This window comes from Veillonella tobetsuensis (assembly GCF_002959935.1).
Taxonomy (GTDB): Bacteria; Bacillota; Negativicutes; order Veillonellales; family Veillonellaceae; genus Veillonella; species Veillonella tobetsuensis.
Genome location: NZ_PPDF01000012.1, coordinates 60172 through 175514, shown reverse-complemented (window position 1 = coordinate 175514; position 115343 = coordinate 60172). Strand labels below are relative to the sequence as shown.

Annotated in this window: 107 protein-coding genes (2 of these 107 only partly in view); 7 read left to right on the top strand and 100 right to left on the bottom strand. The window is 37.3% G+C overall.

Annotation, left to right across the window (positions count from 1 at the left end; genetic code table 11):
• From VTHSUH11_RS06720 to nrdR, 17 genes are all read right to left on the bottom strand, one after another.
• Window positions 1–99, bottom strand: the 5' end (the start) of a protein-coding gene (locus VTHSUH11_RS06720) for a polyribonucleotide nucleotidyltransferase (RefSeq protein ID WP_105093094.1). Its footprint begins 1971 nt before the window's first position; only the first 99 of its 2070 coding nucleotides appear in the window; it begins with the start codon at window positions 97–99; its stop codon lies beyond the left edge, outside the window.
• A 384-nt stretch (window positions 100–483) separates the two neighbouring features.
• Window positions 484–750, bottom strand: a complete 267-nt coding sequence (gene rpsO, locus VTHSUH11_RS06715) for a 30S ribosomal protein S15 (RefSeq protein WP_009372127.1) — start codon at window positions 748–750, stop codon at window positions 484–486.
• A 184-nt stretch (window positions 751–934) separates the two neighbouring features.
• The gene (locus VTHSUH11_RS06710; RefSeq protein WP_059362051.1) at window positions 935–1732 is read right to left on the bottom strand and encodes an ABC transporter ATP-binding protein; all 798 of its coding nucleotides are present in this window, start codon (window positions 1730–1732) and stop codon (window positions 935–937) included.
• A gap of 10 nt (window positions 1733–1742) precedes the next feature.
• A complete protein-coding gene (locus tag VTHSUH11_RS06705; RefSeq protein WP_105093093.1) occupies window positions 1743–2615 on the bottom strand; it encodes an ABC transporter permease in 873 nt (290 codons plus the stop codon).
• A gap of 14 nt (window positions 2616–2629) precedes the next feature.
• Window positions 2630–3607: an ABC transporter substrate-binding protein gene (locus VTHSUH11_RS06700; protein ID WP_105093092.1), complete on the bottom strand. Its 978-nt coding sequence runs from the start codon at window positions 3605–3607 to the stop codon at window positions 2630–2632.
• A gap of 24 nt (window positions 3608–3631) precedes the next feature.
• A complete protein-coding gene (locus tag VTHSUH11_RS06695) occupies window positions 3632–4609 on the bottom strand; it encodes an ABC transporter substrate-binding protein (protein ID WP_059362043.1) in 978 nt (325 codons plus the stop codon).
• 130 nt (window positions 4610–4739) lie between these two features.
• Window positions 4740–5117, bottom strand: coding sequence for a hypothetical protein (locus VTHSUH11_RS06690; protein ID WP_105093091.1), 378 nt, complete (start codon window positions 5115–5117; stop codon window positions 4740–4742).
• Window positions 5118–5168: 51 nt separating this feature from the next.
• On the bottom strand, window positions 5169–6560 hold the full coding sequence (locus tag VTHSUH11_RS06685) for an aminopeptidase (protein ID WP_105093090.1): 1392 nt from the start codon (window positions 6558–6560) through the stop codon (window positions 5169–5171).
• A gap of 54 nt (window positions 6561–6614) precedes the next feature.
• Window positions 6615–7589: a 3'-5' exonuclease gene (locus VTHSUH11_RS06680; RefSeq protein WP_105093089.1), complete on the bottom strand. Its 975-nt coding sequence runs from the start codon at window positions 7587–7589 to the stop codon at window positions 6615–6617.
• Between the two features lie 3 nt (window positions 7590–7592).
• Window positions 7593–8630: a glycosyltransferase family 9 protein gene (locus VTHSUH11_RS06675; RefSeq protein WP_105093088.1), complete on the bottom strand. Its 1038-nt coding sequence runs from the start codon at window positions 8628–8630 to the stop codon at window positions 7593–7595.
• Window positions 8630–9649 carry a glycosyltransferase family 9 protein gene (locus VTHSUH11_RS06670; RefSeq protein ID WP_105093087.1) on the bottom strand — a complete coding sequence of 340 codons (1020 nt, stop codon included), beginning with the start codon at window positions 9647–9649 and terminating at the stop codon, window positions 8630–8632. The genes VTHSUH11_RS06675 and VTHSUH11_RS06670 overlap by 1 nt, the downstream gene beginning before the upstream one ends.
• A 72-nt stretch (window positions 9650–9721) precedes the next feature.
• Window positions 9722–10222: a D-glycero-alpha-D-manno-heptose-1,7-bisphosphate 7-phosphatase gene (locus VTHSUH11_RS06665; protein ID WP_105093086.1), complete on the bottom strand. Its 501-nt coding sequence runs from the start codon at window positions 10220–10222 to the stop codon at window positions 9722–9724.
• 50 nt (window positions 10223–10272) lie between these two features.
• Window positions 10273–11238: an ADP-glyceromanno-heptose 6-epimerase gene (gene rfaD / locus VTHSUH11_RS06660; RefSeq protein ID WP_105093085.1), complete on the bottom strand. Its 966-nt coding sequence runs from the start codon at window positions 11236–11238 to the stop codon at window positions 10273–10275.
• Entirely contained in the window at window positions 11235–12713 is a 1479-nt protein-coding gene (rfaE2, locus tag VTHSUH11_RS06655; RefSeq protein WP_105093084.1) for a D-glycero-beta-D-manno-heptose 1-phosphate adenylyltransferase, read from the bottom strand. The genes rfaD and rfaE2 overlap by 4 nt, the downstream gene beginning before the upstream one ends.
• Before the next feature lie 45 nt (window positions 12714–12758).
• Window positions 12759–13328, bottom strand: a complete 570-nt coding sequence (gmhA, locus tag VTHSUH11_RS06650; protein WP_059362024.1) for a D-sedoheptulose 7-phosphate isomerase — start codon at window positions 13326–13328, stop codon at window positions 12759–12761.
• Window positions 13328–14254, bottom strand: coding sequence for a dipeptidase (locus tag VTHSUH11_RS06645; RefSeq protein WP_105093083.1), 927 nt, complete (start codon window positions 14252–14254; stop codon window positions 13328–13330). The genes gmhA and VTHSUH11_RS06645 overlap by 1 nt, the downstream gene beginning before the upstream one ends.
• Window positions 14255–14263: 9 nt before the next feature.
• Window positions 14264–14737 (bottom strand): transcriptional regulator NrdR, encoded by a 474-nt coding sequence (nrdR, locus tag VTHSUH11_RS06640; protein ID WP_059362020.1) that lies wholly within the window; start codon window positions 14735–14737, stop codon window positions 14264–14266.
• 366 nt (window positions 14738–15103) lie between these two features.
• Here nrdR and VTHSUH11_RS06635 point away from each other — a divergent pair.
• A protein-coding gene (locus tag VTHSUH11_RS06635; RefSeq protein ID WP_105092186.1) for an IS3 family transposase occupies window positions 15104–16545 on the top strand; the annotation gives its coding sequence in 2 pieces (ribosomal slippage) (window positions 15104–15692 and window positions 15692–16545; 1443 coding nt in all).
• Between the two features lie 148 nt (window positions 16546–16693).
• On the opposite strand, the gene VTHSUH11_RS06630 is transcribed toward VTHSUH11_RS06635, so the two are convergent.
• From VTHSUH11_RS06630 to VTHSUH11_RS06605, 6 genes are all read right to left on the bottom strand, one after another.
• Window positions 16694–20140, bottom strand: a complete 3447-nt coding sequence (locus VTHSUH11_RS06630) for a pyruvate carboxylase (RefSeq protein ID WP_105093082.1) — start codon at window positions 20138–20140, stop codon at window positions 16694–16696.
• A gap of 294 nt (window positions 20141–20434) precedes the next feature.
• Window positions 20435–21736, bottom strand: a complete 1302-nt coding sequence (locus VTHSUH11_RS06625; protein ID WP_105093081.1) for a M18 family aminopeptidase — start codon at window positions 21734–21736, stop codon at window positions 20435–20437.
• A gap of 138 nt (window positions 21737–21874) precedes the next feature.
• Window positions 21875–23275: an anion permease gene (locus VTHSUH11_RS06620; RefSeq protein ID WP_105093080.1), complete on the bottom strand. Its 1401-nt coding sequence runs from the start codon at window positions 23273–23275 to the stop codon at window positions 21875–21877.
• 138 nt (window positions 23276–23413) lie between these two features.
• Window positions 23414–24247, bottom strand: a complete 834-nt coding sequence (locus tag VTHSUH11_RS06615) for an Mrp/NBP35 family ATP-binding protein (RefSeq protein WP_059362012.1) — start codon at window positions 24245–24247, stop codon at window positions 23414–23416.
• A gap of 182 nt (window positions 24248–24429) precedes the next feature.
• Window positions 24430–25623: an aminotransferase-like domain-containing protein gene (locus VTHSUH11_RS06610; protein ID WP_105093079.1), complete on the bottom strand. Its 1194-nt coding sequence runs from the start codon at window positions 25621–25623 to the stop codon at window positions 24430–24432.
• Window positions 25624–25670: 47 nt separating this feature from the next.
• Window positions 25671–26408, bottom strand: coding sequence for a TVP38/TMEM64 family protein (locus VTHSUH11_RS06605; protein ID WP_059362009.1), 738 nt, complete (start codon window positions 26406–26408; stop codon window positions 25671–25673).
• A 234-nt stretch (window positions 26409–26642) separates the two neighbouring features.
• On the opposite strand from VTHSUH11_RS06605, the gene VTHSUH11_RS06600 reads away from it, so the two are divergent.
• Window positions 26643–27035, top strand: a complete 393-nt coding sequence (locus tag VTHSUH11_RS06600; RefSeq protein WP_105093078.1) for a thioesterase family protein — start codon at window positions 26643–26645, stop codon at window positions 27033–27035.
• 144 nt (window positions 27036–27179) lie between these two features.
• Here the strand turns inward: VTHSUH11_RS06600 and VTHSUH11_RS06595 are convergent, their stop codons facing one another.
• Entirely contained in the window at window positions 27180–28202 is a 1023-nt protein-coding gene (locus tag VTHSUH11_RS06595; protein WP_059362005.1) for a branched-chain amino acid aminotransferase, read from the bottom strand.
• Window positions 28203–28351: 149 nt separating this feature from the next.
• Complete coding sequence (locus VTHSUH11_RS06590; protein WP_105093077.1) at window positions 28352–29575, bottom strand: hypothetical protein; 1224 nt, start codon at window positions 29573–29575, stop codon at window positions 28352–28354.
• A 157-nt stretch (window positions 29576–29732) separates the two neighbouring features.
• Here VTHSUH11_RS06590 and VTHSUH11_RS06585 point away from each other — a divergent pair, with 157 nt between their 5' ends.
• On the top strand, window positions 29733–30398 hold the full coding sequence (locus tag VTHSUH11_RS06585) for a fumarylacetoacetate hydrolase family protein (protein ID WP_105093076.1): 666 nt from the start codon (window positions 29733–29735) through the stop codon (window positions 30396–30398).
• 114 nt (window positions 30399–30512) lie between these two features.
• Here VTHSUH11_RS06585 and VTHSUH11_RS06580 read toward each other — a convergent pair whose 3' ends face one another.
• The 15 genes from VTHSUH11_RS06580 to VTHSUH11_RS06510 form a co-directional block, all read right to left on the bottom strand.
• Window positions 30513–31010 (bottom strand): methylated-DNA--[protein]-cysteine S-methyltransferase, encoded by a 498-nt coding sequence (locus VTHSUH11_RS06580; RefSeq protein ID WP_105093075.1) that lies wholly within the window; start codon window positions 31008–31010, stop codon window positions 30513–30515.
• Between the two features lie 102 nt (window positions 31011–31112).
• Window positions 31113–31895, bottom strand: coding sequence for a protein-ADP-ribose hydrolase (locus tag VTHSUH11_RS06575; protein ID WP_105093074.1), 783 nt, complete (start codon window positions 31893–31895; stop codon window positions 31113–31115).
• Between the two features lie 106 nt (window positions 31896–32001).
• A complete protein-coding gene (locus VTHSUH11_RS06570) occupies window positions 32002–32769 on the bottom strand; it encodes a putative quinol monooxygenase (protein WP_105093073.1) in 768 nt (255 codons plus the stop codon).
• A 22-nt stretch (window positions 32770–32791) separates the two neighbouring features.
• Window positions 32792–33274: a type III toxin-antitoxin system CptIN family toxin gene (gene cptIN / locus VTHSUH11_RS06565; RefSeq protein WP_105093072.1), complete on the bottom strand. Its 483-nt coding sequence runs from the start codon at window positions 33272–33274 to the stop codon at window positions 32792–32794.
• A gap of 210 nt (window positions 33275–33484) precedes the next feature.
• Window positions 33485–33970, bottom strand: coding sequence for a prolyl-tRNA synthetase associated domain-containing protein (locus VTHSUH11_RS06560; RefSeq protein WP_105093071.1), 486 nt, complete (start codon window positions 33968–33970; stop codon window positions 33485–33487).
• Window positions 33971–34034: 64 nt separating this feature from the next.
• A complete protein-coding gene (locus VTHSUH11_RS06555) occupies window positions 34035–35057 on the bottom strand; it encodes a DMP19 family protein (RefSeq protein WP_105093070.1) in 1023 nt (340 codons plus the stop codon).
• A gap of 56 nt (window positions 35058–35113) precedes the next feature.
• Window positions 35114–36628: an SMI1/KNR4 family protein gene (locus tag VTHSUH11_RS06550; protein ID WP_105093069.1), complete on the bottom strand. Its 1515-nt coding sequence runs from the start codon at window positions 36626–36628 to the stop codon at window positions 35114–35116.
• A gap of 30 nt (window positions 36629–36658) precedes the next feature.
• Window positions 36659–37129 carry a glycosyl transferase family 4 gene (locus VTHSUH11_RS06545; RefSeq protein ID WP_105093068.1) on the bottom strand — a complete coding sequence of 157 codons (471 nt, stop codon included), beginning with the start codon at window positions 37127–37129 and terminating at the stop codon, window positions 36659–36661.
• Between the two features lie 48 nt (window positions 37130–37177).
• On the bottom strand, window positions 37178–37537 hold the full coding sequence (locus VTHSUH11_RS06540; RefSeq protein WP_105093067.1) for a hypothetical protein: 360 nt from the start codon (window positions 37535–37537) through the stop codon (window positions 37178–37180).
• Complete coding sequence (locus VTHSUH11_RS06535) at window positions 37530–37949, bottom strand: bacteriocin (protein WP_105093066.1); 420 nt, start codon at window positions 37947–37949, stop codon at window positions 37530–37532. Before VTHSUH11_RS06535 ends, VTHSUH11_RS06540 begins: the two co-directional genes overlap by 8 nt.
• 28 nt (window positions 37950–37977) lie before the next feature.
• Window positions 37978–39039, bottom strand: a complete 1062-nt coding sequence (locus tag VTHSUH11_RS06530) for an ankyrin repeat domain-containing protein (RefSeq protein WP_105093065.1) — start codon at window positions 39037–39039, stop codon at window positions 37978–37980.
• A gap of 206 nt (window positions 39040–39245) precedes the next feature.
• A complete protein-coding gene (locus VTHSUH11_RS06525; RefSeq protein ID WP_105093064.1) occupies window positions 39246–40040 on the bottom strand; it encodes an ADP-ribosylglycohydrolase family protein in 795 nt (264 codons plus the stop codon).
• A 131-nt stretch (window positions 40041–40171) separates the two neighbouring features.
• On the bottom strand, window positions 40172–42040 hold the full coding sequence (locus VTHSUH11_RS06520) for a DUF262 domain-containing protein (RefSeq protein ID WP_105093063.1): 1869 nt from the start codon (window positions 42038–42040) through the stop codon (window positions 40172–40174).
• Window positions 42037–43389 (bottom strand): DUF262 domain-containing protein, encoded by a 1353-nt coding sequence (locus VTHSUH11_RS06515; protein WP_105093062.1) that lies wholly within the window; start codon window positions 43387–43389, stop codon window positions 42037–42039. Before VTHSUH11_RS06515 ends, VTHSUH11_RS06520 begins: the two co-directional genes overlap by 4 nt.
• 216 nt (window positions 43390–43605) lie before the next feature.
• Window positions 43606–45171, bottom strand: a complete 1566-nt coding sequence (locus VTHSUH11_RS06510; RefSeq protein ID WP_105093061.1) for a YadA-like family protein — start codon at window positions 45169–45171, stop codon at window positions 43606–43608.
• Window positions 45172–45602: 431 nt separating this feature from the next.
• Here VTHSUH11_RS06510 and VTHSUH11_RS06505 point away from each other — a divergent pair, with 431 nt between their 5' ends.
• The gene (locus VTHSUH11_RS06505; RefSeq protein ID WP_105093060.1) at window positions 45603–47882 is read left to right on the top strand and encodes a TonB-dependent receptor; all 2280 of its coding nucleotides are present in this window, start codon (window positions 45603–45605) and stop codon (window positions 47880–47882) included.
• Window positions 47883–48114: 232 nt separating this feature from the next.
• Here the strand turns inward: VTHSUH11_RS06505 and VTHSUH11_RS06500 are convergent, their stop codons facing one another.
• From VTHSUH11_RS06500 to VTHSUH11_RS06485, 4 genes are all read right to left on the bottom strand, one after another.
• Entirely contained in the window at window positions 48115–48867 is a 753-nt protein-coding gene (locus VTHSUH11_RS06500; protein ID WP_244899997.1) for a hypothetical protein, read from the bottom strand.
• A 275-nt stretch (window positions 48868–49142) separates the two neighbouring features.
• Window positions 49143–50600 carry a 23S rRNA (uracil(1939)-C(5))-methyltransferase RlmD gene (gene rlmD / locus VTHSUH11_RS06495; protein ID WP_105093059.1) on the bottom strand — a complete coding sequence of 486 codons (1458 nt, stop codon included), beginning with the start codon at window positions 50598–50600 and terminating at the stop codon, window positions 49143–49145.
• Window positions 50600–51268: a TerC family protein gene (locus VTHSUH11_RS06490; RefSeq protein WP_105093058.1), complete on the bottom strand. Its 669-nt coding sequence runs from the start codon at window positions 51266–51268 to the stop codon at window positions 50600–50602. Before VTHSUH11_RS06490 ends, rlmD begins: the two co-directional genes overlap by 1 nt.
• A 160-nt stretch (window positions 51269–51428) precedes the next feature.
• Window positions 51429–52088, bottom strand: coding sequence for a TerC family protein (locus VTHSUH11_RS06485; RefSeq protein ID WP_105093057.1), 660 nt, complete (start codon window positions 52086–52088; stop codon window positions 51429–51431).
• Window positions 52089–52283: 195 nt separating this feature from the next.
• Here VTHSUH11_RS06485 and VTHSUH11_RS06480 point away from each other — a divergent pair, with 195 nt between their 5' ends.
• Window positions 52284–53639: an MATE family efflux transporter gene (locus VTHSUH11_RS06480; RefSeq protein WP_105093056.1), complete on the top strand. Its 1356-nt coding sequence runs from the start codon at window positions 52284–52286 to the stop codon at window positions 53637–53639.
• A 51-nt stretch (window positions 53640–53690) separates the two neighbouring features.
• Here VTHSUH11_RS06480 and uvrC read toward each other — a convergent pair whose 3' ends face one another.
• From uvrC to VTHSUH11_RS06380, 20 genes are all read right to left on the bottom strand, one after another.
• The gene (uvrC, locus tag VTHSUH11_RS06475; protein WP_105093055.1) at window positions 53691–55517 is read right to left on the bottom strand and encodes an excinuclease ABC subunit UvrC; all 1827 of its coding nucleotides are present in this window, start codon (window positions 55515–55517) and stop codon (window positions 53691–53693) included.
• A gap of 43 nt (window positions 55518–55560) precedes the next feature.
• A complete protein-coding gene (uvrA, locus tag VTHSUH11_RS06470; RefSeq protein ID WP_105093054.1) occupies window positions 55561–58413 on the bottom strand; it encodes an excinuclease ABC subunit UvrA in 2853 nt (950 codons plus the stop codon).
• A gap of 119 nt (window positions 58414–58532) precedes the next feature.
• On the bottom strand, window positions 58533–60707 hold the full coding sequence (gene uvrB / locus VTHSUH11_RS06465) for an excinuclease ABC subunit UvrB (protein ID WP_105093053.1): 2175 nt from the start codon (window positions 60705–60707) through the stop codon (window positions 58533–58535).
• Complete coding sequence (locus tag VTHSUH11_RS06460; protein ID WP_059361951.1) at window positions 60707–61090, bottom strand: hypothetical protein; 384 nt, start codon at window positions 61088–61090, stop codon at window positions 60707–60709. The genes uvrB and VTHSUH11_RS06460 overlap by 1 nt, the downstream gene beginning before the upstream one ends.
• Complete coding sequence (gene ftsY, locus VTHSUH11_RS06455) at window positions 61080–62015, bottom strand: signal recognition particle-docking protein FtsY (RefSeq protein ID WP_059361950.1); 936 nt, start codon at window positions 62013–62015, stop codon at window positions 61080–61082. The genes VTHSUH11_RS06460 and ftsY overlap by 11 nt, the downstream gene beginning before the upstream one ends.
• Entirely contained in the window at window positions 62015–65569 is a 3555-nt protein-coding gene (gene smc / locus VTHSUH11_RS06450; protein WP_105093052.1) for a chromosome segregation protein SMC, read from the bottom strand. The genes ftsY and smc overlap by 1 nt, the downstream gene beginning before the upstream one ends.
• A 45-nt stretch (window positions 65570–65614) precedes the next feature.
• Window positions 65615–66658 carry an elongator complex protein 3 gene (locus VTHSUH11_RS06445; RefSeq protein WP_105093051.1) on the bottom strand — a complete coding sequence of 348 codons (1044 nt, stop codon included), beginning with the start codon at window positions 66656–66658 and terminating at the stop codon, window positions 65615–65617.
• 195 nt (window positions 66659–66853) lie between these two features.
• Window positions 66854–67597 carry a ribonuclease III gene (gene rnc / locus VTHSUH11_RS06440; RefSeq protein WP_082161454.1) on the bottom strand — a complete coding sequence of 248 codons (744 nt, stop codon included), beginning with the start codon at window positions 67595–67597 and terminating at the stop codon, window positions 66854–66856.
• Entirely contained in the window at window positions 67597–68841 is a 1245-nt protein-coding gene (gene fabF / locus VTHSUH11_RS06435; RefSeq protein WP_059361895.1) for a beta-ketoacyl-ACP synthase II, read from the bottom strand. The genes rnc and fabF overlap by 1 nt, the downstream gene beginning before the upstream one ends.
• Before the next feature lie 35 nt (window positions 68842–68876).
• On the bottom strand, window positions 68877–69833 hold the full coding sequence (locus VTHSUH11_RS06430; RefSeq protein ID WP_059361894.1) for an NAD(P)H-dependent flavin oxidoreductase: 957 nt from the start codon (window positions 69831–69833) through the stop codon (window positions 68877–68879).
• 78 nt (window positions 69834–69911) lie between these two features.
• Window positions 69912–70142, bottom strand: coding sequence for an acyl carrier protein (locus VTHSUH11_RS06425; RefSeq protein WP_005376767.1), 231 nt, complete (start codon window positions 70140–70142; stop codon window positions 69912–69914).
• A 51-nt stretch (window positions 70143–70193) separates the two neighbouring features.
• Window positions 70194–70937: a 3-oxoacyl-[acyl-carrier-protein] reductase gene (gene fabG, locus VTHSUH11_RS06420; protein ID WP_105093050.1), complete on the bottom strand. Its 744-nt coding sequence runs from the start codon at window positions 70935–70937 to the stop codon at window positions 70194–70196.
• Between the two features lies 1 nt (window position 70938).
• On the bottom strand, window positions 70939–71880 hold the full coding sequence (gene fabD, locus VTHSUH11_RS06415) for an ACP S-malonyltransferase (protein WP_059361892.1): 942 nt from the start codon (window positions 71878–71880) through the stop codon (window positions 70939–70941).
• A 12-nt stretch (window positions 71881–71892) separates the two neighbouring features.
• Complete coding sequence (fabK, locus tag VTHSUH11_RS06410; protein WP_105093049.1) at window positions 71893–72837, bottom strand: enoyl-[acyl-carrier-protein] reductase FabK; 945 nt, start codon at window positions 72835–72837, stop codon at window positions 71893–71895.
• A gap of 15 nt (window positions 72838–72852) precedes the next feature.
• Window positions 72853–73848, bottom strand: coding sequence for a beta-ketoacyl-ACP synthase III (locus VTHSUH11_RS06405; protein ID WP_105093048.1), 996 nt, complete (start codon window positions 73846–73848; stop codon window positions 72853–72855).
• Window positions 73832–74860 carry a phosphate acyltransferase PlsX gene (gene plsX / locus VTHSUH11_RS06400; protein ID WP_059361889.1) on the bottom strand — a complete coding sequence of 343 codons (1029 nt, stop codon included), beginning with the start codon at window positions 74858–74860 and terminating at the stop codon, window positions 73832–73834. Before plsX ends, VTHSUH11_RS06405 begins: the two co-directional genes overlap by 17 nt.
• Window positions 74861–74863: 3 nt before the next feature.
• On the bottom strand, window positions 74864–75427 hold the full coding sequence (gene fapR, locus VTHSUH11_RS06395) for a transcription factor FapR (protein WP_059361888.1): 564 nt from the start codon (window positions 75425–75427) through the stop codon (window positions 74864–74866).
• Window positions 75428–75733: 306 nt separating this feature from the next.
• Window positions 75734–75910 (bottom strand): 50S ribosomal protein L32, encoded by a 177-nt coding sequence (rpmF, locus tag VTHSUH11_RS06390; protein WP_059361887.1) that lies wholly within the window; start codon window positions 75908–75910, stop codon window positions 75734–75736.
• Window positions 75911–75935: 25 nt separating this feature from the next.
• Complete coding sequence (locus VTHSUH11_RS06385) at window positions 75936–76451, bottom strand: YceD family protein (protein ID WP_105093047.1); 516 nt, start codon at window positions 76449–76451, stop codon at window positions 75936–75938.
• A 101-nt stretch (window positions 76452–76552) separates the two neighbouring features.
• Entirely contained in the window at window positions 76553–76687 is a 135-nt protein-coding gene (locus tag VTHSUH11_RS06380) for a rubredoxin (protein WP_004693422.1), read from the bottom strand.
• 309 nt (window positions 76688–76996) lie between these two features.
• Here VTHSUH11_RS06380 and VTHSUH11_RS06375 point away from each other — a divergent pair, with 309 nt between their 5' ends.
• Together VTHSUH11_RS06375 and VTHSUH11_RS06370 are read left to right on the top strand one after the other, a co-directional pair.
• A complete protein-coding gene (locus tag VTHSUH11_RS06375; protein ID WP_059361885.1) occupies window positions 76997–77950 on the top strand; it encodes a nitronate monooxygenase in 954 nt (317 codons plus the stop codon).
• Between the two features lie 11 nt (window positions 77951–77961).
• Entirely contained in the window at window positions 77962–78510 is a 549-nt protein-coding gene (locus VTHSUH11_RS06370; RefSeq protein WP_059361884.1) for a gamma carbonic anhydrase family protein, read from the top strand.
• A gap of 135 nt (window positions 78511–78645) precedes the next feature.
• On the opposite strand, the gene VTHSUH11_RS06365 is transcribed toward VTHSUH11_RS06370, so the two are convergent.
• From VTHSUH11_RS06365 to VTHSUH11_RS06190, 36 genes are all read right to left on the bottom strand, one after another.
• A complete protein-coding gene (locus tag VTHSUH11_RS06365; RefSeq protein ID WP_071824883.1) occupies window positions 78646–78840 on the bottom strand; it encodes a hypothetical protein in 195 nt (64 codons plus the stop codon).
• 10 nt (window positions 78841–78850) lie between these two features.
• Window positions 78851–79348 carry an anaerobic ribonucleoside-triphosphate reductase activating protein gene (gene nrdG / locus VTHSUH11_RS06360; RefSeq protein ID WP_105093046.1) on the bottom strand — a complete coding sequence of 166 codons (498 nt, stop codon included), beginning with the start codon at window positions 79346–79348 and terminating at the stop codon, window positions 78851–78853.
• A 128-nt stretch (window positions 79349–79476) separates the two neighbouring features.
• Window positions 79477–81627 (bottom strand): anaerobic ribonucleoside-triphosphate reductase, encoded by a 2151-nt coding sequence (gene nrdD, locus VTHSUH11_RS06355; protein WP_105093045.1) that lies wholly within the window; start codon window positions 81625–81627, stop codon window positions 79477–79479.
• A gap of 245 nt (window positions 81628–81872) precedes the next feature.
• Window positions 81873–82670: a CpsB/CapC family capsule biosynthesis tyrosine phosphatase gene (locus VTHSUH11_RS06350; protein ID WP_181143917.1), complete on the bottom strand. Its 798-nt coding sequence runs from the start codon at window positions 82668–82670 to the stop codon at window positions 81873–81875.
• 271 nt (window positions 82671–82941) lie between these two features.
• A complete protein-coding gene (locus tag VTHSUH11_RS06345) occupies window positions 82942–83391 on the bottom strand; it encodes a VanZ family protein (protein WP_059361881.1) in 450 nt (149 codons plus the stop codon).
• A 15-nt stretch (window positions 83392–83406) separates the two neighbouring features.
• Window positions 83407–84573, bottom strand: a complete 1167-nt coding sequence (locus VTHSUH11_RS06340; RefSeq protein ID WP_059361880.1) for a nucleotide sugar dehydrogenase — start codon at window positions 84571–84573, stop codon at window positions 83407–83409.
• Window positions 84574–85668, bottom strand: a complete 1095-nt coding sequence (locus tag VTHSUH11_RS06335) for a GDP-mannose 4,6-dehydratase (protein ID WP_105093044.1) — start codon at window positions 85666–85668, stop codon at window positions 84574–84576.
• 15 nt (window positions 85669–85683) lie between these two features.
• Window positions 85684–87135 carry a lipopolysaccharide biosynthesis protein gene (locus tag VTHSUH11_RS06330; RefSeq protein ID WP_105093043.1) on the bottom strand — a complete coding sequence of 484 codons (1452 nt, stop codon included), beginning with the start codon at window positions 87133–87135 and terminating at the stop codon, window positions 85684–85686.
• A gap of 16 nt (window positions 87136–87151) precedes the next feature.
• Window positions 87152–88291: a CapA family protein gene (locus tag VTHSUH11_RS06325; protein WP_105093042.1), complete on the bottom strand. Its 1140-nt coding sequence runs from the start codon at window positions 88289–88291 to the stop codon at window positions 87152–87154.
• On the bottom strand, window positions 88269–89201 hold the full coding sequence (locus tag VTHSUH11_RS06320) for an ATP-grasp fold amidoligase family protein (protein ID WP_105093041.1): 933 nt from the start codon (window positions 89199–89201) through the stop codon (window positions 88269–88271). The genes VTHSUH11_RS06325 and VTHSUH11_RS06320 overlap by 23 nt, the downstream gene beginning before the upstream one ends.
• On the bottom strand, window positions 89155–90426 hold the full coding sequence (locus VTHSUH11_RS06315; RefSeq protein ID WP_105093040.1) for an O-antigen ligase family protein: 1272 nt from the start codon (window positions 90424–90426) through the stop codon (window positions 89155–89157). The genes VTHSUH11_RS06320 and VTHSUH11_RS06315 overlap by 47 nt, the downstream gene beginning before the upstream one ends.
• A gap of 48 nt (window positions 90427–90474) precedes the next feature.
• Window positions 90475–91542, bottom strand: coding sequence for a glycosyltransferase (locus tag VTHSUH11_RS06310; protein WP_105093039.1), 1068 nt, complete (start codon window positions 91540–91542; stop codon window positions 90475–90477).
• The gene (locus tag VTHSUH11_RS06305; RefSeq protein WP_105093038.1) at window positions 91535–92602 is read right to left on the bottom strand and encodes an NAD-dependent epimerase/dehydratase family protein; all 1068 of its coding nucleotides are present in this window, start codon (window positions 92600–92602) and stop codon (window positions 91535–91537) included. Before VTHSUH11_RS06305 ends, VTHSUH11_RS06310 begins: the two co-directional genes overlap by 8 nt.
• On the bottom strand, window positions 92583–93302 hold the full coding sequence (locus VTHSUH11_RS06300) for an IspD/TarI family cytidylyltransferase (RefSeq protein ID WP_059361872.1): 720 nt from the start codon (window positions 93300–93302) through the stop codon (window positions 92583–92585). The genes VTHSUH11_RS06305 and VTHSUH11_RS06300 overlap by 20 nt, the downstream gene beginning before the upstream one ends.
• A 17-nt stretch (window positions 93303–93319) precedes the next feature.
• Window positions 93320–94180, bottom strand: coding sequence for a LicD family protein (locus tag VTHSUH11_RS06295; RefSeq protein WP_105093037.1), 861 nt, complete (start codon window positions 94178–94180; stop codon window positions 93320–93322).
• A 9-nt stretch (window positions 94181–94189) separates the two neighbouring features.
• A complete protein-coding gene (locus VTHSUH11_RS06290) occupies window positions 94190–94876 on the bottom strand; it encodes a sugar transferase (protein WP_105093355.1) in 687 nt (228 codons plus the stop codon).
• Window positions 94873–96072, bottom strand: coding sequence for a DegT/DnrJ/EryC1/StrS family aminotransferase (locus tag VTHSUH11_RS06285; RefSeq protein WP_105093036.1), 1200 nt, complete (start codon window positions 96070–96072; stop codon window positions 94873–94875). Before VTHSUH11_RS06285 ends, VTHSUH11_RS06290 begins: the two co-directional genes overlap by 4 nt.
• Before the next feature lie 22 nt (window positions 96073–96094).
• Window positions 96095–96715 carry a CpsD/CapB family tyrosine-protein kinase gene (locus VTHSUH11_RS06280; protein ID WP_105093035.1) on the bottom strand — a complete coding sequence of 207 codons (621 nt, stop codon included), beginning with the start codon at window positions 96713–96715 and terminating at the stop codon, window positions 96095–96097.
• 1 nt (window position 96716) lies between these two features.
• Window positions 96717–98156: a GumC family protein gene (locus tag VTHSUH11_RS06275; RefSeq protein ID WP_059361868.1), complete on the bottom strand. Its 1440-nt coding sequence runs from the start codon at window positions 98154–98156 to the stop codon at window positions 96717–96719.
• Window positions 98157–98206: 50 nt separating this feature from the next.
• The gene (locus tag VTHSUH11_RS06270) at window positions 98207–100033 is read right to left on the bottom strand and encodes a polysaccharide biosynthesis protein (RefSeq protein WP_105093034.1); all 1827 of its coding nucleotides are present in this window, start codon (window positions 100031–100033) and stop codon (window positions 98207–98209) included.
• 56 nt (window positions 100034–100089) lie between these two features.
• A complete protein-coding gene (locus VTHSUH11_RS06265) occupies window positions 100090–100788 on the bottom strand; it encodes a polysaccharide biosynthesis/export family protein (RefSeq protein ID WP_105093033.1) in 699 nt (232 codons plus the stop codon).
• Between the two features lie 346 nt (window positions 100789–101134).
• A complete protein-coding gene (locus VTHSUH11_RS06260) occupies window positions 101135–101845 on the bottom strand; it encodes an ABC transporter ATP-binding protein (RefSeq protein ID WP_059361866.1) in 711 nt (236 codons plus the stop codon).
• Window position 101846: 1 nt separating this feature from the next.
• A complete protein-coding gene (locus VTHSUH11_RS06255) occupies window positions 101847–102608 on the bottom strand; it encodes an ABC transporter ATP-binding protein (RefSeq protein ID WP_105093032.1) in 762 nt (253 codons plus the stop codon).
• An 11-nt stretch (window positions 102609–102619) separates the two neighbouring features.
• Window positions 102620–103630 carry a branched-chain amino acid ABC transporter permease gene (locus tag VTHSUH11_RS06250; RefSeq protein WP_059361864.1) on the bottom strand — a complete coding sequence of 337 codons (1011 nt, stop codon included), beginning with the start codon at window positions 103628–103630 and terminating at the stop codon, window positions 102620–102622.
• Window positions 103630–104511, bottom strand: coding sequence for a branched-chain amino acid ABC transporter permease (locus VTHSUH11_RS06245; RefSeq protein ID WP_059361863.1), 882 nt, complete (start codon window positions 104509–104511; stop codon window positions 103630–103632). Before VTHSUH11_RS06245 ends, VTHSUH11_RS06250 begins: the two co-directional genes overlap by 1 nt.
• 14 nt (window positions 104512–104525) lie before the next feature.
• A complete protein-coding gene (locus tag VTHSUH11_RS06240) occupies window positions 104526–105674 on the bottom strand; it encodes an ABC transporter substrate-binding protein (protein ID WP_105093031.1) in 1149 nt (382 codons plus the stop codon).
• 145 nt (window positions 105675–105819) lie between these two features.
• A complete protein-coding gene (gene abc-f, locus VTHSUH11_RS06235) occupies window positions 105820–107733 on the bottom strand; it encodes a ribosomal protection-like ABC-F family protein (RefSeq protein WP_105093030.1) in 1914 nt (637 codons plus the stop codon).
• 32 nt (window positions 107734–107765) lie between these two features.
• The gene (locus VTHSUH11_RS06230) at window positions 107766–108965 is read right to left on the bottom strand and encodes a type II secretion system protein GspD (RefSeq protein ID WP_105093029.1); all 1200 of its coding nucleotides are present in this window, start codon (window positions 108963–108965) and stop codon (window positions 107766–107768) included.
• Entirely contained in the window at window positions 108941–109606 is a 666-nt protein-coding gene (locus VTHSUH11_RS06225) for a hypothetical protein (RefSeq protein WP_105093028.1), read from the bottom strand. The genes VTHSUH11_RS06230 and VTHSUH11_RS06225 overlap by 25 nt, the downstream gene beginning before the upstream one ends.
• A 140-nt stretch (window positions 109607–109746) precedes the next feature.
• Window positions 109747–110736 carry a UDP-glucose 4-epimerase GalE gene (gene galE / locus VTHSUH11_RS06220; RefSeq protein WP_105093027.1) on the bottom strand — a complete coding sequence of 330 codons (990 nt, stop codon included), beginning with the start codon at window positions 110734–110736 and terminating at the stop codon, window positions 109747–109749.
• Between the two features lie 17 nt (window positions 110737–110753).
• Window positions 110754–112181 carry a glucose-6-phosphate isomerase gene (locus tag VTHSUH11_RS06215; RefSeq protein WP_105093026.1) on the bottom strand — a complete coding sequence of 476 codons (1428 nt, stop codon included), beginning with the start codon at window positions 112179–112181 and terminating at the stop codon, window positions 110754–110756.
• Between the two features lie 12 nt (window positions 112182–112193).
• Window positions 112194–112472 carry a DUF1294 domain-containing protein gene (locus VTHSUH11_RS06210; RefSeq protein ID WP_059361856.1) on the bottom strand — a complete coding sequence of 93 codons (279 nt, stop codon included), beginning with the start codon at window positions 112470–112472 and terminating at the stop codon, window positions 112194–112196.
• Window positions 112473–112483: 11 nt separating this feature from the next.
• A complete protein-coding gene (locus VTHSUH11_RS06205) occupies window positions 112484–113401 on the bottom strand; it encodes an NAD-dependent epimerase/dehydratase family protein (RefSeq protein WP_105093025.1) in 918 nt (305 codons plus the stop codon).
• A 17-nt stretch (window positions 113402–113418) separates the two neighbouring features.
• Window positions 113419–114084: a ribonuclease H1 domain-containing protein gene (locus tag VTHSUH11_RS06200; protein WP_105093024.1), complete on the bottom strand. Its 666-nt coding sequence runs from the start codon at window positions 114082–114084 to the stop codon at window positions 113419–113421.
• Between the two features lie 8 nt (window positions 114085–114092).
• Entirely contained in the window at window positions 114093–114584 is a 492-nt protein-coding gene (ybaK, locus tag VTHSUH11_RS06195; protein ID WP_005380842.1) for a Cys-tRNA(Pro) deacylase, read from the bottom strand.
• A gap of 11 nt (window positions 114585–114595) precedes the next feature.
• Window positions 114596–115343 carry the 3' portion of a nucleoid-associated protein gene (locus VTHSUH11_RS06190; protein WP_059361853.1) on the bottom strand. The gene runs 251 nt beyond the window's last position, so only the last 748 of its 999 coding nucleotides appear in the window; its start codon lies off the right edge, out of view; it ends in the stop codon at window positions 114596–114598.

Here is a 115343-nt window from a genome sequence, read left to right as displayed (position 1 = left end):
GCCATAACCAACCATTACGGCACCGCCAGCTTGTTTTGCAAGTTCCCCAGTCTCGATCGTAAGCGTACGACCAGCTAGGTCCATTTGGAATTGTTCCATTCCTATTCCTCCTAAAAATCTTCTTATACGTATACCTTATTATTATATATCATCTATTTAAAATAAGCTATTTTTTCAGTTCATATGATATACTTTAATTGTTGCTAACTCCTATTCTGGCAACAGAAAGGAGGTGTTTCTGTGGTAGATTATTTTGTTTCCCTTATAATCACTATCATAGGTGGTGTAACTTGCCATTACATCATCAAGTGGCTAGATAGTAGATTTAAATAGCAACTAGCACAATAAAAAGGACAGAGTTGCCGCTCTGTCCTTTTTTCGTGTTTCCACAATAGATTATCGGCATTTGTTTCCCTTTGCCTAAATTCATTATAACACAAGGAAATAAAATAAAAAAGCCGTCCTATTGGACGGCTAGTTTTATTATTTACGAAGACCAAGGCGTTCGATAAGGGAACGGTAACGTTCGATATCTTTACGACGAAGGTAGTCAAGCATGTTACGGCGTTGACCAACTAATTTCAACAAACCACGACGGGAATGATGGTCTTTTTTGTGTTCTTTCAAGTGTTCAGTTAAGTATACGATGCGGCTTGTCAAAATCGCAACTTGTACTTCTGGAGAACCAGTGTCTCCTTCATGAGTAGCGTATTCTTTAATTACTGCTAATTTAGCTTCTGTAGTTAACATTAATGTTACCTCCTATAAAATAATAATCCCGATAAGCTTAAGTAACCGTTGGAGATTCGAATACTTCGCTTACGATATGTCTAACGACTTAGTTAAGTATACAGTATAATCCCATTAGTGTAAAGGTTTTCATGAAAAAGAGAGGATAATATCCCCTCTTTTTTAGACTATATTATTTAGGTACTTATTTTGAACCGAGCATCATACGGTCACTTAAGGCACCTTCGCCAGCTACTTCAAATTTTTGTAACAAATCAGCAACTGTTAATTTTTTCTTTTCTTCCCCTTTTACATCATAGATGATACGACCAGCATCCATCATGATGAGACGATTACCAAAACGCAATGCATCACGCATGTTATGAGTAATCATAAGGGTGGTTAAGTTATGTTCTGCAACGAGCTTCTCTGTCAATTGCAATACATTTTCTGCAGTCTTAGGATCAAGCGCAGCCGTATGTTCATCCAAGAGTAATAAATCAGGACGAAGCATAGTAGCCATAAGCAATGTAATGGATTGGCGTTGCCCCCCAGATAATAGGCCCATCCGTGCAGATAGACGGTCTTCAAGACCTAAGCCTAATAGAGCAAGGCGTTCTTTAAAGAATGCTTGTTCACTATCTTTGAAAGCCCATTTAAGGCCCAAGTTTTTACCACGGCGCATAGCAAGAATCAAGTTTTCTTCGATTTGCATATTGCCTGCAGTACCAACCATAGGGTCTTGGAATACACGGCCAATGTATTTAGCGCGTTTGTATTCTGGCATTTTTGTTACATCAATATTATTGATGGTAATGCTCCCTTCGTCAACTGGAAATACACCAGCGATGGAGTTTAGCAAGGTACTTTTACCAGCACCATTACCACCGATTACTGTACAAAAGTCCCCTTCTTCTAAACGAAGATCGATACCTTGTAATGCAGTTTTTTCATTAATTGTGCCCTTAAAGAAGGTTTTTACCATATTTTTTACTTCTAACATAGTGTCCTCCTTAGCGAGCTAGCCATTTGGCTTTCAAAGTAGGCAAAGAAAGCGCGATGGCAACGAGAATTGCAGTGAATAATTTTAAATCGTTTGGTGGCATACCCATGTAGAGTACAGCTGCGATAACGATACGATATACGATGGAACCGAGTACTACAGCAACGAGGCTACGTACGAAGGATTTTGTACCGAATACAACCTCACCGATAATTACAGACGCCAAACCGATAACGATAGTACCAATACCCATGCCTACGTCGGCAAAGCCTTGGAATTGACCGATAAGAGCACCAGACATGCCAACGAAACCATTGGAGATTAATAGACCAAGAACAATCATATTATCTGTATTAACACCTTGGGCGCGAATCATTTGAGGATTCACACCAGTTGCACGTAATGCTGTACCAATTTCAGTGCCGAAGAACCAAAACAATAGTAAGCATACAGCTACTGCTACTAAAACACCTACGATAGCAGCAGACCACATATTCGGTGTATGTAATAAACTACCAAGAGTAGTATAAATTGTATCCATACGAAGCAAGGACACATTTGCTTTACCCATGATATGAAGGTTTACTGAGTACAACGCAATCATTGTTAAAATACCAGCCAACAATGCCGGAATTTTTAATTTAGTATGAATCCAACCTGTTACAGCACCGGCCAACATACCGCCTACGCCAGCCAGTAAAATAGAAAGGATTGGGTTCATACCACTAGTAATTAAAATGGCGGAAATGGCCGCCCCCATAGGGAACGTCCCTTCCACGGTCAAGTCAGCCACATCAAGAACGCGGAAGGTGATGAATACACCGACCGCTAACAAGGACCATAATAGACCTGTTGTTATGGTGCCTACCACTAAATCTAACATCAAAATCTCCTCTATTATTTCATATCTTTACGAAGTGTATCAGGAATTGTGATTCCTAATTTTTTAGCACGTTCTTCGTTGACAGTTAATTTGATCTCTTTTTGCATTTCAATAGCCATGTCGCTAATTTTAGCTTCACCAGAAAGAACTTTAGCTGCCATTAAACCTGTTTGGTAACCTAATTTATAGTAGTCTACAGAATATGTCGCTACGCCACCAGTCATGGTCATGCCTTCATCAGCAGCAAATACTGGAATTTTAGCAGCATCTGTAATTTGTGCTAAGTTTGCCATAGCAGATGCTAATATATTATCTGTTGGTGTGTAGATAGCTTGTACATCTTGATTTACAAGATTTGTCGCTGCTTGTTGGATATCGTTTACGTTGGAAACGGTCGCTTCTACAACAGTAATACCTTTGCTAGCTGCGTAAGCTTTCATTTTTTCCACTTGAAGTTGTGAGTTGATTTCGGAAGATGTGTAAATTGCACCAATACGTTTTACATTAGGTACTAATGCGATAATAAGATCTACCTCTTTTTCAACAGGTGTCATATCAGATGTACCAGATACATTGCCACCAGGATGTTCATTGGATTGAACGAGTTTAGCTGTTACGTAATCTGTAATAGCGGTCCCCATAATTGGCATTTCATGAGATGCATTCGCCATTGTTTGTGCTGCTGGCGTTGCAATTGCTAGTACTAAATCTTTTTTATCAGATACGAAACGTTGAGCAATACTATTCAAATTAGATTGGTCAGCTTGTGCATTTTGTTGGTCGATTTTAATGTTTTCACCATCTTTAAAACCTTTTGATGCAAGGCCATCTACAAAGCCTTTATTAGCAGCATCAAGAGATGGATGTTCTACCAATTGAATAACACCGATTTTCTTTTGATTGCTAGTAGCGGTATCGGAACCACAACCAGCTACCATTGCCATAACAGTGATGGCACTAAGTGCCACTGCGATACCTTTTTTCCAGTTCATGTATAACTCCTTACCAGTTGTTTATTAAATCATAGTCGCTTTGTTCATCAAGTCCTCTGGTAAGGTGATGCCCAATTTTTGTAATTTATCTTTGCTCACAACTAATTTAAATTCTTTTTGCATTTCGATTGGCATATCTTCAATTTTAGCTTCACCAGTTAAAATTTTAGCTGCCATCAAACCTGTTTGGTATCCAAGTTTGTAGTAGTCTACGGACAAGGACATAACGGCACCACCTTTAACGTGGTTATCTTCGCCACCAAATACAGGGATTTTTGCAGGATCAGTAATTGCCACAAGGTTGCTCATGGCAGATGCTACTACATTATCTGTTGGTACATATATGGCATCTACACGTTGAGATACGAGATTTTGAGATGCTTGTTGAATATCATTTACGTTGGAAACAGTAACCTCTTCAACCTTAATGCCTTTTGTTGCTGCGTAAGCTTTCATTTTCTCTACTTGAATTTGAGAGTTTACTTCACTAGAGCTATAGATTGTACCAATTGTTTTGACATTCGGCATAACTTGTAAAATCAAATCTACTTGTTGCTCTACTGGGTTCATATCGGATGTACCAGATACATTACCACCAGGTTTTGCATTAGATTTAACTAATTTAGCCGCTTCGTAATCTGTAATAGCTGTACCCAAGATTGGAATATCATGAGTTGCATTCGCCATAGATTGAGCTGCAGGCGTTGCAATCGCTAAAATTAAATTTTTACGGTCTGATACAAATCGTTGAGCAATACTGTTCAAGTTAGATTGATCAGCTTGTGCATTTTGTTGGTCAAAGGTAATTTTGTCAGCTAAGCCCTTTTCTTTAAGAGCGTCAACAAAACCTTTGTTTGCTGCATCTAGTGCAGGATGTTCAACCAGTTGTACTACGCCAACCTTGTATTCGCCATTAGATGTAGTTCCATTTGTGCCACAGCCCGCAAACGCCATCAATGCTGCCGCCGTGAGTGCTAAGGCAATACCTTTTTTCAAGTTCATGGGGATTTCCTTCCTATCTGCAAAGACTATAATACTTCTATTATAAACAAATTTATTCACTACATCAATGTAGCAGAGTAAAGTATTTTACATTTGTCTTTATGTAGAGTACATAAAAATAGAATTTATATTATCTATCAAGAGATGCTAACATATCCTCTGTTAGTTCATTTGCCGCCAAAATGTAGTCTTTAAGCGTTCCTTTATCAAGGGCCACCTTCATAACAGGTACTTCAAGTGGGTCGAGAATGACACACATTAAAATTTCTCCTGTTACATAATAGCCTACCACGGCTTCCCCTTCATCTTCGTCCAACGTTTCCCGTTTTACCGTTACACAATACGGTTTCATCACCCGTGCAGCCGCCTCAGCAACAGCTTCACGGGTTGCAATATATTCTTCTGCTTTTGTTTCAGGAATATCAAAGATATCGACCTTCACAGTCTTAACCTCTGTCGCCTCTCCTTTTGCCGCCTCAATAGCAGCACCTAATTCCGTTTGATTCATCATATACCTCACATAACATGGACTTTCACCAATGGTGAAAGCCCCATGACACTAGATTGTTTCATCTGCTGCATTCAAGAATGCCACATAACAACGTTTTGCCTCATAAATATCGGCCTTAGATGTAACCTCCCACGGTGCGTGCATGCTCAAAACTGCTACACCACAGTCGATAACATTCATACCATACAACGCCATGATGTACGCAATGGTACCACCACCACCGAGGTCTACCTTACCGAGTTCAGCCGTTTGGTACGTTACATTATTGGCTTCCATTACACGACGGATAAAGCCCATATATTCAGCATTTGCGTCATTAGAACCAGCTTTACCACGAGAACCGGTAAATTTATTAAACACAACGCCCATACCTAGGTAAGACGCATTTTTCTTTTCAAAAGCAGATGCGTAAAGTGGATCATAACCAGCACTTACATCAGAAGATAACATACGAGAATTCTCCAATGTTCTTCGTACATTAACGGAATTTGGTTTTCCCATTAAGCTTAAAATCTCTGCCACTGCGTTTTCAAAGAAACGAGATTGCATGCCTGTAGCACCGACGGAACCAATTTCCTCTTTATCTACTAATAAACAGCAAGTCGTACGTTTTACCTTATCTACTTCGAGCATAGCCACCAAGGATGTATATGCACATACGCGGTCATCTTGGCCATATGCAATAATCATAGAGCGGTCAAAGCCCATATCGCGCGCCTTGCCAGCCGGTACGATTTCAAGCTCTGCCGATAACAGATCGCGTTCTACAAATCCGTACTCTTTTTCTAATAGAGCGTTAATAAATTTAGTAACACCCTCTTTTTCTTCCCCTTTAACAGGTTGACTGCCGATGAGAAGATCTAAGGATTCACCTTCGATAACCTTAGCTGCATTTTTCTGCATTTGTTCTTGCCCTAAGTGAGGCAATAAATCGGTAATGCAGAATACAGGATCCGATTCTTTATCACCAATGTTGATATTAATGCGAGTACCATCTGTTTTTACTACTACACCATGAATGGCGAGTGGCATTGCTACCCAATGGTATTTTTTTATGCCACCATAGTAATGTGTATCCCAAAATACTAAATTGCTATCTTCGTATTGTGGATTCTGTTTTACGTCAATGCGCGGAGAATCGATATGAGCACCGAGAATATTCATACCCAAATCCATATCATCTGTACCAATATTAAAGAGAGCAATTGATTTATCCATATGCGTATAGTAAATCTTATCGCCAGCCTTAATCGGTGTATTTGATTTAATCAACTCTTTTAAATCTACATAACCAGCTTCTTTTGCAACGGCTACGGATTGAACCACACATTCACGTTCTGTTTTGCCATTATCTAAAAATTGACGATATGAATCGCCTAATGACATTACATCTTGCAATGTTTGTTCATCATAATTATGCCAAGCATATTTACGTTCCATGTTCACATTCCTTTCTATTTAGACCAAAATTACTATGTATAGAAATCTGGTCTTCTAAGTATTTAATAATTCCTTTCGACGACGCTCGTAATAGAGGCGTTCTTTTTCTCGGTTAATTTCCGATTTTTCTGTATATAGTCTACGAATTTCATCGGTGCTATGACTTAGTACCTTTGTTACATAAAACTTAGTATGTCCCGACTTAATCGTGTATTTTCCTACTTTTAATTGTATGGCAAATTCCCCATGTTTTGGACAAATGCCAATGGAGAGGTGCTTATCCCCTTGAATGCGTTCCGGTCGTGTCGTTTCTAGACGACCTTGGCAATAAGGGCAGAATGATAAGCGCACCCGTCGATCATGGACGATGCGTTTTTTCTCTTGAAAATTATCATACATAAAGAAGGTCAAACCCGGTGGATATAAAAATGGATTTGGCGCCTCTTTTCGTATCGTATCATAATCCAACAATGCCTTCGGCAAATCTAATTTTTGGCATATATGAGCCGTAAATATGGCATCATGCAATGCATTATGGGCTGATAGCTCTTCAGTCGATATTTGTAAATCCTCCATCGCATGGGCTACAGAATACTGTTGCGTCGTACCATATCTGTGAAAGCTATATATCATCTGTGCATCTGCCCAAGAGTCATAGTCGATACTCTTTAATTTATGGAGAAGTAAATTTTCTCGCAATATAAGAATATCGTCAGCTCCCCAAGAAAGTAGCTTATAGTCCTTGCCACACCACTGTTGAAAATGACTATAGGCCATTCTAAAAGGGACACCTCGATTTAAATCTTGATTAGTAATCCCCGTAAGGGCCTTTACATGCTTATGCATATGTAATAAATATTTTGGTTTAACATACATTGTGAAGGAGTCCACAATTTCAAGCTTGTCATTGAGCTTAATTGCTCCGATTTGAATGATTTCGCCCGTCAACGGCATACGTGTTCGCTTCATAAAGCTAATATCATTGCTATAGGGTTGGTTCCATTCTAAATCAAAAATAATATAATCCATAACTTACGATTCCTGCAGTAATGTTTCAGCTGCCTTAATCACTTGTTCTTCGGTAATAACGGAAATACCTTTGTATTTGCCTTCTTTAATGACCTTTTTCATGCTTTTACCAATTTCATAATGGTCCATCGATTCTAGTACAATCGATTTAGCTTGGTATGGGCCATAGAAAAAAGGATTTGATGGACCATAGAGTGCAACTATCGGTACACCTTGACTGATTGCTACATGCATAGGCCCAGAGTCATTGGTAATAACAAGATCACACCATTTCATAGCAGCTGCTAAAGAGCCAATTTTAAATGCTCCCGTAGCCACAATCGGAGTGGTCTTCATATGTTCCACCACGGGCTTAACCATCTCTAAATCCATAGGGCCACCAAAGAACACAGTTTTATAGCCTTTGTCAGCAAAGTAATCAGCTACATCAGCAAAGCGTTCTGCTGGCCAACGTTTTTCAGGTACTGCACTGCCGATGTTGAAACCGATAAGCTTATCATGAGGCATAACGCCTTGGCTTTCATAAAAGCGAGAAACCTCATCATTCCATTCTTTGCAGGTTTCAATATGTAATCCATGGTTAGATACATCGGTAACGCCCAATTGCTCAAGCACGTTTATATACATATCCGCAGCATGGCGAGTTTTTCGGTCAAGCCTTGTATATTGAGTCATGAACGGTCTAAATAAGAAATGACTCATCCCCGTCGTAACCTTACCATTAATTTTCCACGCTAAGTATGATGTGCGTTCATTAGGATGCAGATTGATAACGATATCAGGTCTACCTTGTTCGTTAATACGACGAGCAATTTCATTGAGACCTTTAATACTATTATGACGCCCCTTTTTATCGACAGTAATCAAATCATCGATATAAGGATTGTATTTCATCACATCCTGTAATTTTTCATCAAGTACATAGGTTATATGACTATGAGGTGCTGCTTTGCGCAACACCTCTAGAAATGGCGTCGTTAACACTACATCACCTAAATGCATGAGAAAGGTAACAACAATACGTTTATAATCGAGTTCCATTACAAATCCTTTCTCAATATTTCAGAATATACATCCCATACGGCATCTACAGGTATTTGAGCCATACAATCTGGATCGTCCACCAACGGCTGTTCAGGTGTAGCCTTAGATGTGGGGGAGATAATAAGATGTACATGACTGCCACCATATGGGCCAGTTCTATGTGGTGATGTAGTGCCAAATAGTGCTATTAGCGGTTTCTTTAATGCATTCGCAATGTGTAATGGCCCTGTATCGGCACTGATATATATATGACAATGACGAATCAATTCAATAAGTTCTGCCATAGTGGTTTTCCCAACTAAATTGATGAGATTATCATGCTTTACATAATTTTCAATGAATAGACCTTTTTCATTGTCATCAGGCGCCCCTGCGATGATAACCTTCTTACCACTTTCACAAAGGCGAATACATAGCTCACCAAAGTTCAACAAAGGCCATTCCTTAACAATCCAGCGAGCACCAGGTACAACAACGACATAATCATCGGTTACACCCAGATCAGCTAAACGTTTTCGAATGACGCCCTCTGCCGCATGGTCATGGGGCATTGGAAATTCAACACCCTCTACATCGCCGCCTAATACGCGCACTGTGTCGAGGTATCGCTCGATAACGTGGTCATATTTATGAGCACCTACGAGGGCTTTATTGACGAATTTACTACCTTCTCGAAGTTCCCAATAGCCATATCGCTCAGGTGCCCCCGATAATAGAGACACGATGGCACTTTTGGCTATACATTGTAAATCTAAGGTCATATCGAAATGACGACTATGTAAATCCTTGCGAAGGTTCCACAAATAAGAAGGAGATTTTAATTGTTTTTTGTCGATTATAATCACTTCATCCACCCAAGGTGTACCCGGTAAAAGGCTAGCAAATTGCTCATGTATAGCCCAGGTAATTTTTGCGTGCGGTAAATTTTGACGCAATGCATATAAGGTTGGCAATGCGTGAATGACATCACCTAAGGAACTCATTTTAATGATGAGTATATTGGAATAGTCCTTCATAATAACCCCTTTGTGAATGAAGAATACACACGCCCCTGACGTGGTTTACAATGACAAACAATTATATCTACTCTAGTTCTTTATGATAGTTTTCATAAAATCTAGCAAATTAGATTCTGTAAAGAGGTACCCCTTTACCCCTGCAGCTTCGGCAGCCTCCACATCACGTTGACTATCACCAACGAGAAAACTATGTTCTACATCTACATCAAAATCCTTGATGGCTTGTAAAAGCATGCCTGGCTTTGGTTTACGACAGTTACAATCTACGGCATATCGCTCTACAACGCCATCCTTATGATGTGGACAATAATAAAAGTGTAAGATCGGTGCGCCAGCCTTAAACAATTCATTTCCCATATAATCGTGAAGAATTTGAACATCAGTTTCCTTATAGTAGCCTCGCGCCACCCCACTTTGGTTTGTCACCACTATAAGTTCATAACCAGCGTCATGGGCTAATTTTAATGCTTCTTTTGCACCTTCAACCCATTGTAAATCCGATATTTTATAGAGATAGGAAACATCCTTGTTGATAACCCCATCTCTATCGAGGAACAACACCTTTCTCATACTTTATCCTTTACATATATCAAAGAATTTGCACGATCCATTATCAGGAATTAACGCAAATATCCTTCGTTATTATCTAATAATTCACAATATTCTTTAACAGCCTCTGCTAATGGTGTAAACCCTTTATCATAGCCTGCGGCCATCAATTTAGTAGTATCTGCTTCGGTAAAGCTTTGGTATTTACCTACCAACACTTCTGGGAATGGAACGTATTCAATGCGGCCTTTTCCATTATAGTCTATAACAGCTTGCATAAATTCATTAAAGCTATGCGCATGACCAGTACCACAGTTGAAAGTACCAGAAATTTCAGGGTGTTCCCAGAAATAGAAATTCACATTTACCACGTCTTTTACATAGATGAAGTCACGTGTTTGACCACCATCTTCATAGCCATCAGTACCTTCAAACAAATTGATAACACCTGTTTCTTGGTTTTTATAGAACATTTGGCGTACAAGAGAGGCCATTTTATCCTTATGTGCTTCATTAGGACCAAATACATTAAAGTAACGTAAACCTACAACTTGCGCTGTATATTCATCTTCAAATTTACGTACATAACGGTCAAATAAAAGCTTAGAATATGCATATGGGTTTAATGCCTCTTCTGCTTCTGGAGTTTCTACGAAACCATTTGTACCATTACCATACGTAGATGCAGAGGATGCATAAATAAATGGAATGGCTCTATCTTGGCAATAATGGAATAGATTTTTAGAACCTTCATAGTTGTTCTTCATCATATATTTGCCGTTATATTCCATTGTGTCCGCACAAGCGCCTTCATGAAAAATAACTTCGATTGGACCTACGTTGAAAGTACCATCCGCAATGGCAGCATCAAAGTCATCACAATCAATGTAATCTAAATAATCCAAGTTTTGAAGATTGCGAATTTTACGACCATCTGTCAAATCATCGACGATTAAAATATCATTACGGCCACGCTCATTTAAGGCTTTTACAATATTACTACCAATAAAACCGGCACCACCAGTTACAATAATCATAATTTCCCCTCCTTAGACATTATAGCTATTTTTTTCACGATATCTGATGTAGAATAGCCTTCTTTAAATGAAAGTACCGCTACCTCATCTACAGACTCTCTGCCGACAATCTCTTCTTTTTTATAGTCTCCGCCCTTAACGAGAATATTAGGACGCAAATAGGCTAATAATTCAGCTGGTGTGTCTTCTTCAAAAAGAACAACCCCATCTACGCATTGTAAAGCACTTAATAAAGCAGCTCTATCATCTTCAGATACAATCGGTCTAGTTTCACCCTTTAAACGACGTACAGACGCATCTGAATTAAGTCCGATGATGAGATGACGACCTAGTTGAGCTGCCTCTTGAAGATATGTAATATGGCCTCGATGTAAAATATCGAAACAACCATTAGTAAATACAACAGTTTCATCCATACTTTGCCATTTATCGATTAAGGCCTTCATCTCTTCTTTTGTATATAACGGACTTGATGTCGTTAATTGACGAACAGATCTCCACAAATCAATCAATTCTTGGCGATGAATTGGGTATGTACCAACCTTAGACACAACGATACCAGCTGCACCATTGGCAATATGTAATGCTAAACGCATAGATAAACCACTAGCCAAGCAAGAAATCATCATAGCTACGACCGTATCGCCGGCACCACTTACATCGAATACATCTTGTTGCGTAGCTGGATTATGCCATGTTCGCCCATCCTTTGCTACAACAGTAATCCCCTTTGCAGAACGGGTACCTATAATATACTGAATATTAAGTTTACCTAATACTTCCTTAGCCGCCTCTATAACAGAAGCATCCTCATTAGGTATAACACGACCTAATGATTCGCCTAATTCCTTTACATTTGGCGTAATGCAAGTAGCACCATCATATTTAGACCAATCTGCCCCCTTAGGGTCAACAATAGTTTGCACATTATAGGTATGAGCTAATCTAAATACCTCTTGTAATAATGTAGGTGTACACACACCCTTGCCATAGTCAGAAATAACAATGCCTTGCAATCCTTGTTGACAAAGCCCATCCAACCAGGAAATCAATCGTTCCTCTTCATCTGTTGTAATCGGAGTAATCGTCTCAAAATCGAGACGCATCATCTGTTGACGATCACCTAAAATTCTCATTTTAGTAATAGTAGAGCGATTGTTATCATAAATAAGACCAGATGTATCAATACCATCAGCAATCAATAATTTATCGAGTACTCTACCATGATCATCAACGCCAGCTACGGCTCCTAAATATACATGACAATCGAGATTAGCCAAATTGGAAGCAACGTTCCCTGCACCACCAAGCACCTCTTTCACAGATGACACGCGATTTACCGGTACTGGAGCCTCTGGAGATATACGACTCACATCACCAAAGACATATCGATCCACCATCACATCACCAATAACTGCGATTTTTAGGTTGGGCAATGAATTTGTCAGAAATTCATTGACTGTTTTTGTAATCATAGGTCGTCCCCTTTCAAGAAATCTGTGATTTCTTCCCTATCTCGATTAATAACCTTCTTCGATAAGCTCGCAGATAATATGACCTACCAAGATATGCATCTCTTGAATTCGTGCAGTCACTGTACTAGGAACGGCAAGTGTAATATCACATAGTTCAGCTAATTTGCCGCCACCTTCGCCTGTAAAAGCTATTGTATGCATTCCTGTATTACGAGCCATTTGCATGGCTTTCACCACATTTTTAGAGTTACCAGACGTAGAAATGCCGATAAGTACATCACCAGAGCGACCTAAGCCTTCAACTTGACGAGCAAAGATTGAATCAAAATCATAATCATTAGCAACAGCTGTCAAAATAGATGTATCTGTTGTAAGTGCAATAGACGCAAGAGAACGACGTTCTTTTTTAAAACGCCCTACCAACTCAGCTGCAAGATGTTGAGAATCAGCAGCAGACCCACCATTGCCACAAAACATGATTTTATTACCACTATTCAAGGCTACAATACAACGATTTGCTATTTCTTGAATAACATCCATTAATTCCATCGTTTTACTGAATACGTCTAGATGATCAGTAAAGCGATCAGCAATGATTGGATTTATATCTGTCATTATAAAATCTCCTTTAGTAGGCGATCAGCATTTTTCCAGAACAATTTTTCTGTTTGTTCCTCTGAAAGCCCTGCTCCCCTAAAAGCATCGTATAAACGATGCATATCTGAAATATCTTTAATTTCCGTATTCGGTTTAATGCCATCAAAATCAGTGCCTAAAGCTATGACATCTTCACCGCCTTTATTGATGATATACAATCCATGTTTAACGATATCTTCAATACGACTAATAGATGAAGTGCCAAGGAATGACTGAGCAAAATTCAGGCCAATAACACCGCCCTTTTCACCGATTAGACGAATCAAGTGATCTGGCAAATTGCGTCGATGAGCCGTCACTTCTCGTGCATTAGAATGAGAAGCAATAAAAGGTACATCAAGAATATCGCCTAATTGTTCTGTTCCGCCATCGTTGAGATGAGAGCAATCTACAATCATACCTAATTCTTGCATTCGTTCCACAAACTCTATCCCTGTTTTTGTCAGTTTTTTATAAGGATTTCCTGTGTTAGGCTCGCCTAATTCGTTAGGATAGTTCCAGGTCAATGTTATAAGACGAACACCATCCTTATAGGCCTTTTCAAGTTTGGATAAATCGCCCCCAAGAACACCACCCTCTTCTATCGACAGTAGGGCAGCCAGTTTATGATTATCGTAACAAGCCTTAATTTCCTCATAAGAGCGCACATGACTAATATGGTCACTATATTTTTGCATTTGACTATCAAATAAAGTACGCATAGATTCATATCTAGCATAAGAATCTTCTTGTTCTTTTAAGTCCACAAATAATGCAAAATCTTGTAATCGACTATGGCCCTTAATGAGACGTTGAATATCAATTTTCCACTTATTAGAGAATAAATCACCATCATGTGGATGGTCGATTAATTGCATTATCGTATCACAATGTAAATCAATCATATACTCTTGTTATTTCTTTACCTTTTTGGCATCTAATTTTTTTAGTGCTTTCAGTTCAGCCATAAAGCTGTCAATGTTATCAAATTTGCGATATACAGATGCAAAACGCACATACGCAACTTGGTCGATATCTTTCAATTGTTGTAGTACAAGTTCACCGATACGATCTGTAGAGATTTCTTGATTTACTTCATTGCGAATATCTCGTTCTACATTATTAACAACCTCTTCCATGACGGACATAGGCACTGTTCGTTTATCACAAGAACGCAGCAAACCATTTAACAATTTACCTCTGTCAAATAATTCACGGCGACCATTTTTCTTTGCTACCATGAGTGGTACTTCTTCGATGATTTCATAAGTAGTAAAGCGGCGTCCACAATTAATACACTCGCGACGACGGCGGATACTGTTCCCTTCGTCAGTCGTTCTTGAGTCTGTTACCTTCGTGTCTGTATGTTGGCAATAAGGACATCTCATTGGCTAATACTCCTTTTCTAATCAGCTAGTAATCTTGAAAAAGGCACAATACGCCTATTTTCTTATACCTTATATAGTACCATATTTAGTAGAAAAAGTACAAAAAGAACCATATAATGCTACTTAATAGTACTGACTTGTCTAAATCTTTTTCATTTGGTATGCTATTAATAAATGAACGACTTAGTTTAATCCCCCCAAGCCATGGTGGCTGGTTTTTTGGATTATTACTAAGTCGTTCTTTGTTTATATATAGTACCATATTTAGTAGGAAAAGTATAAAAAGAACCCCTTATAAACCTATGAATTGAACCGACCCCTTAATGTTAGACCAAAAATCTTAACGTTAAGGAGGTCGGTTTTTCTATGGCAAAATATAGCCTTATATTTAAATTAAAAGTCGTTACCGCATATCTAAACGGCGAGGGTGGATATGAGTATTTAACTAAGAAATATGGTTTAAAGACTACATCGCAAGTTCGTCGTTGGATTAGTGCATTTAAAGAATTTGGTAAAGATGGTTTGTGTCGAAAGCGAAATAATACAAGATATACTTCAGAATTTAAGCTAGCTATGGTAGAGTCATACTTAACTAGTGAATTATCGTATCGGCAAATTGCATTACAATATGGGCTGAATAATCCTTCATTAATAGCTCGCTGGAAGTCGGATTTTATGAAATATGGGACCAATGCTTTTGTCGAGCGACCGAAAGGACGAATACCTACCATGAGTCGAACAGATGAAAAAGCAAAGATTACCACACATACTAAATCACGTAACCAAAAGAAGAAAAAAGAATTAACACCAGAGCAAGCTCGTATTTTAGAATTGGAAAAACAATTACGCTATGCTCAAATAGAGAATGCCTATTTAAAAGAATTGAGGAGATTGCGCCTCGAGGACGCTCGAAAAATGAAAGAACAGCAAGAATCATTAGCAGTCTCCGAAGAGAATTCAAACTAACTGAGATTCTTGCTGCCTTACGTTTTCCAAAAGCAACATATATGTACTGGCAACAGCGCTTTGACCGAGTAGATCCAGATCTACAAATACGAATAGCTATTGAAGATATTCGTAAGAACCATCCCAACTATGGATATAGAAGGTTGTTACCTTTGTTGCGATCACGAGGTATTGTTATTAATAAGAAACGATTGCAACGAATTATGCAAAAGTTCAATCTGCAAGTAATAGCATTCTCCCGTAAGAGCCGAAAATATAACTCATATAAAGGCGTTAAAGGACGGATTGCACCTAATCGCATTAAGCGTAGATTCTATTGCAGTCAACCACATCAAAAAATTACTACAGATACAACTGAATTTAAGTATTATGAACTAAATGCAAACGGTGCTTTGAAAGTTGGAAAACTATACTTAGATCCATTTATGGATTTATATAATCTTGAAATTATTAGTTTTAGTATAAGTCCTACACCATCGGCTGAGTCTATACTTTCAGCACAACAACAGGCGATTGAAAAGACTGCCGATGCTAAGTATCGACGGACATTTCATTCTGACCGTGGTTGGGGTTACCAAATGAAAGCGTATCAACATAATTTAAAAGTGCATAACATATTTCAAAGTATGTCTAGAAGAGGTAATTGTCTCGACAATTCACCAATGGAAAACTTCTTTGCTATCTTAAAACAAGAGATGTATTATGACAATACCTTTCATAGTTATGATGAGTTAAAAATGGCGATTGAAAACTATATTATGTATTACAATACTAAACGAATTAAGGAAAAATTGAACTGGCTAAGTCCAGTTGACTATCGTTTAGCTATTACTGCAGCATAAAAAATTCCGAGCAACCAGTTTAGGTTACTCGGAAATAAAAGTCTAACTTTTTGGGGTCACTACAAATTACAATCTTTTTAAGAAGATTATAATCAAAAGTGTTATAAGGGGTTCTTTAGTATCCACTTACGTGCTAAATCGTATGAAATTAACGTTTAATAGCATCTTCAATATGTAACAAACAATCGCCAGACTCAATACGACTGCCTTCACGAACAAAGATTTCTTCAACGATACCAGCGATAGGAGCTGTAATTGTAGTTTCCATCTTCATAGCTTCTGTTACGATTAATGGTTCACCTTTAGATACGGATTGTCCATTCTTAACGAGAATCTTAACAACGGAGCCAGACAATGTAGCACCGATTTCACCTGGGTTAGATTCATCAACTTTACGACGAACGACACCAGTTGTTTTAGCGTGTTTATCATGAACCTTAATAGCACGAGGTTGACCATTAAATTCAAAGAGAACAACACGATTACCATCTTCATCAGGATCGGATACACCATTCATTTTAATGATTAATGTTTTACCTTTTTCAATAGTAACTTGGATTTCTTCACCACGTTTCATGCCAAAGAAGAATGTTGGTGTATCGAGCACAGACACATCACCAAAGTCATTAGTGAATTTAGAGTAATCTTTAAATACTTTAGGATATAAGCAGTATGCACTTACATCTTCATCAGTTGTAGCTGCACCCATATCACTTAATTCATTGCGAACATGTTCAAAGTCAGTTGGTGGCAATACTGCACCAGGACGAACTGTAATTGGACGAATGCCTTTTAAGATGATTTTTTGAAGTTCTTCTGGGAAACCTTGGTATGGTGTGCCAAGACGGCCTTCAAAGAATTCTACTACGGATTGAGGGAAGTCTAATATATCGCCTTTTTCGTAGATATCTTGTTCAGTCAAATTGTTTTGAACCATGTACAATGTCATATCCCCTACTACTTTAGAGGAAGGTGTTACTTTGATAATATCACCAAACATCATATTAACTTGATGGTACATTTTCTTAATATCCGCCCAACGGTCACCAAGGCCTACCATCTTAGCTTGTTGTTGTAAGTTAGAGTATTGTCCACCTGGCATTTCGTGTTGGTATACACCAGTGTTAGGATATGCTTCTGCTTTATCTACACCTTTGTAGTAAGGACGAATGCTACCGAAATATTGAGACATTTCTTCCATGTAATCAATGTTCATTTCTGGTTGACGTTCGTGACCAGATAAAGCGTAGTACATGGAATTCATGCTTGGTTGACTTGTACCATTAGCAAATGCAGAGTATGCTAAGTCGATTACGTCTACACCAGCATCTACAGCACGACCATAAGAGTAAATGGTATTGCCAGAACCTTCATGAGAATGTAGATGAATTGGTACTGTAACAGCATCTTTTAATGCGGATACAAGGTTATATGCAGCTTGAGGTTTCAAAAGACCTGCCATATCTTTAATAGCAATGATATTAGCACCTGCATTTTGCAATTCTTTTGCCATCTTCACATAGTAATCAAGATTGTATTTAGGACGACTGCTATCTAAAATATCGCCAGTGTAGCATAATGCCACTTCTGCTATTTTATTTTGTGCACGTACTTCATCGATAGCCACATGCATGTTATCAAGGCTGTTCAAACTATCGAATACACGGAATACATCGATACCATTAACGGCTGCACGTTGAATAAAGTGACGAACCACATTATCAGGGTAGGATGTGTAACCTACTGCATTGGCACCACGAATAAGCATTTGAAGCAATGTATTAGGCACTTCACGACGGAACATGCGTAAACGTTCCCATGGATTTTCATGCAAGAAGCGATAGGATACGTCAAATGTTGCACCGCCCCAACATTCCAAGGAGAACAAGTTAGGTACACCTTTAGCAGCATGACCAGCTACGCGGGCCATATCGATGGTACGTAGACGTGTTGCAAACAAGGATTGATGAGCATCACGCCATGTAGTATCTGTGAAGAATACTTGTTTTTGTTCTGCTAACCATTTGCTGAATCCATCTGGACCTAATTCATCAAATTTTTGTTTTGTACCAGGAGCTGGAGTTACATCTAATGTAGAAGGCATTTGAATTGGTTCAAATTCAGGAAGTGGTTGTGGGCCTGCACCAGAATAACCATTGATTGTTACATCTGCAATGTAACGCAATAATTTAGTACCACGGTCACGATCTGGTTTCAATTCAAATAATTCAGGATGTTCTTCAATGAAGTTTACATTATATTGACCACTTTGGAATTCAGGATGTTCCAAAACATTAATCAAGAAATGGATATTTGTTTTTACGCCACGGATACGGAATTCCTTTAAGCAACGAAGCATTTTGCGAATTGTTTCTTCGTTATTAGGACCAAATGCAGTTGCTTTTACAAGCAAGGAATCGTAGTAAGGTGTTACAACGGCACCGGAGAAAGCATTACCAGAGTCAAGACGGATGCCAAAACCACCGGAGCTACGATATGCCAAGATTTTACCAGTGTCTGGCATAAAGTTATTTTTAGGATTTTCTGTAGTGATACGACATTGGATTGCAGTACCTTTACAAGGAATTTGATCTTGTTCAGGAATCCCTACCTCTGGGCTGTGTAAATTATAGCCTTCAGCGATACGAATTTGAGCGTGAACAATATCAATATCTGTAATCATTTCTGTTACAGTATGTTCTACTTGGATACGAGGGTTTACTTCGATGAAGTAGAAGCTGCCATCAGCAGTTACCAAGAACTCAACTGTACCAGCATTAACGTATCCAACGTTTTTCATGATTTTAACGGCAGCATCACAAACAGCTTTACGAGTTTCCAAACTCAATGCAAAAGCTGGTGCCATTTCAACAACCTTTTGGTGACGACGTTGAACGGAGCAATCACGTTCATGTAAATGAACCACATTACCATGTTCGTCACCTAAGATTTGTACTTCGATATGTTTTGGTTCAACGATGAGTTTTTCTACATATACATCATCATCACCAAATGCTGCTTTAGCTTCAGATTTAGCACGATCGTATGCATCACGCAAATCTTCTTTGCGATGAACTTCACGCATACCACGACCACCACCGCCATTAACGGCTTTGATCATCAATGGGTATCCATGTGTTTCAGCAAACTCTTCTAATTGAGCATAATCCTTCAACGCCCCATCAGAACCAGGAATCATAGGGATTTCTGCTAATTTTGCTTGAGTACGAGCATTAACTTTATCACCGAACATATTCAAATGTTCAATATGTGGACCAATGAAAATAATGCCTTCTTCAGCACAACGTTTTGCAAAGCCTTCGTTTTCAGATAAGAAACCATAGCCAGGATGGATGGCATCAATATCATGCTCTTTCGCAATACGGATGATATCTTCAATATCCAGATATGCATCAACAGGTTTCTTTCCTTCCCCTACCAAATACGCTTCATCAGCTTGGTTGCGGTGCAAGGACAATGTGTCTTCCTTAGAGTAGATAGCTACTGTCTTAATGCCCATTTCGTTACATGCACGAAATACGCGGATTGCAATTTCACCGCGATTGGCCACTAAAACGGATTTAATTTTCTTCATAGTTGCCTCCTACCGAGTCCTATCGAATGATAGATTTCTTTTCATTGATTTACATGTATACCATCCATATCGAATTACATATTTTTCACAAAACACTTATCAATATTTTTGATATATAATTATGTATCAAACATATTTATATTATACAATAAATTTTAGATATTAAAAGGCTTAATCATTATAAAAGATACCTTTATTAATCTTTTTTATCTATATGGAATTTTTTCTATTCATAAATTTTTCATATGTGTTTAATAATACAAAATGAAAGTATCGAAATCACAAAGCTATTATCTATTCATCACCTAAAAAATGTTGCATTAAACGATTCAATTGTTCTTGATCGCAAGCGCCCATTGTCTCTACAGCAGAATGCATGGCCAACAATGGTAGACCAATATCCATGGTTCTCATCGGTAACATAGAGGATGAAATTGAACCTACTGTAGAGCCGCCCACAATATCTGAACGATTAACATAAATTTGGTATTTAACATTAGCCTCCTCACAAAGACCCTTAACAATAGCAATTGCCATCGCATCGCCTGCATAAGATTGACTAGCTGCTTGCTTTAACGTAACGCCTCCATTGAGTACAGGGAAATTGGTAATATCATTTTTCTCTGGATAATTTGGATGCAAGCCATGCGCTACATCTGAGGAAATCATAAAGCCGCGAGCCACATCCATATCCATGTCATCCCTACTTAGTCCGAGGCTGCGATATACCCGTTCTAAAAGATTTGGTAGTAACATTCCTGCCCCCCCTTGTTTCGTACGGCTACCAACCTCTTCATTATCGAACAATACAGCACAGCGTATGCCATCTACCTTATTTTTTTTCGCTTCTACAATACCGGATAATGCACCAAAACAAGATGTTAAATTATCTAACCGCGGGGAACTAATAAAATCAAATTCTGTACCAACTAAAATACCTTCTGTCACAGGATATAGTGTAATTTCATAGGATAAAATTTCCGATGGATCACAATTTACCTCTTCTGCCAAAAATGTATTCCATTCATCCACATCAGATTTTGTTGTATCAGAACCCTGTTGATTCATCATTATTATAGGCAACATTTCTTTTTGTCGATTTAGGGCTACGCCATCATTTACATTTCGATTCATATGAATTGCCAAATTAGGAATGATAGCAATCGGTCGTTTTGTGTCTACAAGAACAGATTCTACGTCATAAGGATTATCCCCTTTTAAAACAACGGTTCCTGCAGCCCCTAACGGACGATCAAGCCATGTATTTTGTATTAATCCGCCATACATTTCTACATTGAGCTTAGTATAGCCTTTTACATCAGTAATGGGATTAGGTTTTACACGTATGGCAGGAAAATCTGTATGTGCTGATGCAATACGTAAGGAATGACGATAGTCCTCTCCTATGTGAAAGGCAAATAATGTTGTGCCATACACATTTACAACATAATTACCAGTTGTTAAGCTCCACGGTTCCTCTAAAGACAACTCAGTAAAACCCGCATCTACTAATAATTGTAAACTAGTATCTACCGTATGGTATGGGGACGTACATCCCTTAATGTATTTAATTAATTGTGGATTATCAAATTTCATATGACCTCCTACACAATTATTTAATGGTCTACCTTTTTTATTAAAATTAGTAATCTATTGCTATTGTATCACAAAAACGCCGTCCCATAAGGAACGGCGTTATGTATACATAAATGTATTAATCTATTATCTTGTGGTTTACCACATACCGATAACTTTCATCCACAAGGAACCGATGCCCATGAAGATGATTAAGTTAATTACGGATGCGAAGAAACCAAGTTTCCACCATGTATTTTGAGGAACATAACCAGTGTTAAAGATTACTGGGGATGGACCTGCTGCATAGTGAGTTAAGGACATACACAAGTTAGATGTGAATGCGATCATCAACAATGTCAACATTGGTGGTGCACCTGCAGAAATAGCGATTGCAGAGAATGCTACGAACATTGCAGAAATATGTGCTGTTAAGGATGCGAATACATAGTGTGCATACGTATTTACAAGAACTGCTATAACAAAGGCAATCACCCAAGAACCTTCAGGGATAATGCCACCCACTTGAACTGTGGCCCATTTAATGAAGCCCAATTTGGAAAGGAAACCGGCAAAGCCCATCAATGTACCCATCCAAACTAATGTATCCCAAGCACCTTTTTCACTTTTAACATCGTCCCAAATAAGAACGCCTGTAGCAAGCAAAATAGAAATGCCCAAGAATGCAACAGTTGTTGCATCAAGTTTAGTGAATTGAGATGTAGCCCACAATACTAAAGCTAAGATAAATACGCCAAGCATCACCCACTCTTGGAAAGACATCTTACCAAGGCCTTTTAACTCTTCTTTAATCATTTGTTGTGCTTCGCGAGCATCTGTGATTTCAGGTGGATATACTTTGTAAATGAAGTACGGCATAATAAGCAATGCAATGATACCAGGCACGATGGCAGCCATCGCCCAATCACCCCAAGTAATGCCAATACCAAAGGATTGAAGTGCTAAAGCAGCAACCAAGGTATTACCAGCCATGGATGTTTGGAACATAGCAGATGTAATCGTATTTACTTGGTAAATAGATTGCATCAAGAAGGAACCAATTTTACGAGGACCATCTTGAGGCTCAGAACCGAACGCTTTTGCCAAACTTGTCGTAATTGGCATGATAACACCGCCCACACGAGCTGTATTAGATGGTGTGGCAGGCGCCAAAATCAAATCAGATAAAGCTAAAGCATAAGATAGGCGCAAAGAGCTGCTACCAAATGCAGCAATCAAGTTATAAGCAATACGTTTACCCAAACCAGTTTTAATAAAGCCACGAGAAAATAAGAAAGCGCCTACGATTAACCAGATAGCAGAATTCGCAAAACCAGAAATGCCTTCGCTAATTTTCAATGTACCTGTCAAAGCAGCCACAGTAATAACAACGATGGATACGCCACCAATCGGTAACGGCTGAGTAATAAAGCCTACGATAGTCGCCACAAAGATGGCAAATAAATGCCAAGATTGAGGAGTTAACCCCTCTGGAGTCGGAATAAACCAAAGGCCTAACCCGAAGGCCGCTGGAATAATCCAGTTTAAAAGTTTTTTCATACACAAACCTCCTACATAGGAAAAAACTAAAATATATTTATATCCTCTTATCATAAATATAATATATTTCAAGATAAAATGATGTGAGAAAAAGCTGTGCATCACATGGTATGCACAGCTTTCATCATCATATAAATCCTATTCAGGTAGAGATACGTTCTCTAAATTTGTTTTTTCGATAGACTCAATATCACCTTGGTCGCAAAGATTTGCAATAGTTGGATCAATTGGTAAACGGTTCAACAATAATAGACCGTATTTTTGAAGGATTTCTTCAATGTGGCTTTCACCAAAGATTTGGTAATCCTTACCGTTATCTGGGCAATGGAAGTAAGAATAGTTTTCCACCACACCAATAATAGGCACTTGCATTAAATCAGCCATTTTAACTGCTTTTTCAACAATCATGGATACCAAGTCTTGAGGAGATGTAACGATAATGATACCATCCAACTTCAAGGATTGGTATACAGTAATCGCTACGTCACCTGTTCCTGGTGGCATATCAACAAATAAATAATCGATGTCTTTCCAAATTACATCTGTATAGAATTGTTTTACAACATTGCCTAGAATAGGACCACGCCATAAAACAGGATCTGTATCGTTTTCCAAAAGGAGGTTAACAGACATAACGTCGATACCGCCTTTAGATTTTACAGGATACATGCCAATTTCGTCAGCATATGCTTTTTCCTTGATGCCGAACATCTTAGGAATGGAAGGACCGGTAATATCCGCATCGAGAATACCTACTTTGTAACCTTTACGCGCCATTGTAATGGCCATCAAGCTCGTAACGGAGGATTTACCTACGCCACCTTTACCAGATACTACGCCGATTACATGTTTAACAGAACTAAGCTCGTGTAATGGAGCTGTAAGATCTTGAGGTTGTTGAGAAGCGCCGCCACCGCAACCAGAGGATTGAGATGGGCATCCGCCACAATCACTACTGCTACCGCAACCCATAGTAAACACCTACTTTCTTTGAGGACTTTCCTCAACAATATATAGTTTTAAAATTATTTTCTCTATGTAAATATTAATCATGGTGAAAGCTATCTATAAAGGCTAACATACCAAATATTTACAGCCCTATTGTATCATGGTATTTCAATATTTTTCAATATACATATATGCTTTATCATGAATTATTCACCACAATATTCTTTTGTAAGAGCACAAAGGATTTCCATGCCCTTTTCAATTTCTGGTATTGTTGGCACCGTATAACTTAAACGAAATGCATGTCCATTCTCTACCCCATCCGAAGCGAATGCACCGCATTTGATAATGCCCACATTTTTATTCATGCACGTCTCAAAAAACTCATCGCAATCAACAGTATCTGGCATCGTCATCCACGCAAACATACCACCGGTTGGTTCTGTTAAATGAACCTTAGAACTCCCCTTCTCCTTAAATACGCGCATCATAGCATCACATTTAGATTTATAAACTTTACGTACATTTTCTAAATGTGCGTCATAATCGATTTGATCAAGTACATGGGCCACTACCTTTTGTGTAACTAACGGCATTTGACCGGCTGTATTATTCTTCAAAGCTTGGATTGTACTAATTACATCCTCAGGTCCCAACAAGAAACCTACACGCAAGCCTGCTGATAATGTTTTAGAATAGGAGCCTGCATAGAGAACACGATTTTCCGTATCAAAGGATTTAAAGCTAGGCACATGTTCACCAGCAAAACGGATTTCACCATATGGATCATCTTCATAGATAAATAAGTCATATTTAGATGCAATAGCGTAGATTTCTTTACGACGCTCTAGAGGCATTGTAATACCTGTTGGATTTTGGAAGTTAGGAATTAAATAAATATATTTCCCTTTACCAGATTGTGCCGCTTTTTCTAGTTCACTAGGAATCATACCAAATTCATCGGTTTTAATACCTACAGCTTTGGCCCCCATGTTGCGTACAGAATTGATAGCACTTGTAAAAGTATAATCATCCATGTACACTTCGTCGCCTGGTTCACATACGGTAATCGGTACTAAGCCTAATAATTGGCCCGCACCATTTGAAATAATTAAGCCCTGTCCTTCTAAGTTCATGTGATGAACCTTAGATAAACGTTCTAGTGTCAATTCTGATAGACGTGCATCCCCTTGCATAGGACCATATTGTAAAAGCCCCATCGGATTTTCGTGAACGATAAAATCGAAGGCATCTTCGATAACCTTCACAGGAATTGCTTCCGGTGCAGGATTACCAATACCAAAACTAATAAAGCCTGGTACGCCTACACCACGTTCAAATACTTCTCGAATAAAATTAGGGCCTTTTAAGGTTACCCGTTCAGGAAGTGAAAAACTCATAGTATCGCCTCTTTATTTAATTAATTACATAAGATTACAAATTTATGCTACGCATTAGGATCATGTTCTTGTTCAGCATTACGTTTATCCATATAACGCTTGTACACCTTCCACAAGATGAAATATACAGTGCCGGCTACAACAACAATGATGCCAAGACGCCCCATATTCTCTTGGAAATTGACAATATCTGTTCCTATGGCAACCTCAAGAGCTGTTGATGGGAATTTACCAATTAAATTTGCCAAAATATAGTCTCGAGGCTTAATTTTACTGATAGCCCCTAATGCAGTGATAACGCCAGAAGGAAAATATGGTAAGGATCTAGCAAATAACATGACCACAAAACCATTATTGCCGGAGAAATCATCTACTTTCATCAATGTACTGCTCTTAGAAATGAGCTTATCAGCCGCATCTCGTAAGAAATAACGCATAATGTAAAAGCTGATAACTACACCAATTGTTTCAGCTAGCCAAGAAATAATGATACCTGGCCACATACCAAATACCAATCCATTAGCTGTTGAAATAAAAATTGATGGCAAAAAACCTACGGCATTGACAAAAATATCTAGGACCATACTCACAACCATAGCCATTGGGCCAAAGCCTTGAATATATTCTGCTATTTCCTCCATAGAACCACTAGTAGCTAAATGCCACATAGTGGGATAAAATGTTGGATCCACAATATTAATGACAATTAATAAGACTATAAAACCAATGCCTGCTATCAATTGTACCCAACCTTCACCAGAAGGTTTTAATTTTCTTGTGCTCATATATACCTCGTTTTATAAAAAACTAGTTATATTATATCACGGATTCTATAGAGTAGTTATAACTATTATGTCATTAGCACCTAAACATTCTATTTTTAACGATACTACCAGTTAAAAATAATTAGTTTTAACTGGTAGTATCGTTAAAAATATATAAATCTGATAGCATAAAAATTATCTAAAGATGTATAATATCATTATAACGAGAATATTCTTAATGAAAGAAGGTATATTATGGTATCAGCAGGTCAAACAGCTACGTCAACGGTTACAGTAACAGAATCTAATATTGCAAAAACAATGAAATCCGGTTCTTTAGAGGTCTTTGCTACACCAGCTATGTGTGCACTTATGGAAGAAGCAGCGCAAGCAGCAGTACAACCACATTTAGAAGAAGGTGAAGGTACAGTAGGTATCTCCCTTTCTATTAGCCACGATGCTCCATCCCCTATGGGCTCTACAATTACAGCTAAAGCTACAGTGACAGCTGTGGAAGGGCGTAAAATCACCTTTAATATTGAAGCATCCGACGGTGTTGGTATCATTGGTAAAGGCATACATGAACGTTTTGTTATTAACAATGAAAAATTTATGGCAAAAGTAGGTACAAGAAAAGCATCAAACTAGAATTAGAACTACTTATTACACTTAGTACTAATTATTAAACTTAAAACGACTTACTAAAAACTAAGGTCTTAAACCTAAAAACCTCCACGCTCATACGATCGTGGAGGTTTTTGTATGCTCTATGCTCTTATATCACCTAGATAATTAGCAAATCGTAACTACCCAACCTTCAGGAGCTTCGATTTCACCATGTTGAATACCGAGCAATGTGTCATATAATTTTTTAGTCATAGGCCCCATATCTTCCATACCAGCTGGTACATTAATTGTGCCTTCTGGCGTATCGATTTGACCTACTGGAGAAATAACTGCAGCTGTACCGCATAGACCCATTTCAGCAAAGTCTTTCAATTCATCTTTGTGAACTGGACGATGTTCAACCTTCATACCAAGATAATGTTCTGCCACATACATCAAGGAGCGACGTGTAATAGATGGCAAGATGCTATCGGATTTAGGTGTTACCAAAGTACCATCTTTTGTAATAAAGATAAAGTTCGCACCACCGGTTTCTTCTACATGTGTACGCGTAGCCGCATCAAGATACATATTTTCAGCATAACCATGTTCATGTGCATCAGTGATAGCATATAAACTCATAGCATAGTTAAGACCAGCTTTGATATGACCAGTACCATGAGGTGCTGCACGGTCAAAATCAGTAACACGGATTTTGATTGGTTTTGCACCGCCTTTAAAGTAAGGGCCTACTGGTGTTGTAAATACACGGAATTGATATTCGTCAGCCGGTTTTACACCGATAACAGAGTTTGTGCCCATCATATAAGGGCGAATATAAAGGCTAGCACCATGACCATATGGAGGTACAAAGTCTTTATTCGCTTTCACAACTTCTTTAACCGCTTCAAGGAAGCGTCCTTCAGGTAATGTAGGCATTACAAGGCGTTCCGCAGATTGATTTAAACGCTCTGCATTAAGATCTGGACGGAAACATACAATGTGACCATCTTTAGTGTAGTATGCTTTTAAACCTTCGAATACAGTTTGTGCATATTGGAATACACCTGCACATTCATTAAGGGTAACGTTAGCATCAGTAATTAATCCGCCTTCGTCCCATTTACCATCTTTATATGTAGTCAAATAACGGTAGTCGGTTTCTACATAACCAAAACCGAGATTATCCCAATCGATATTCTTGCTCATAACAATGACCTCCATGCTTATTAATATACTTATAATCTTAACACTATGAGCAAGTTATTTCAACATATTCTATAGAGAACAGAAATTAGACATATAATGAGTTGAGTGTACTTAAGTACAAAATATAGAATACCACTTATTTTGATGCCTTATAAATCATATGGATCATCATATCTATAACGATTGGTATCATAAATAATCTCTAAGTCTTTATCTATAATAAATTTAGTTCGTTTCAAATCATAAGGTACGTCGTAACGCGTATGATATGAAATAGATTCTACACGACCAGTACGAACCGCATTATCGGATCCAAACGGAACTTTTACAATATCCCCTTCATATATATCATTTCTATCAGTACGATAATAAAATTCCTGGTTTATCTTAAAAATATATACGGAACAATACGTATAAATTCTTCTATCAGATGTATGATTTGATTGTAAAAACTCTTGTAAAGATTTATCTCTTGTATGAGCATGTATAAAATTAATTAGATTTTTATACCAAGTGGGCACATACTGATTAGTTACATTCCCTATAAACAATGTATCCTCTTTATGCGCCCATTTAATACGTACTGTTACGATACCACCACGAGCAGGGTCTCTATCAAGGTCATGACTTTCACTAAGACTAAAGGAATCTAGACTATATAGCGTTTCGCCAATGTGAAAGTCAATATCTTGCTTCAATTGATGAATCATTTGATTATCTACATACTCGCTATGACTATGGCTAGAGTGACCAAATTGCTTACTATTACAATCAATGGAAATAGACGGCTCATTCCAATTAAAATTCAATGTATTTACGTCACCATATTCTTGGTACATATTTTTTTGCACTTCAATATGAATCTCTTGAATTCTATCTTTTTCTCGATTTCCATCAAATAAAAGTAATGTAGGCATACCTAGGATTTGTCTGAATAGTATAGACATGGCCCTCAGGGTATTATCAAAAGGAAATTCATATATAAATTCCTGATCCTCAGTGTTGATGAGCTGCACTTGGACAGCACACTCATCCTCATCATATAGGTCAATATCATCGGAAAATCTACGCCCCATAAGCTCTAATAGATATTGTTTTTTAGATTCGTCAATTGAGTACTCCTTAGTAGTTAAGGATTCTATTTTATCCTCTACAGGTTTTGAGATATGCTCCCATTTAATGCCATAGGTAACACTTATGGCTTCCTTAATAGAAATATGTTGTATCTCTTCAATATAGTAATCTTTACGATTTAATTTCACTTCCTTTGGAACGCCATCTGGTAAATCACCATACCAACTACCAATGCTTATAATGTCACAAGATGCTACGGTACCTATAAATTTATCTGTCACATTTCTATGCATATACATAGGGACTCCTCCTTTTATTACTTTTTTAAAAGTATATCAAATAGGATGTGACAAAAATGCCTCTATATAATTATTTCGTCAAAATTATTCTTTACATAGTGATTTATATTATAATTATCTTAAGATATATATCCCAGCTTTTAAGGAGGTATTTCTTATGAAATCAACTACTAAACATGAACTAATCTCTAATCCTAAAAATATCATCTGTATAGGCCTTAATTATGCGGACCATATTGCGGAAACTAGTCTTGCTACACATGAGTTTCCAGAAATCTTTATGAAAACATCTAATGCATTGGCGTCACATCAAGATACAGTTCTTATTCAAGACGAAAACCTTCATTATGATTACGAAGGAGAGCTCGTCATCGTTATTGGTAAGGCGGGTAAAAATATATCTCGCGACCAAGCTAAAGAACATATCTTAGGATATACCATAGGTAATGATGTATCAGCTCGGACCTTACAATTTAGAGGTACACAATGGATTCTAGGTAAATCACTAGATAACTTTGCCCCTGTCGGTCCTGTTATCGTATCACCTGACGATTTTGATTTTGAAAATGCTACCATTACCACAACAGTAAATGGTGAAGTGCGTCAACAAGCCAAATTACAACAAATGATGTTTAAACCGGACGCGATTATCGAATTTGTATCCCAGTATATTACACTACAGGAAGGTGACATTATCTTTACCGGTACACCTAGTGGTGTTGTACTTGGTAAAAATGAAAAACGATATGATTGGTTAAAATCAGGAGATACCGTATCTATATCGATTAGTGGCATTGGTACCTTAGTAAATCAATTTAAATAGTCCCCCCTATATATACCAAAAGAGATTACCTATGATGTGTCTATCCATCATGAGTAATCTCTTTCTTCTTTTTCTATAAGTCTATTTAAATATGATTTTACAATCTAATATGTACTATTTATGTTTCGCTTCAAGATCAAGCATGTATTTCTTACGTTCAATACCACCCGCATATCCTGTCAATTTACCATTACTGCCAATTACACGATGACATGGAATGATAATAGATATAGGATTATGTCCTACGGCACCACCCACAGCTTGAGCAGACATTTTATCTTTACCTTGCTTTTCAGCTATTTGTTTACCGATATCTCCATAGGTTGTAGTTTCCCCATAAGGTATAGTTTGCAATATAGACCATACAGACTTACGGAACTCTGTTCCTTCTAATTGTATTGGTGGAGTAATAAATGGTTTTTGACCTTCAAAATATTGGTCTAGCCACATAATGGTTACTTCAAAGGGGCCTGTTAGTTGTTCAATATATTCTGCATCATCATAAGTAGGAGCATGGCTTTCATCTACAAAAAATAAATCTGTTAAATACGTTAATGTACCAAGCATTATCATCGTTCCTAATGGGCTTTCATAGGTGTATTTATAATTCATAGTACATTAACTCCTTATTAAACTAATAAATCTATTGATACCTTTAGTATATCATCATTAAAGGCTACGGTATTATTCTGAATCTCAAATGGAGTATATTATTTATCCCAATAATTTATCGTAGATGTCATAATCTATATCCTTAAATACATTAAATACCACTTGTATTTTACTATTAGTTTCTTTTAAATAGGTACGCACCGTATCGATAGCAATTTGTGCTGCGTCTTCATTAGAAAATCTAAACTCACCTGTAGAGATACAGCAGAATGCAATGGATTGTAAGCTATAAGCATTGGCTAACTCTAAACAAGACCTATAACATGAAGCCAATTGTTCTCGTTCTATATCTGTAAGGGAATCATAAATAATAGGTCCTACCGTGTGAATAACATGTTTAGCTGGTAAATTAAAACCATAGGTTTTACGTGCAACACCTGTTTTTTCAGGCATATCCATGTATTCAATCATACGAGAACAAGCCATACGAAGCTCAATACCCGCAAAGGTGTGAATAGCATTATCAATACATCTATGATTTGGCGCAAAACACCCTAACAATTGATTGTTAGCCGCATTCACTATAGCATCCACTGAAAGGCGCGTAATATCGCCTTGCCATAAATAAATCTGAGGTGCACGTTTTTCCATATCATTAATGGTAACAATTCCTTTTTCACGGGCTAATTCATTTAAATACTCATCTTGTACCTTCATCCACTCTGCTGGCATAGATCCTGCAGGACGAATATTACAAAGAGATCTAAAAAGTGTGAACTGTTCTGCTTCATCATTAGGGATTTCAATGTGTTCGTCTTTATATTTCTCTGTATATTCTACTACTAATCCTTTTACAAGATAAATTAAACGTTCTTGCTGTGTCATATGTAACTCCTTATGGTCTATAAAGACTTTAACTTATTATATAACAAAAAACTGCTAGCACATATATATGCTAGCAGTAACTTTACTGTTTATAGTATATCAAACTTTATGGTCTTACAAAAGATTGACCACCATGATTTACTAAAATGTCGCCTTGTAACACTTTAGTAGTAACCCCTTGTAAACTACCTTGAATTTGGCTCATCATGAAACGATATCCTGGGCTACTCATATGTTTATTGAAAGCTGATTCATCACTATAGATTTGAATTACATACCAGTGAGTTTTATTGTTTCTTTCACGCAATACATAACCCGCCATATAGCCCGCATCATCACGAACGGCACGTTCAATATCTAGTTGATATTGTTTTTGTACTGTATCAACTTCATTACCGTCTACTGTAAAATCTGTTAAAGTCACAACAGATTGACAGTCATTAATCAAAGATAACGCATTGGGTTTTTCAATCAATAACAAAGGCTGTACATCATACAATTTACGATTTGTCAGTTTAGAACCAACCTCGTTAATATAGTTTTGGAAATGCTCGGATTTGCGGTGTGTTTCTAAGGCAGCCGTATCTTTATATACCTCCACTACGTATGATTCAGATGGATTACCTTTTACATGAGCCACATTCATTGATAATGTATTAGGCTCGTTAGCCATAGAGGCTGTTAAATTCTGAACACCTGCAGTATTATACGCACCTTGTAATTCGTTCGGTACTTGGAAACGATACAAACCTACAATAGGGGCTGTATCTACTTGTTCTTGTTTATCAAATGTGAATGCAGCAAATGATGTACTCACGCCTAAAACTGAAATAGCAAATGTAAATATTATACGTTTAAAAACTCTTAAATTCATGCTAGTACCTCAGTAAGCTTAATTAATCATTATTATTTATTCTGTCTTTTAATATTTTATATAAGCGAATAACATTAGGTTGGGTTGGCATAAACTTTATACCTCTCTTTAGCAAAGCGAGTACAGTACGTGCTTTTTGTTCTATAATTTTTGCAGTATGATTACTCGTAACTAAAAAATGATTGCCCCCAATCGTATACTCTCGTTCAATATAATCTATTGTAATAGGAAACATATCTTGAATCAAAAATACACTTTCTTTACCATCATCAAGTTTTGCTATATAAAGTGTATCACAACGTTTATATTTAAGCTCTTTTTTCTTAATTATCTCTCTATACTTTTGAATTTGACTTGATAAAGGAATCATCCAATATATATCTCTATTACTATCTTGAAAGCAATAATAATGAGGTCTATTTCCTAATTTGTTTCCCTTCAAAAAAGATTCATTCATATCTGAAAAAAATGAGTCTTTAACAATATAAAACCCTCTCTTCTCCATAGTCCCTCCAGATACAAAAAGCCCTCCGCTTGTAGCGAAGGACTTTATTATCAACCCAACCATTTATATACCGCAATATTGGTCAGCGGTAATACTTTCAACCCGACTATTTATACCCCACATATCGGTCAGTGGCCTACTTCTATCTCTATAATACAAAACTAAATTTAGCTTGTCAAACACCTAGAAAGAATAAATCAACTTTGTAATTTATATTGTAATATATTCCACTATTGTACCATGCTCCTCTATAAGTTTAACAAGGTCTTTTCCTTGTAACCACACGGTCGCATCATTTTGATTTGGATGGATACCAATGAGATTATCCTTATAATCCGCATCAATGTAGTAATGCACCTTACGCTCCTCATCGTGGAGTAAGCAGAATGGTGATACATGACCTGGTTTAATCTTCAAAATCTCCCATAACTCTTCTTCAGAACCAAAGGATATCTTTTTAAGCTTGTGGTCCTTACGGAATTGTTTTAAATCCACACGCTTTGAACCACGAACGGTAATTAAATAGTAATGCTCTCGCTTATGGTCTCGAATAAATAGATTCTTCGCATCCCACTCTGGATATGGCAGCTCTACATTAGGCTTGTCTTCCATACTAAATAGCGGTGCGTGATCCGTAATTTCAAAATTGATATGATGGTCACGTAGGCAATCATATACGCCTTGTTTATCTAACATGTAATACCTCTAATACATAGTATATTCTTAGTGAAAGTAGCCCTTATACACTACATTGCTACGCTTATTCTGGAACCTTATAGGTCCCATCAAATACAAATAATTCAGGATGTGCATGTACGAATGTATCTTCATAGATTCCATCATATTCATATACTACATCATCTTTTTTATCAAGGAAATCGAACAGTTCATCCTCATTTTCCCAATCTTTTAAAATGTTCCATCGTTCTTCCCTATCGAATGGAACTGAGCCACCAAAATAATCGATGACAGATTGTAAATTATCCGCTAGTATATCCATCTTAAATAGTCGTAAACCTTCTAGAGCATCTTCCCATACAATACCAGTAGAGTTATAGAAGAACTGATGATGACCACCGTTATTAACCTCTGCGAAGTACCAAGATATAGCATTAAGATAGCGTTGCTCTAAGGTAAAAGGTTTTGCGGATTCTATATAATCATCATAAGATCCATATATATTGATGGTCCAATACATGGGCTCATTAATGGTCCATACATCATCGGTAGCTTGTATCTCTTCGACAGTGATAGTCCGATGACGAGGTACACCTTTTCGTTTCTTCTTTTTCTCTGCTACGTATTCATTATAAGCAGAACACAAGTCAGGATAAGCAGATTCACATGTTTCAAAATCCATTTGCAAATAGCACATATCAATGACTTCAAAACAGTACGATTTTATATCATCTAGGTTAGCTTCTGTAGCTAAACGTACACCTTTATCTACTAATCTTAGCATCTGTTGCATAGTATTCGATGTGTACCCGTCACTATTATCCAAAACAAGGGCTCCATACGCATAGGCACAGCGATAATACCACACCGCATCACGATACTCTTCATCAATAGATTCTAATACCTTAATAGCCTCTTTTTCATTGCTATTATTGTTATAAGCTCTACCAAGCTCACCCAATAGAGGTACGGATAAATTTTCCATGCCCACATCAGTTAATATATTAATAATAGTTTCTACATTCCCAGAATTATTAAGCTCTTTAATGGTTTGTAATTGCTCCGCATCAGAAAATGCTTTAAATTGTTCAACCGTTAATCCCATTATGTCACATCCTATCATATTTCATATATAGTCTTAAAATAAACATTATCTAGAAGCTAGCTACCACAAACAATATAGAATACAGGTATACCGTCTTCATTATCTATTAGACCATATCCTTCACATTCATGGCCTTCGTATTCAATACCTTCAAAGAATACATGATCGCCCAATTCTTTATTGGCCATCAAATTGTGCAATTTAAAGAGTAATTCTTCTCTAGTAAAATATCTACCATTATCTGCAACAAGATGGGCCATAATTTCTACCTGCCACATGCCATCTTCTTTATCTTCTTCCAGCAATTCTTCATCGGTAACACGTTCATTATCAAAAAGTTGGTCTTCACTTTCAATCCAAGCTTCATAGGTTACTAAAATTTCAGGTTCTTCTAATCTATCGTCGTCATCTGCCTCATCATCATCTACATATTTCTTTACATTTTCATTATATTCTTTGGAAAACTCTTCTCTTCTATATGTTTGCTTATTAAATACCCAATGGACTACATCATATGTAGGATAGTTATCCTCTTCGTATTCATTAGCGTCTTCAATATGGTTATCTTCTGTAGTCTTTTTACTATTTTTATTATCAAAGAGATTCTTAATGGTTTCAAATATCACAGGATAATCCTCCTTGTACTGTTTCGGCTTGATTTTAAATAGATGATATTTTACTACTTCACAGCACCAACCAAGTTGTTTATCTAAATGGGCTTCTTTCGTCATTTTTATGCCTGTTTCTATTAATTGTAATGCCTTCTGTACATGTTCAGATTCATAGCTTTTACCATACCCTAGCATCCCATGAGCATAGCCACAACGATAATACCAAGACCAATCACGATGTTCCTCATCTATACGATTAAATAAATCGATAGCCTCTGCTGCGCGGCCATTATTGTTATACATACGGCCTAAGGCGCTTAATAATATAGGCGACAAATTATCAATGCCTATGTTAGTTAATAACTCCATCGCACGCTTGAAATCGATGCCCTCTTGTTCATTAAGGAGCTTAACCTTTTCCACATCACTTAATTCTTGAAACTCTGCATCCGTAATGTCTTCTATATTGAAATATAAGTTCTTAATAAAGTCACCAAAGTTATCTGCTAAGGGAGTCATTGAGTAATCACATTCTTGATCTACCCGTACAACCTTAGGTTCACCGGTTGGACCGCACTCACGATAATCGAGGAAAATCATGTCGTGACCGCCGGAAATTGTATCGGCTACAACGATACCGATAGGGGGATATTTTACTTTTGAAATCCAAAATTCATTACCCATCTCACCTAAAAGAGAGTATTTTTTATCTCTATCGATGCCATATATTCCTGTTATATATACACAATCGTCATCATCGTTAATAAAACAATTTTTCTTTACTACACCACCATTATGGTTTTTAAGTAGTTCAATATATGCTGCAGGCAATGTATAACCTAGTTCAGCTTCAGCATTCTTAATATCCGCATCGGTAACCTCTCTACCTATATAGGACTCAAATGCATAATCGGTGTCTTTCCAAAATCCAGTCCAATTGAAATCTTTTAGATTACTCATAATACTCTCTCCTAACCAAATAGATATAATCTAACCACATTTTATGTCATCAATAGAATATTTTTTTATTAAAGCTTTCACCTCACGCCGTATCAAAATGGTATCTATAATATAGGAAAAAATGATATAAGGAGATACGTTAATAATCCCGACAGGGGCCAATATAAGGGCTGCCCACAATAAATTCAGTGAATACGCATACCACTTAAAATCAATGGTATTTAAAAATGGTATAACATAGTCAATAACTCTTACTTCCCATTGCATTAATGGGTTCAATTCCTCACTTGTGCCTAATAGCCAAGTGAAAGTAAGGGCAAATATCAAACCATATACTATGCCAACAGGAATTAATACCTTCGCTCTCTTTTTTAATAAATTACGGCAAATCTCATCTTCTTCCTCTGGTGCTATATCATATACTATATTACATTGAATCTGAATTCGTCTAAATCGATAGCGAATATACTTATACAAAAGGTTATTCGGTGTATATAACATAATAGACTCCGCATGCTATTGGTAGTAACTAAATCATTAGAGAATATATTATCCATCTATGGCAAAGTAATGTAAATCTTTGAATTCATTATCCCAAAATGTAAAGGAAAAGATGTGCGTATCATCAAAGGTTTGCTCACAATAGGTCACAGCATCTCGCTCTGGTTCAATAATAGGCATACCTATCCGTGTTTTCACTTCATCAATAGTGACATCGCCATACCAATCTAGAATTTCGTTATGAATGAAAGTAACAATGGAATCTATATTCTTATGATAATTAGTAGCTAATAATTTAGCAGTATCTACATTAACATCCGTTGGCTTCTCATCCCAACAAAATTGTATGCCTTCATAGGTCAATGTATATTGCCTTAACTGTTCATCATATATTATCCCATTAGTCATTTTCAGTTTCCTTTACATAACTTTCCATCTTCGGTCTAAGATCTAATACTATGTCCCAACTATCTAATGCTGGAACCTTTTGATGTACAATAAAGTCTTCTATAATCTGTAATACCTCTTGAGGTCCTAGCTCATTTTTACCGTATATAATAGCACCCTGCTCACCATCATTAGTAACACTTATCTCAATATGTAATAAATCAGTATCTTGATCGCTACAAACCTGTACAAAGTTATATAGTTTATTATCTATGGAGATTGCCTTTGATGGAGAAATAATTACAAAGTCTTGCTCTTGGTCCTCAATAGCATACAGATTTTGTTCAACTTCATTCAGTGTAATACCTTCATATTTATAGGTGCCTACATCAATGGACCAATCCGTATATGTTTTCTCAAATGTATCTGTCATATGTATTGCCTCTCCTTTACGATATACATTAAAATAAGGTTTCTAATTGACCTGACATATCCGCCATAAATTCATCAAATTTACAAAGTTCCCTCAACTCTTGATGTTCTATATCATAGCAAGCAATCTTTTTAGACTTAGGGTCCCAAACAATTTGATAATCGTTGTACTCACCTAGCTCTTTAGATAAACGTAATAGTTTACGACGTCCCCATTTAAATGGAACTGTATCAAGTAAAGGTAAGAACTCTATAGAGATAAAATCTGAGTCTGGTAATTCAAAATAGAGAGTATCTCCCTCTAAAAATGATACTAGTCCATTTGGTAGTTTAAACGGTTTTAATTGATCCATTTTATTCTGTTTATCATGGTACTCCGCAGGCTCTAAATTTTTAAAATACTCAGCCATTTCCATATCGCCTTTTTCAATAGCAATACTATAGGGACGCATTCCATCCTTTTCTGTGATGGTCACATCAGCACCATGTTCTACCAAATACTGGCACATCTGTAAATCCACATACCGAGCTGCTACACATAGTGGGGTTGGCTTAAATGGATATACAGAATCAGGCTTGTTGTAATTAATATCCACACCATTATTAATAAAGAAATCTAAGACCTCATAATTTTCATCTGTAATGACATTTCTGAAAGCTCGTCCGCCATATTTTTGTACTGTATGGCCTAAGTCATGAATCAGTTGTAAGTTCTCATATTTCTTGCCATATAAGGCAGCTTGAAAGGCATCTACCTTCACAGAGTTCAAGGCGTTAATATTGGCCCCTTGAGCTACAACATAGTCTATAATCTCTTGATTACCATACCGTACAGCTAACAAGAAACTTGGATTCTCTTCATCATTTAGATCCGCGTCATGCTCAACTAGCCACTGAACACTTGGCACGCAGTTCATCACTAACGCTAATTGTAGAGGTGAATACTCACTATATTTACCAATTTGTACAGGTTCATCTATATCCCAACCACTATTTAATGCACTTTCAAGAGCAGTTATATTTCCATTTATAATATTTGTCACTAAATCTGGTACAGATTCAAAACTGCCTAAGTCCTTAAGATGTATCATATGTGTCTCTCCCTTATAATACGACCTTATATGTATACTGATAATTCATAGTTTAATTATACTAAATTTATTGTAACTTTTGATATAGAAAAAGCCTCTTACAAAAGTAAGAGACCTTTCAACAAATTTTCAATTAAATGGAACGCTATTTTGACATAGGTTTCTTTATTATATGTATATATGGGTCATCATTATTGAATCAAGAATTATATAGTAGGCATATACTTTTCTTGAAAGGACGTCAATATGCCTAGCAATTTAGTATCTAAAAACGACAGAGCCTGTTTTCTAATATCTGTTGGAATACCATAATAGGCCTGAGCTACACCGCCACAAATAGCAGCAACAGTATCACTGTCACCACCTATTGAGATGGCATTGCGAATGGCATCTTCAAAATCAGTGGATTCAAAAAAAGCTTGCAATGCTTGTGGCACGGTTCCTTGACAACTTTCATTAAACCTATAGGTATCTCTGATTTCATCCAATGTGAAATCCATGGTGTAATAATGCTGATTAATATAATCTCTGATTTCTTGTATATCTTTACCAGTTTTAGCTAAGTATACGGCAACTGCTGTCGCCTCTGCACCTTTCATGCCTTCTGGATGGTTATGAGTAACCTCAGTAACTAATTGAGAAAGAAGCTTTGCTTCGTCCAAACTATGTGCTGCAAATCCAGCAGCACTAACTCTCATAGCAGAACCATTACCATAACTATTATATGGCTTTGGATTCTCTGCAAAAATCCATCTATAGAACCGATCGCCATATCCATAACTTGGATAGCATCTCCCAATCGTTTGCATACATTCCACTGCATTTTTAGAAAGATTTCTGTAATCTGGTTGGCTCATAAAAATGGCCTTTGCTACAGCAAGTGTCATGATACTATCATCAGTTAACACACATTGATCTGTAAAGAAATCAAAGTCCTTCCGTCTAATATTATTAAATTCGAATCGTGAACCAACTATATCACCAATGATTGCTCCTAACATGTTAATCCCTCCTTGTATTTTGAAATTTATAGACTAAGCAAAATCATTCTTCTTACACCTGCGAAACTCTCATATGCTCAATATTTGCTTTACATATTATGATGTATGACTAGCTAGTTCTATTTATTTACTTATCCTATCTTATCTTTAATTTCATCATCTAATAACTTAAACATTTCTACTTTATGTTCATCTATACTAGAAGAATCCCAGGCTCCTCCATTCTCGTCCAAGAGCCTCTTCATCTTAATAAGTTTTGGACTTTGATTAATAATTTCTGGATACTGTTCTACTTTATGTTTGGGAATCATATTAGAGAACTTTGAATTTGCAGATACTGTTATCAATGCAAGATTACCAAAACTATCAATATTATTAATACAATCAGCATCTTTCATATTAATCGGATGTCTCGGGAAAAAATGTTCTATTGATGTCCTAAATTGAAATTGGAAATCTCTAAATGGTTTAAATTCATCTCGCAATAAAATGTAATCTAAATAGGTAAATACAATACGGTCAATATTAAAACCTGTGCGAATTTGATATTTAGACTCCTCAATTTTCTCACAGCAATATTTTTCAAGCATTGGAATTATATGATTACCATCTGGATTCTTATTTACATCAGCCATAACTCTTGCTATCCAATGCATAGTTTTAGGCGATGTATATGTAATTCTTAAACAAGATTCTAACCAACATAACCTATTATTGATTTCACTATCATATTTTGATTTATCACTTTTACGAGAGGTCGAACTAAAGGTTAATAAATAATATGGTTTGTAATAATGTTTTTTCTCTCTGTAGCTCGTTAGCTGTTGCAAAGACCATTTACCATCTAATCTATATTGTCCTATATACTCTCTTTTAATTATATATTGATCAAATATATAGCGATATTTAAGCAATGAAAAAATGAAATTAAGTGCAGCACCTTTACTACTCCAATGCGCTTTCATTATTTCAAGAAATCTTTTGTCATCTAGACCTGCATCATTATCTTTATTTTCATCAGCTAGGCTCACTGCTTCATTAACTAAAAGAAGAAAGTTAGGAAATGTAACAATTGATTCAAATCTTTCATTTTCTATGCTATCTTCTTTTATACTAGCATTTAAACTATATACAGGTTGTCTTAATTTGCTTTCTAATGTAAACTCAGTTTCATTATTAAGATTTTCTTTACCAAACAAATTTCTTAATTCATCAAAATCACCGATATCAAAAGAATTCCAAGATTTACCAAAAATAGATTTTCGTTTCTCTATAGGTAAACACATTTGCACATACTTATTCATTTGTGAACAAGCATCCCATATAGTTGAGGCAATTATTTTATCTAGTCTATCACGTTCTTTATCACTACTTTTAATTGCACCTAACAGCTTGGCCTTCATAATTTCATGTAGTTCCAACTGCTCACCTCTGGTATTCATAATTTCAAAATAATGATTTAAATCAATATTTTTAGGTACTTGTGTTCGGACTAATATGATAGCTGAAAGTTTTTTATTAAATTCAGAAATAGATTCCCTATTTTTTTTATCAAAATATTTACTTATGATAGAATATCCCTCAATAATTTCTTGAGAATATAAATTTTCTGAATATCCGCTTTTATCATTCCTTGCTTTCCTTGCTTTAATTAAATTTAAGGTTCTATTTGATACTTCACGTGCTTCAAATGTTAATGATCCTTCATTAATAGATTGATTGTTTAAAAAACAAAGTAATAAAAATAATGTTGTTAGCCTTTGCTGCCCATCAATAACCTCAAAGCAATTTATGCCACGCTCATTTACAATTAAATTGCCTAAATAATACTTTTTTGTTTTATTTATATCAATGTCATTAATATCATCTAGTAACTGTTCAATCTCTACACTTGACCATGCATAGTTTCTTTGATAGATAGGTATTAAATACTCATTATTATTGAAAATTTGCTCCACGGTAAACTCTTGAGGTTGTACAATAGTTTCATAATTTATCATATATTTCCCTCACTAGATATCTTTTCAAATACTTTTTGATATCTTTCAGTATTAACCTTTGAATTCTTAAAGGTATCTTCTGATACTATATCTAATATAATGGTATCTAACTCCATTGGATCTTGCATATCAGAAATAACTGAAAATAAATTAAGTCCACTATTCAATCTTTCCGATTTTCCTCTAGCGTATTTATTTATAGACTCCCTATAAACAGCTTTCATACAGACCCGTAATGAATATGCCCATTTATAAAAAAATAGTAATCTAGATTCCGTAAGTGAATTTATATTAAATCTATCAACATAGAACATTAGTATGTTAATAAATAAATTATATATATAAGTATCCCCTGAACCAGATTGGATAATTTCTTCTGCATTAAAACTATGAAAGATTCTTTTTTCCAAAGTCTTATATAGATTTAAATAGTATTGAGTATACTTGAAAAAGCGTGATCCTGCAATAAGTGGCTGAGTCAATTGAAATTGATTTAGTGCTTTGCTAGATGCTAGCTCATATAGCCCTTCGTAATTAAACTTCTCCACATAGAGATTAGATGCTTTATTATAAATAGAAAAATTATAGTTATTACTCTTCTTAATACCTTTGAAAACATCTATCTGATTAATCGAATAATTTAAACCGTCTTTATTTTTATACCATCTAATTAATGGAAATAAATTATCTGCAAATAAATTTTCTAGTTCAGATTGCTTAGTACTTTCCCATGTATTTACAATATCAATCTTTAAACTTTCACTTTCATCATTCATCTCTCGTAAATGATAGGATTTTAAAAGATCATGTGGAGCCAACGCCTTTCCTCTTGAGTTTTGTGAATCAAAAAACTGAAACGCCTCTTGTTCATCTTTCGTAACTATTTTTACTACAGTACAATGATCTAATAAATAATTACTATAATCTTCCAGTTCTTGTTTCTCAAAATCCAAAAGTCTTTTTCTTATAACACTTAGATTTCTAACTATAGCTTCTGAAGATAGTTCATTATATTTGGCATTTAACAATGACGATGGTAGCTTTCTAATATTATTACCTAATTCACTGATGGCAAAAAATAGTATTGATAATGTTGTAAGTCGCTGTTGCCCGTCAACAATATTTAATTGGGTTGGAGTATTGTGAAGAACAACAGTGCCAATACGATACTCTAACATATTATTTTTAAATGCAGTAAATATATCATTTATCAATGTTAAAACCGATTGGGGACTCCATTTATATGGCCTTTGATATTCTGGAATGCCTAAATTTTGCTTGGGTGGCTCTTTGTGCTCCATAAGTTCTCTTATTGTAATAATACATAAATCATCATTTCTCTTTACCATTTAAATTGACCTCATTTTATCAATTTATTAAATTACATATATACATGATTCTGATTTATTAATCTTACTTCTATTCTATCATTTCAATATTATTTTTTTATAATATTTCAGAAAAGATTTTATAACCAACAAATAATGTTATACAAAAAAGGTGCAACTCCATGAGCTGCACCTTTTAGGGTATAGAATACTTTTATCTTATCTATTTTTTTCTAATTATTTTTTAGCTTGCTCTAATTCTTGGATACGTTTTTCCAGTTGAGCAATTCTAGCATCTGTAGAGGATGGCACTGTTTTAGATTCAGGGCCTACTTTAAAGCTAAGGCCACCGTTAAAGCCTTGGTTACCATTGCCAACCACAGTACCTACATTAAATTGTACATTGCGGTTTGGACGGTAGTAAGCACCTAAAGCAGTTGCTGTTTTGCCATGATAATGACCAAAGCCAACGGCTACACCCAATCCAGTTTCACCTTCTGAGAAGTTTGGTTGTAATGCAGCTAATGCATAACTAGATGCAGTCGCTTTATTAACTGTAGTTTCTATATTTGTACCTACAGATTGTACTTGGCTAATAGCATTTTCCAATTGACCTACTGTTGCCGCATCATGTGCATCAACGCCATCAGCTACTTTCACCAAACGATTATATTTAGCATCTGAATATGTAGTAGGTGTTACTGTAGGCTCTTTATCATAATCTGGCACAGTTTTTTTATAACCTAAGTGTGTGGTGATTTCTTTATCTGGATATTTTACTGTGTAACCAGAAACATCACCAGCATCATGACCAAATGCAATTGTGCCTTCTTCTGTAGCTACGCTTTCATAACCGATAGCAGTTCCATATTTTACAGTCGTTCCTGCCTTATGACCTAATGCTAAACTGTTCTCTGCTTGAGAACCTGTAAATCCGCCACCGATAGATGTAGATGCTACACCAAGTGTTAGACCATTAGAACCACCAACAACAGTACTACCATTTCCTACAGTTCTTCCATCGCGACTACCTACAATTGTACTGTATTCACCATTGGCAATATTTTTATGGTTAACAAATCTACGACCTGTAAATTCTCGGCCACCTCCACCAAGAATGGAAGCACCAACACCTACAGCTTCATTTTTGCTGCCTCCAAATACGGAGGACCACATGCCGACACCGGTATTACCTAAGCCACCAGCGAGGGTACTGCCATGACCATCTGCATTATTTTGTGATCCCCCAATAACGGAACCGATTTCACCGCCCGCATTGTTACCACGGCCACCAGCAATAGAGCTGTGTAACCCAAAGGTACCATTGGCATTACCACCAGAAATAGAAGAAGATTCACCATACGCAATATTATCTTCCCCACCGCTGATTGTTGCATAATTACCCACTAAAGAACCAACAGCTTCAATTTGGTTCTTTGTACCACCAAGAATAGCACCACTTTTAATCTCTTCGTGAACTATATTTTTAAAACCACCTACAATAGCTGTATATGATCCTTCTGCTGCATTCATCGTACCTGCAAGTACAGCACTATTTTCACCTTCTGCAACATTAGGCTCTTTATCTTTGCCTCCACTTACGACAACACTGCCGTCACCTAGTGCCTGATTACCAGCAGCATAGCCACCTATGACTTGACCAGCTGCCTCTACAGTTTGGGCAGTTAACACGGCAACAGATCCTAAGGTTAATGCAAACACACAAGCCGTTAACGATGCACTTACACATCTTACCTTCTTGCCATTTTGTTGTTGCGAATTCAATTTGTTCATAGTAAACATGTCTCTCTTCCTTCTCTATAACTATACTCAAACTCTTACTCCATAAAATTTTCTTAGTTACATTCACTAATAGATACACACAAGTTTACTAAAAAGAACATTTTATTTTGCAAGATATACATAAGATACGCTCATTGTAAGAAAATTTTATGAGTTATTCAATATTTTATATTAATGAAATAAATTCATATGTTTATAAGTTTTACTAATACCCCTATTGGTATAATATGCAGCATTTGCATAAAATAATATATCTACTACAAGTCAGATGAAGACCAAAGGCACTGTTTCTATAAGCTTTCTTGAATATAATTGGTATTTATAAGTATATAACCAGTATTCATAATACAGAATTTTTAAAAGATATAGTCCAATGATATACTTAAGATAGTGTATATTATTTTTATTTTATAATGTAAAGGGTCGTGTGTATGAGAAAAAGTATAAATAAGAGAAATGTAACGCGTTGGGGGCGATTTAGCACGTCAAAGGCCGTATTATTTTCTATGATTTTGACAGCTATGAGTGGTCAAGTGGTAAATGCTACTGACAGCAATGCTGGATCTGAGCAAACCATAGTACCAACTATCACGGTAACAGCTACAAGAACAATGGAAGATATTTCAAAAACACCAAGTTCCGTTTCTGTAATTACAGCTAAAGATATTGAAGCACGCAGAGTTGATACAGTAGCTGATGCTTTACAAATGTTACCAGGTGTTTATAAGAGCCAAAAGGCAAATGGAGGATTACAAATTCGTGGTTTTGACTCCACTAACACATTAGTATTACTCAATGGTGTACCAATGAATAATACATTTAATAATAGTGTAGATTGGGAAGCTATTCCGGTACATTCAATTGATCGAATTGAGTTAGTACGTGGTCCAAGCTCCTCTTTATATGGTGGTCGAGGTGTTGCCGGTGTTATCAGCATTCAAACGAAACAGCTACAACCTAAACAAGATGTGAAAGATATCCATTGGCATGGACAAATCGGATATGGTTCCCACGGAACTCGCAACAATGAATTAGGTTTTGATGCGCGTGTATCTGATCGCGTCTCTGTTGGTATGTCCGGAGAACAAAGAAAAACCGATGGATATCCTGGGTTCTTTATTACTGGCAGAGCTGCCAACATTAGACCTACTACAGTAACGGTTACACCAGATAATCCTGTACCACAAACAAAAGATGGGTCCTATCTATTAGGCAGTCGTGGCGATAAATCCTATGACAATAAAAGCCTTTCTACCTACATTACGATGAAGCTTCGTGATAGAGAGTCGTTAACATATTCATATCTATATACAAAAAACAGATATGCTTATGAAAATCCAATGAGTACGATTACAGTTGGCGGTCAACCAGTTTTTTCAGGTAATGTCAAAGTTAGCAATCAAAAATATGTAGCCCTTAGAACAAGTCGATATTTAGGTTATGACGGATTAAAAGAGTATCACTCCCATAACTTACAATATAAAAATGACAAAAATAAGATTCAAGCTACGTTCAATATGTTAGATCGTAAAAAAGATGGTTTCTCTAGCCCTGCTAACCCAAATACGCCAAATTATAGTGGGCCTGGGGATGACTCCTTCTATCCTGGAAAAACAATTAATTTAGATGTACAGAAAGTATGGGACCGCAGAGGCAAACACAGTGTTGTTGCTGGATTTAACTGGAAAAAAGAAAGCTTTAACCAAAAACGACGAGAATTAACGAATTGGAGAAACCATTCCTCTTTTGATTCCACTACGTATCCAGGTGGTTTGTACGAAATCAACAAAGGCGCTACAAGTAATCTAGCATTATTTGTTCAAGATACATATCGTCCTAATCATGACTGGGCTATTTATAGTGGACTTCGTATAGACAGATTTAAAAAATTCGATGGTCAACATGTGACTTATGACCAAGCTAATAGCAGATATGATACAGTAAATCATGGAACCGGCACTTATACAGAATTAAGTCCTAAGCTTGCCATTGAGCATTATGTAACTGACTCCTTGAATGTGTATGCATCTTATGGTCATTCCTTTAACCCACCTCCATTGAGCCAAGTCTATCGTTATAGTGATATTGTGAAAGCAAATCCTAACTTAGATCCAGAACGTTCTGATTCATTTGAAATTGGTTTGAAAAAAGAATGGAATACAAAGACTACATTAAATGTCTCTGGATTCTATGTCAAAACTAAGGACAAAGTTAAATATCTTACATATTATGACAATAGTGGCAATGTAGACTATAAAATGTACAATAACGTAGATGAAGAATCTCGCCGCGGTGTGGAACTAGAAGTTCGTCATCAATTGTCATCTAAATGGTCTGTATTTGGAAACTATACATGGCAAACAGGACGGATTAAACATAAAGAACTTCCTAATACAAATGCAAGCGAATATGCAGAGGTGAATTATGACATTCCTAAACATACATTCCATGCTGGTGTTGAATATACTAGTGCCAAATGGAATGCTCTTTGGGATGCACAATACGTAAGCCGTCGTCAATCTGTAGATGATGTTACTGGTCAATACGGTTCCGAAGATAGCTACTTCATTTCTAATGTAGCTGTGAATTATAAATTATCTAAAGAAGCGACATTACAATTTGGTGTTCAAAATGTATTTAACCGTGTCTTCTTTAGCGATGAAGCTACAGCAGGTCGTACGTACTCTGCAAGTATGAAGTTTAAATTCTAATCGATTCTCATCATATTAAAAGAAACATGAGTAAGGCTACCTTTATACTGATTTTAGGTATAAAAAAGTAGCCCCGCTTATGTTTCTTTTTATTGGGGCTACGTTTACTATATTATAAAACTATTATTTGATTATTTAAACGAAGTGTATTCTATTACAGCCGCTTTATTATATTAGGTCTAAATAAAAAATTAGATTTATTCAGTTCTAGAACAATGCACTTAAATATATATTATTTCTTATCGATAAACACTGCATCACCTCTATAAAGTGAATAGGAGTCATCCAAAACATACTTATTTGACGCATTTAATGCTGGAAACTGAATTACTGCATCTCCAACCTTAACCGCATCAGACTTAATATGAACTTCAAAAGGACTATTAGTATCAATCTTAGATAATTCAAATAATGATTGATAACCTACTGTTACCCACATACCAGGACCTTCATATTGATCATCGCCACGTACTGTTTCTATTGGATAATATGTATATCCATTTTGTACTATAGATATAACAACATTATTAGTATCATTATACATCTTACTTTCCGGCATATAAAGGTAAGATCTAACCTGTAATATATTCGTAGCATTTCTTGTTGAATAAGTACTTGCTACACCTCTAGCATCCTCCAATGCCGTATTTGCAAAAATTGCGAATGGAGTTTGAACATATACGATACCTTGCAATTCATTTCTTGGGAAAATTCCACCATAACGTCTTTTAATAAACTTTTTCTTAGCAGTAGATATCATTTTGATATTTTTCTTTTCTACTAAAGACTGTCCATAAGATGTTGCTGATGCAATATCTTCATTTGTAATTTGGTGTTTCTCAATAACTTGAGGATTATAAGTACTAATATCTTCAGCAGATACTGCCATAACAGACATAGCTAAAATTGAAAATAAAATAATTTGTTTCTTAAAGTTCATAGTCTCACCTACAAAATATATACTTTTAAAAATAAGTTTTTCCATAAATTTTGGTCATCTCTAATATGAGCCATTCTAATCCTCACTACATCGCTTCGCTTCTAGTGAGCAAAGCCACTGCCTCAGTGGTTCGGCGTTTCCAATCACACTTCGTCTTCGTCTCGTGTTCTTGGACGCCTATCACATGGGCAGTGCTATCACTCACTGCGTCGTTTCACTCCTAGTGAGCAAAGCCACTGCCTCAGTGGTTCGGCGTTTCCAATCGCACTTCGTCTTCGTCTCGTGTTCTTGGACGCCTATCACATGGGCAGTGCTAATGCTCACTGCGTCACTTCGTTCCTAGTGAGCAAAGCCACTGCCTCAACATGAGCGGTCATTGGGAACATGTCCACAGGTTGTACTTCTTTTAGTTCATAGCCGTAGTGTGTGAGGATTTCAATGTCTCGCGCCATGGTGGCTGGGTTACAGGATACGTAAACAATGCGTTTCGGTTCCATGCCAGCTGCAGAGGTTAGTACTTCTTCTTTACAGCCTGCCCGGATTGGATCGAATACAATCACGTCTGGTCGTACACCTGCTTTGTAAAGTTTTGGCATTTCTACGGCCGCATCAGCGATAATAAATTCAGTATTGTCATAGCCATTACGTCGTGCATTTTCACGAGCATTAATAATGGCTGGTTCTACGATTTCTATACCGATGACATGTTTTGCCTTATGAGCCAAAAACAATGAAATAGTACCCGTACCACAGTACGCATCGATAACGGTTTCATCCCCTATTAGATCTGCATAAGCTAATGCTTGATCGTAAAGTACTGTAGTTTGTTCCGGATTCACTTGGAAGAAGGAGTGTGGAGATAAGGTAAACCTTAAATCCTTTATATGATCCGTAATCGTTCCATCTCCATATAGCACATGATTTATAGGACCTAAGATTACATTAGTACGTTTGCCATTCACATTATGAACGATAGTTTCCACCTGTGGTATACGTTCCGTAAGTTTCTCAATCCATTGTTCTTGATGTAGGAGATAATCTGTAGCTGTTACTAGAATGACCATCCATCCAGATTGACCGATACGTCCGATAACATGGCGCAATACGCCCTTTCCTGTGTGTTCATCATAGGGCTCAATGTCTAAATGTTTTGCAATATCATAACAAACTTGAGCAATAGTATTGTTCCCTTCATCTTGAATTGGACAGTTCGTACCTTGCACAATATCATGAGATCCCATCGCATAGAACCCCATTTGAATGTCGCCTTTAGCACCCCCTACAGGCATTTGCATTTTATTGCGATAGGCCCACGGGTTTTTAGGACCTAATGCTGGTTTCACAAGGTCAGGATTCTGATGTCCAATGCGTTCAATAACGTCTTTTACCTTTTGTGTTTTTAGTAAAAGCTGTCCTTCATAGGTAATATGTTGTAATTGGCACCCACCGCATACACCATATAAGTTACAGGTAGGCTCTATACGATTAGAAGCTGGTGTTACAATATCTATTAACTTGCCTGTAGCATAGGTCTTTTTCACCATATTAATAGATACTTTCACCGTTTCTCCAGGCAAGGCAAAGGGAACAAAGACAGTAAAATCATCTACGCGACCTACACCTTCCCCACTACTGCCGATACCGTGTATCTCTACGAGCACCTCATCTCCTAGTTTAACAGGAGCATTCAAAATAGCCTGTTGTTTTTTAGAAATCTTACCACTTGTATTCTGTTGTTTAGATGTATTCTTACGAGATGTACAACCTGTACCCTTCATTATGCGTCTCTTTTCTTCCAAATTTTAATGATACCAGTCACGATGAGTACAAAGAATACCGCACCAAATTTAACGAGTAATTCTTCCCCTTGGATATATGGTAAAAGAAGTGGATCTTCTACGATCATTTCACCGGCAACCCATCCAAGCAGTGCACCGCCAGCCCAAAGAATGGCTGGGAATTTGTTAATAATACGAGCGAATAGTGTAGAACAAAATACGATGATAGGTACCGTAATTAGCATACCAACGATAACAAGCTCTAAATGACCTTTTGCAGCACCCACAACACCGATAACATTATCGATACTCATCATCGCATCGGCTATAATTATCGTCCAAATAGCACCACTTAAAGAGTTTTTAGCCTCAATGTGAGTCTCTTCATCGCCACCTTTTAAAAGCTGAATCGCAATCCATACAAGAACTAAGCCACCACCCAAATGGATGAGTGGAATCAAGGTTAAAGCCTCTACCAAAATAGTAGCGAAAATAAGGCGCATCAGGATAGCGCCGACAGTCCCCCATAGAACTGCTTTCTTTTGTAGTTCTGGGGCTAGTTTACCTGCTGCCATACCAATTACAACAGCATTATCGCCTGCTAATAAAATATCTATCAATATAATTTTGCTAATGGTAATCCATGTAGCAGCTTCTAAAAATTCCATCTGTACGTACCTCAACTATATACATTCAATATCTATCCCTTAACTATATCATAATTCTCGTATTTTCTCATTAAAAAGGATTGACTTAGTAGGACATAAATTTTACACAAAAAATATCCCTTCCCCTATAGATAAGAGAAGAGATATTTTAATCAGCTAATTATTTCTTAAGTTGCTTTGCTAGCAAAGAGGCCCCCACTACCAAGACAACTGCTGCAATTTTGATAAATAATGCATATGGTTCAACCGTATGAGAGATTAACTTATCTTCCACACTCATGCCAGCACCTACCCAACCAAGGATACCGCCCCCAACATAAAGAATAATTGGGAAACGTTCAATAACTTTCACAAACAATGTACTACCATAGATGATGATTGGCACTGTAATTAACATACCGATTGCTACCAACATCATATCACCATTAGCAGCACCAACTACACCGATAACATTATCGATACCCATGATACCGTCAGCAATGACGATCGTCGTAATAGCAGCACGCAAATTATCTTTTGCTTCGATATTATGCTCGCTTTCATCATCGGCAACGAGTTTATAGCCAATCCATAAAAGAAGAATACCACCAACTAGACGCAAGGCTGGAATATTATTTAAAGCCTCTACAAATAGGAATGCCATAACAAGGCGTAAAATGATGGCCCCTGCAGTGCCCCAAAAGATTGCTTTCTTCTGCAAATTAGCTGGCAAGTTACGCGCCGCCATGCCGATAACGATGGCATTATCGCCAGCTAATAAAATATCGATAACGATGATTTGAAGCATCGCTAATAAACCTTGTACAGATAAGATGTCCAATGTACCCTCCTTAGAATATTAACATAGTATATATATTATAATCGATATAGTTATATGGTGTAAAATTCAATTATTAAATTATATATACATTTTTAGCATACATTTCAACTTAGCTTCATCAATTTCATTTACGGGCTTAATCTACCAAAATAACTAACTTTATGGTATACTATATCATCAACTAGGGAGGTTATTATGTACAAAACATATTCTATAATGCAAAAATTATGGTTGTTCATTAAACTATTTACTCCTATGTGCATTACTCAATTTTCTCTCGTCGGTGGCACCTTTATTGCCATCTTTTTAACGGGTCAATATAGTACCATAGACTTAGCAGGTGTCGCTACAGGTTACAATCTATGGCTGCTATTCTATATCTTCGCACAAGGTACATTAATGGGTATTACCCCAATTATCGCGCAGTTACTGGGTGCTCAAAAAACAGATACTATTCCTGTAATTATATATCAAGGTTTCTATATTGCTACGGTCTTAGCTATGACTATATTATTGCTGGGAATTTTCGGACTTAAACCACTCCTAAATTTCCTTAATTTAGAACCGGCTGCCACGGCGGTATGTCTAGAATATCTGAAAGCTTTCGCTCTAGGACTCTTCCCTCTATTATGGGTGAATACATTGCGAAACACGGTGGACGCACACGGATTAACTCATTATTCAATGGCTATTGTAGTAACTAGCTTTGTAGTCAATGTATTTCTAAATTACTCTTTGATTTTTGGTCACTTTGGATTTCCAGAAATCGGTGGTGTAGGTGCAGGCTATGGTATCGCCGGTGCTTGTTGGACCAACTTTATCCTATTTAGTGCAGTCATCTTATTCCATCCTAAATTAAAAGAGTATCGCATTTATAAGGATTACTTCGGACCTTATTGGCATTATATAAGAGAGCAATTACAAGTTGGTTTGCCTATTGGTTTTTCCATCTTTTTTGAAGCCAGCATTTTCAGTATTGCCGGACTCTTAATGGTTCACTTTGGTTCTGCCGTAGTAGCGGCCCATCAATCAGTTATAGCCTTTACTAATGTATTTTATTGTCTGCCGCTCAGTATTGCTATGGCGGCTACTATTGCCGTTGGTTATGAACTCGGTGCAGGTAGAGAAAAAGACGCTGTACAATATTCTTACATATCTCGTATTGTAGCTATTGTTGTAGCCTTAGCTATATGTGGCTTTACCTTTACACATATGGAAAGTATTTCGTCTCTCTTTACCAATGATGAAGATGTATATAATCTAATTTATAGATTCCTTGGTTATGGCGTATTCTTTGCTGCCATAGATGCAATTGGAACACCACTACAAGGTATCTTACGTGGTTACAAGGATGTAAAAATCGTATTTTATATCTCACTTGTATCCTATTGGGGCGTATGCTTCCCAATAGCCTATATCTTAGCCAAAAATCCAGCGTATGGGCCTTTCGGTGTATGGATTGGTTTATTAGCTAGTGTATTAGCGGCCGGTATATTATTTACATGGCGTACCTGGTATATCCAACATCATAAAGCAACTATAACTAAATAACTAAGAAACCAGGAGCATCTTGCAGTGAAACTGTAAGATACTCCTGGTTTCTTATTTTAACATATCTTGTTTTTCTACCTTAGACATGCGGAAGAAATTATATAGTGTTTCTGCCGTCTTATAGTTCATAGATTCCACATTTGAAAGCTCATCAATAGATGCCTCTTTCATGGCTTCTAAACTATTGAAGTGAGCCCATAATGCCTTTCGACGCTTAGGACCAATACCTTCAATATGATCTAGAATAGATTCTAAATTGCGTTTTCCACGTAGCTTACGATGGTACGTAATAGCAAAACGATGGGCTTCGTCACGGATTTGTTGTAATAATTGAAGCTCTGGTGTGCGATGATCTAATATAATACTCTCTGATTGCCCCTCTACAAAAACCTCTTCTATGCGTTTTGCCAGAGATATAACAGGTACATCTGTGACGCCTACAGCACGTATGAGCGGTATAGCAGCATTGAGTTGACCCTTGCCACCATCGATAATGATGAGGTCAGGCATAGGCCAATCTGTTTCTTTACCATAGCGACGCTCCATGATCTCTGCCATAGATTTAAAATCGTCAGGTTTGCCTTGCGTAGTCTTGAGTTTAAAACGTCGATACTCTTTCTTCGCAGGCTTACCACCTTCAAAGACAACCATAGAGGCTACCGTTTCAGAACCTTGGGTATGAGATATGTCGAAACATTCCATACGTTCAGGTAATCGCGGCAAATCCAATACTTCAGCTAATTTTTTAATAGCGCCACCACTCTTATCGATTTGATGTTGCCATTGACGACGTCGCTCTTCAAGGAATGTTTCTGCATTTTCATGAGCCATCCTAATCATGTCCATCTTATACCCCCGTTGAGGTACGAGAACATCCACTTGTTGGCCCTTCATTTCACTAAACCAATCCTTAAATAGATTCTGTTCTGAACTTTCCATGGGTAATAGCAATTCTTTAGGAATAAATGTAGTATCCCCATAGTATTGCTTGATGAAGTCAGTCATAATAACTTCTTCGGAGTCCCCCTCATTTTGTACGAAGTAATTTTCCCGTCCTAAAAGACGTCCTCCCCGAATAAAGAGCAATTGTACACAAGCCAATTGTCCATCTACAGCAATACCTAGTACATCGAGATCACCTCGTTGTGTTACCATTCGTTGTTTTTCTTGAATTTTTTCAATGCTCGTTAATTGGTCACGATAACGGGCTGCATCTTCAAAACGAAGTTCCTCAGCTGCTAGTTCCATCTTTTCATTTATTTCTTTTAAAAGATGAATCGGCTTACCTTCAAATAATGCTATGATTTCATCGATATATGTATGGTAATCAGGTATAGATATTTTATTGAAACAAGGGGCCTCACAATAGTGCATATGATATTGTAAACAAGGGCGTTCTACCTTCATGGATTTACACGTACGCAATGGATAATATTGTCGTATTAATTTCAGTACCACGTGTACCGATGTCACATCTGTAAAAGGTCCAAAATATTTTGCCCCATCTCGTTCAAGACGGCGTGTCATATACACGCGAGGGTAATCCTCTTGAATTGAAATCTTTACATAAGGATATGTTTTATCATCGCGAAGCCTAATATTGTACTTAGGTTCATGTTCTTTGATAAGCGTATTCTCTAAGATAAGGGCTTCCATTTCCGTCTTAGTTTGAATAATCTCCACATCGACTGCACGCTTCATCATAGCCGTTACTTTGGGAGCCCGATTGGCATCATTGCGTACATAGGAACGCACACGATTGCGCAAGTTAATGGCCTTACCAACATAGATGATTCGGTTATATTGATCACGCCATAAATACACGCCCGGTGTGGTCGGCAAATGACTGACCTTCTCTAGTAATTCTTCAGATGGCATATGTCCTCCTTTCCTCATAGATTTTTAAGCTTTGTACTCACTATTATTTCTTCTTTTGAGCTGCTTTCATAAATTTCTCAGTCTGTTCTAAGACAGGACCTAAGAATTTACCGGTATAGCTTTCTTTCACCTTAACGATTTCCTCAGGTGTACCGGTAGCAACGATAGTACCACCGCGATTACCGCCTTCAGGACCGAGGTCTATGATGTGGTCTGCCATCTTAATCACATCTAAATTATGCTCGATAACGACAACTGTATCGCCACCCTCTACGAGTTGTTGCAATACGTGTAATAACTTGCGAATATCCTCGGCATGAAGACCTGTAGTCGGTTCATCTAGGATGTACAGTGTTTTACCTGTGCTGCGACGAGCTAATTCAGTAGCTAATTTAACGCGTTGTGCTTCACCACCAGATAAGGTTGTGGCGGCTTGACCTAAACGAATATAGCCAAGACCTACCTCTTGCAAGGTAATCATTTTACGATTGATCTTCGGAATAGCGCTGAAGAACTCAACCGCATCATCTACCGTCATATCTAATACATCGGCAATAGATTTACCTTTGTATTTAACCTCTAAGGTTTCTCGGTTATAACGGGCTCCCTTACAAACCTCACAAGGTACGTACACATCTGGCAAGAAGTGCATTTCAATTTTGATGATACCATCACCACGACAAGCTTCACAGCGGCCACCTTTTACGTTAAAGCTAAAGCGCCCTTGTTTGTAACCGCGCATCTTTGCTTCCGGTGTTTGACTATAGAGCTCGCGTATAGCATCGAATACACCTGTATAAGTAGCTGGATTAGAGCGCGGTGTACGGCCAATCGGACTTTGGTCGATATTGATGATTTTATCGATATGTTCAAGACCACGGATTTCTTTATGAGCCCCTACTTTGTGGTTAGAGCGATATAATTGATTAGCTAAACCTTTGTAGAGAATTTCATTAATCAAGGTAGACTTACCAGAACCGCTGACACCAGTAACAACATTAAATAAGCCAATAGGGAATTTTACATTTACATTTTGTAAATTATTTTCCTTTGCACCGCGAATTTCAATGCAGTTCTTACCTGGTTTACGGCGTTGTTCAGGAAGGGCGATAAATTTACGGCCGCTCAAATATTGACCAGTAATAGAGTCTTTTACCTTCATAACTTCCTCAACAGAACCAGCGGCAATAATTTGACCGCCATGCTCACCTGCACCGGGCCCAATGTCCACGAGATAGTCAGCCGCACGCATAGTATCTTCGTCGTGTTCTACGACAAGTAAAGTGTTACCTAAGTCCCGTAAGCCTTTTAAGGTATCGATGAGTCGATCATTATCTCGTTGATGTAGACCTATGGACGGTTCGTCTAGGATGTACAATACACCTACCAAACCAGAGCCGATTTGCGTAGCTAGACGAATACGTTGTGCTTCACCACCAGATAAAGTACCTGCACTCCGGTTCATAGTAAGGTAATCAAGGCCTACATTATTGAGGAATCCAAGACGAGCATTGATTTCCTTCAAAATTTGAGCCCCAATCACTTGTTCCCGCTCTGTTAACTGTAACTTACCAAAGAAATCGAGTGCTTCTTTAATAGTTAACTGCGTTACTTCATTAATATTCTTATCCCCTACGGTAATTGCTAATACTTCAGGTTTAAGACGAGCTCCATGGCATGTAGTACAAGGCTTAATGGACATAAATTTTTCAAACTCTTCACGCATAGAATCTGTAGAGGCTTCACTATGACGGCGTTTTACCATCGGTAAAATACCTTCGTACTCAGTAAAGAATTCCTTCACTTCGCCGCGCATATTTTCATAGGTGAAAGCCACCTTATCTGTCGTACCGTACATTACCTTTTTTTGCAAGGCTTTTGGTAGTTCATCATAGGTAGAATCTAAAGAGTATCCATTAGCTTTTAATAAACCTTCTACTTGGCGCATAAACCACGCATTAGGATTTGAACTCAACGCTTGTACACAACCATCGGCAAAGGTAATAGATCCATCTGGAATAACGCGTTCTTCGTCTACCTCCATGGTAGAGCCAATACCCAAACAAGCTGGGCAGGCACCGAATGGACTGTTAAAGGAGAACATACGTGGTTCAATCTTCGGTAAGGAAATATGGCAATCTGGACATGCAAAGTGTTGGCTATACATGTGTTCAGGTCCATCTACCTCTTGAATAACTACGATACCTTCTGCCCATTTTGATGCGGTCTCCATAGAGTCTGCTAAGCGAGATTCAATGCCATCTTTAACCACAAGACGGTCTACAACAATATCGATGGAGTGTTTTTTATTTTTCTCTAATACAATATCTTCATCTAATGTACGTACAACGCCATCTACACGGGCACGAACAAAACCTTCTTTTCGAAGTTGTTCAAAAACAGTTTTATGTTCCCCCTTTTTTCCTTGAATCATAGGGGCTAATACTAAAATCTTAGTACCTTCTGGGAAGTTCATTACATCGTCTGTCATTTGTTGTATTGTTTGCTGTGTAATAGGCTTACCACATTCTGGACAATGAGCATGACCTACGCGAGCAAATAATAGACGCAAATAATCGTAAATCTCCGTTACAGTACCAACTGTAGAACGAGGGTTACGGCTTGTGGTCTTTTGGTCGATAGAAATAGCTGGAGATAAACCTTCAATATAGTCTACATCGGGTTTATCCATTTGTCCCAAAAATTGACGCGCATAAGCAGATAAAGACTCTACATAGCGTCGTTGTCCTTCTGCATAAATCGTATCGAATGCCAAGGACGATTTGCCAGAACCACTGAGGCCTGTCAACACAATAAACTGGTCCCGTGGTAAGGATATATCTATATTTTTAAGGTTATGCTGACGCGCACCTTTTACTATCAATTGATCTTTCATTATGTTCCCTATTTAAAGAGATGATACCAATCGGCATCATCTCTCTGTTTACTAACATGAAATAATATATGTATATTATCGCACGTATAGTCTATATAATCTATGTGTTTTGTTACAATCTATTTACTTTTTGAGCTAGTCCGCTTTCTACCTTTAGTTGATGCAGGTTTTTTTAACTTGCTTTCACCTGCGCTATGCATATCGGACCATTGTTGACGTAGTTCCCCTAATTGATCACGAAGTTTTGCAGCCTTTTCAAATTCAAGCTGCTTTGCAGCGGCCTTCATTTGACGATCAAGCTCTTCAATTTTATTGAATAACTCTTCCGGCGTTATATCTGCCACCTTAGGACTAGATATATCTTGTGCATATGGTTCGTGTCCATGGTCCATTCCCGTTGTAGAGGATTTCTTTTTCCCCTTCTTCGGTGAAAAGTCCTTTCCATCGGTAACCATATCTTCTTCAATTTTCGTCAACTCAATAAGCTCTTTTACATCTTTAGAGACAGACTTAGGCGTAATATTATGTTCAATGTTATAAGCCTCTTGTACGGCACGACGACGATCTGTTTCATCGATGGCGCGCTGCATAGAACCTGTTATACGATCAGCGTACATGATAACGTGACCATTCACATTACGAGCAGCACGACCAATAGTTTGAATCATAGCTGTATCGGAGCGTAAGAATCCTTCTTTATCCGCATCTAAGATAGCCACTAAAGAAACCTCTGGCATATCAAGACCTTCACGAAGTAGGTTGATACCCACCAGTACATCGAATACACCGGCCCGTAAGTCACGAATGATTTCAGCACGCTCGATAGTAACGATATCAGAATGAAGGTATCGAACGCGGACGCCCATTTCCTTCAAGAACTCTGTTAAATCCTCTGCCATTTTCTTTGTTAAGGTCGTAACAAGGACACGCTCATTCTTAGCAGCTCTCTTATGAATTTCACTGAGCAAGTCATCCATTTGCCCCTTAATAGGACGAATTTCAATAGATGGATCTAATAGGCCTGTAGGACGAATAATTTGTTCTGCCACATTCGTTTCTACGTCCATTTCATATGGACCAGGCGTTGCTGATACATAGACGATTTGATTGATACGCTCTACAAATTCATCGAATTGAAGCGGTCTATTATCAAGCGCAGACGGTAGACGGAATCCATATTCGATGAGAGATTCCTTACGAGCTCTGTCCCCATTGTACATGGCACGCACTTGAGGCATCGTTACATGAGACTCGTCCACCATAATGAGGAAGTCATCTGGGAAATAGTCTATCAATGTGTATGGTGCCTCTCCAGCTTTACGCTCGGACATATGACGAGAGTAGTTTTCGATACCTGAGCAATAGCCCATTTCCTGCATCATCTCTATATCGTAACGGGTACGCTGTTCAAGGCGTTGAGCCTCCAGTAGACGGTCTGCAGCTTTTAATTTAGCTAATTGTTCGTCTAATTCAGCTTCAATACGCTCTACAGCAATACGCATCTTATCTTTCGTTGTTACATAGTGAGATGCTGGATAGACTGCAACGTGCTTACGCTCTGCAATGACTTCGCCTGTTAAAGCATCTACCTCTACAAGACGATCGATTTCATCACCAAATAGTTCCACGCGGATGGCTCTTTCACTATACGCAGCAGGGAAAATCTCAATAGTATCCCCTTGTACACGGAAGGTACCGCGAATAAAGTTCATATCATTTCTCGTATATTGAATATCTACAAGCTTGGATAGAATTTCATCGCGCGATTTGGTTTGACCTAAACGCAAGGATAAAACAAGATCAGAATAATCCTCAGGGTCACCTAAACCATAAATACAGCTAACGGATGCGACGATGATGACATCGCGACGCTCAAAGAGACTCATCGTAGCACTGTGGCGCAATTTATCGATTTCATCATTAATAGACGCATCCTTCTCGATATATGTATCACTAGAAGGAATATACGCCTCCGGCTGATAGAAATCGTAATAAGATACAAAGTACTCAACTGCATTATTAGGAAAGAAACTCTTAAACTCACTACAAAGTTGAGCTGCTAATGTTTTATTGTGGGCAATGATTAAAGTTGGTTTTTGAACTGCCTCAATAACCTTTGCCATGGTAAAAGTCTTACCTGTCCCAGTAGCACCTAATAGGACTTGAGCCCACTCACCACGTTCAATCCCCTCTGTAAGCGATTGAATAGCCGTAGGTTGGTCCCCAGTAGGCGCAAAGGGCGCTTCCACCTTAAATGGTTGGCCCCCTTCGTAATTATATGTATTATGCTTCATTACTGTTCATCCTGATGCTTACGGATAGCTCTAAGTTCTGCATCTGACAACCGTTGTCCTGCATTTTCCGCCTGATTCAATGTATCTTCTCCTTCTAATACTTCTATGAGCATAGCAATGGAGAAGCGGTCTAATGTAGGGGTCGACTTATGAATTTCATCAGCCATCATCCAATCAGCTTCACTATAATTATTAATACGATCCGTAATTTCTTGCCAATTAGTCAGCAACAAGCGTGCAATAGGACGATAGAGTTCAATACCGAAATATTCGATTAAACTCACAATCTTGTCCATTGCTTCTGAACTGACTTGGCTTTTATTTTTCTTATTTTCAGACTCTACATATTCAAGTAAGAATTCCCGGTTGTATTTATTTATCACCTTGAATCATTCCTTTATTAAATAGTGCATTGGCAAATTCTTTTGCATTGAATGGACGCAAATCATCCATACCTTCACCAACGCCAATCCAACGTACAGGCACGCCTAGTTCTTCCTTAATAGAAATAACTACGCCACCTTTTGCAGTACCATCTAATTTCGTTACTACAATACCATTCACAGGTACAGCTTGACCAAATAATTTAGCTTGGCTTACTGCATTTTGACCTGTTGTGCCATCTAGAACGAGCAGTGTTTGATGCGGTGCCCCTTCTACATGGTTATTTGCCACGCGGCCCATCTTCTTAAGTTCTTCCATAAGATTTACTTTTGTGTGAAGACGACCTGCTGTATCGACAATGACCATATCGGCATTACGAGCTTTCGCTGCTTCCATGGCATCGTATACAACGGCTGCAGGATCTGCACCTTCTTTATGTTTTACGATAGGTACACCAACGCGATCTGCCCAGATAGATAGTTGGTCCGCTGCAGCGGCACGGAATGTATCGCCTGCAGCAATAATAACCTTTTTACCTTCTTTTACATAATAGTTTGCTAACTTAGCAATGGTAGTCGTTTTACCAACACCATTAACGCCTACTACGAGAATCACCTCTGGGTGATGTAGTGTAATCTCATCTTCTTGGTCAACGAGCATTTCTGTGATGCGGTCTTCCATAAATGGCATTACATCACCTGTATGATTAATTATGCCTTCAGTAACACCACGACGAATTTCTTTCATCAAGTACTCTGTAGTCTTAGGCCCAAGGTCACTTGTAAGCATGACTGCTTCTAAATCATCGAGAAAATCATCATCGATTTGTGCATAACCAATGATAACGGTCTCCACATTTTTTACAAAAGACTTACGAGTTTTCTCCAAGCCCTCTTTAATTTTATTAAAGAATCCGAATGCCATTATGCTAGATCCTCCTTCACATCTTCAAATGAAACAGTCAATAATCGTGACACACCACGTTCAACCATGGTTACACCTTGTAATACTTCGGCAGCTTCCATCGTCTTTTTACGGTGTGATACAACGATAAATTGCGTTTCTTTATTTACGCGATTTAGATATGAACTAAATCGCTCTACATTAGCCTCATCTAAGGCAGCATCAACTTCGTCAAGCACACAGAATGGGGCTGGACGATAATCTAAGAATGAGAACAATAAAGCTATAACCGTTAATGCCCGTTCCCCACCGGATAATAAGGTCAATTGTTGACGTTTTTTCCCTGGTGGTTGAATGTAAAAGTCAATGCCACCAGTCAAAATATTATCTGGATCTGTCAGTACAATCTGAGCAGTACCACCACCAAAGAGTTGACTAAACACCTCTTGGAAACGTTGACCTACTACATCTAATACATCGTAAAGCTGCGTACTCATAGCCTTATCCATTTCAGCGATTACCGCTTGTAATTGCTCTTTTGCTATATCGAGATCTGCTAATTGATTAGATAAGAAATCGTAACGGGTTTTCGTTTCTTCATATTCCTCAACTGCGTTAGGATTAACAGAACCAAGTTCAGCAATTTCTGCCATGAGTCGAGCTTGTTCCATCTTCCAGTCATTAACAGAACCTTCAATATGGATGTGCTGTGCATCCTCGAGCGAGTATCCTAACTTATTCAAATCCTCTATAGAACGCTCACAATCCATACGGTATCGCGTCAATTTACCTTCAGCCTCAACTAGACGATTCTGAACGACCTTATAGCGTTGATTAAGTCGATCTTGTTCCGATAAAATAGACTCGATTTCTTCTCGTGCACCTGATGTAGACTGATATGCTTCATCACGTAAAACACGAAGCTTTTCAACTTCTTTTCTAATTGCATCAAGAGACTCTTTTGCAACCCGAATTTGGTCTGGTATAGTTACGTTTAATCGCTCTTGGCTTGATTGTAACAATGCCATTAGAGGCGCTAAACGAGCGACTATAGTTTCTAAGCTTTGTTTTCGTTGTTCTTGTTGTAACTTACGCTCTTCTAATGTAACTTCTAATCGTTCACACAATAATCTAGACGCAGTAAATGCCTCGTATGCTTCTTGCTGTGCCTTTTGCAAGGTGCTTAATCGCTCCATAATAGCCGACTGGTCACCTTGCTGCTCAGGTGAATTATGCAACGCGGCTAATTCCGATTCTGATTGTGAAAGTACATGTTTCGTTTGTCCCAACTCTATATCAATTTGAACAATCCTTTCACGTTCTTCATTAAGAACACAGTTTTTACGTTCTAATTGATTTTCAATATTCTGAATCTTCGTTTGACTAGCAGAATATAAGAGATTTGTATGTTGATATTGTTCATCTAATACACTACGCTCTTGTTGTACCCTCTCAATACGATTCTCTTCATTCTTTATTTGCTGTTCAAGTTGCGTCGTACGCTCTTCTACAGAAGCTAATTCGGACTCTAAACGCAAAGCCTCTTCACGCCGACTTAACAAGGAACTACGTTTTTTCTTCGTTGCACCACCTGTTAAGGAACCGCCCGGTTGAAATTGCTCACCTGTCAACGTTACAATGCGTAGCTGTTGATTATATTTCTTTTGTAATTCAATAGCCCGTTCCATTGTTTCTACAACTAATGTACGACCTAATAAATATTGGAATATATGACTATATACAGCATCAAATTCGATACAATCGACAGCAGTGCCAATCACGCCATCTTCCGATAAAGCTGGTGTATCATAAGGGCGCCCCTTCACCGATTCCATAGGTAAGAACGTAACGCGTCCACCTTGAATCGATTTTAAGAATGTAACACCTTCTGAGGCAGCCTTTGCTGTTGTTGTTACAACGTGGTTAACACTACCACCTAATGCAATTTCAATAGCAACGGTAAAACGATTATTTACAGTAAATAAATCACCAACAGCACCTTTTACAGCCTCACGCCAAGGGCCTTTACCATTAAGGATATTTTTCGTACCTTCCAAGTAGCCCTCATGCTGCTCTGCCCATTGTGCCAGTAGTTCTAAGCGCCCCTGTGCTTTTTGTACATCGCTACTCATGCGATTTAATGATTTTCTCGCCTCACGCAAACGCTCTGTTGCAGATCGTTCTTCATCAAGTAAGGATTTTCTCTTCTCCGATAATCCATTGAATTGAGTTTCTAATGATTCATGTTCGCACTTGGCTACTGCTAGATTCGACTGAACCTCTTTAATTTCCGCCTCTAAGGTTTCGACTTGCGCTACAGACTCAGACTTACGCCCTTCCAAGTTTCGTAATGTAGCCTTTGACGTTTCAATGCTAGCAACTATATCTAATTGGCGTTGTTGATACGCCTGTCTATCACTCTCTAAAGTCTTCCACGATGATTGTTCCATCTCTAGTTGAGCAACAGCCTCTTTATATTTAGTCTCTAATGTTGCAAACTGAATGAGTTCAGCATCTAATTGGGATGTTTCGTCTTCAATAAGGCGTTCAAGAATAAGCAATTGTTGCTCTTCGCCCTTTTTGGATGCTTCCGCCTCACTAATTCGCAAAGACGTATCCTCTACTTCACGCTTTGTTGTACGCAACTGTTCTTCTAAAAGCGTGACATTACCATTAATGCGTTCTTCTTCTCGTTGCTTATCGCTAAACTGTGCTTCCCAAGATTTTAATTTTTCTTGATCCTTTGCATTTTCAGCTTGTAAAGTATGACGTCGTGCATCGAGGGTAGATAATTGAGTTTGTAATTCAATTTCTTCGTCCTTTAATGCAATATTATCATTTTCTGCACGTGTTAATAGTCGATCAGCGGTCTTATAATTGTGAAAGCCTATAATACCATCATATTCGCGCTTACTACGGCTTAATGCCATATACTTTTTCGTCATTTCCGCTTTTTCAGCAAGAGGCTCTAACTGCTCCTCAATAGTAGCCATAATATCTCGAACACGTTCCATATTACGGTCTGTACTCGCAATACGACGCAATGCATCTTCTTTATTAATTTTAAATCTAGAAATACCGGCTACATCTTCAAAAATTAAGCGACGTTCTTCTGGTTTACTATTTAGAATGGCATCAATACGATTTTGCCCAATGATAGCCATCGAATCTTTGCCAAGGCCTGTATCAGCTAATAACAAGTGAATATCCTTTAGACGGCAGGTCCGTTTATTGATGAGGAATTCACTTTCACCTGTCCGATAGATACGACGTGTAATGGCCACCTCTTGCATATCCACATCGAGTTGACCATCTGCATTATCAAATACAAGGGTAACCTCGGCAGCACTCATCGGTTTTCGTTTTTCTGTGCCAGAGAAAATGATATCCTCTGCACGTTGGCCCCGTAAATTACGCACATTGGATTCCCCTAGAACCCATTTCATAGCATCCGTAATATTACTTTTACCACTCCCGTTAGGACCAATAACGGCAGTCATCCCTGGGGAGAATTTCACAACTGTTTTATCAGCAAAGGATTTAAATCCTTTTAATTCTAGCCGCAGTAATTGCATGACTGCCTCCTTTCTTAGTATAACCCCATTAAATCATATCTTTAATTATACCACATATACCATGCCATCTATACTGCATTGTACTGTATCAATATCATTATTTTCTCGCCATGTGAAAGTTATATCCTTATACATATTTTCAAAATATTCAATATTTCGTTTTTTTAATCCTCGAACCTTAGAGGTAAGACTTCTTGGGTATTTAACAACAACAGCCTTAATAGTTTCTTCAAAATATTCTGTATGTTCATTCATACAATACTCTATCCTCTGGCGCCATTGTTCATTTGACACCAATTCCCCCATAGCAGGCTCATAAGGACCTGCCAATAGACTAGTACCTGTATCGAGTTCTTCAGTGCTTTGCAATCCAGTCCGAATAACAGTAATATAATGCGATTCAAACCAAGTCTTTAAAAACGCACAATACTGTAATGCTAATTCCAATGATAATGGCTCATATATACCTGACTTGTATTGTTCCGCCAATTCCGTATGATCTATGACGAGAACGGGATAAATACGTACAAAATCAGGCTGCAATGCAGTTATTTCGACAGCTGTTTGTATTATCGTTTCCCATGAATCGCCTAAAAGCCCTGGCAATAGTTGTAGTCCTACAGTAAATTCAAACTTTCGTAATTGTTTAACAGCCACTTTTACATCATCAGAGGTATGACCGCGTTTAGCGAGGGATAGAACGGTATCATCCATCGATTGTACGCCTAACTCAATTGTCTTCATGCCTAATGAACATAATAATTCTAATTGTCTGTCACTGACTGCATCTGGCCTTGTAGAGCATCGAATGCTGTCTATTAATCCTGATTGTAATGCTTCATAAGCAGGTTTTAATAACTGTATCTGCAATTTTTGATCGATAGCAGAAAAGGATCCTCCGTAAAAACAGACTTCCCAAAACTTATCATTTTTTGAGTCCCCTACATAGTCCTTAATAGTAGATGCAATATATTCGGGTGTTAAATGTCCTATCCCCACCGTTTCTGTAATACGAGACTGATTACAAAATGTACAAACATGTGGGCATCCTACATGGGGTATAAAAAAAGGAATCATACCATATCTCATTACTTTTACCTCCTTTCTATTAATTATTTATGTGTTTTAATCTATATATTTTAACCTATATTTGTTTAACCTATATGTATACTAACCCATTAGAGCTTTCAACATATCAATGCATTCATCATATTAAGACTGTCTATAGCTATTTATTTCTATTCTATTAATAGTTCCTATATAAAAAGCGCCTTTCGGCGCTTCTTATATAGCAGCCATTAACTTTTCGAGGGTCAATTGTGCTGCATGTTGTTCTGCAATTTTTTTACTTTTACCAGAGCCGGCCTCATAATTTACGCCATCAATAGATACCTCCATTGTAAAGGTTTTTGCATGGTCTGGACCTGCTTCACCGATAAGATTATACACAATGTGTTTATCACCATCTCGTTGTACAAACTCTTGCAACAATGTTTTATAATCTTTACCACGTTTCCCTTCTAAGGCTTGCTTTAAATTAGGAGCCAAGTGATGAAGAGCAAACTTCATTACAGTTTGATAGTCAGTAGTAATATATAATGCCCCAATTAAGGATTCGAAGGTATCTGCCAGAATAGATTTTCGATTGTTACCACCAGAGGATTTCTCTCCATGACCTAACAATAAGTAATCACCTAACCGCAAAGAGCGGCTCACAGAAGCTAATGAATCTTCACAAACTGTAGCAGCCTTAATTTTCGTTAAATTACCTTCCGACATATCTGGGTGTGTTTTAAATAGATATTCCCCAATGATAAGATCTAGTACGGCATCACCAAGAAATTCTAATCGCTGATTGTGATGAATATACTTAGTTTTATGTTCATTCGCATAAGATGTATGAGTTAAAGCACAATCTAAAACTGAAATATCAATCGTCGGTATATCTAAACGACTAACAAGCTCATGAAGAGAATCCTCACGAGCTTGTGTCATTATAATATTCTTATGCGATACGTGACGCCCCATTAGTCTTCATAACGGCGAACACAAAGTGTACCGTTATGACCACCAAAACCGAAGGAGTTCGAAAGAGCTGCTGTAATATGTAAATCACGAGCACCTTCACGTACATAATCAAGATCTAAACCTTCATCTGGATTATCACAGTTAATTGTTGGATGAACCTTACCTGTTTCGATTGCCATTGCCATTACAATAGTCTCAATCGCACCAGCAGCGCCCAACAAGTGACCTGTCATGGATTTTGTAGAGTTAACAGCGATATTTTTTGCATGGTCTCCGAACAATTCTTTAATAGCCAATGTTTCATTTTGGTCATTAAGGCCTGTAGATGTACCGTGAGCATTGATGTAGTTAATATCTTTAAGATCGATACCAGCATCTTTAATTGCTAATTCCATACATTTACGAGCTTGTACACCACCTGGAGCTGGAGCAGTAATGTGGTATGCATCACCATTTGTACCATAACCTACAACTTCAGCATAGATATGAGCACCACGAGCTTTAGCATGTTCTAATTCTTCAAGTACAACGATACCTGCACCTTCACCCATTACAAAACCATCGCGGTCTTTATCGAATGGACGAGAAGCTTTTGTAGGTTCATCGTTACGAGTAGACATAGCTTTCATAGCTGCAAAACCTGCTACAGCAGCAGGGGAAACAGCCGCTTCAGTACCACCAGCAAACATGATATCTGCATCGCCACGTTGGATAATGCGGAATGCATCACCAATTGCATTAGTACCAGAAGTACAAGCTGTTACGTCTGTAATAACAGGACCTTTCAAGCCAAGGCGAATGGATACACGTGCAGAAGACATATTTGCAATCATCATAGGAACTGCAAATGGGCTTACGCGACCAGGACCTTTATCAAACAATGTTGTATATACTTCATGAATAGAATCAATACCGCCAATACCAGTACCAACAACTGTACCACAACGGTCCAAATCTTCTTCATCAAGTGCCAATTTTGCATCATCAGCGGCAAGAACGGCTGCACCAATAGCAAATTCAACGGAACGGTCCATACGGCGAGCTTCTTTTTTGTCTACACCATATTGAGTAATATCAAAATCTTTAACTTCGCCTGCAATGCGTGTTGCATAGTCAGATGCATCAAAGCGTGTAATCGGGCCAATACCAGATTTACCCTCTAATAACGCATTGTAGAAATTTTCTTTACCGATGCCTACCGGAGTAACTGCTCCTAAGCCAGTAATTACTACACGTTTTTCCAATTATTCCACCTCTTATAGCTATATAGCCCCTTTAATTAATCGATTTCTGCTACTTGTTGTTTCAACTGAGCAAAAATATCTTTAACTGGCATAATCTTGTCGACTTTTCTCATATTATTGCCAGAGAATACTAACCCCGTTTCCACATCACCTTGTTGTGCTCTAGATAAAGCACGGATAATACAGAATTTATGGGAACAATGTTTTAAACAATTGTCACACACTGTTGGTGGCGCTACTGTACCATCAAGAACAGATTCAGCAAATTTATTTTTGATAGCCTGTCCTGGTAACCCTACTGGACTTTGAATAAGTACAATATCTTCAGGATTTGTAGCACGCACATACATTTTTTTCAATTCATCAGATGCATTACATTCATCAGATGCAGCAAAACGACTGCCCATTTGAACGCCATTAGCACCTAATTTCAACATTTCTACAATATCGCGACCATCGAGAACACCACCAGCAGCAATAACTGGAATGTTTTTAACGGCAGCTACAACTTCTGGAACGATTTCTCGAGCGGAACGATCCGTACCCAAGTGGCCGCCAGCTTCGCAACCTTCTACGATTACTGCTGCAGCACCTAAACCTTCAGAAATGCGAGCTAATTTTGCGGACGAAACGATTGGTACGATTGGAGTACCAGATTCTTTGCCCATTGCGAACATATCTCTTGAAAAACCAGCACCTGCTACTACAAGATCAATGCCCTCTTCGATGGCAGTTTTAACAAGGCCAGCAAATTGAGTGGCCGCTACCATCGCATTTATACCAATAATACCCGTAGGTGATAATTTTCTAGCTAATTGTATTTCATATCGTAATTCATCAAAAGGCAAGCCAGATGCTGCAATTAGGCCAATACCACCTTCATTTGCAACGGCTGCTGCCAACCGAGCTGTAGACAATCTAATCGCCATACCACCTTGAATAATAGGTACTTTGGCCACTAGATTCCCAATGCGAAGTTCAGGGAGCTTCACTATCAATTCCTCCTGTAAACAAAACCGATTTGGGGAGCCACTCGGCCCCCCGCACGGCTGAATTGTCAGCTATACAGCTTATTTAGCAGAATCAATATATTCTACTGTATCCTTAACGGTTTTGATTTTTTCTGCAACGTCGTCAGGGATTTCAACATTGAATTCTTCTTCAAATGCCATGATCAATTCAACGATATCCAAGGAGTCAGCGCCTAAGTCGTCGATGAATGTAGAATCAATGGTAACTTCAGCTTCATCAACGCCTAATTGTTCCACAACGATTGCTTTAACTTTATCGAAAGTGCTCATTAGTGGTTCACCTCCTTTCAAATGAGATTTATATATAGTCTAATTTTGTATCTACATTACCATGCCACCATCTACATTGATAACTTGACCAGTAACATAGCTAGCAAAATCACTAGCAAGGAATGTTGTTACGGCAGCCACTTCTTCTGGGTTAGCCATACGGCCCAACGGAATTTGTGTTACCATAGCTTCTTTAACCTTTTCAGGCAATACGTCGGTCATATCAGTATTGATAAAACCAGGCGCAATAGCATTAACTGTGATGCCACGGCTAGCTAATTCTTTTGCACAAGATTTAGTAAAACCAATTACACCTGCTTTAGAAGCTGCATAATTTGCTTGGCCCGCATTACCCATTACACCTACAACGGAAGTCATATTAATAATGCGACCAGAGCGTTGTTTCATCATGATTTTGGATACTGCCTTAGTTACCAAATATACACCTTTAAGGTTGATATCGATAACTGCATCAAAGTCTTCATCTTTCATGCGCATAAGCAAGCCATCACGAGTGATACCAGCATTGTTTACTAAGATATCGATATGACCAAATGTTTTATGCGTTTCTTCTACCATTGCTGCCACTTCTTCTGCGTTTGCAACATTGGCTTTAATTTTAATCGCTTTGCGACCTAATGCTAAGATAGCATCAACTGTTTCTTGAGCGGCAGCTTCACTACCACTATAGTTAACAGCTACATCAGCACCAGATTGTGCAAGCTGAATAGCAACAGCGCGACCGATACCACGAGATGCGCCAGTTACGAGAGCTACTTTACCCTCTAAGTGCATTTTATCGAACCCCCTTTAAAAATTCAAGCGTTTTCTCTAAGGATGGAATGTCTTCTACATTAGCTAATTCCATTTCTTTATTTATTTTTTTAGTGAATCCCGTTAATACTTTACCAGGACCAACCTCTACAAATCGAGTTACACCAAAGTTAACCATTTCTGCTACGCAGTCTTCCCACAATACAGGATTAGCAGCTTGAGTTACTAAAGACTCTTTAATATCGCTAGCATTTGTCAAAATCTTACCTGTTACATTAGCTACCACTGGAATTTGAGCATCGTTAACTTGAATTTTATCTAATTCTTCTTTTAAGCGAACAGCTGCTGGTTCCATAAGACGGCTATGGAATGGAGCACTTACAGGAAGCATAACGGCACGTTTTGCACCAGCTTCTTTCATTTTTTCTGCTGCTGTCTCCACAGCTGCTGTTTCACCAGCAATAACGATTTGACCTGGGCAGTTAAAGTTAACTGCTTGTACAGAGCCTACAGTATCATTTACTTGTTGGCAAATTTCAACAACTTGTTCTCTTGGCAATGCAAGGATAGCCGCCATAGCACCTTTACCTAATGGCACTGCTTCTTGCATATATTCACCACGTTTATGAACTACATATACGGCATCTTTAAAATCTAAAACACCTGCAGCTACTAACGCACTGTACTCACCTAAGCTATGACCACCTACAATATCAGGTGTAAAGCCTTGTTCTTTTAATACTTCGTAGCAAGCTACAGAAGCAGTTAAAATGGCAGGTTGCGTATTAGCTGTCTTAACCAATTCAGTATCAGGACCTTCAAAGCATAATTTAGTAATAGAATAACCTAATGCTTCGTCAGCTTCTTCAAAACGTTGTTTTACAATAGGATATGCATTATATAAATCTTGCAGCATACCTACTTTTTGTGAACCTTGACCAGGAAAAACAAATGCTGTTTTCATAGGATATCCTCCTTATTTACCAAATCTTTGTAAGTTATTAATAACAGCTTCAGCTTCTGTCATAATATCAACAATGATATCTTTACATGGTTTAACATCTTGCAACATACCTGCAATTTGACCAATCATAACAGAACCTTCTTTTACATCACCTTCAATAGCAGCTTTACGAAGTGTGCCTGCGCCAAGATTTTCTAATTCTTCCTTGGAACCACCATTAAATTCAAGATTTTTATATTTATGTGCTAATTGATTGTCGATAATTCGAACTGGATGACCTGTTGTAAGACCAGTCATAACAGTAGAACGATCTTTTGCTTTCAATACAGCGTTTTTATAGTTTTCATGAGCGATACATTCTTCAGATAGGACAAAACGTGTACCCATTTGAACTGCATGAGCACCTAGTGCAAACGCAGCTGCTACGCCACGACCATCTGCAATACCACCAGCAGCAATAACTGGAACATCGACAGCATCTACAACTTGTGGTAACAATGCCATTGTTGTAATATCACCAACATGGCCACCTGACTCAGTACCTTCTGCAATAAGCGCATCAATGCCACCACGAAGCAAACGTTTAGCTAATAATACAGATGCCACTACAGGAATAACCTTTGTACCAATCTCTTTCAATGCTGGAATATAAATACCTGGATTACCTGCACCAGTTGTAATAACAGGAACGCGTTCTTCAACGACTACTTCCATAACTTCTTTTACAAATGGAGACATAAGCATAATGTTACAACCAAACGGTTTACTAGTACGTTCTTTTACTTTGTGGATTTCATTGCGGAAAACATCTGGTGGCATATGACCTGCACCAATGATGCCAAGGCCGCCAGCTTCAGATACAGCTGATGCAAGTTCTGCAGTTCCTAACCAAGCCATACCACCTTGAAAGATTGGATATTCAATCTGCAACAAATCACAAATATCTGTCTTAATCATCTTGATGTTTCCTCCTTAATACCATTTCAAGACGAGGCTAGCCCAGGTAAGACCAGCACCAAATCCTGCAAGTGCTACATTATCACCACGTTTTAAGCAACCTTGACGATTAGCCTCATCTAACGCAATCGCTACTGATGCAGCAGATGTATTCCCATACTTATGTAAATTTACAAATACCTTTTCTTTTGGCATGTGTAAACGTTTAGCAGCTGAATCGATAATACGAATATTAGCTTGATGAGGAATAAAGAAATCCAGTTCCTCTAAATTCATATTAGCACGCTCTAATGATTTTAATGCTGTTCTCCCCATTGTTTTAACTGCAAATTTATATACTTCTGGGCCATCCATATGAACGAAGGTCAACCCCTCTTCGATACGTTGGTCATTAGCTACAACAGCAGTACCACCAGCTGGAATGCATAGTGCTGGCCCACCAGTACCATCAGCACCTAAGTCAACACCTTTAATGCCATATCCTTCAGGAACTTCTGATACAACAGCTGCACCAGCGCCATCACCAAATAGGATGCATGTACTACGATCTTTCCAGTTAATACGGCGTGATAGTACTTCTGCACCTACCACTAGTACATTTTTAAATAATCCTGAACTAATATAGCTATGAGCGGTAATTAAGCCATATACAAAGCCAGAACATGCCGCTTGTAGATCATAAGCAGCCGCATTTTTAGCACCTAAATTTGCTTGTAATACACAAGCAGCAGATGGAATTATCATATCTGGTGTCAGTGTTGCAAAGATAATCATGTCGATATCTTCCGCATTTAAGTTAGCCATTTGAAGTGCTTTTTTTGCTGCTTCAGTAGCCATATAGGATGTGTTCATACCTTCTGGTGCAATGCGTCTCTCTTCAATGCCAGTACGTTCTCTGATCCATTGGTCATTTGTATCAACCATCTTTTCCAAATCAAAGTTCGTTACTACATTATCAGGAAGGAAGCTGCCTGTACCAATAATACCGACATGTTTACTCATCATACTCATATTTTACGGCTCCTTCAATTTCCACTGTTTGTCGAATCTGCTCAATAATTTTACGTTCTACTAAATCGGTAGCTATTTTAATAGCAGTCTTTATTTCTTTTGCCTTAGAACTGCCATGAGAAATCATAAATACACCATTAACACCTAAAAGAGGTGCACCACCACTTTCAGTGTGGTCTAATTTTTTAGCTATAGGTTTTAATGCTGGTTTAATAAGCATAGCACCGATTTTTGCAAAAATACTGCCACCCATAATGCTATCCTTAATAAGCTGTGTCAAGCTAGTTACAAGACCTTCCGCAAATTTAAGAACTACATTACCAACGAACCCATCACATACGACAACGTCCACCGCACCTTTTGGAATATCACGGCCTTCAACATTGCCTTTGAAGTTAATAGTTTTCATTTTTTCTAAAATTGGATACGTAGCCAATACAACTTCATTACCCTTAGTAGCCTCTTCACCAATATTTAAAAGGCCTACTGTAGGATTTTCTTTACCCAATAATAGTTTTGCATATTCAGAACCCATTAAGGCACCTTGCACAAGATGTTTAGGTTTACTGTTAGAGTTGGCACCAGAGTCCAACATAACAGTAATACCGTTTACAGTAGGCATAGGCGTCGCAATAACCGGTCTGTCGATACCTTTAATACGACCTAATCCAAATAATGCAGCAGCAACCGCTGCCCCAGTGCTTCCTGGTGCGATAACAGCATCACAAACTTTGCTTCGAACTAATGCTGTAGCAACTACGACAGAAGCATCCTTCTTTTTACGCAATGCTTGTCCTGGATGCTCATCCATGCCAATCACTTCGCTAGCATGATGCACAGTAACACGCGGATTATTTATTTCATTATTATCTTCTAAAATTTTATTAATTTGAGTTTCATCGCCTACGAGAACTACATCGATATGTTTTGTTTCTCGCACTGCTTCCAAAGCGCCTAAGACGGTTTCCAAGGGAGCAAAATCACCACCCATGGCGTCAATTGCAATTTTCATATACTACACCCGATTCTCCACAGACTCCATGATAAATTTAGCTCTAAACACTTCTTTTATTTTATCTCTAATTATAACCCAAATAAAGTACTTATCACCACGGCGTCGAACGATTTCTGCTTTCGCAACCAAATTGGTGCCTGACTCTACTGGATTTTTATATTTAATATTCCCTACCTCTGCGGAGCAAACAGTTGTCCCCATTACAAGCTTCGCTAAGGAGTTTGCTTGAGCATACAAATACTGTGGATCTATATAACCAAAACGATCTTCCATATCTGGCGTCGTATGCAACATAGAAAGAGCTTGTTTTCCCTCTGTAACATCTATCAATTCGCCAACGATTTCATGTTGTATTGGTTCAGGTTGATCTTCCTGAGCATGACCGGTAGCCATAGCCTTAATACGTTCACGCAATTCAGGAATTCCCAATTCTAATCGATCAAGTCGAATTGTAGGCACACTGACACCAAAGTGCGATGCCAACTCTTCATCAGTAAGAAAAGGCGTAATATTCAGTTTTTCAGTTAACTGTTTCTGTCTTTCTTGCTTCTTCAACCTACTCATGGGACCACCTTTTATGACCTAGTATTAATATTACATCCTAAGTATATATAATATTTCCCATATTGGCAAGGTTTTTCGTATATATAGTGTTATACTTTATTGTAATATACTAAATATTGTTCTTATTTTAAATTTCGTTAATCTTTAAATTAGATGTTAATACATTACATATATTCAGCTTCTAAAACAACACTCTTACAATTATGTAGCCGATCTGCCTATTGAAAGACTAGACAATTGTAAAAATACTGTTTTTTATATAGAAAAAACACCTACACATATGTGTAGGTGTTTTACATGCTTACATTAAGCTTTTGCTACTACTTGTTCACCTTTGTAGTGACCACATGTAGGGCAAACACGATGAGGCATCTTAGGTTCGTGGCATTGTGGACATGCTACATAACCAGGAGCTTCTAATTTCCAATTCGCACGACGACGATCGCGACGGCATTTAGATAATCTACGTTTAGGTACTGCCATTATCTGCACCTCCTTAGTACAATCATTAGGATAATCTATCATCTTTCTCATCAAGCAAAGCACGTAACTCTGCAAATCGAGGATCCACCACAAAGGATTCACAAGAACACGGTGAAACATTCAAATTTGCTCCGCAATGAACGCACAATCCTTTGCAATCATCCTGACATAACACTTGAGAGGGCTCATTGATGATTAATGTATCCCTAATTAGTTCTGTTAAGTCAATCTCCTCTCCGTTGAAAGGAGTCGCATCATCCTCGGCATCTCTACGATCACTATAGATTTCCTCGAAGGAATCATTTCGCTCATGTTCCGTTGTTTTCAAACAACGAGAACAATCGTAATCACCTTTAGATTCAATTGAACCTTGAACGATGTAATTTTGACCATCAAACCAAAACTCACCACTGATGGTTATATCATGACGGCTCCAAGGAAAAGCAACTACGTCACTACCAAGTTCTACACTCGGCATCGTATAGCTATAAGGAAATTTCTTTCCTATATGTTCTTTTGCTTGCTCTACTTGCAGTTTCATAATCTTACCTCGACTTATAATATTATAAACATGACAGGGTGCTTTGTCAAATAAAAAAGGCTATCTCAATAATGCTTAAGATAGCCTTTGTAATGTATTAATTACATTTTTTCGAATTGATCTTTGCCAACACCGCAAATTGGGCAAACATAATCAGCTGGTTGATCTTCGAATTTAACGCCTTCTACAGCTTCGTCATAAACCCAACCACATACTACGCATACGTATTTTTCCATGTCTATTTCCTCCTTCACTTGAGATTATATAAATGTGTTCATATCTTTGAGATACTTCGTCTGTACATAGTATAACAAAGATATCGAAAGTTTTCAATACTCATTTTTCTATTTTTTATTTTTAATTATAATGACATTTATGTCGATATTTACTAGTTTTACAATTACTTCTATTAATGAAATCTATTATCAATTAAACTTTTATGATATACTAGTATCATAATTTCATGGTAGTATAGTTTAATTTATATACCATAATTTAGATTTTAATTTGTATATAATGATATATAATTATTTATAGGAGGTTACATGAAAACGAAATTAACTGAATTACTAAATATTGAATACCCTATCATTCAAGGTGCAATGGCTTGGGTTTCTGAAGCTACACTAGTAGCTGCTGTTGCAAATGCTGGTGCAACAGGTGTTATCGCATTAGGCGGTCGCGATGCAGATTGGACTCGTAATGAAATCCGAGCTTGCAAAGAATTAACAGATAAGCCATTCGGTGTTAATTTAATGCTTATGGCGCCAAACAAGGATGAGTTAGTAGATGTTATCATCGAAGAAAAACCTGCTTTTGTTACATTAGGTGCTGGTAACCCTACTCCATATATCAAACCATTCCAAGAAGCAGGCATCAAAGTTATTCCTGTTGTTCCTTCCTTGAAATTGGCAAAACGTATCCAAGATGCTGGTGCCGATGCAATCGTCGTAGAAGGCATGGAGGCTGGTGGACATATCGGATCGCAAACAACAATGTCCTTGATGGAAAATATTTTACCAGAAATTGATATTCCTGTTGTAGTAGCTGGTTCCATCGTTGATGGTCGAGGCTTAGCAGCAGCTTTACTCATGGGTGCGGAAGGCGTTCAAATGGGTTCCCGTTTCTTACTCGCTGAAGAGTGTAAAGCCCATCAAAATATGAAAGAAGCTATTATCAAAGCTACTGATACCGACTCCGTTGTAACAGGCCTCCTCTCTGGTCATGGTGGCGTTCGTAGCTTGCGCAGTGACTTTACAGATCGGTATATTGCAGCTGAAACAGATGGTGTTACAACAAAAGAAGAACGTAGTAAAATGTCTCAAGGTACAAATAAATTAGCTGCTATCGATGGCGATGTAGTTAATGGTGCTGTACAAGTAGGTCAAGCACTCAATAGACTTAATGCCATTGAACCAGCTCAAGCAATTGTACACTCTGTTATCAATGAAGCTATCATGGCTATTCGTAAAGCACAACGTTTTATTGAAGTAATTTAATAGGAGGTTCTATGTTACCATTTCATGGAAAATATCCCAAATTAGATCCAAAATCTTGTGTCATGCCTGGGGCTGAACTTGCAGGCGATGTAGAGCTTAAAGAGTTTGCATCTATTTGGCAAAACTGTGCTCTTCGTGGCGATGTTAATAAAATCATTGTAGGTCGTTATTCTAATGTACAAGATAACTCCGTGCTTCACGTTGACGATGATAAAGCCTGTGTTCTTGGTGACTATGTAACAATTGGTCATGGTGCTATTGTTCATGCTTCTACATTAGAGGATAATGTTCTAGTTGGTATGGGTGCTATCGTGTTAAGTGGTTGTCATATTGGTACTGGTTCCATCATTGCAGCGGGCGCTGTGCTAAAAGAAAATACAACAATACCTCCATACTCTTTGGTCGTTGGTATTCCAGCTCGCATAGTACGTACTGATGAATCTCAAGTTGAAAGAATTCATAACCAAGCATTGAAATATAAACACTTATGGACTGTTGAATATGGCATGTTGCCAGATTGCGGTGGCGAAGAATACGATAAAAACGCGAAAATTGTATAGCTACAATGTAAAAAATAAGGTTTTCTATAAATAGAGCCTTCACACGCAAAATAGCGACTAATTGATTATAGGATATCAACTAGTCGCTATTTCTTTATTATCAGAATATCGTCCGATATAGTATACAGTTTTGTTTTATAATTGGAATCTTGCTTTTACAATCTGCTGAGTTATCAAAGCAGCCCCCATAGCCAAGGACAAACCATCTGACGTGGAATAGGCATACATAAAATGCTGGATATAATGTAACAAATGGGTATAAAAAGAACCGATTAAGCCCGCCACCAGGCCAACGATTATTATTAAACCAAGTAAACGTTTATCTAACATACTCTCTGTATCACTCCATAGCCAGTACTACTTCACCCTGTTTCAACGAAGATTGTACATCAATAATTCGTTGATTAGAAGAGCCTCTAAATCGTAAGGATGGATCTTTTAACTCATCTACAAATCGACCATCCACGAGGATATCGATTTGTTCCACTAAGCTACAGCGCGATGGATCAGATATAATATCATCCCAAACATAGCCAGAGTAAGCCCAGATAGGTTTCTCAGGCGCTGCTTCACGTACTGCTTTCACTATGGCTAGCATACCATCTACATTTTGAAATGGTTCACCGCCTAACAAGGTAAGGCCAGCACAATTAGGATCTTTTACATAAGACACAACTAGCTGTGTTTCTTTATCAGTCCATTCTTGACCAGCATTAAAATCCTGATATTCTTCATTAAAACAATTATAACAACAATGGGTACAACCAGTTACAAAGATTGATGTCCGTATCCCTTCCCCATTGGCAATATCATATTGTCGAATCTGTCCATATCTCATAATGACCCCCATATCTTAGCTATGATTAATTTTGACTGAATCAAACATATAGATATATTTCAATTTATCATTTACATAGTAAAAGCTGTGCCATTGGCACAGCTTTTACCATTACTATTTTAATGCAATTAAATGTGCATTATCCGATCTTTAATTTCTTTTGTACGACCTTCATTCCAGAAGTTTTCACCAAGGTAACCACAAGTACGGCGAATAACTGTTAGTTTATCTCGATTTGTATTATGACAACGTGGGCATTCCCATTGATTGTCTGCGTTAACCTTGATTTCACCATCAAAGCCACATTCGTGACAATAGTCAGATTTCGTATTGAACTCAGCATAAGAAATATTATTATAAATATATTGAATCATCGTCAATACAGCTGGAATATTGTTTGACATATTAGGAATTTCTGCATAAGAAATACAGCCACCAGTTGATTTCTTTTGGAACTCAGATTCAAAGGCAAATTTATCAAACACATTGATTTCTTCACGAACGCTAACATGATAACTATTTGTATAGTAACCTTTATCTGTTACATCTTCGATGATACCAAAACGTGCACGATCCAAGGATGAGAATCGATTTGTCAAGCTTTCAGCAGGCGTACCATAAAGGCCAAAGCCTAAATTATGTTTTTCACGCCACTCATTAATAGCTTGGTTCAAACGATCCATAATTTTCATAGCAAAAACACGACCATGTTCACCTGTATTAGATTCACCCGTAATCAAACGACACGCTTCGTAAATACCAATGTAACCAAGTGAAATTGTAGCATAACCGCCAGTCAAGAATGGAGCGATTTTTTCACCTTTTTTAAGTCGTGCAATAGCACCATGTTGCCAATGGATTGGAGACACATCACTCACTACATCTTTTAATAAATTGTAACGAAGCATTAATGCCTTTTCAGCTAATTCGAGACGTTTGTCTAAAATTTCAAAATACTTTTCTTCACTACCACGAGCTAAGATACCGATTTGTGGTAAATTTAAACTTACTACGCCCATATTGAATCGGCCATCAAATTTATAATTACCTTGTTCATCTTGCCATGGAGATAGGAACGAACGACAGCCCATAGGACTGAATACATTACCTTCATAATTTTCCTTCATTTTTTTAGCGGAAATATAATCAGGGTACATGCGTTTAGCTGTACATTGAGCAGCAAGCTCTGTTAAATAGTAATAAGGGCTATTAGGTGTTACATTATGTTCATCAAGCACATAAATAAGTTTTGGGAATGCTGGTGTAATATACACATCAGCCTCATTTTTAACACCTTTAATGCGTTGACGTAAAATTTCCTCTGTAATTAAAGCCGCTTCTTTTGCGTACTCATAATCTGGTTGGAAATACATGAATAGTGTAACAAATGGAGATTGTCCATTCGTAGTCATCAATGTATTAATTTGATATTGAATGGTTTGAATACCGTCTTTTACCTCTTTGCGAGTACGTTTCCATGCGATTTCACGAGCCTTTTCCATATTAGGCTCCATACCGTAAATTTCAACTTGTTCTTCAATAACATTATTGAGAATCTTTTCATATGATTTACGTACAAATGGTGCCAAAATACGATCGATACCATTAATACTTTGACCGCCATATTGACCAGATGCTACTTGTGCAATAATTTGAGTCGTTACCGTACATGCTACCTGGAATGATTTTGGTGTATCGATTCGTTTACCATTGATAACAGTGCCATTAGTTAACATGTCTTCTAAATTGATTAGACAGCAGTTAAACATTGGTTGAATGATGTAGTCCATATCATGGAAATGAATAGCACCACTATCATGAGCCTCAAGGATATCTGTAGGAATCAATTTACGACGAGCAATATCCTTGGACACTTCACCAGCAATTAAATCGCGTTGTGTAGATACAATAGCAGCATCCTTATTAGAGTTTTCATCAAGAACATTTACATTGCTACGATCTAATAAACCAATTACATCTTCATCAGTTGTATTTTGACGGCGTTTGAAAGCTTGTACCGCTTTATAACCTTCATATGCACGAGCTGTTGCAGGATTATTATATTCAATTAACTTATAATATACTTGATCTTCAATCGCATAGATTGTCATATCCTTTTGAAGTTTTATAGCATATGCTTCAATTTCATCAGCAATGCGCTCAGCTAAGCCAGATTCATATAACCCCGTACTACTATGTTCTGCCTTTTCAATAGCTATTGCAATTTTATGTTTATCAAAAGGTACCTTTGTACCATCTCGTTTAATGACCTGCAACATCTCGGAACCTCCCCGTTTCCCATACTCCGAATTAATTAATGTCATTACATACAAAAAAGTATGGAAAAACCATACTTATCTATATTATTAATACGAGAAATCTAGAAATTAACATAGAATTTCATATTTCTTTCTGCTTTCACAGTATACTATATATAGTGTTCATTTGCAATAAAAAATACAATATCATGTAAAAAAAAGAGTTTTTCGTTATACTAAAATAGCATAACAAAAAACTCTTTATTTTATAAAGCAAATGATAAAAGACGAGTCCAAAAATTAGGTCTTTGTCCAATCCAATGTTCTGGTACGGCAGGATAAAAAACTCGGTCTGCTAGTAAATCACGCTCATTTAATCGTACATCGCTAAGTAAATCTTTTTTATACTCTGTATCAAGCTTAGAAATGGCTTCTACATAACTTTCATAATGATTAGGTATTGCATCATAACCAGTGCCAAAGAAATGTATTAAACCATTTGTATACAAATCTAATGCACGTTTATAGTGCTCAGAGTGGTGTTGGAAGGATGTAATATTACATTCGAATAAAATTCCTTTATCAACCCATTGCAATAGGCGTTCTGGTTGATTAAAGAATAAACTGTTACATTCAACTTCACTAATAATCGGTGTAATCCCTAGGTCACATAATTCTTGTAACCACGCATCTACATGATAAACTTTACAGTTCTCAGGAACAGTAACCAACATAAAATGACTGTTTCCTAGTACAAGAGATTCTCTATGATTGCTAATATATGCAAGCATATTGTCACTTAGCTCGACAACAGCACCTTTATGTAGAGTAACATTAATATTTTGTTTATTCACGATATGCACCATTTTTTCCACATCAGTTGATAGTGTTTCAAGGATACTATATAAATTGTGAGTATTTACCTTTGGCGTACAGAAAATATCAGTAATACCAGACGCAACTAACCCCTTAATCATTTGTACAGATTCAGCCATAGTTTGAGGACCTTTCCCCTCCTCTATGCCTGGCAAAATATGTGTTTGTAAATCTAATATGCGTTTCATGTTCTTCCCCATTTTAATCATTATATCGCCCCTTACCTCGATATAATTCTCTCAACCATTAAATTCATTTTGTATTCATATTATATCAATCTTTCTATGTCTTGAAAAGTACCTATACCTAAACTTTTGATAATATTTGATTGTTTCAAATTAAAAGTTAATTTATATTTTCATTTAAATTTCACAAAAAAAAGACTTCTATGAAAAATCATAAAAGTCTTTTTTATCACATTTAAATATCTAAAAAAATAAATATAGAAATCTTATAGTTCTAAGATTTATGACTGAAAGAGCGGTAGATGGATAGTATTAGCTGAACAATTACTACACCAATAATAACACCAGCAGTATCAATTGCTACATCGCGAATTGATGCATTTCTACCTACACTAGTCAACTGTAAACATTCATCGAGCCCTGCTATAGCAAGACCAATAGCAATTACCTTAAGACCAGCATATTCTCGATTAAATTGATGAAGCGCAATATACAAACAGCCTCCGAGTACGGAAAATTCAAAGACATGGGCCATCTTGCGCACAATGCGATTTAGGGACCACACATCACCTGTGAATCCAAATTTATAAAGTAATGGACTTAACCATTGAGTTATTCTAAGACTAAAACCATCTGAGGAAACATCATTTTGTAATGAATTATCCCATATAAAAAGAATAACGAGAATAACTAAAGCAAAGCTTATCCAATGTTTTTTTAACATCTATTCTCCTCACCACTAATCTCGATCAAAGATATCTCTAGTGTATACTTTATCCTTTACATCTGCCAATGCTTCATCCCATCGATTAGCCACAATTACATCACTAACTCGTTTGAAATCTTCAAAATTTCTAATCACAGGCGAATGGAAGAAGTCTTCAGCTTCTAGGGTTGGCTCATAAACAACAACGGCAATACCCTTTGCCTTGATGCGCTTCATGATACCTTGTACTGCAGAAGCTCTAAAATTGTCAGAATTAGTCTTCATTGTCAATCGATAAATGCCTACAATCTTTGGTTGTTTAGCAATAATAGCATCCGCAATATGATCTTTTCTAGTCCGATTAGCATCAACAATAGCAGAAATGAGATTTTGTGGTACATCATTGTAATTTGCTAATAACTGTTTTGTATCCTTTGGTAAACAGTACCCACCATAACCAAAAGACGGATTATTATAAAAATCACCAATACGTGGATCTAAACATACGCCATGAATAATCTCACTTGTATTTAACCCCCGTACTTCTGCATAAGAATCTAGTTCATTAAAGTAGGCTACACGCAATGCTAAATATGTGTTAGCAAAGAGCTTAATCGCCTCAGCCTCTGTAGAGCCGGTAAAACACTGAGGTACATCTTCTTTAAGGGCCCCTTCTGCTAATAATCTTGCAAAGGTACGAGCTCGTTCAGAATCTTCCCCAACCACAATACGAGAAGGATATAAATTATCATATAAAGCTTTACCTTCACGCAAAAATTCTGGAGAGAAAATAATATTATTAGTATTAAAACGTTCTCTCATTTGCTCTGTATAACCTACAGGAACCGTTGATTTAACAATCATAACCGCATCAGGATTAATATCCAATACGGTTTTAATGACTGATTCAACTGATGATGTATCAAAAAAATTCTTTTGCGGATCATAGTTTGTGGGGGTAGAAATAATTATATAATCGGCCCCCAGAAAAGCATCTTTTGGATCTAACGTGGCACGGAAATTTAAAGATTTATTCTTTAAATAATCTGCTAATTCCGCATCTACAATAGGTGATTCCTTGTGATTAATCATTTCAACCTTTTCAGGAATGATATCTAGAGCTACTACCTCATTGTGTTGTGCTAGTAATACACCATTCGAAAGGCCCACATAGCCTGTACCAGCTATTGCTATTTTCATTTATTTACCACCCTTCATGTAAAAATCTTTATACCATATCGCAAAGCGTCTTAAACCTTCACGAAGTGTTGTACTTGGTTTAAATCCAAAATCGGCTTCTAATGCCGATGTATCTGCATAGGTAATCGGTACATCGCCCGGTTGCATCGCTACAAGCTCCTTATGGCGTTCCATATTAAAGTCTGGTGGCAGAACACCGGCTGATACTAATTCTTCTCCTAAAATTGTTACAAAGTCTAATAAATTTTCAGGGCTATTATTGCCAATATTATAAATTGCATATGGTGGCACTGGTAATCCATCAGCGCCATTTCTTCGCTCTGGAGCCACTTGCATAACCTTATAAACACCTTCAACAATATCATCTATATAAGTGAAATCACGCTTACAATTCCCATAGTTGAAAATCTTAATAACATCTCCCTTGCGCAAGGTATTAGTAAAACCAAAGTACGCCATATCTGGACGCCCTGCTGGGCCATAAACAGTAAAGAAGCGCAAACCTGTACTCGGTATGTTATACAACTTAGCATAGGAATAGGCTAATAACTCGTTAGATTTCTTTGTAGCTGCATATAGGGATACAGGATTATCTACTTGATCTTCAGTGGAATAGGGGATTTTTTTATTAGCCCCATATACGGAAGATGATGATGCATACACGAGATGCTCTACCCCTTTTGTACCGTTATCATAAGAATGACGACAACATTCCAATATATTATAAAGTCCTATAATATTGGACTCTATATAGGCATCAGGATTAGTAATAGAATATCGTACACCAGCCTGTGCCGCTAAGTTTACAACTATTTCCGGTTTATACTCCTCAAAAATAGATTCTAAAAATGCTTTATCTGCGATATTGCCCTTTTTAAAGGTCCATTGATTATCATGTTTAACATCTGACTCAATCTGTTGTAAGCGATAATCTTTTAAGCTTACATCATAATAGTCATTGACAGAGTCAACACCTATGATATGACTTGCTTGAGCTGTTTTAAACAGCCACATAACAAGATTGGCACCGACAAATCCGGCCGCACCTGTAACGAGAATGACTTTATTATGTAATGATACATTTTGTGAAAGCATAATCTGTCCTTTCCTTTAAGAGCGTTTTAATCGTAATAAGACGCTCTCCCATATTTTAGTAAGTATAATTCTCTCCGTTGGAAATAGATACAATACAACAAGATACAAAATAAGACTGATACATATACAGAAAATCGTCCAAATCATACTATTATGTAAATGTAATAATACATATGAGCCAGTGCCCACTACAGCGGAAGCAATGATATAGGATTTAATATTTCGAATGACAAGCCATGCATTCATACCAACATATATGGCTAATAGATAAAGAAGTACAGCAATCATCTGTACACGCACAATAGAACGAGCATATACAAAGGTTGTAAAGTCATATTGCACGCATACATATATAACAGGTATTAATACGAATAGATGTGCCATTTGTGCGAGAAATGAAATATTAGGCATCCCCTTCGCACGGAATGCTTCGGATATTAAATAGGATATTGCCGTTACTAGGGACGAACTTAAAGCCCAGGAGCCTAACACGATGCCAGCTAGTTTCCATTGTGGCCCTAACAAAATTTCTACAATAAAATCTTGGTATACAAACATCCCCACACCCAAAGGTACGAGGAATAAAGCCATGTACCTTTGAAAGGTTAAAAATGTTTTTTCAAATTCTACCTGATTATGTTGATGTCGTGATAATGCAGAAAATAATACAGGCGCCATTGAAGATGTGGCAATAGCCATTACAGTTGTTACTATAGCTGTCGGCATCTTGTACAGGCCAAGATAATATGCATCTAAAAAATGACTAATAATAAAGGTATCTACCCAAGCAGTAAGCCAGATAGAAAAAGCTTCTGCTAAGGACCAAGCACTAAAGCTGAACATTTTTCGAAACACAGTACTCGAAAAATAGATAGATATCAACTTTTCTTGTCGAACACATAGTGCAATAGCTGTAAATAAATGCGCTGCCAATAATCCGGCAATTAAGGACCAGTAATCAAACCCGGCTAAAGCCATTGGTATAGATATGAACAAAGGTGTAATGATTGTAATCATACGGATACTTAAGAGGAATTTAAAATTAAAGCTCCTTCTATACATGGCCATTTGTATACTGCTAAATGCACCTAACGGCAACATGGCCCCCATTACAGCCAATGGAAATCCTAATCCTTCGTTTCCAACTAATATTGCTAGTTCATCACGCCAAATAATAATGATAAGCCACAATACAATCGCCAAAACTATATTCGAGATAAAAGCGACACTTACATTCTTCTGCTTTTCATCTTCACTTTCAAATTCATATTGCACAAGAAATTTTTGAAAACCTGCATCGGCTAGCATCTCTGCAAAGGAGATGACCATCATAATGGTCGCTAAAATACCAAATGCTGTAGGTGCCAATATATGTGCCAATATGATATTTGTAACCGGTGTAATAAGCTTTGCTAAGATCTCTGTTATGAGTGACCACTTAGCAGCAGCTACAACTTTAGTATCCATAGAGATTCAAATCCCTTTACTTATGATTTATATTCTTTAAGCCTTGTAAAAATAATTCATAATGAGCTTCACAGGTCAGATAATTTTGTATGGCTAAATAACTTGTTTTACCTAATAATAAGCGAGCTAACTTGCGATTACATAAAAGATTAAGTGCTTTCACAATCCAAGAGCGACCTAAGAATTCTCGCAAATAGCGATTAATGTGCTCATCAGCAAAATACTTATAGCTTTCATATACAAAATGAGGATTCTTAATATCCTCGCTTAATTGATTGTACATTTCTATAACAAGCTGAGCATGTTCCTTAGTTGCTAAAGTAATCCCTACCTCTGTACGAGTAATAGGAATTTCATTGATATGGACACCATCTTGATTAATATTAATTTCTACGACCAATGAATCAGCAACTATATCATATAAATTATTAAAATATTCTGTTTGGAATACGAAACTACCTTGCCCATAGATAATCGTACCAGCCTCGTAGTCTTCTCGAGCACCAATGCAGTGACTATGTTGACAAAGAACTAGGGAAGCCCCTTTTTCAATAAACTTGCGACAATAGCGTTGCAACATTGGTGAAGGATAGCGGTAAAACTCCTTCCCACCATGGTAAATAACAATCACATAATCGCATTGTTCTTTAAGGGTTTGTACATGATCAAAACTTTCTAATACATCGAAAGGATTAGCCCCTGCACGATGTACACTAGCACTAGAAAACTCATTTTCTGTGCACATATAGATGCCCAGCCGTATCCCATCTTTTGTAAATATGTAAGGCTGTTTCGCCTCATTCACATTGCCACCAGCACCACTATATGCAATATTAGATTGAGTTAACACCTGCATTGTAGATTGCAGGCCTTCATAGCCTTGATCGTAGGAATGATTATTTGCCAATCCTAATAATAAGGATGGTATAGCTTTAAATCCATTAATTGTTTTTGTAGGAGACTTTAAATTATGTCCAAATTTGTCAATTGATGTATCGTTGTCTGTAAGAGGGGCCTCCAAGTTAAATACATTTAAATCAGCCTCACATAACATGTTATATAATTGCGTTCCAATTATAGAGTGCATATCACCGTTTTCAAATAATATGCGATTTATATCTGTAGGGACAAAATCAGCTCCGATGTATATTTTCAAGATGTAACCACTCTCCCATTTTGTAATCATACTCAATTGGTTCTATCTTTATAAATCCTGCGCCAGGGTATAGTGTTAGTTCTCCGATGTATAGGCGATCATTCACATCATAAAAATCCACCCGTAAAAAAGGAAATTCTTTAGATAACTGTTTACTTAAAGCAATCATCTCTTCATAATGAGGCGGCTTTTTAAAGTCCTTATTAGAAGGTTCATAATGAGGAACAGAAATATTCATAAATTCCCAGTTTTCATCATAGTAATCCATCCGCGTCCCGGTTTCAGAAAAACGTTCAGAACAAACAACAGTTATTTTGGGTTCACCATGAAAACAATAGATTTTATAGTCTAATAGGTCATCACTGCCTAATTCATCTATGTATTCTTCAGCAATAATACGTCGAGGCACATCCTTATAAGGCCATTCTCGAGCTATCAGATAAAAATCACTCTTTAAAGACTTATTTATAATGTTTCGTGCTTCTTCTTTATTAAATGTAGATTTGTCCTTACAGATTACAATGCCTCCACTATCATGGGTACATTTCAATACAAACTGATTTGGCAATGCATCAAAATCAATATCATCAAAAGAATTCCACACTCCCAAGGTGGGAATGATGTATTTTGAGTCTATCCTATCTGCTAAATAGTGTTTCGCCTCATGCTTATCCACCATAGTAATATATTCTGGTTGACGATCATGTAGTTTCATCCATTGCATTTTTTCATTAAATGTCTTAGGGTTGTCCAAATCTAATGGATAGCCTTGATATTTCTGAAATATTTTACGCAAAAACTCCTCATCATTTAAAGAATCATAAAAACCCAGCTTTATCATCGTCTTAAGCCGATAATACGGATCATGAACGAACTTCTTTCCTTTGCTCAATATTGTTTGTATATTCATCGAATGCCCCCCTTTTAGCACGTAAAATTTGTACTTCCATATAAAATAGCATCATGTAAAAGTAGGTACTTTTGCTTTCATAAGAAACCAAGCCCATATCCATAACTAATTGAGACATAAGCAGAATAAATACCATTACATATTCATTGCTGTGTAAATCATGATAGCGCAACATGTTATATACGAGATACACATACATCGAATAATACGTTACAACTCCGATAATGCCGGTACCAGCCAATAACTCGATGTAGTTATTATGGAGATAATAGTTTTCTATTCCAAATATAGAATATGTATAAACGGAAGGATTATGAATCCCTACACCTATGAGAGGAGACTGATGAAATAAATCCCATCCAATATCTACTAACATCAAACGGACAATAGTTGATGAATCGCCTCCAGTCCCAGTGAAGGCTTCAACCATAGAGCTCATCCGCTCAAGTATTTCACTAAACATAGGCAATTGTAAAATCCCTATAAAACCTACAATTAATACGGTTAAGTAAGTCACCAATTTAGCTAAGGAATTAACAATATTTGTACTGCGAAAGCTTTTAAATACAAAAAGTAAAGCTACCCCAGCTACAACAAACACCAATGCTTTTCGACTGCCAGTAGCTGCTAATATACCTAATGTTGGTAATGCTATAATGTTCCACCACCGTGGCTTGTCATACATCATGTAGTACACAGTCATAACGATGGCATTTGCCCCTAATAAGCCAACAGTATTTGCATTCAAAGCTTCATTTGCAATTCGTGTAGACGAAGATAATACATTGATAAAATAATCTAGTCCGTAATAATATACCGTATAAAAACAGACGATATACCCTGCCCACATACCAATTTTTAACAGTAGATCTACTGATTTTTCTCGCTGAAAACACATATATAAGACAATGAGCATACAAAATATTTTTACAATGTCAAAGCTTCTACTCAGTGCTACCGATGAATCAAGTGCATCAATTGAGCTAACATAACAAACGCCTATGAATAGTAGCATATACATATGCATCCAATTAAAAGACAGTGTAATACGTCCCTGTTCTCTAATGAGGTAGCATAAAATTAGGCCAAATAAACATACGAATAATACATAGGCACCATAATTAGCTTCACCGAGGGCAAATGATATGGTTAATGAAAGTACAAGAAATATTAATGTTATAAACCATATAAGACGATTAGATATGGCCGTAATATTTAATTTCAATACTGTCCCTCTTCTCTCTATATATGTACATCACAACACAAAGCTAATTTATAAAATATCAATCCAACGTTTAGCAATTTTACTGAGTGGAAATGTGTCTCGTACCTTAAGTGCTTCATGAGATATTTTCTTCGCTAGCTCAGGATTTGCTAATAGGGATTTCATTTTCTCATACATTGTTTTCGTATCACCTACGGGAACAAGTAATCCATTGACACCGTCCTGAATGACCATACGCGCACCGCCTACAGGGCAATCTGTAACGACAACCGGTAAGCCCATTCCCATGGCCTCCAACATGGAGTTTGATATACCTTCAAAGTCAGACGATGAAACAAACATCGTACAAGGCCGTTCCTTTTCTAAGATATTTGATGCAAAGCCTGGTAATATAATTCTATCAGTTAAGCCTAGGCTGGCTATTTGTTGACGAAGTTCATCTTCTAACACACCTTGCCCATAAATTACGAGCTTATACTCTTTAAATTCATCAGCTAACATGCTAAAGGCATTAATCATCATAGGTAAATTCTTTTGTGGATGTAATCGACAAGCCGTTACAATAGTTTTATCCCGTTCACCTTCATAAGGTTTCGGTAGATTACCATTAATAGGATTTGGAATGATATGACCACGACTTTGTATAGTGTGAGAAAAATATGATTTTGCATCTTCTGTTTGAAATACGATAGCATCCGCAAAATTAAACGCGAAATCTCGCAGCATTTGTTGATGTTTACCTACAGGTACCTTGTGCGGATTATTTCGTTCAGAAAAAACTATACGATTTTTCACAAACCAAGAGCTGATGGCCAAAATGAAACTAGACGCACTTAGAAAAGACAAACATGTCGCATGGGGGCGTTTTTTCAATATTCCAATAAGGACTTTTATCTCTTGTAAGAAGCGAATGATTTTATTTGAGCTAGTCGTATGAATTTGAATTTGCTCTATCCCCTCTGGCAATGCATACTCTGTTCCATATCGATTAGGACTCGTTTGAATTACCGTGATTTTATGACCATCTTGATGCCATTGTCGTGCAAGTTCCGTTAAAATACGTTCTGCCCCATCATTTCCAAGAGATATGGTAACTATAATGATTTCTTTACTCATGATGACGCTCCTCTTTGATATATTCGGCAAGTCGCATATATGCTTCTTTCATCGAAACCTGTGGTTCCCAGGATAGACTTCGCATCTTCTTTGAATTCAAAAACATATGGACTGTAGGAGCATAACCAAAGGAAGATAGGTTTTCTGGAATATCAAAAATAACAGAAATCTTATCTTCACCCACATGACATGCCACTAAATTAGCAATACTAGCAATGCTACGAGTTTCCTCATCATGACAAACATTATAAGCTTCGCCTACTTCACCTTGACTCAGCAAAATAAGGATAGCTCTTACCGCATCAGTAATATAACAGAAATTAGACATTGAATCCCCCTTCGTATGAAGGATAATATCACGACCATCCAAGGCATGTTGGGTGAACTGCATAAACACCCGATTATCATCTAACGGCACACCAGCACCGAACGTCTGCGCAAGGCGAGCGATTTTAACAGGAACACCAAATTCAACAGCATAGGATTTACAGTAACACTCACATAAGCGTTTACTTTCAGAATAAGAGCTACGCACATTAAGGTGATCTAAATATCCGATACGATCTTCGGTCATCACTTGACCTGACTCATAAGGAACTCCATATTGTTCCATGCTAGATAAATAAACCATACCTTTAATTTTCTGTTCTTTTCCAAGTTCTAACATACGCTCCGTACCATGAATTGACGTACGAATTGTATCAACCGGATGTTCTACAAAATATTTTGATTTTGTAGGGGCTGCACCATGCATAATATAGTCACAAGCTATATCAAGAGATTCTAATGGGGTATCAACAAAGGTTAATATATCTGAGTCAACAATATCACTAAACATATGATGAGCTTTTTCTATATTCCTAACATGACAGATGACGCGTAGTGAAAGATGATAAGCATCATTCGCGGCTATTAATGAACGAGCCACCATAGAGCCAATTAAACCAGTCGCTCCGGTAACAAGGATTAATTTGCCACGAAAGGCATCAAATATCTGGGAATCACTTATAATTTCTTGTATGTCTCGTTCAACAACCGTATTAATTGCCCTCACCTCCACTTTCTCTATTTTTTAATATCCCCGTAAACATATAGTAGTCTGACGGAGTTGTAATCTTAATATTTTCTGGCTCCCCCCATACAGGGTACAATGGATACCCATAATGCATCATCATAGATGCAGAATCGATAAAATCATGAATGCCCTCTGCTATAGATGTATCGTGAACAGAAAGAATATCACCGAGCCTAAAACTTTGAGGAGCTTTTGCCATTAAGCATTGTTGACGATTTAAAATCGTCTTGATTTCACCATCATCTGTAACCATAACAGTTTCAATAGCGGGAGTTACCGTAATAGCACTCCCCTTAGACTCTACTGAACGAATATTTCTAACAATGGTGGAACTATCAACTAAAGGTCGTACGCCATCATGAATTAATACGGTTACATTATCAACACCATACAATCGCTTAGTCTCAAGTAAACCATTATATTGAGAGTCTAATGCAGTTTCACCACCAGGTACGACAGATACAACCTTTTGAAGTCCCTCTTTTTCAATTAATGCTTTTGCATAATCCATCCAGTCCGCCTTACAGACTAAAACAATGCCATCGATATATGGTTCTGCTTCAAAAATGGCTAAGGTTTGTATAAGTATAGGCTTGCCATTCCATTCAAGAAACTGCTTTGGCATCTTATCATTTTTCATTCGGGATCCTACGCCACCAGCAAATATAACTGCTATTCTTTTCATAGAACCTCCCTTAACTATTAACGATGTTCGTTTACTAAATAATGAATGCCCTTATAATTTGTATAACTATTATCCATATCAATATATACGGCATCATGCTTCGCCACACGTTGCTCTACAGGAGGCAATTGCATATAGTCGCCCCAAATCAAACGTAGATAACGCTCATAGCCAGCCATAACTGGGATTTGATAACCTTCAAACTCCTTATATATAACATGATCAAAATCTTGGCGTGGATGCCGTAACTTCATACCCTTCAAACTACCAATCAGTTCTGTCACTTCATCAGATGTTTCAAAATCATATTGACTCATTTGTTTCTCTGCAAAGCGCCATATATGATAACGCCACGAAGGTTTAGAAATCACCTTATATATACAACCTGCCAGCATACGATATAGTTTCCCCTTATTATCAGGTAATCTTTGTGCATTAAATAGAGCAAAGGTCATGGCCCACATGAGCTGAAAGAATCGTTTTACAGGACCCTTAGGGCATCCATCAATAGGCATAATTTCAAGGGCCAAACCATGACATATGTCTTCATTTACACTATGACGATTAATGAAAGTAGTTTCTTCATCGCGGATTGATACGCCCGCATCATGATAAATCTTATCTCTCGTTGTCCTGCAGTAGGTATAGCGTTTATCTCCATATAATGGCCACAATTCAGCCAGTTTTTCATAGTCTGGACGAGGCATAAAAATATCTAAATCGTCATCCCATGGTATGAATCCCTTATGACGAATGGCACCTATAAGACCGCCTCCACACAAATAGAATCGTAGATTATGGGCATCACAAAATTCTTTAAATACTAAAAGCATATTCAGTTCTTTAGCTTGTATATCATGAGCTGTTGTTTCTGCCATACTACCTTTCTAACGTATAACGGCCAATACCGTTTCCACCATAACTTTCAATTCTCTAAAAAATGAGAATTCTACAATACTTCGTAAATTCCATTCCATCTTTGCTGGAAGTACATTGTGAATATAGCATTCATCCACATCATCTGCGGCGTCTAATAAAGTATCTTCATCCTTATATCGAATGCTGGCTATACTTGTTACGCCTGCAGGAAGTAACAATGTCGCTTTCATTTCATCTGTATAGGCTGCTACATATCTTGGAACTTCTGGTCGGGTACCTACAAAACTCATGGCCCCTTCCAATATATTGATTAATTGAGGCAATTCATCGAGTCGGCACTTGCGCAGAGCTTGTCCTACCGATGTGACGCGCATATCGCCTTTAGACGTTACTTGTGCACCAAGTTGCTCCGCATTTTGTACCATAGTTCTAAACTTATAAATACTAAAGGTTTGTCCATACTGAGTAACCCGTTCTTGTCTAAAGAATACAGGTCCCTCACTATCTAGTTTTATCCATATAGCTAATACTAGAAATATAGGACTCAAAAAAATTAATAGAATAGCTGCCATTAATCGATCAAATATAGCCTTAAGCATCAAATCACAACGCTTAGATGCTAAAATTTCATAATAAGGACGAACTGCTTCACAACGCATATCATCGGGTAATTCCTGCCATGATTTCCAGATCATAATACACCTAAACATTCTTTAAATGTATGAATCACATAATCCACCTCTTCATCAGTTAAATTAGTATGAAGTGGCAATGTAATTTCATTTTTGAACTGATTATATGCATTTGGATAATCATCTATGGAGAAACCCAAGTTCTTATAAGCTGTATGCATTGGAATCGGCTTATAGTGTACGTTCGTAGCAACATCTTTTTCAGCCATTCTTTCAATTAATTCATTGCGTTGTTCCATGGTTGCATCATTGAGACGTACTAGATATAAATGACCACTACTCATATACTCATCCGTATAATGTTCGACAATAGATACAGGACAATCCTTTAAGGCCTCATCATAGCGTTTAATGATTTCTTGACGTCGTTTTAATAGTTTAGGATATCGTTCTAACTGAGCTAATCCAATAGCTGCCATAATATCTGTCATATTACATTTGTAATAGGTGCCTTTAATATCATATTCCCAAGCACCGATCTTAGTTTTCGCTAATGCATCCTTATCTTGACCATGTAAGGATAACAATTGGAATTCCTTATAGATTGCTTCATCATCGATACCCTCTATATGTTTCCATGTAGCAGCACCGCCTTCCGCAGTAGTAAAGTTTTTTACAGCGTGAAAAGAGAAACTACTAAAATCAGCTACATTGCCTGTGTGAAGATTCTTATACGTAGCACCAAAGGAGTGTGCACAGTCTGCAACAATTGGAATTCGTCCTAATGCACGTTGTATATCATTACTTGGTTTAAAAAGATATTTTGCATCATTTACGATTGAGAATAGGCGATCATAATCACAAGGAACACCACCTATATCTACAGGAATAATTGCTTTTGTCTTGTCCGTAATAGCTGCAGCAACCTGATCATAGTCCATTTCATAAGAGTTAGGTGCAGTATCAATTAATACTAACTTGGCCCCTACATGAACTACGGGACTTGCACTAGCCGTATAGGAGTAAGCACTAGTTATAACCTCATCACCAGGTCCAACACCTAAAACTCGAAGAATCATTTCTAAAGCAGCTGTTGCTGAATTTAAACATACAGCCTTCGGTGTCCCTAAATAGGTTGCAATACGTTGTTCTAATTCCTTAGTCCGTGGTCCAGTTGTAATCCAACCACTTTTTAACGCTTCTACCACCTCATTGATTTCTAATTCAGTAATATCTGGAGGAGAGAAATTAATTTTCATAGCTTTCACCTATACTTTCCATTTATTCCATATCAATAAATACTGATCCGATAATAGGTACTCCAATTTGATCTAATCGTTGTTTAGCTAATGCCATATCATCAGGCTGTACATAATGACCTTTAACAACAAAGAGGACACCATCGCCCTTTTCAGCTATAACCAATGCATCTGTAACACTTAACACGGATGGGGTATCTACAACGATGACATCATATTCATCGCGAATATATTCAAATACTGTTGATAATCGATGGGAATCAACAACCTCAGACGGAGATGCCACCGCAGTTCCACTGCTAATTAAATCTAGATGAGGCATCACATTACGATGAATTGTCAAATCTTCATCCATAACAACATGATTGGTAAGCCCTTGATTTTTCACATCAAACAATATGTGTTGTACAGGATTACGCAAATTACAATCGATTAATAATACCTTATCATTATTTTTAGACAAAGAAATTGCTAAATTAGCGGCAACCTCGGATACGCCTTCACCGGTTGTGGCAGCTGTAACACATAGTAACTTTCTATTTTCTGCATTACAGCGATATTGTAGATTGCTGCGCAATGTTCGATAGGATTCCACAAGAGGAGTATCACCATATTCTTTTGAAATTAATCGTATTGTATCCATCTTAACCTCTCACCTTATACAACCAACGCAACACTTTATTATTAGGCTCTTCTCTTACTGTTTTACTGTGATTAGGAATAATACCTAACATTGGCACTTGTAACATATCCTCAACATCTTTGGATGTTTGTACTTTACGATTTCCAAAGGACTGTACTAATGTATAGAAACAACCCAATAGCAGGCCTATAACAGCACTAGCAAGCATAATAAGTACTCTCCGTGGTGCAATAGATTTTTCCGGTAACGTAGGAGCATCTACAATTTGCACTTCATTTGGTACCATGACTTCCGCTACCTTGGCTTCTTCCAATCGCTTTGAAAGCATTTGATAAATGTCTTGTGCTACATCTACATCACGTTTAGCCTGAATATAGCCACGTTCCTTTTCAGGAAGAGCCTTCATAGCATCTTCGTTAGCCTTATCCAAATCAGCTAAAGCCACCTCTTTACTTTGAGCAACAGCTAATGCTGCTTCATTTCTAAACTTATCTGCTAATAAGCCTTGTTGAGCCGCATTACTAGATGGTGCTTGTTGGGAAATAATAGCATTGATTTCTTGTTGTAACCCAGCTCTAGCCTTATCAATTTGATCATTAACTTCTTTCATATCAGGATGAGAGTCTGTATATTTGCCTGCATAACTAGCCTTGCGCGCCTCTAGATTTGCCAACTGTGCTTTATAAGCTTGAACCGTTGAGCTATCGGCAATACTCGCACCAGCAGATCCTAAGTCCGCATTAATACTCCCTAATGCAGCTTGTGCAGTTTCTAAATCAAGTTTATTTTGAGCTTTTTCTCGATCAATTAAAGTAATCTTATCGGTAAGACCCTTCATTTGATCATTAGTCGAATAGATCTTATTATCTACTTGAAATTGTTGTAATTTTTGCTCCGCTTCAGATAACTCAGCCTTAGCTGTTACCACACGCTTTTGTAAGAATTCACGTGTCGTTTTTTGTTCCACATGAGATAAATCTGCTAAGCGATTCAAAAAGGAGTCGATTAATAATTGATTGGCTTCTTGTGCTTTTTCTGGACTCTTACCAGTTACGCTAACTTGTAGAAGCTGAGTTTCTTTATATGGTTTTGTTTCAATGCGGTTTTTAACAAACTCTTCATAAGTCGGTGCAGTACTACCCTCACCCTCTATGGCGGTGATAACAGGTTCCACAACATTACGACTTTTTAAAATCTCAGCATTTGTATTCATCAGCTGACGTGCCATCGCATCTGAATAGCCAGTTTCTGTTGACAATACAGAATTACCTAAACCTTGAGTCTGTTTAATTCGCAACATCGCTGTCGATTGATATGTGGATGGTGTAACTACTAAATAAGCACCACCAAGGAGAATACAAATACCCGTAACATTTATGATAGTTTTCCGTTTCCGAATAAGAATCTTAGCTATATCTTTTAAATCTATAATTTGTTCCATCCCAATACCCCTTTCAAGTAGGCATACAACACAACGGTCTCTCTTCCCGCTTATACATTGTGATTAGGCGTATATGTTGGAATAATATCTTGTAATACACCTATTACATCCATATCTGTTTGACAGGACTCAAATATACTAATTTTTCCCATCAACCATTCACTATCAACAGTATCTAATGCAGCTTCGAAAATCTTAGTATGATTCGTCCGATTTGTCCCTTCTTCAGAGGTAAGCAATTCTTCATATTTCTTTTCACCTGGTCTCAAACCAGTAATTTTAATATGAATATCCTTATCTGGTTCAAGACCTGATAAGCGAATCATATTTCTTGCTAAATCAATGATTTTAACTGGTTCACCCATATCAAGCAAAAATACTTCGCCACCTTTGCCCATAGCACCAGCTTGTAATACAAGCTGACTAGCTTCTGGTATTGTCATAAAATAGCGCGTCATTTCAGGGTCTGTCACAGTTACAGGACCCCCAGCTTCAATTTGCTTTTTAAATAGAGGAATAACAGAACCACGGCTACCTAATACATTGCCAAAACGAACGGTAATATATTTTGTATCATAGGTGTCATTCATCGATATAATGACCTTTTCTGCTACACGCTTAGTAGCACCCATAACACTTGTTGGATTTACGGCCTTATCCGTAGAAATCATGACAAATCGCTCTGTACCATGACGTCCTGCTACTTCTGCTACATTTCTAGTACCATAAATATTATTTAAAACGGCAGCCATTGGTTGTATTTCCATTAAAGGGACATGTTTATGTGCCGCTGCATGAAATACTACCTGAGGATTATATTGAGTAAATATTTGATCTAATTGTTGTCGATCTCGTATATCTGCAATAATAGGAATGATTGGACCATCCTTATATAAACCTTTTAACTCCTGATTAATGAGATATATACTATTTTCTCCATGTCCTAGTAGCAAAAGTTTTTTAGGCCCAATACGCATAATCTGACGACAAATTTCAGAACCAATAGATCCACCAGCACCTGTTACAAGAACCACCTTATCATGAATATAATGCTCCACTATGTCCATATCGAGTCGAACTTCATCTCGTTCTAATAAATCTTCTATGGATACAGGATGTAAATGAGATACCAGTACTTCATCATCTAATAATTGGTACATACCAGGTAAAGTATTAACTTTACATTTTAGAGGTGAACAGATTTCCATAATACCTCTAATTTCATCTCGTTTAACAGATGGCATGGCAATAATAATTTCTTTCACTCTATATTCTTTTACAATAGTAGGAATATCATTACGATTACCAAGTATACGAATACCACCCATCAAGCGATTGAACTTTGACTCATCATCATCTATAAAACCAATTACTTTGCGTGAGCGCTTATGATATCTTTCAATTTCACGAGCAATCGTTGCACCTGCATCTCCGGCACCAATGATTAATGTATTCACCATTTCCGCATCTGCACTAGGTTTTCCACCATAGCGTATCGCAATATAATGTAATACCATTCTACCGATACCGATGACACCGGTACTAAGTAGCCAACTGATTAAGTAAATAGACCTAGGTAAGGATTTATCAAACACATGCATTCCGGTATAGAACAATCCTGCCCCTAATGTGGTAGCAATCAGTACGGCAACAACTTCGCGCATCCCCGCATAACGCCATATGCGCGTATATAGATGCATCGATAAGAGCATAATAATGTAGGATATTACCATTATCGGCAACGCAGCTATCATCTGTTCCATATACTGAGGTGTTATATAACCATCAAAACGTATGAGCAAACTAATTAGTGCTACACCAATGATAGTAATAACATCTACAATAAGTAATAGGACCGGTAATAAATATGAACGCAATGAAAGCCCTCCTTATATGACTTACATATGATATTAAGATATATACTATCTGCTAATTAGTCTTTTCCGATACGAGATACCATATAAGCACCAGTTAAAATAGGCACAATATCTCTGGAGAAACTAATCTTGCTATTTTTAGTTAAGTACAAGATATCGCCTTCGCGCATAACATAGTTTTGGGACATATCACCAGTTTTCAATATATTATTTAAATTAATCTCAATAGGTTTTGTTGGATCATTCTGATGAATCAAGAATATTTTCTTCTTAGCTGTATCCCAATTGAAACTACCAGCAGCACCAATAGCATCAATAACTGTACTCGATTTAGTTAATGTGTATGCACCTGGTTTATTAATTTCACCAAATACATAGACACGAACGCCACCTAATTTGGCAACATTCACGGATACATCTGGATTAATGATGTATGTAGACAAGGAATTGATTAAACTTTGAGTGAATTCCTCTACAGTCATGCCATCGGCTTTAATATTGCCTACCATAGGAAATGATACATAGCCATCAGGGCGAATGGTAAAAGTTTTATTGGCACCTAGGTCCATTTGTTGTACTACATCAATAGTTAATTCATCACCTTGTCTCAACCGATAGATTTGATCAGAACCTATTGTGGAAGCAGACGTTTCCATAGATGTAGCGGTAACTGCTTCGGTTGAAATATCTTTTGCAAAGCCTGTATTCGCCATCGTTCCTATTACAAGAGATAGAGCTATCAATTTCCGATTCATAATACACCTCATATTATTTATATGTATAAGAAAATTTTATAATCATACTATTTAAATTAATTTAATATTTTATTAAATATCGTATATATAGTTTATCATTGTTTGCTTGCAACTACTATATAAGCAAGATGAACCTCAATGTTATAAACTTCATGAAACTTTATAAACCTTGAAACTCTCTATCCTTTACCATTATTTATTATGTGTATTTTTCTACACATACAGTAAATATGTTCAATAGTATGATCCATTATAAAGCCAATTTACAATAAATAATTTGGAATAAAAAAAGATGTATATATCCATACAATGATAGATATATACATCTAAAAATTTGATTTTTATATTATTCTACACGGCCACCTAAATAAGCCTCCATAACTCTAGGGTTATGACGTACTTCATCAGCAGTTCCAGATAAAACCATCTTACCGGTTTCTAATACATACGCATAGTCTGCTATTTTTAAGGCTTGGCGCACATTTTGCTCCACCAATAAAACGGTTGTACCATCTGCACTAATCTCTTTAATAGTCTCAAAAATTTCATTAACTACAAGTGGTGCAAGCCCCATAGATGGTTCATCTAGTAACAGTAATTTCGGGCGCGCCATAAGAGCACGACCTATGGCAAGCATTTGTTGTTGCCCACCAGACAATGTACCACCTAATTGATAGCTCCGTTCATCAAGAATTGGGAATCGTTTAAATACCTTTTTAATATCTGCATCAATTTCCTTATCTTTACGTGTATAAGCACCCATTTCAAGGTTTTCATATACGCTCATATCTTGTAAAATTTGACGACCTTCTGGAACTAGAGAAATCCCACCATGTACGATATTGTGAGTCTTATGACCAGTAATATCTTGACCTTCAAATAGAACTCGACCAGAAGTCGGTTTTACAAGCCCCATAATGGTCTTCATAGTTGTAGTCTTACCTGCACCATTGGCACCGATTAAAGAAACGATAGAACCTTGTGGAACCTCTAAACTAATATCTTTTAAGGCTGTAATATGTCCATAACCAGCCATGATATTTTCTAGTTTTAACATATTACACCTCTTCTTTACCTAAGTACGCTTCAATTACAGCCTCATTATTTTGAATTTCTTGAGGTGTACCTTCCGCAATTTTCTTACCAAAGTTAAGAACGACTAAGCGATCACAAATATTCATCATCAATTCCATAGCATGTTCAATAACTACAACAGTAATGCCTAAGTCACGAATTTTACCAATTAATTGGCGAAGAACCTCTGTTTCACTATCATTCATACCGGCAGCTGGTTCATCAAGCAAAATCAATTGTGGATGTGTGGCTAACGCACGAGCGATTTCAAGCCGACGTTGCTTACCATATGGCAATGATGTAGCAACCTCTTCCGCATCTTCTTCAAGACCGACTAGCTTTAAGAACTCATACGCAATACCGCGACAACGTTCTTCTTCAATACGTTGACGTTTTGTTCTCAAGAAACTTGATAAAAAACCAGAACCGGTACGACAATGCATACCTGTTAATACGGTTTCAAGAGCCGTCATATTACCAAAGAGACGAATATTTTGGAATGTACGAGCAATGCCCATCTCTACCGTTCTATGCGGCTTAATCCCTACAACAGACATACCGTCGAATACGATTTCACCAGAGCTAACAGGGAATACACCAGTAATCAAATTAAATAGTGTAGTCTTACCAGCACCATTCGGACCGATAACACCAAATACTTCACCCTGTTTAACACCAAAGGAAACACCTGTGAGAGCTGCAACGCCACCAAAGCTTTTACTTACTTCATTTAATTCTAATAGCATTCAGTTCCCTCCTATCCTTGTTTCTCTTCTTGTTTGCGTTTATATGCTTCAAAGCGCTCTGTTAACACTTGTGATTCTGGGATATATGGAGCCTTTTTAAAACCTAATTTACGGCTGATTTTATCTACCATAGATTCTGTCAAAATACCGTCTGGGCGAACAGCCATTAAGATTACGAGCAATGCACCATAAATGATATCTCGATAATCGGATAAGAAACGCAAAACTTCTGGCAATAATGTAAGAATAAAAGAACCTAGTACAGAGCCCCATACTACATTAGAACCACCAAATACTGGGAATAATAAGATTTGTACTACTTTGTGATAACTAAAATCGGTTGGATTAATAAAGTTTGTAATATGAGCATACAAACCACCACCGATACCAGCGATGAAGGCACCAATGATGAAAGCCATCATTTTGTAGTATACAACGTTAATCCCCATTAATTCTGCTGCATGATCATCAGCTTTAATAGCTGCAAAAGCACGACCAACACGGCTATTATTAATGCGTACACAGAAAGCAATAATTAAAGCCAATACTACCAGTAAAATAATGATAGCCATTAAATTGCCCCATGTTACTGCATCAAGGCCCATTAGACCATCAATATCAAATTCATAGGCATAATTTGTCAATTCTTGAGGAATAGATGGTATACCAGATAAACCTAATGCACCATTAGTAACATCTAAATTCAAGAAAATAACGCGTACAACTTCACCAAAGCCAAGGGTAGCAATGGCAAGATATAAACCACGAAGACGTGTTGTTGGTAATCCAATAATAACGGCTACTAGACTAGCAACCAAACCACCAATAATGATACCTACGATGATAGGCAAATCAGCTTTCAAAGAAAGCATAGCACCTACATAAGCACCAACACTCATAAAACCAGCGGCCCCAAGAGAGAGCTGACCACTTGCAAGGGTGAAGTAAATAGAAATACCCATGATGGCATTGATGATGAAGAACATCACGATCTGTAGATAATACGGGTTTAATAAATCCATTACGGTCTCCCCCCTTTATCTTTAGAACCAAATAAGCCTTGTGGGCGCCAGAACAATAATAGAATAATGAGACCAAAGGCTACAGCATCACGGAATGTGGATGCACCATAAGCAACAGAGAAGACCTCTGCTACACCAAGGATAAAGCCACCCACCATGGCACCTGTAATATTACCAAGACCGCCTAAGATAAGTACTGCCAAGCCTTTAAAGCCGATAATAACGCCCATTGTAGGTTCAATCGCATTAAAGGATAGGCCTACGAGTACACCTGCAGCTGCACCTAGTGCAGAAGCAATCATAACAGTTACAGAAATAATCATCGTAGGATTTATACCTAAAAGAGCTGCTGTTTCAGTACTCATGGATACGGCGCGAATTGCTTTACCAATTTTGGTCTTTTTAATCACTACATTTAAAATAACCATTAATAAGATGGATACACCTAAGCCGATGATTTGTACCATGGAAATTTTAAAAGCCCCAAAATCAATTAAACCGCCAATATAATCTGGTGGGAAAGATCTCGTTTGAGGGCCCCAAAGCAATAATGCCAAGCTTTCAATAAAGATAGAAACGCCGATGGTACTGATAAGTGGTGCCAAGTGAGACACCTTTTTCTTTCGCAGTGGACGAAGAGCCACGAATTCTAGAAGATAACCAAGGATAGCACCTACTGCCATAGCTACGATAAGGGCTACAAAAATGTTAACGTTAAAAATTGTTACCATAAAAAGACCAACGAAGGCACCTATCATAAAGATGCCTCCGTGAGCCATGTTGATAATATTCAAAACACCGAACACAAGTGTTAAGCCAATAGCGAGTACAGCATATAAGCTACCAAGGGTTAACCCGTTAACTAATTGTTGTAAAAACACTATACTACCTCAACTTATTTTGTTAATGCGTCAAATTGACCATTTTTAATTTGTAATACTTGAACTTCCATGGAAGGATCGCGTTTTTCGTTGAACTTGAATTGACCAGTTACACCAACGAAGTCAGCAATATTTTTCAATGCTTCACGGAATTTTTCGCGATCAGTTGTGGAGCCTGCTTTTTTCAACGCTGCTTCATAAAGATATACGGCATCGTATGCTTGTGCAGCGAATTGGTCAGGTTCTTTGCCATATTTAGCTACATACGCTTTACGGAAGTCTTTAACCTTTTGGTCTTCTTTATTTGGGAACCAAGGTGTACCTACGATGACACCGTTAGCTGCATCGCCAGCAATTTTAATGAATTGTGGACTGTTGAAACCATTGGAACCAACTACAGGTTGATTCATACCCATTTCACGCATTTTTTTCATGATAAGGGCACCTTCTTGGTAAAGGGATGCAACGATGATTACATCTGGTTTAGCTTGTTGAATCTTAGTCAATTGAGCAGAGAAGTCAGTATCTTTATCTGCAAATGTTTCAGTATCAACGATTTGTACGCCTACAGATTCCAATGCTTTACGAGCTGTATTGTTTACAGATACCATTTGATCATTGTTGTTAGAATACATAATAGCTGCTGTTTTAAAGCCCAATGTTTTATGAGCTTCTTTGATAGCTGTATCTACAGCCAAGGATTCAGGAACAGCATTACGGAAGATATAATCCCCAATATCTGTAATACCTTCAGCAGTTGTAGATGTGCCTAAAGCTACTACTTTACTTTTGTTTGCTACAGGGCCAGCTGCCATCATTTCACCAGATAACATTGGGCCGATAACTGCTACAACTTTATCTTTTGCAATTACTTTGTTCATCGCATTGATAGCTTCGTTTTTATCACCTTTAGTATCCTCTACTAACAAATTGATTTTCATAGCGTTTGCATCAGCGTTGATTTCGCTTACAGCCAATTCTGCACCAGCTTTAATGGATTCACCATATGCTGCCGCACCACCGGTTGTTGTTGTCAATAATGCAATTTTAGCTTCATTGCTATTTGCATTTCCTGCATCTTTATTGCTACCACAACCAGCAGCAACTGCCATTACACCAGCAAGGCCGAAAACGGCAACTTTTTTTAACATAGATTTATTCATGCTACATCCTTCCTTTAACACGTCTTAATAGCAAATTATTTAGTATAAATTATATATACATTTATATTATGAGGTATTTATTATGTTTGTCAATGAATTTGATGCATTTTCTATAGAATTTTGTTGAAGATAATATAAAATATTCTTATTCACCTAGTAGTTCAGAAAAATGTTCCCACTTCTCATACAATGAATCTAAATCATGTTGAGTATCTTCAATCTGTTTAGAAAGCTTAGACATTTCATCTAAATCTTGTTGCACTACAGGATTTGCTAACTGTACCTCATACATCTTCATTGTCGCCTCTAAGCGAGCAATTTCTTCTTCTACCTCAGCTAATTGCTTTTCAACCATATAAGTATTTGTTTTTTTCTTAGATTCATCTTTTGAAAGAATAATCTCATTTTCACCCCTTGCCACAGTTTGAGAGGATTCTTGTACTGGAGCAGTCAGTGCAGCTATATCATTTTGCTCTTTAAGTTTTTCTTTATAGTATGAATAATTACCTAAATATTCAGTAATTCCCTTATCTTCTAACACCAAAGTTCGCGTGGATACTTGATCTAAAAAGTACCTGTCATGAGAAATAATAAAGCAAGTACCACCAAACTGTTTTAATGCACTTTCAACAATTTCACGTGTAGGCACATCTAAATGGTTAGTCGGTTCATCGAGGACTAGGAAATTATCTCCTTGCAAGAATAATTTTAGCAATGCTAATCGGGCTCGTTCACCACCAGATAAGTCCCCCACAAGCTTAAACACATCATCACCTTTAAAGAGGAATGAACCTAACACATTTCGTGCTTTTTCTTCTGTGAAATTATAGTTATTTATGATCTCATCAACCACTTGCCATTGATTATGTAGTTCTTCATGCTCTTGGGAAAAGTAGCCTACTTGTACACGATTTCCAATATCTATATAACCGTCAGTAGGGAGTAATTCACCAATGATAGCTTTTACCATTGTAGATTTACCAGCCCCATTAGGACCGATCAAAGCGACAGATTCACCACGACGAACCACTACGGATACATCGTCAATAATTGGTTCCCCTGATCCATAACCAATAGACACATGGTCTAATACGAGTACCTTATCGGCACTCATTGCAGCAGGAGGAAATTTAAACTCTAATGAGTGCGAGGTTACAGGAGCTTCTAATCGTTCCAACCGATTCAACTGTGATTGACGCCCTCTAGCCATCTTAGACTTAATACCTGCACGATACTTATCAATATATTCTTCAGTTTTCTTGATATATTCTTGCTGCTTTTCATAAGCAATTGTATCTGCTTTTAAACGTTCATCCCGTTGTGCCACATAACGACTATAATTACCGCGATAGGTTGTAGCCTTATGATGATCTAATTCTACTACGCCAGTCACAATCCGATCCATAAAATATCGGTCATGACTAACGATGAGAATCCCCCCTCGATAGGAGGATAAATAACCCTCCAACCACTCTAACATTTCCATATCTAAATGGTTCGTAGGTTCATCTAAAAATAAAAAATCTGGACTACGAACTAAGGCCTTTGCCAAATTAATGCGCGTCTTTTGTCCACCAGAAAAGGCATTGGCTGGTTTATCTAAATCTTCATCCGTAAAGCCAAGTCCATAAACTATACGCTTAGTCTTTTGCTCATAATCGTAGCCACCTAGCCATTCTAACCGATTTTGTAAATAATCAAGACGTTGTAAGTCACTTTCACTAGCCTCATGAGTTTCAAGATATGTTGTGAGCTCGTGTAATTTATCTTCTAAAGCATGAACATCTTCCCAGGCAGTTTCTATTTCTTCGGCCAAACTGGCATCACCCAAGTTGACATCTTGTTGTAGATAGCCAATACTTGCCACGGGCGATGTTACAACTTGACCTTCATCTAATTCCTCAATGCCGAGGATACATTTTAATAATGTTGATTTTCCGGCCCCATTAGGACCAACTAAGGCTATTCTATCGCCTTCTTTTATCTCAAAGGACACATTGGAAAACACTTGGCGCACCCCAAATGATTTTCCCAGGCCGATCATTCGAATGCGTTCCATTCAATACCTCCTTTATCATTCAGTAAATATTATTATACCACAGTCGCCTTTACAAAAATGATCATTTCCACACTATCCTTCGTCTTTCGACTATGTTTAAATAATTTTCCTAATAAAGGAATATCTCCAAGTAATGGGATCTTCTCCATCTGTCTTTGATCTCGATTATCCATTAGACCACCAATGACTAATACTTCGCCCGGTTGTAATCGCACTCTTGTCTGTGCCTGTCTAGTTGTAATTTTATAAGATTTCAATTCAGATACCATAATAGGTGAACTCACCTCTGCTCGTATTGATGTATCAATACTGCCATTTTTTGTAACAATAGGCGTGTAATCTAATTTTATACCTACTTCTTCATAATGAATGGATTGCTTTCTTTCCCCATTAGATATAGTTTCCTCCACTACGGGAATTCTTTCACCAATTAGTATATGTGCTTCTTCTCCATTTAGAGCCATAATGGATGGTGTTGCAATCACAACCGCTTTCCCTGTTGTTTCTAATAAACTCAACTCAGGTTTTACAAAGAACTTGTATGCTTCACCATCTGGCGCCTTACCAAATGTAATGGCCCCATAAGAATGAGTCTTATCACTGCCATGTCCAGTTAGACTCAACCAAGACCACCGAAATCCGGTTTCCTTTGTATAAGAATGTTCCATAGCCATAATTGTAGCCTCTAACCGGACCTGTTTTACATCACGATCAATAGCCTGAATAACTGATTTTACTCCTTTTTCCTCATCGCCAGTAATATTGAATACTAACTGATTGGTTTCTTTATGAATTGCAAATTTTCCATTAGGCACTACTGTTTTTATTACCGATTCCAAGGAGCTTGCTGATGCTACATTTGGCTCCACTACCATAACATGACGATGTTCCTTTACACCAGAATGCCCAATAACAGTAATTATGCCCTGTTCATTTTGTATATCAAAATGATACATATCGCCTAAGCGCTGTAACATCTCCAACGGTGATTTACCATATATATTTCCTGTCACAGTACCTTCCAATGTATCGATACCAAGTATATCAATTTTATAACTACGACTAATTGCCTCCACAACATTAGCCAAAGACGCTTTACTCACGGTCATACTATATGCGTGTTCAGTAGCATTAGACGCTTGTAATTGGACTGGTTCCTCTGCCTTCATATACGGATTTCCTACTACCCACCAAATCAACAGTACTATCATAATTCGCCAATAACTACACATCGTACATTTCCTCCTTCATCAAGGGTTATACAATTTTCATCCACACTAACTATCTTGATGCCCTGCCAGGACTCCCCCTCCATGACAACGCTTGAGTTCGAACCAACACTTACAATAACAGATGATTTAGGACCACGGACAATACCATTAACATGAACTGATTTTTGTGTATTGTATTTTGATTCGATACTCTTAGTACCTACTTTATCCGCCGTATTTGCTTTCCGTTCTTGCTTTTCTTTCTTCTTACTATTTGAATGTAACTTAGATTTAGAATCTGATAACTCTCCTTTGTTAACCATTTCACTCATACCATCATCTATAGTCTCATTATCAAGCATTTGTAAAGGAGCTAAACCATTCATAGCCTTTGAATCACCTAACACTTCACGCCAGGGAAACCCTCTTAATGTATCTCCCGTATTATATAGTAATTTTGCTTCATTTTTATCTTCAGCTGATTTAGACACTACATTTGACTGGGACTCCATCGGGATATGGTTCTCCTCTGGTATGTGAAATACACTCCAGGCAAAAACAATTAAACCTAATAAAATTAATATGAGTATCCCTTTTTTATATCGTTTATATTGAGTTACATACTGAATAAATTTATCTTGTAAAAGCTGATTAATATGCATTCATAAAAACTCCTTTCATATGTCTTAGATTAATACCTAACATCAGTATGCAACACTTATACCTATAAAAAAAGGACACTAATAGTCACCCCCGTGACTATTAGTGTCCTTTACAAATCATAAACTGTATGCTTTTAACTTTATATGTCATCGTAACCAGATGGATGCAAACGATGCCAACGCCATGCATCACTAATAATTTGTGATAACTCACTATGTTTTGGATTCCATCCTAAAATATCTTTTATACAGTCTGAGGAAGCAATTAATGTGCTTGGATCTCCTTTCCGACGCTCACCATATTCAACAGGAATATTAATACCAGTCACATTTTTAGCTGTATCTATAATATCTTTTACAGAAAAGCCATTGCCACTTCCTAAGTTAAAAACTCTAGATTCTCCTCCGCCAACAAGATAATTCATAGCTAAAACGTGAGCTGATGCTAAATCAGTGACATGAATATAATCACGAATACAAGTGCCATCAATCGTATCATAATCAGTTCCAAAAACTGTAATGTGAGGTCTTTTTCCCAAAGCCGTCTCTAACACCAAGGGAATCAGATGTGTTTCAGGAGAGTGATCTTCACCAATCTCACCACTTTCATCAGCACCTGCAGCATTAAAATAACGTAGTGCTACATATGTTGAGCCATAGATAGAACTATAATCATGTAGCATATCTTCAATCATCAATTTGGTTCTACCATATACATTAGTTGGTTGTAATTTAGATGTCTCTACAATTGGCACTACTTCAGGTTCACCATAAACCGCTGCTGTACTTGAAAATACAAAGTGTTGTACACCTGCCTGCCGAGCTGACTCTATAAGTCGATAAGAGCCTACAACATTATTCTCATAATAAATCGATGGATTTATCATAGATTCTCCAACTTGAGAATGTGCAGCAAAATGCATAATACCTTTTATATTATTATCTCTTAAGACATTAATGATTTTAGGATTTGCAATATCTAATTCTATAACCTTAACGTCACTAGGAATCGCATTACGATGACCACGTGAAAAATTATCAACTACGATAGGTGTAAAACCAGCATGTATTAATGCTCTAACCGTATGGCTACCTATGTAACCAGCATCACCTGTAACTAAAATATTCATACACACCCCCATAATAACTACGATTGTTTTATTGTTTGAAGCTTTGGACCGATGAGACGCTTATACACCTCAACGCCAGGTTGATCAAATGCATCTACACCAGCCAAAATAGATTCAAAATAAACAGCCCAACAATGCATAAACATTATTTCCCCTAAATGAAATGCATTTAATGTTGGTACAGATATGGTCATGTTGAACCGATTATCTATAGATAGGGCCTCACGATTTGCATCAAGTGCGCTATTTAAAATATCACTAATAGGAATATCACCAATTGCATCAAGTTTGTCGTACTCACTATATAAATTAGGAACAACCAATGATGTATTCCAATCTCTTACCTTAATAAATTGAACTACCTTGTTAAGTCGCCCCTCTTGGTGTTCTTGCACTTGAGCGTGCATATCCATCGTGCCTACTGCAGGAACAGGTGTACGTCCATAAGGAAGACAGGTATTACTCATTTTACCTAATGATTCGGATAAGAGCTGCACATACCAATCGGATAAAGAGTGTAGAGACTCACCATAAGGCATGAATACCTCTATAATACGTCCATATCGCTCAGATGCAATATATTTTAATAATGCACTAAATAGTGCAGGATTTTTATAAACATCCTCTTCTTGGCAAGCCATATCCATCGATGCAGCACCAGCTAAAAATCCTTCAATATCAAATCCCACAAGAGCCGCTGTAACGAATCCTACCTCAGTAAAAACGGAGAATCGGCCTCCTACACCATAGGGCACAGAGAATGTTCTCCATTGATGCTTAATAGCCATATCGTGAAGAATGGTAGGATGTGCATCATCATTTGTTTCTGTTACAACAGTAACCTCATAGTTAATATGATGATCTTCAAGTGCTTTCTGAAGAATCATAAAATTTGCCATTGGCTCGATTGTGGATCCAGATTTTGATGTAACTACAAGTAAAACCTTGTAATCTTTTCCCTTTTCATTGGCTTGAGATATTAAAGTTTTAATAAGTCCTTCTAAATAAGGGCCATCAACATTAAACCCAGCAAAATAAAATCTAGGGTAGCCTTGTCGTTCTTCATCAGTATAGTTATTCCAAAATGAACCACATTGTACATCAAAAATAACCTTACTCCCTAAGTAAGAACCACCAATACCAATAGATATAACCGTATCGATATTCTCACGAGCGTACTCACGTAAGCAATGCAATCGATTCATCATTTCTGGTGTATTTATACCATCTTCTGAAATATAAGGTAATTGATAAAATAAAATTGGTTCTGGTTGACCATCTTTAGATAGATGCCCTTCTTCATACCCTGTAGATCTCAAAATATTGGTGTGACGCCATACATTTTGAATGGCCCGTTCAAAGTTTTGTATGTCTCTTGCCTGTATGCAGCTTTCATTATAGATATTACTATAATCTAATTCAAAGCCAGAATCTAACTGTAACATCAAGAATCTCCTTTATGTACCTATCCAACCATATCCATAACCAATACCAAATACGGTCCAAAGAATAGCGATGGGAATCAATAACTTAAATTTTAGTTTTGCCGTTTTATGATTACAAACTACCATGCCTAACAATGCGCCAAGACCGCCATAAGCAAATGCTAAAAATAACAATGTGAATTCAGAAATGCGTTCATATCCCTTAATGGAAGAAAACTTATCGTATCCATATATACAAAATACAATACAATTCCATACAGCCATAGTAATTAGAAAAGACGTTTCACTCATAATCCTATATATTATTTCCCCTTAAAATATGAGATAGTATCTCTCAATCCACGTTCTAAATCAACTGTAGCAAGAAAATCAAAATCAACTTTAGCCTTTTGATTACATAGTCTAGAGTGACGAATATCCCCAGTTCGTTCCGCCTCATAATAGACTAGAAGATCCTTATTACTAATAGATTTAAAATAGCTCACCAATTTATTAACAGATGTACTCGTATTGGTAGAGATATTATAGACCCCTGTTAATTCCGGATGATTCATGGCTTTAATATTAGCCTCTACTACATCATCTACATAAATAAAATCTCTAGTTTGCTCACCATCTCCAAATATAGTAAGCCCCTGACCTTCATTAATGAGGCGGGTAAAAATACTAATTACACCACCTTCACCACCATCACCTTGACGCGGTCCATATACATTTGAATATCTAAAACATACTGTTTTCAAACCAAAGGCTTGTTCATAAATACGCAAATAGCCTTCACCGGTTAACTTGGTTAGTCCATAAAACGATGTTGGTTTCCCTATCATATCCTCTGTGAGCGGTAATGTATCAAGATCCCCATATACTGCAGCAGAGGATGGCATAAGAAAATGTTCTACCTTATGCTTTCTAGATGCTTCAAGTATATTAACCAAGCCTAGTAAATTTACATCACAATCCATCTTAGGATTTTCCATAGATGCAGGTACCATCGTTTGTGCCGCTTCATGAAATACTACTTGAGGTTTAAAATCTGCAAAAATAGATTCTATGTTAGCGTCTCGTACATCCATTTCTATAAATACTGCTTTTGGATTAACAAATTCTCGTACCCCTGTTGTGAGATTATCTATTACCAATACTGTATGACCTAATGCTATGAGTCGATCGACTAGATGGGACCCTATGAATCCGGCGCCCCCCGTTACACAAACGCGCATTGTTTTCCCCTTTTAGATTATTTTCCTATCGCTGCCCCTGCCTTTGCGAGTTGGTCAGCCATTTCATTATATGTATCACCCGTATGAGCATGTACCTTGTGAAAGTATACTTTTACATATGGAAATATACGTTCACAAAATGCTGCATATTCATTGGTTAATATATTATTTCGTTTCCACTTCTTCGTGGCCCACATTTCAATCCCCATATAATCATAATATAAGGAACACTTAGAAATCCCATGAGTTAAAGCATATTCCATAACATGCTTGGCCGCTAATAGCTCTCCAGACACATTCCAAAATTCTGTATATTTTGCATCCCGGGTACCGAATGAAAATGTTTCTTTATTTCCATTTAGAAACATAATACCACCTGAACCTACAGACTGATTATATTTATCATAACTACCATCAATATAAGCAATTAAATGATCTGGTTCAGAAAAGTCAGGTGTTATAGATTCTCCAGTAGTAAGTTTTTTACTAGATACCTTCGATGACGATAAATAGTCACCAATACTCATCCCTTCATCGCCTATGAAAGCTTGAGCTTCTACTTTAGTAGGAAAGGATTTATAAATAGCCCCACCAAAGCCTTTAACCTGTTTTTCACAATCAGTCCAAGTTTCATAAATGCCTGGCGTACGGCCTGCTTTTACAGCATAAAATTTCTTCGCCATACAACCTCCTAATGCTTCATGGTAAGCGGTACAAATTCAGCATTTACTACAGATTGTAAATCTTGTGGATTAACATGCATCTGCATGCCTCGTAAACCAGCACTAACATATACAGCCTCTTGAGCTTGCATCGTTTCATCAAAATATGTAGGAAATAGCTTTTTCATACCTACCGGCGAGCAACCACCCCGTAAATAGCCAGTTATACCTAATAAGTCCTTAACATGAATTAATTCAACTGATTTATTACCACTGACACGAGCAGCCTGTTTCATATCTAGTTCTTCAGCTACAGGAATACAGAATACTACATATCCTGTTTTATCACCCTTGCCAACTAAAGTCTTAAATACTTCTTTTTCATCAAGACCTAGTTCATCAGCTACATGAACACCCTGACCTCGTTCTTCAGACCATTCATATTCATCAATCGTATATGCTATGTGATGAGTATCTAATATGCGTAATGCATTTGTTTTTTTATGCTTTTCCTTACTCATACAAGAGCCTCCTATTTATTAACAATTTTATTTATATTCTTTAATTCAATGCGTAAAGTACCATCATCATTAGTTTTAATTTCGATAAACTCCCGATTTTGCATATATTCTACAGGGAACGAAATTTCTATGCCAGTATCGGTTTTAATCTTATGATGTTCGCCTACTTTCGTAGCAAATTCACGATTTACCGGTAAAGGTCGCATCATATCTTGTTCAGCTAACTCCTTTTTCGCAGCTTCTTGTTGAATAGGATTAGATTTAAACACTTCTTCTACAATGCGAATAGGATTAACTGTATCAGATACTTCCGCATTTTTAGCAATCATAGATTTCGCCATTGTCAGCTCTGCTACGCCATCGGATTCGTGTGCTTGAGCCACCTTATCTATAATGGTTTTTACCTTTTTAACAGTATCTCTAGAGGATTGATCTGTACCGAGTTGTAACACCTTATCTGCTAAGATGTAACAAACTTCACCGTCATATTCACCTTTTGGTTCAAAAATACGAACAGATAAATCCATTGTATTTATTGATACAAAAGCACGTAATTTTTGTGTAGGCATCGGTAATACTGCCTTATGAGGTACAAGCTCGGTGGCTAGGGAACCATCATCTTCACTAAATAATTGGTGGGTAAATGCATCGTGAGCTTGGCATAAAAGCATACAAATATAGGATGTATCTGTCACCACATCGCATACGATAGTATCAATGACAACACCTACTGTGGCTTGTTTCATATAGTCAAAGGTC

Bases quoted from the DNA above. Each gene is read 5' to 3' on its own strand.
- rpsO (WP_009372127.1), bottom strand. From the start codon at position 750: ATGTTAACTACAGAAGCTAAATTAGCAGTAATTAAAGAATACGCTACT.
- VTHSUH11_RS06710 (WP_059362051.1), bottom strand. From the start codon at position 1,732: ATGTTAGAAGTAAAAAATATGGTAAAAACCTTCTTTAAGGGCACAATT.
- VTHSUH11_RS06705 (WP_105093093.1), bottom strand. From the start codon at position 2,615: ATGTTAGATTTAGTGGTAGGCACCATAACAACAGGTCTATTATGGTCC.
- VTHSUH11_RS06700 (WP_105093092.1), bottom strand. From the start codon at position 3,607: ATGAACTGGAAAAAAGGTATCGCAGTGGCACTTAGTGCCATCACTGTT.
- VTHSUH11_RS06695 (WP_059362043.1), bottom strand. From the start codon at position 4,609: ATGAACTTGAAAAAAGGTATTGCCTTAGCACTCACGGCGGCAGCATTG.
- VTHSUH11_RS06690 (WP_105093091.1), bottom strand. From the start codon at position 5,117: ATGAATCAAACGGAATTAGGTGCTGCTATTGAGGCGGCAAAAGGAGAG.
- VTHSUH11_RS06685 (WP_105093090.1), bottom strand. From the start codon at position 6,560: ATGGAACGTAAATATGCTTGGCATAATTATGATGAACAAACATTGCAA.
- VTHSUH11_RS06680 (WP_105093089.1), bottom strand. From the start codon at position 7,589: ATGGATTATATTATTTTTGATTTAGAATGGAACCAACCCTATAGCAAT.
- VTHSUH11_RS06675 (WP_105093088.1), bottom strand. From the start codon at position 8,630: ATGGAACTCGATTATAAACGTATTGTTGTTACCTTTCTCATGCATTTA.
- VTHSUH11_RS06670 (WP_105093087.1), bottom strand. From the start codon at position 9,649: ATGAAGGACTATTCCAATATACTCATCATTAAAATGAGTTCCTTAGGT.
- VTHSUH11_RS06665 (WP_105093086.1), bottom strand. From the start codon at position 10,222: ATGAGAAAGGTGTTGTTCCTCGATAGAGATGGGGTTATCAACAAGGAT.
- rfaD (WP_105093085.1), bottom strand. From the start codon at position 11,238: ATGATTATTGTAACTGGTGGTGCCGGTTTTATTGGTAGTAATATTGTA.
- rfaE2 (WP_105093084.1), bottom strand. From the start codon at position 12,713: ATGATTACAAAAACAGTCAATGAATTTCTGACAAATTCATTGCCCAAC.
- gmhA (WP_059362024.1), bottom strand. From the start codon at position 13,328: ATGACAGATATAAATCCAATCATTGCTGATCGCTTTACTGATCATCTA.
- VTHSUH11_RS06645 (WP_105093083.1), bottom strand. From the start codon at position 14,254: ATGATTGATTTACATTGTGATACGATAATGCAATTAATCGACCATCCA.
- nrdR (WP_059362020.1), bottom strand. From the start codon at position 14,737: ATGAGATGTCCTTATTGCCAACATACAGACACGAAGGTAACAGACTCA.
- VTHSUH11_RS06630 (WP_105093082.1), bottom strand. From the start codon at position 20,140: ATGAAGAAAATTAAATCCGTTTTAGTGGCCAATCGCGGTGAAATTGCA.
- VTHSUH11_RS06625 (WP_105093081.1), bottom strand. From the start codon at position 21,736: ATGAAATTTGATAATCCACAATTAATTAAATACATTAAGGGATGTACG.
- VTHSUH11_RS06620 (WP_105093080.1), bottom strand. From the start codon at position 23,275: ATGAAAAAACTTTTAAACTGGATTATTCCAGCGGCCTTCGGGTTAGGC.
- VTHSUH11_RS06615 (WP_059362012.1), bottom strand. From the start codon at position 24,247: ATGGGTTGCGGTAGCAGTAGTGATTGTGGCGGATGCCCATCTCAATCC.
- VTHSUH11_RS06610 (WP_105093079.1), bottom strand. From the start codon at position 25,623: ATGAGTTTTTCACTTCCTGAACGGGTAACCTTAAAAGGCCCTAATTTT.
- VTHSUH11_RS06605 (WP_059362009.1), bottom strand. From the start codon at position 26,408: ATGAGCACAAGAAAATTAAAACCTTCTGGTGAAGGTTGGGTACAATTG.
- VTHSUH11_RS06600 (WP_105093078.1), top strand. From the start codon at position 26,643: ATGGTATCAGCAGGTCAAACAGCTACGTCAACGGTTACAGTAACAGAA.
- VTHSUH11_RS06595 (WP_059362005.1), bottom strand. From the start codon at position 28,202: ATGAGCAAGAATATCGATTGGGATAATCTCGGTTTTGGTTATGTAGAA.
- VTHSUH11_RS06590 (WP_105093077.1), bottom strand. From the start codon at position 29,575: ATGTATATGCATAGAAATGTGACAGATAAATTTATAGGTACCGTAGCA.
- VTHSUH11_RS06585 (WP_105093076.1), top strand. From the start codon at position 29,733: ATGAAATCAACTACTAAACATGAACTAATCTCTAATCCTAAAAATATC.
- VTHSUH11_RS06580 (WP_105093075.1), bottom strand. From the start codon at position 31,010: ATGAATTATAAATACACCTATGAAAGCCCATTAGGAACGATGATAATG.
- VTHSUH11_RS06575 (WP_105093074.1), bottom strand. From the start codon at position 31,895: ATGACACAGCAAGAACGTTTAATTTATCTTGTAAAAGGATTAGTAGTA.
- VTHSUH11_RS06570 (WP_105093073.1), bottom strand. From the start codon at position 32,769: ATGAATTTAAGAGTTTTTAAACGTATAATATTTACATTTGCTATTTCA.
- cptIN (WP_105093072.1), bottom strand. From the start codon at position 33,274: ATGGAGAAGAGAGGGTTTTATATTGTTAAAGACTCATTTTTTTCAGAT.
- VTHSUH11_RS06560 (WP_105093071.1), bottom strand. From the start codon at position 33,970: ATGTTAGATAAACAAGGCGTATATGATTGCCTACGTGACCATCATATC.
- VTHSUH11_RS06555 (WP_105093070.1), bottom strand. From the start codon at position 35,057: ATGGGATTAACGGTTGAACAATTTAAAGCATTTTCTGATGCGGAGCAA.
- VTHSUH11_RS06550 (WP_105093069.1), bottom strand. From the start codon at position 36,628: ATGAGTAATCTAAAAGATTTCAATTGGACTGGATTTTGGAAAGACACC.
- VTHSUH11_RS06545 (WP_105093068.1), bottom strand. From the start codon at position 37,129: ATGTTATATACACCGAATAACCTTTTGTATAAGTATATTCGCTATCGA.
- VTHSUH11_RS06540 (WP_105093067.1), bottom strand. From the start codon at position 37,537: ATGACTAATGGGATAATATATGATGAACAGTTAAGGCAATATACATTG.
- VTHSUH11_RS06535 (WP_105093066.1), bottom strand. From the start codon at position 37,949: ATGACAGATACATTTGAGAAAACATATACGGATTGGTCCATTGATGTA.
- VTHSUH11_RS06530 (WP_105093065.1), bottom strand. From the start codon at position 39,039: ATGATACATCTTAAGGACTTAGGCAGTTTTGAATCTGTACCAGATTTA.
- VTHSUH11_RS06525 (WP_105093064.1), bottom strand. From the start codon at position 40,040: ATGTTAGGAGCAATCATTGGTGATATAGTTGGTTCACGATTCGAATTT.
- VTHSUH11_RS06520 (WP_105093063.1), bottom strand. From the start codon at position 42,040: ATGATAAATTATGAAACTATTGTACAACCTCAAGAGTTTACCGTGGAG.
- VTHSUH11_RS06515 (WP_105093062.1), bottom strand. From the start codon at position 43,389: ATGGTAAAGAGAAATGATGATTTATGTATTATTACAATAAGAGAACTT.
- VTHSUH11_RS06510 (WP_105093061.1), bottom strand. From the start codon at position 45,171: ATGTTTACTATGAACAAATTGAATTCGCAACAACAAAATGGCAAGAAG.
- VTHSUH11_RS06505 (WP_105093060.1), top strand. From the start codon at position 45,603: ATGAGAAAAAGTATAAATAAGAGAAATGTAACGCGTTGGGGGCGATTT.
- VTHSUH11_RS06500 (WP_244899997.1), bottom strand. From the start codon at position 48,867: ATGGAAAAACTTATTTTTAAAAGTATATATTTTGTAGGTGAGACTATG.
- rlmD (WP_105093059.1), bottom strand. From the start codon at position 50,600: ATGAAGGGTACAGGTTGTACATCTCGTAAGAATACATCTAAACAACAG.
- VTHSUH11_RS06490 (WP_105093058.1), bottom strand. From the start codon at position 51,268: ATGGAATTTTTAGAAGCTGCTACATGGATTACCATTAGCAAAATTATA.
- VTHSUH11_RS06480 (WP_105093056.1), top strand. From the start codon at position 52,284: ATGTACAAAACATATTCTATAATGCAAAAATTATGGTTGTTCATTAAA.
- uvrC (WP_105093055.1), bottom strand. From the start codon at position 55,517: ATGCCATCTGAAGAATTACTAGAGAAGGTCAGTCATTTGCCGACCACA.
- uvrA (WP_105093054.1), bottom strand. From the start codon at position 58,413: ATGAAAGATCAATTGATAGTAAAAGGTGCGCGTCAGCATAACCTTAAA.
- uvrB (WP_105093053.1), bottom strand. From the start codon at position 60,707: ATGAAGCATAATACATATAATTACGAAGGGGGCCAACCATTTAAGGTG.
- ftsY (WP_059361950.1), bottom strand. From the start codon at position 62,015: ATGGCATTCGGATTCTTTAATAAAATTAAAGAGGGCTTGGAGAAAACT.
- smc (WP_105093052.1), bottom strand. From the start codon at position 65,569: ATGCAATTACTGCGGCTAGAATTAAAAGGATTTAAATCCTTTGCTGAT.
- VTHSUH11_RS06445 (WP_105093051.1), bottom strand. From the start codon at position 66,658: ATGAGATATGGTATGATTCCTTTTTTTATACCCCATGTAGGATGCCCA.
- rnc (WP_082161454.1), bottom strand. From the start codon at position 67,597: ATGGGGCGTCACGTATCGCATAAGAATATTATAATGACACAAGCTCGT.
- VTHSUH11_RS06425 (WP_005376767.1), bottom strand. From the start codon at position 70,142: ATGAGCACTTTCGATAAAGTTAAAGCAATCGTTGTGGAACAATTAGGC.
- fabG (WP_105093050.1), bottom strand. From the start codon at position 70,937: ATGCACTTAGAGGGTAAAGTAGCTCTCGTAACTGGCGCATCTCGTGGT.
- fabD (WP_059361892.1), bottom strand. From the start codon at position 71,880: ATGAAAACAGCATTTGTTTTTCCTGGTCAAGGTTCACAAAAAGTAGGT.
- fabK (WP_105093049.1), bottom strand. From the start codon at position 72,837: ATGATTAAGACAGATATTTGTGATTTGTTGCAGATTGAATATCCAATC.
- VTHSUH11_RS06405 (WP_105093048.1), bottom strand. From the start codon at position 73,848: ATGAGTATGATGAGTAAACATGTCGGTATTATTGGTACAGGCAGCTTC.
- plsX (WP_059361889.1), bottom strand. From the start codon at position 74,860: ATGAAAATTGCAATTGACGCCATGGGTGGTGATTTTGCTCCCTTGGAA.
- fapR (WP_059361888.1), bottom strand. From the start codon at position 75,427: ATGAGTAGGTTGAAGAAGCAAGAAAGACAGAAACAGTTAACTGAAAAA.
- rpmF (WP_059361887.1), bottom strand. From the start codon at position 75,910: ATGGCAGTACCTAAACGTAGATTATCTAAATGCCGTCGCGATCGTCGT.
- VTHSUH11_RS06385 (WP_105093047.1), bottom strand. From the start codon at position 76,451: ATGAAACTGCAAGTAGAGCAAGCAAAAGAACATATAGGAAAGAAATTT.
- VTHSUH11_RS06380 (WP_004693422.1), bottom strand. From the start codon at position 76,687: ATGGAAAAATACGTATGCGTAGTATGTGGTTGGGTTTATGACGAAGCT.
- VTHSUH11_RS06375 (WP_059361885.1), top strand. From the start codon at position 76,997: ATGAAAACGAAATTAACTGAATTACTAAATATTGAATACCCTATCATT.
- VTHSUH11_RS06370 (WP_059361884.1), top strand. From the start codon at position 77,962: ATGTTACCATTTCATGGAAAATATCCCAAATTAGATCCAAAATCTTGT.
- VTHSUH11_RS06365 (WP_071824883.1), bottom strand. From the start codon at position 78,840: ATGTTAGATAAACGTTTACTTGGTTTAATAATAATCGTTGGCCTGGTG.
- nrdG (WP_105093046.1), bottom strand. From the start codon at position 79,348: ATGAGATATGGACAGATTCGACAATATGATATTGCCAATGGGGAAGGG.
- nrdD (WP_105093045.1), bottom strand. From the start codon at position 81,627: ATGTTGCAGGTCATTAAACGAGATGGTACAAAGGTACCTTTTGATAAA.
- VTHSUH11_RS06350 (WP_181143917.1), bottom strand. From the start codon at position 82,670: ATGAAACGCATATTAGATTTACAAACACATATTTTGCCAGGCATAGAG.
- VTHSUH11_RS06345 (WP_059361881.1), bottom strand. From the start codon at position 83,391: ATGTTAAAAAAACATTGGATAAGCTTTGCTTTAGTTATTCTCGTTATT.
- VTHSUH11_RS06340 (WP_059361880.1), bottom strand. From the start codon at position 84,573: ATGAAAATAGCAATAGCTGGTACAGGCTATGTGGGCCTTTCGAATGGT.
- VTHSUH11_RS06335 (WP_105093044.1), bottom strand. From the start codon at position 85,668: ATGCTTTCACAAAATGTATCATTACATAATAAAGTCATTCTCGTTACA.
- VTHSUH11_RS06330 (WP_105093043.1), bottom strand. From the start codon at position 87,135: ATGGATACTAAAGTTGTAGCTGCTGCTAAGTGGTCACTCATAACAGAG.
- VTHSUH11_RS06320 (WP_105093041.1), bottom strand. From the start codon at position 89,201: ATGAATATACAAACAATATTGAGCAAAGGAAAGAAGTTCGTTCATGAT.
- VTHSUH11_RS06310 (WP_105093039.1), bottom strand. From the start codon at position 91,542: ATGAGTAAAGAAATCATTATAGTTACCATATCTCTTGGAAATGATGGG.
- VTHSUH11_RS06300 (WP_059361872.1), bottom strand. From the start codon at position 93,302: ATGAAAAGAATAGCAGTTATATTTGCTGGTGGCGTAGGATCCCGAATG.
- VTHSUH11_RS06295 (WP_105093037.1), bottom strand. From the start codon at position 94,180: ATGGCAGAAACAACAGCTCATGATATACAAGCTAAAGAACTGAATATG.
- VTHSUH11_RS06290 (WP_105093355.1), bottom strand. From the start codon at position 94,876: ATGATCTGGAAATCATGGCAGGAATTACCCGATGATATGCGTTGTGAA.
- VTHSUH11_RS06285 (WP_105093036.1), bottom strand. From the start codon at position 96,072: ATGAAAATTAATTTCTCTCCTCCAGATATTACTGAATTAGAAATCAAT.
- VTHSUH11_RS06280 (WP_105093035.1), bottom strand. From the start codon at position 96,715: ATGGATACAATACGATTAATTTCAAAAGAATATGGTGATACTCCTCTT.
- VTHSUH11_RS06275 (WP_059361868.1), bottom strand. From the start codon at position 98,156: ATGGAACAAATTATAGATTTAAAAGATATAGCTAAGATTCTTATTCGG.
- VTHSUH11_RS06265 (WP_105093033.1), bottom strand. From the start codon at position 100,788: ATGAATCGGAAATTGATAGCTCTATCTCTTGTAATAGGAACGATGGCG.
- VTHSUH11_RS06260 (WP_059361866.1), bottom strand. From the start codon at position 101,845: ATGTTAAAACTAGAAAATATCATGGCTGGTTATGGACATATTACAGCC.
- VTHSUH11_RS06255 (WP_105093032.1), bottom strand. From the start codon at position 102,608: ATGCTATTAGAATTAAATGAAGTAAGTAAAAGCTTTGGTGGCGTTGCA.
- VTHSUH11_RS06250 (WP_059361864.1), bottom strand. From the start codon at position 103,630: ATGGATTTATTAAACCCGTATTATCTACAGATCGTGATGTTCTTCATC.
- VTHSUH11_RS06240 (WP_105093031.1), bottom strand. From the start codon at position 105,674: ATGAATAAATCTATGTTAAAAAAAGTTGCCGTTTTCGGCCTTGCTGGT.
- abc-f (WP_105093030.1), bottom strand. From the start codon at position 107,733: ATGGAACGCATTCGAATGATCGGCCTGGGAAAATCATTTGGGGTGCGC.
- VTHSUH11_RS06230 (WP_105093029.1), bottom strand. From the start codon at position 108,965: ATGTGTAGTTATTGGCGAATTATGATAGTACTGTTGATTTGGTGGGTA.
- VTHSUH11_RS06225 (WP_105093028.1), bottom strand. From the start codon at position 109,606: ATGCATATTAATCAGCTTTTACAAGATAAATTTATTCAGTATGTAACT.
- galE (WP_105093027.1), bottom strand. From the start codon at position 110,736: ATGAATATTTTAGTTACAGGTGATGCTGGTTACATAGGTAGCCATACG.
- VTHSUH11_RS06215 (WP_105093026.1), bottom strand. From the start codon at position 112,181: ATGTTACAGTTAGATTCTGGCTTTGAATTAGATTATAGTAATATCTAT.
- VTHSUH11_RS06210 (WP_059361856.1), bottom strand. From the start codon at position 112,472: ATGAGTGAAACGTCTTTTCTAATTACTATGGCTGTATGGAATTGTATT.
- VTHSUH11_RS06205 (WP_105093025.1), bottom strand. From the start codon at position 113,401: ATGCGCGTTTGTGTAACGGGGGGCGCCGGATTCATAGGGTCCCATCTA.
- VTHSUH11_RS06200 (WP_105093024.1), bottom strand. From the start codon at position 114,084: ATGGCGAAGAAATTTTATGCTGTAAAAGCAGGCCGTACGCCAGGCATT.
- ybaK (WP_005380842.1), bottom strand. From the start codon at position 114,584: ATGAGTAAGGAAAAGCATAAAAAAACAAATGCATTACGCATATTAGAT.